Source organism: Nocardioides sp. Leaf374 (assembly GCF_916862475.1).
GTDB classification, from domain to species: Bacteria; Actinomycetota; Actinomycetes; order Propionibacteriales; family Nocardioidaceae; genus Nocardioides; species Nocardioides kribbensis.
The window spans coordinates 1-114898 of sequence record NZ_CAKASO010000009.1 but is presented as its reverse complement, the minus strand read 5'-3'; the positions used below and the strand labels follow the sequence as shown (position 1 = coordinate 114898).

Sequence of the window (114898 nt, the reverse complement as noted above, 5' to 3'; positions counted from 1 at the left end):
CGCGCCGACGGTCTCCTCGATCGGCACGGTCTTGTCGACACGGTGCTGGTAGTAGAGGTCGAGGTGGTCCACGCCGAGCCGTCGCAGCGAGGCGTCGCACGCGGTGCGCACGTAGTCGGGCCTGCCGTTGATGCCCAGGCGGGTGCCGTCGGGCAGCCGCTCGTTGCCGAACTTCGTGGCCAGCTGGACCTCGTCACGGCGGCCGGCGATGGCGCGGCCCACCAGCTGCTCGTTGGTGAAGGGGCCGTACATGTCGGCGGTGTCGAGCAAGGTCACGCCGAGGTCGAGGGCGCGGTGGATGGTGTCGACGCCGGTCTGCTCGTCGCCGGTGCCGTAGAACTCCGACATGCCCATGCAGCCCAGGCCGAGGGCGGAGACGGTGAGGGGTCGACCCTCGTGGGAGGCGGTGCCGAGGGTGCGGGTCGGGATGCTCGCGGGGATCGGTGCGGAGGTGCTCATGGGTCCACCCAAGCGCGGCGGTCCAAGCCGGGGGTGCGTCAGCGCGCGCCGAGCAGGTCCAGCTCCGCCGCGAGCTCGACGAAGAGCGCCTGGTTGAGGGCGAAGGCCGCCTGCACCTCGGCCACGACCGCCTCCTGCTGCGCCTCGTCGAGGTCGAGCCCGTCGAGGCGCAGGCGGTAGCCGTCCTTGTAGGGCTTGGGCCTCGGCACGGCGTCGAAGCGGTAGAAGTCCGTGCCGCGGCCCCCGAGCTCGAAGGTGCGGTCGAGGGTGCGGCCGATGGCCTGGCCCCCGGAGAGGTCGCCGAGGTAGCGGGTGTAGTGGTGGGCCGCGAAGCCGGCGCCGCCGGCCACGCCGGTGCTGGCCTCGATGCGGCGCTCGTAGGCCGCGACCGCGGGGGAGTCGACCTCGCGGGGCCCGCCGGGCGCCCAGTGCTCCAGGTCGGCCTCCAGCGCGGCCGACCGCTCGAGGTCGGGGTCGTGGACCGCGACGACACCGGGGTGGTGCAGGTGGGCGCGGGCGGTGCGCTCGAGCGCGGCGTACACGCGCTGCAGCCGCAGCAGGTAGGCGGTGTAGCCGGCGGCGTCGACCCCGCCCTCGAGCAGCCGGGTGACGAAGACCGAGGCCTCGGCGGCGCGGTGCTCGGCCATCGACCCCTCGCGCATGCGCGCCGACAGCGTGCTCACGCGGGCAGGTCGGACGCGGGCACGTCGGGCAGGGGGTGGGCGCGCAGCATCGCCGCGGCCATGGCCACCAGGTTGGCGACGAAGGCGTCGGTGTCGAGGCGCTCGCGCCGGGGGGAGTCGCCGCCCAGGGCCCGGGCGCGGTCGCCGATGGCGCGCAGCACGAAGCCGGTCATCAGGCTCAGCCGCTCGTCGCGCAGCGCGTCGGGCATCGTCGGCATCCGCTCGACGATGAGGGCGTAGACCTCGTGGCCCCCGGTGCGGGCCAGCGCCTCCTCCACCCCGTCCATGGCGCGGGCGTGGTCGTCGGCGATCAGCTCCGCGACGATCATGAGGTAGCAGCGACCGCGCCAGTCGCTCTCGGCCACCTCGACGCTGGGACGCACGACGGCCTCGACGGCCGCACCGAGGTCGTCGTCGGGCCGCTCGTGCGCCACGGCGAGCAGCTCGCGCTCGCGCGCGGCGAGGACGTCGGTGAACTGGTCGAGCACCGTGGTCAGCAGCCCCGCGCGGGAGCCGAAGTGGTAGTGCACCGCGCCCCGGTTGCGCTGGCCGGCCTGGCGGGTGATGTCGAGCAGCGAGGCGTTCTGCACCCCGTGGTCGGCGAAGGCCCGCGTGGCCGCCTCGACCAGTCGTGCCCGGGTCTCGCGACCCGAGGACAGGTCGCCGGTGGGGTCGGGGGTCTCGCCGGTCGTCTCGTCGGGGGCCATCAGATCCGCGGGACGATCGTGGAGAGGAGGTCTCCCATCCGGCTGGCCGCGGCGCGACCGGCCTCGAGGACCTCGGCGTGGTCGAGCGGCTCTCCGCTCATGCCGGCGGCGAGGTTGGTGACCAGGCTGATGCCGAGCACCTCCATGCCGGCCTCGCGCGCGGCGATGGCCTCCAGGGTCGTGCTCATCCCGACCAGGTGGCCGCCGATCGCGCGGACCATCCCGATCTCGGCGGGGGTCTCGTAGTGCGGTCCGGGGAACTGGACGTAGACGCCCTCGTCGAGGCTCGGGTCGATCTCGCGGCACAGGGCGCGCAGGCGCGGGGAGTAGAGGTCGGTGAGGTCGACGAAGCGCGCGCCCTCGATGGGGGAGCGGCCGGTGAGGTTGATGTGGTCGCTGATCAGCACCGGCTGGCCGGGGCTCCAGGTCTCCTTGAGCCCGCCGCAGCCGTTGGTGAGCACGATCGTGGAGCAGCCCGCGGCGGCCGCGGTGCGGACCGGGTGGACCACGGCCGGCACGCCCTTGCCCTCGTAGTAGTGGGTGCGCGAGAGGAAGACCAGCAGGTTGCGCTCGCCCGAGCGCACCGAGCGAATCGTGCCGGAGTGGCCGGCGACCGCGGCGGGGTTGAAGCCGGGCAGGTCGGTCGTGGCGATCTCGGCCGTGGCCTCGCCGAGTGCGTCCACCGCGGGGAGCCAGCCGGACCCGAGCACCAGGGCCACGTCGTGGCGCTCGACGCCGGTCAGGTCGGCGAGCTTCTGGGCGGCGTCGGTGGCCAGGGAGTATGCGTCGTCGTTCACCTCCTCAGCCTATGCGTGCCGCGACCCGTCGCGGGCCACGGGCCGCGCCCGGGGAGCTACAGGCCCGAGGAGCGGCAGGGGCGTCGGCGCAGGGCGGCGACGTAGTCGGCGGGGGCGTCGGCGGCCTCGGCGGCGTCGGCCAGCACGCCGAGGTAGGAGGCGGAGGGCAGGCCGCCCTCGTAGGCGTCGAGGACGTAGGCCCACGTGACCTGCTCGCCGGTGAGCGTGGAGACCCGCACCCGGGTCTTGCGGTAGAGGCCGGTGTCGGCCTGCTCCCAGCCGTCGAGGCTGCTCTCGTCCTCGCGGGTGACGTCGTAGACGGCCACGAAGACCTGCTCGAAGGGGTCCTGGACGATGGTGGGCAGGGCGCCGTCCCAGCCGTGCTCCTCGCCACCGAAGGTCAGCCGCCAGCCCTCCAGCCAGCCGGTCGTGCGCAGCGGCGAGTGGGGGCAGCGCTCGCCCATGCGGGCGGGATCGAGGTTGCTCCCGTAGGCGGCGTAGAGCGTCACGTGACGAAGAGTAGTGCCGGGTGCCCGCCCGCCTTGGGCCGACCTGCGCGCGAGCCCTAGGGTGGAGCCCGTGAGCACGCACTTCGATGTCCTCGTCCTCGGCGCCGGTCCCGGTGGCTACGTCGCCGCGATCCGCGCGGCCCAGCTCGGCAAGAAGGTCGCCGTGGTGGAGGAGAAGTACTGGGGCGGTGTCTGCCTCAACGTCGGGTGCATCCCCTCCAAGGCCCTGCTCAAGAACGCCGAGCTCGCCCACGTGCTGACCCACGAGAAGGCCAAGTACGGCATCGAGGGCGACGCCACCATGGCCTTCGGGCCCACCCACAAGCGCAGCCGCCAGGTCTCCGGCGGCATCGTCAAGGGCGTCCACTTCCTGATGAAGAAGAACAAGATCACCGAGATCGACGGCTGGGGCACCCTCACCGGCGCGGTCGACGGCGGTCAGGGCGTCGACGTCAAGGACAAGGACGGCAACGTCACCTCCTACACCTGCACCGACCTCATCGTCGCCGCGGGCGCCAAGACCCGGCTCATCCCGGGCACCTCGCTCAGCGAGCGGGTCGTGACCTACGAGGAGCAGATCCTCACCGACCAGCTGCCCGGCTCCATCATCATCGCCGGCTCCGGCGCGATCGGCGTGGAGTTCGCCTACGTGCTGAAGAACTTCGGCGTCGAGGTGACCATCGTGGAGTTCCTCGACCGCATGGTGCCCACCGAGGACGCCGACGTGTCCAAGGAGCTGCTCAAGCACTACAAGAAGCTCGGCGTCGACGTGCGCCTGTCGACCAAGGTCGAGTCGATCGAGGACTCCGGCGACCAGGTCTCGGTGACGGTGTCGAAGGACGGCCAGCAGGAGGTCCTCAAGGCCGACAAGGTCATGCAGGCCATCGGCTTCGCCCCGCGCGTCGAGGGCTACGGCCTCGAGGCGGCCGGTGTGGAGCTCACCGAGCGGGGAGCGATCGCCGTCGACGGGCGGGGCCGCACCAATGTCGAGCACGTCTACGCCATCGGCGACGTCACCGGCAAGATGATGCTGGCCCACGCCGCGGAGGCCATGGGCATCGTGGCCGCCGAGACCATCGCCGGCGCGGAGACCATGGAGATCGACTTCGACATGATCCCGCGGGCGACCTACTGCCAGCCGCAGGTGGCCTCGTTCGGCTACTCCGAGCAGCAGGCCAAGGACAAGGGCTACGACGTCAAGACCTCCACCTTCCCCTTCTCGGCCAACGGCAAGGCGCAGGGACTCGGCGACGCGGTCGGCTTCGTGAAGGTCGTCGCCGACGCCGAGCACAACGAGATCATCGGCGCCCACCTCATCGGCCCCGACGTGACCGAGCTGCTGCCGGTGCTGACCCTGGCCCAGCAGTGGGACCTCACCGCCGACGAGGTGGCCCGCAACGTCTTCGCCCACCCGACGCTGGGTGAGTCGGTGAAGGAAGCCGTGCACGGCATCGCCGGCCACATGATCAACTTCTGACCGCCCCCGTCAGCCCCCGTCAGCCTCTGACCGAGCCCGCCAGCGCGAGGAGCACAGCCATGCCCGACCGGACAGTCGACAAGGTCGTCATCATCGGCGGTGGTCCCGGGGGCTACGAGTCCGCGCTGGTCGCCAGCCAGCTCGGGGCCGAGGTGACCGTGGTCGACACCGACGGTCTCGGCGGGTCGGCGGTCATCACCGACTGCGTGCCGAGCAAGACCCTCATCGCCACCTCCGAGCTGATGACCGAGGTCGCCGGCGCCGCCGAGCTCGGGGTCAACTTCCACGACGTGGAGGGTGACGCGGCCACGACGCTCAGCGTGGACCTGGCCCGGGTCAACACCCGGGTCAAGGCCCTCGCCGCCGAGCAGTCGGTCGACATCGGCCGCCGCCTCGACCGCGAGAACGTCACGGTGGTGCGCGGCCGCGGCCGCCTCGACGGCCCCGAGCGCGTCGTGGTGACCGCCCCCGACGGCTCCGAGCAGACCCTCGAGGCCGGCGCCGTGCTCATCGCCACCGGTGCCTCGCCCCGCACGCTGCCCAGCGCCCAGCCCGACGGCGAGCGGATCCTCACCTGGGAGCAGGTCTACGACCTCACCGAGGTGCCGACCGAGCTGATCGTGGTCGGCTCGGGCGTGACCGGGGCCGAGTTCGCGTCGGCCTACCTCGCCCTCGGGATCCCCGTCACCCTCGTCTCCTCGCGCGACCGCGTGCTGCCCGGCGAGGACGCCGACGCCTCGGCCGTGCTCGAGGAGGTCTCCAAGCGCCGCGGCATGAAGGTGCTCTCCCGCTCGCGGATGGAGTCGGTGACCCGCGACGGCGACGTCGTGACCGTGACGCTCACCGACGGCCGCAGCGTGCAGGGCTCGCACTGCATCCTCGCGCTCGGCTCGGTGCCCAACACCACCGACCTCGGTCTCGAGGACGCCGGCGTGCGGCTCAAGGACGGCGGCTTCGTCGGCGTCGACCGTGTCTCGCGCACCACGGCCCGCGGGGTCTACGCCGCCGGTGACTGCACCGGTGTGCTGATGCTCGCCTCGGTGGCGGCCATGCAGGGCCGGATCGCGATGTACCACTTCCTCGGCGACGCCGTCGCGCCCCTGGACCTCAAGAAGGTCGCCTCCAACGTCTTCACCGCCCCCGAGATCGCCACGGTCGGCTGGTCGCAGCAGGCCGTCGACAACGGGGAGATCACCGCCGAGGTCGTCATGCTGCCGCTGTCGGGCAACCCGCGGGCCAAGATGCAGGGCGTGCGCGACGGGTTCGTCAAGCTCTTCTGCCGTCCCGGCACCGGCATCGTCGTCGGCGGCGTGGTGGTCGGTCCTCGGGCCAGCGAGCTGATCCACCCGGTGTCGCTGGCCGTGGCGGAGTCGATCACCGCCGACCAGCTCGCGGCCACCTTCACCGTCTACCCCTCGATGAGCGGGTCGATCGCGGAGGCCGCCCGCCGGCTGCACCGCGTCTGACCCGCGTCTGCCGCGCGCCCGGGCCGCGTCTGACCGGGAGCGGCCGCCGCGCGGCCGGCCTCAGAGCCGGTCGAGCAGGACCTCGAGCCGCTGGATCTCCGCGGTCTGGCCCGCGGAGATCTCGGTGGCGATCTCGTTGACGCGCTGGTCGGAGCCGTCGGCGAGCACCGCCTCGGCCATCGTGACCGCGCCCTCGTGGTGGCGGATCATGTCGGTGAGGAAGAGCCGGTCGAAGTCGACGCCCTCGGCCGCGGCCAGGGCGTCGAGGTCGTCGGAGCCGAGCATCCCGGGCATGGCCCCCATGCCCTCCATGCCCTCCATGTCGTGACCCTCGTGCCCCGTCGCGGAGTCGCCCGACACCGCCTCGGTCATCTCCGCCAGGTCGGACTCGTCGGGCACCGGGAGGCCGCGGGCGTCGAGCCACGCCGCCATCTCGAGGATCTCGGGGCCCTGGCCCGCCGCGATGCGGTCGGCCGCTGCGAGCACGGCCGGGCTCGCAGCCCGGGTCTGCGCCAGGTCGACCAGCGTCAGCGCCTGCGCGTGGTGGGGCACCATCTGGGTCAGGAACGACGCGTCGTCGGCGTCGACGCCGGCGGGCAGGGCCGCCGCAGGGGCGTCCGACGCGCCCCCCTCCGGCGTGTCCGCGGCGCCGTCGTCGGAGCTGCACCCCGCGAGGCCCAGCGCGAGCACGGCGGCGGCCGCGGCGATCGACGTACGGTGCAGGACAACGACCCGAGTCATGGATCCAGCACATCACAGGGTGGCGCGATCGGGCCACAGCGGCCAAGATTCTCCTGACCCACCCCTCCGCGGCACCCGCGGAGGGATTCGACACTCGGACGAAGGGCCCACCCCCGTGACACCACCCACCCCCCGCCGCACCCGCGCCGGGCTCGCGCTGCTCTCGCTGGCCCTCGGCGCCGGCGCGGTCGCCGGCCTCACGGTCACCGGCGCCGGCTCGGCCTCCGCCGAGCGCACCGACCCGACCTGCACCCCCGCCGAGCGCGCCGACCTGCGCGCCGCCGGCGACAACTTCGACGACGCCTGCGCGCTGCCCGGCCAGGCGCTCGCCGGGCTCGACTCCTACGAGGCCACCGCCGACCAGGGCGAGGTCGACAAGAGCAGCAACGTGCGGCAGATCGCCCGCAAGCCGCTGGTCGGCTCCTTCACCCCGGAGAACGGCGGCGTCGGCAGCGACCTGGCCTTCCAGGGCAAGTACGCCTACGACGGCAACTACAACGGCTTCGCGGTCTTCGACATCTCCCGCCCCACCGAGCCGAAGCGCGTGGCCCAGGTCGAGTGCCCCGGGGGCCAGGGCGACGTCTCGGTCTACCGCGACGTCCTCGTGCTGAGCGTCGACTCCAGCCGCAGCGACGACTCGTGCAGCAGCGTCTCGCAGTCGGCCGAGGAGGAGTCCTCGTGGGAGGGCCTGCGGGTCTTCGACATCTCCGACCCCGCCGCCCCGGAGTACGTCGCGTCGGTGGAGACCGACTGCGGCTCGCACACCCACACCCTCGCCCCGTCGAAGTCGGGGCAGCGGCTCTTCGTCTACGTGTCCTCCTACGGACCCAACGACGCCTTCCCCGACTGCCAGACCCCGCACGACCGCATCAGCATCGTCACCGTGCCCGTGGCCGACCCCGCCGGGGCGGAGCTGCTCCGCACGCCGAGGCTGTTCCCCGGCGGCGGCAACCCCGGCAGCGGCGTGCCCGGCGGCAACAGCGCCACGAGCGGCTGCCACGACATCACCGCCTACCCGAAGAAGGACCTCGCCGCGGGGGCCTGCATGGGCGACGGCATCCTGATGGACATCAGCAAGCGCGCCGAGCCCCGCGTCATCGACCGGGTCCGCGACGAGCGCAACTTCGCCTTCTGGCACAGCGCCACCTTCAACAACGCCGGCACCAAGGTCGTCTTCACCGACGAGCTCGGCGGCGGCGGTGCGCCGACCTGCAACCCCGGCACCGGCCCCAAGCGGGGCGCCAACGGCATCTACGACATCGTGCGTCGCGACCTGGAGTTCCGCAGTTACTACAAGATCCCGCGCACCCAGGCGCTCACCGAGAACTGCGTGGCCCACAACGGCTCGCTGATCCCGGTGGAGGGCCGCGACATCATGGTGCAGGCGTGGTACCAGGGCGGCTTCTCGGTCTTCGACTTCACCAACTCCCGCAAGCCGGTCGAGATCGCCCACTTCGACCGCGGAGCCATCTCCGACACCGAGCTCGTGCTCGGTGGCTCCTGGTCGACGTACTGGTACAACGGCCACATCTACTCCAGCGACATCACCCGCGGCCTCGAGGTCTTCGCCATCGACGACCCGCGCGTGAACAAGGCCAAGAAGGTGCGCATGGGCACCTTCAACGCCCAGTCGCAGCCGTCCTACAACGGCTGACCGCACCACCCCGCACGGCACCGCACCGCACCGAGCGGGCTTGAGACGCGCCCGGTCCTCCTGTGAGGATCGGGCGCGTCCTGCCTGCCTCCACCCCCCGGGAGTCCCTGTGCGCCACATCCGCCCCGCCCGTGCCCACCCCGCGCGCCGCCTGAGCGGCCCAGGCCCCCTGCTGTCGGTGGCCCTGCTGTCGGTGGCACTGCTGTCGGTGGCACTGGTGTCGGTCGCCCTGCCGCCGGGCGGCGCGGCCGCCGAGGAGGGGGAGCGGCGGGCCCCGATCGGTGGCGTCGACCTGGCCGGGCGCGGCTACGGCCACGGCATCGGCCTGTCGCAGTGGGGCGCCGAGGGCGCCGCGCGCCAGGGACTCGGGGCCCAGCGGATCCTGCGCTTCTACTACCCCGGCACCGGCCGGGGCACGGTCGGCGGCGACGTCAGGGTGCTGATCTCGGCCGACACCAGCGACGACGTCGTCGTGAGCGCGCGTCGGGCCCTGACCGCGACCGGGTCGGCGGGCTCGGCGCGCACCTGGCGACTCGACGAGGCCCGCCCCGAGGCGAGCCGGTGGCGGATCACCGCCGCCGCCGACGGCGACAGCCTGGTCTCGTCGCAGACCTCGGGCGGCCCCTGGAAGCGGTGGCGGGTGCTGCCGGGGCAGGCGCAGTTCGCGGCCGGGGGAGCACCGGTGCGGCTGCACACGCCCGCGGGCGCCGTGGACTACCGCGGCGCGCTGCGCTCGGCGGCCTCCGGGTCGGGCCGCGACACCGTCAACGTCGTCGCGCTGGAGTCCTACCTGCGGGGCGTGGTGCCGGCCGAGGTGATCGCCTCGACCTGGGACCCCGACGCGATCCGCGCCCAGGCCGTCGCCGCCCGCACCTACGCCGCCTTCGAGCGCGCCGCCGCACCGGGCTCGCGGCACTACCAGCTGTGCGACACCGCCGCCTGCCAGGTCTACGGCGGCTTCTCCGCCGAGCACCCGCGGGCCGACGCGGCGATCCGGGCCACCGCGCGCCAGGTGCGCACGAAGGACGGGAAGCCGATCTTCGCGCAGTTCTCGGCCAGTAACGGCGGCTGGACCCGGGCCGGATCCTTCGGCTACCTGCGGGCGAAGAAGGACCCCTACGACCCGTGGCGCGGCAACCCCTACGTGCCGTGGCCCGAGGGCACGGTGCGGATCAGCGACGAGGCGCTCGAGGGGGCGCTGCCGCAGATCGGAGAGCTCACCGGCGTGGAGGTCACCCGCCGCGACGGAGACGGCCCGCGCGGCGGTCGCGTCGTCGAGGTGCGCGTGAGCGGCACCGACGCCTCCAGCACCGTGAGCGGTGACCGGTTCCGCTCGTTCTTCGGGCTGCGCTCGGACTGGTTCTGGCTCGTCTGAGCCCCCTCCCGCGAACTACCCCGGCGTAGTTCGGGAAGAGCCCCGCGGGGCCGGTGGGTCGTGTGGTGCCATCGGGTCATGCTGTCCCGCCGCCCCCGCGGTCGTGCGCGCGTCGCTCTGCTGCTCGCCGCCGTCGCCGTGCCCCTGCTCGCCCCGCTCGCGGCGACGCCGTCCGCGTCGGCCGCGTCGGCCGCCGACACCTGGACCGTGCCGCCCGACGCCGTGCTGACCCTCACCGGCCACGGCTACGGTCACGGTCACGGCATGTCGCAGTACGGCGCGGAGGGCGCGGCCCGCCAGGGCCTGGACCACCGCGAGATCCTCGACTTCTACTACCCCGACCTGACCTGGGGCCGGCGCGCCGGACGCATCGACGTGCTCGTCGGCGCCGACACCACCGACGACCTCGTCGTGCGCGCCCGGCCGGGGCTGACGCTGCGCGACACCGCGACCGGTGAGCTGACGCTGCTGCCCGACAAGGGCGCCTCGCTGTGGCGGGTGCAGCAGGCCGCCACCGGCGCCACGCGGGTCTCCTTCCGCACCGACCGCTGGCGGCGCTGGCGCGAGCTCGAGGGCGACGGGGAGCTCGCCGCGGGCGGTCGGCCGCTCACCCTGGTGACGCCCGGCGGGGACCAGCAGTACCGCGGTCGGCTGCGTGCCGCCACCGTGACCCCCGGCTCGGCTGCCCGCGACACCGTCAACGACCTGCGCCTGGAGGCCTACCTGCGCGGCGTGGTGCCGCGCGAGGTGCCGGCGAGCTGGTCGCCGGCCGCCGTGCGCGCCCAGGCGGTGGCGGCCCGCACCTACGCCGCCTACGAGCGGCTCCACCCCCGCGGGGGCCACTTCGACGTCTACGACACCACCGCCTCCCAAGTCTACGGCGGGGTCGGCTCCGAGCACCCCGCCTCCGACGCCGCCATCGCCGACACCGCGGGGCAGGTGCTGCTCGCCGACGGGTCGCCCGCCTTCACGCAGTTCTCCTCGAGCAGCGGGGGATGGACCTCGGCCGGCTCGGTGCCCTACCTGGTGGCCCGGGCCGACCCCTACGACGACTGGGCCGGCAACCCCGTGCACGACTGGTCGGTGGGGCTGGCCGACGAGACCCTGGAGCGGCGCTGGCCCGCGGTCGGCGACCTGCGGGGCGTGCGGGTCACCGCCCGCGACGGCAACGGCGAGTGGGGCGGTCGGGTCTCGGCCCTGGTGCTGAGCGGCACGCGGGGCTCGGTCACGGTGAGCGGCGACGCGTTCCGCTCCGCGCTGGGGCTGCGCTCGACCTGGTTCACCGTCGCGGTGTCGTGACCGCCCGGGGGCCCGCGCGCAGCGCCGTGCGCACGCCGAGCCCGGCCAGCAGCGCCCAGAACGCCGCCCCCACGCCGAGCACGACGACGCCGGAGGCGGCGACGAGGAAGGTGACGGCCGCGGCCTCACGCTGCTCGCGCGCGCCCAGGGCGTCGCTGGCCGAGGCGGCGAACGTGCCCAGCAGCGCCAGCCCGGCGGCCGCCGGCACCACCGCGCCGGAGGAGGCGGCCACCAGCGAGGCCAGGGCGGCGCTGGCCACCGCCAGCGCGAGGTAGGCCACCGCCGCGGTGACGGCGGCCACCCAGCGGCGCCCACGGTCGGGGCCGGCCTCGGGGCCGGCCGCCAGGGCCGCGGTGATCGCGGCCAGGTTGACCGCGTGGGCGCCGGCCGGGGCGCCGACCACGGTGGCCACCCCCGTGACCGCCATCGACTCGCGCCACGGCACGGCGTAGCCCTCGGCGCTCATCACCGCCACCCCGGGGAGGTTCTGCGAGGCCATCGTGACGACGTAGAGCGGCAGCGCCAGGCCCACCAGGGCCGACAGCGTCCACGTCGGAGCGGTGAGGTCGAGACGCGGCAGCAGGTCGCCCGCGGCGAGCCGGGCGCCGTCGCCGGCGGTCACGTCGACCACGGCGACGACCAACGCGGCGCCCAGCGCCGCGGGCGCGGCCCACCGGCGGGCCGCGCGCAGCAGGACCAGCCACACCACGACGACCGGCCCCACCGCCCACGGGTCGGTGGCGAGCGCCGTCACCGGCGCCAGGCACAGCGGCAGCAGCACCCCGGCGAGCATCGCCCGGGCGAGCGCGGGCGGCACCCGGGCGACCAGGTCACCCAGCCGGGGCCACGCCGCGGTGAGCAGCACCAGCGCGCCGGTGGCGACGAACGCGCCCACCGCCGCGGGCCAGCCGCCCACGGCACCGCCGGTCGTGGCCAGCAGCGCCGCGCCCGGGGTCGACCAGGCCAGGGTGAGCGGGATGCGGTGGCGCAGGCTGAGCCAGAGCATGCCCAGCGCCTGCGTGACGCAGAGCGTCAGCAGCCCGGAGGCGGCCTGGGTGGGCGAGGCGCCGACGGCCACCAGCCCGGCCAGCACGACCGCGAAGGAGCTGGAGAAGCCGACGAGGGCGACCACCACGCCGGCCAGCACCGGGCTGCCGTGGGTGGGCGCCTCCGGGACGTCGTCGGTCGTGGTCGGCACCGGGGCCTCCTCGCCGCGCTAGGGTTCCGTATACAGAACCCTAGTCGGAGGGAGCCGCCCGTGGCGGACCAGGCCCACCGCCCGGGCGCCGAGGCCGGTGCACGGGTGCGCGCCGTACGCCGCGCGCGCGGGCTGTCGCTGGCCGCGCTGGCCGAGGCCGCCGGCGTGGGCAAGGGCTCGCTCTCGGAGCTCGAGACGGGGCGCCGCAACCCGACCCTCGACACGCTCTACGCCCTCGCGGGCCCGCTCGGTGTGCCGCTGGCCGCCCTCGTCGAGGACCGCGACGGGGTCGCGGTGGCCGACCCGGGGCTGGAGACCGTGCGGCTGCACCTGCTCGCCGAGGCCGACCGCACGGTGGAGGTCTGGCTGCTGCGCATGCCTCCCGGCGGTCGTCGCCGCTCGCCGGCCCACGCCACGGGCACCCGCGAGCGCCTGGTGGTGCTGACCGGCTCGTGCCGGGTCGAGCCGGGCGACGACACCCCCCTGGAGCTCGCCGCGGGCGCCACCGCGGAGTGGGCGGCCGACCGGCCGCACGCCTACACGGCGGGCGCGGCGGGCATGACGGGCGTCGACGTCATCACGACGCCGGCGTCCGGGGGCTAGCCGACCCGCCGCAGGAACGCCAGCACCCGCTCGAGGAGCAGGTCGCTCGCGGCGGGGTCGTGGTCGACCGAGGAGGCGTCGGTGAAGAGGTGGCCCGCGCCGGGGTAGAGGAAGAGCTCGACCTCGTCCTGCGCGGCGGCCAGGGCGCGGCAGTCGTCGATGTCGCCCCAGTCGTCGTGCTCCATGACGTGCACCTGCGCCGGCAGCCCGCTCGGCCAGGGCGACCCGAGCGCCTCCGGCGGCACGCTGCCGTGCAGGAGCAGCGCCCCGCGGGCGCCGGGTCGGGTCTGGGCCAGGGTCTGCGCCGGCATCAGCCCCAGGGACATCCCGGCCCACACCACGTCGTCGGGCAGGTCGGCGGCGGCGTCCAGGCCGCGCTGGCGCACCACGTCGAAGCCGGTGGTGCGGGCGTGGGCCACGCCCTCGTCGAGGTCGGTGAAGGTCGCCCCGGCGTAGAGGTCGGGGGCGGTGACCTCGTGACCGGCCGCGCGCAGCCGGTCGGCGAAGGCGTGGAAGCCGGGCGTCTGCCCGAGGGCGTGGTGGAAGAGGACGACGTGGGTCATCGCTCGACCCTAGGCCAGCACGACGACCAGGTCACCGCCCTCGACGGCCTGGGTGCCCGACAGCGCCACCCGCTCCACCGTGCCGTCGACGGGGGCGGTGATGGCCGCCTCCATCTTCATGGCCTCGATGGTGGCCACGGTGTCGCCCGCGGCGACGCGGTCGCCCTCGGCCACGACGACGCTCACGACGCCCTGGAAGGGGGCCGCGACCTGGCCCGGCTTCGACGGGTCGGCCTTCTCCACGGCCGCGGCGTCGGCCGAGACCGAGCGGTCGCGCACCGGGATCGGGCGCATCTGGCCGTTGATGGTGCACATCACCGTGCGGATGCCGCGCTCGTCGGGCTCGCCGATCGCCTGGACGCCGAGGATGAGCTTCTTGCCCTCCGCGATCTCCACGGTGTGCTCCTCGCCGCGGCGCAGCCCGTAGAGGAAGTCCAGGGTGGACAGCACCGAGAGGTCGCCGTAGGTCGAGCGCGACTCGCGGAACTCCTTGGTCGGGCCGGCGAAGAGCAGCTCGTTGAGGGTGTCGCGGCGGGTGCGCTGGCTGACCTCGCCGTCGAGGCCCAGGCCCGCGGCCTGCTCGTCGGTGAGCTCCTCGGCCGGCGCCTGGTAGGAGCGACCCTCCAGCGCCTTGGTGCGGAACGGCTCGGGCCAGCCGCCGGGCGGGTCGCCGAGCTCGCCGTGCAGGAAGCCGATGACCGAGCCGGGGATGTCGAAGGAGGCCGGGTCGGCGGCGAACTCCTCGGGGTCGGCGCCCGCGGCGACCAGGTGGAGCGCGAGGTCGCCGACCACCTTGGACGACGGCGTCACCTTCACGACCCGGCCCAGGATGTCGTTGGCCGCGGCGTACATGTCCTCGATCTGCTCGAACTTCTCGCCCAGGCCGAGCGCGATCGCCTGCTGGCGCAGGTTGGAGAGCTGGCCGCCGGGGATCTCGTGGCGGTAGACCCGCCCGGTGGGCGCCGGCAGGCCCGACTCGAAGGGGGCGTAGACGCGGCGGGTGGCCTCCCAGTACGGCTCGAGCGCGTTGACCGCCGCGAGGTCGAGGCCGGTCTCGCGCGCCGAGAAGTCGGTGCCGGCGACCAGCGCCGAGATCGGCGGCTGCGAGGTCGTGCCCGCCATCGAGGCGGTCGCGGCGTCGACCGCGTCGACCCCGGCGTCGATGGCGGCCAGCAGGGTGGCCAGCTGCCCGCCCGGGGTGTCGTGGGTGTGCAGGTGCACCGGCAGGTCGAAGCGCTCGCGCAGCGCGGTCACCAGCGTGCGGGCCGCGGGGGCGCGCAGCAGACCGGCCATGTCCTTGATGGCCAGCACGTGGGCGCCGGCGTCGACGATCTGCTCGGCCAGGCGCAGGTAGTAGTCGAGGGTGTAGAGGTCCTCGGCGGGGTCGGAGAGGTCGCCGGTGTAGCACAGCGCGACCTCGGCCACCGTGGTGCCGGTGGCGCGCACGGCCTCGATGGCCGGGCGCATCTGCTCCACGTCGTTGAGGGCGTCGAAGATCCGGAACACGTCGATGCCGGTGGCGGCGGCCTCCTCGACGAAGGCGTGGGTCACCGCGGTGGGGTAGGGGGTGTAGCCGACGGTGTTGCGCCCGCGCAGCAGCATCTGCAGGCAGATGTTGGGCACGGCCTGCCGCAGCTGGGCCAGGCGCTCCCAGGGGTCCTCGGCGAGGAAGCGCAGCGAGACGTCGTAGGTCGCGCCGCCCCAGGCCTCCAGCGACCACAGCTGCGGGGTGGTGCGGGCGACGTGGCCGGCGACGGCGAGGAGGTCCTTGGTGCGCACCCGGGTCGCCAGCAGCGACTGGTGGGCGTCGCGGAAGGTGGTGTCGGTGACGGCCACCCCGGTGCGCTCGCGCAGGTCGCGGGCGAAGGCGTCGGGCCCCAGCGCCAGCAGCTGCTGGCGGGTGCCGTCGGGGGCGGGCACCGACAGGTCGACCCGCGGCAGCTTGGTGCGGGGGTCGAGGGTCACCGGGGCCTCGCCGTGGGGCTTGTTGACGGTGACGTCGGCGAGGTAGGCCAGCAGCTTGGTGCCGCGGTCGCCGGAGGCGCGTGCGGTGAGCAGCTGCGGGTGGGTCTCGATGAACGACGTGGTCACCCGGCCCGCGGCGAAGTCGGGGTCGTCGAGCAGCGCCTGGAGGAAGGCGATGTTGGTGGCGACACCACGGATGCGGAACTCCGCGACGGCGCGGCGCGCGCGGGCCACCGCGGTGGGGAAGTCGCGACCGCGGCAGGTGAGCTTGGCCAGCATCGAGTCGAAGTGGGCGCTGACCTCGGCGCCGGAGTAGGTCGTGCCGCCGTCGACGCGCACACCGGCGCCGCCGGGGGAGCGGTAGGTGGTGATGGTGCCGGTGTCGGGGCGGAAGTCGTTGGCGGGGCTCTCGGTGGTGATGCGGCACTGCAGCGCGGCACCGCGCAGCTGCACGGTCTCCTGCGACAGCCCGAGGTCGGCGAGGCTCTCCCCGGAGGCGATGCGCATCTGCGACTGCACGAGGTCGACGTCGGTGACCTCCTCGGTCACGGTGTGCTCGACCTGGATGCGGGGGTTCATCTCGATGAAGACGTAGTTGCCGTCGGGGTCGAGGAGGAACTCGACGGTGCCGGCGTTGCGGTAGCCGATCTCGCGGGCGAAGCGCACCGCGTCGGCGCACATGCGCTCGCGCAGCTCCGGGTCGAGGTTGGGCGCCGGGGCGATCTCCACGACCTTCTGGTGACGTCGCTGCACCGAGCAGTCGCGCTCGAAGAGGTGCATGACCCCGCCCTGGCCGTCGGCGAGGATCTGCACCTCGATGTGGCGCGGCTCCACCACGGCCTGCTCGACGAAGACGGTGGGGTCGCCGAAGGCGGCCTCGCCCTCGCGCATGCAGGTCTCGACGGCCTCGCGCAGCCTGGCCGGGTGGTCGACGCGGCGCATGCCGCGCCCGCCGCCACCCGCCACGGCCTTGACGAAGAGCGGGAAGGGCAGCTCCTGGGCGGCCTCGACGAGGGCGTCGACGTCGGTCGAGGGCTCGACGCTGGCCAGGACGGGCACGCCGGCCGCCTTGGCGGCGGCGATGGCACGGGCCTTGTTGCCGGTCAGCTCGAGGACGTCGGCGGTGGGCCCGATGAAGGTGATCCCGGCGTTGGCGCAGGCCTCGGCCAGTGCGGGGTTCTCCGAGAGGAAGCCGTAGCCGGGGTAGACCGCGTCGGCGCCGGCCTGGACCGCCGCGGCCACGATCGCGTCCGGGTCGAGGTAGGTGCGCACGGGGTGGCCGCGCTCGCCGATCTCGTAGGCCTCGTCGGCCTTGAGCCGGTGCTCCGAGCCACGGTCCTCGTAGGGGAACACCGCGACGGTCTCGGCCCCGAGCTCGTACGCCGCGCGGAACGCCCGGATCGCGATCTCGCCGCGGTTGGCCACCAGCACCTTGGAGAACATGCCCGGAGGGTACCGACGTCGGTGTGTCAGCCGTGTGACTCGTCCACCAGGAGGAACTGCTCCAGCAGCCCGGGCCGGGCCGAGGTGGCGAGCCGGACCGCGAGGGCGCGCGGCACGTCGGCCACCACCACCGACTGCCGCCCGCCCGCGGTCGTCGCGACCAGCGAGCACAGGCCGGCGCGCCGCTGGAGCCACGTGGCCCGCAGCGTCCACCCGATGACCGCCTCGCGGGCGAGCACGTCGCGGCGCCGCACCACGCTGCCGCGGCGCGCCACGAGGTGGCGCGCGGTGAGCGCGTGACCCAGCGAGCGGGCGCGGTCGCGGCCCAGCAGGGCGCCGCCCACGAGCAGCACGGGCACGAGCGGCAGCAGCCACGACGACGTGCCCGGGAGGTCGGCGAGCACCCCCGCCACCACCAGGCCCGCGAGCACGAGCGCCGGCGCGCAGGCGCGCACCCACGCACGACGCGTCGCCTGCGGCCCGTGCGGCACCAGCGGCCCCGTGACCGGCTCGGCGTCACCCACCACGGACGCGGCCGTCGCGGCGACCACGGCGTACGGCGCGGGCGGAGTGAGCAGGGCGCTGGACGCGCCGCCCTCGCCCCGCAGCCCGGTGACGATCGCGCTGAGCCCGGCGCCGCCGGCCAGGCGGAGCCCGATCGGCTCGGCCAGGGTGACGCCGTGCAGGCGCGCGTCGTCGAGGCTGGTCTCCCGGGTGGTGAGCAGGCCGCGCACCAGGTGCCAGCTGGCCCCCGACCGCCGCAGCGAGAAGCCCCAGTAGGACACCAGGTACGCCACGACGGCGAGCCCGGCGACGACCACGAGGCCGAGGCCCACGGCGACGGCGGCGAGGGCCAGCAGCGGTGCGGTGGCGACGTCGCGGGCCACGCCGTCGACGTCGATGCGGTCGAGCCCCCCGAGGACCTGCAGGAGCTGCAGCCCACCGCCGACGACGGCGGCGGCGAGCACGAGCCCCGCGCTGGTGAGCGGGGCGTAGCGGGCCCAGGCGGCGTCGAGCACGAGCACGGGCGGCGCCGCGGGCGCCGGGGGCCGCGACCGGCCCTCGGCGTCGAGGTCCTCCTCGGCGCCCGGCGCGGAGGGGGCCGCGCGCAGCAGCTCATCGCGCAGCCGGCGGGCCCGCTCCACGGGCAGCCCGTCGAGGTCGAGCTGCTCGTCGTCGTCGCTGGAGGCCGTGCCGGTGCCGACGCGCATCGTGGTCAGTCCCAGCACGCGGTGCACGGGGGAGGCGGTGAGGTCGACCGTGCGCACCCGGTCGACGGGGGTGGAGAGCACGTGGCGCTCGAGCAGGCCGCGACGCAGCTCGACGCGGTCGTGGGCGACGCGGAAGCTGGTCGTGAGGTAGCGCAGCACCCCCAGGGCCACGGGCAGCGCCACCCCCAGCAGCTGCCACGACGAGCCCGCCGCACTGCCGGCGAACCACACGCCGACGAGCACCGGCAGGAAGCGCACGACCTCCTTGACCGGGTGCACCAGCAGCATCCGGGGGTCGAGGCGCTGCCACTCGGACTCCGCCACCACCGGCTCGACCACCGGCTCGACCACCGGCTCCACGACCGGCTCGACCACCGGCTCCGGCTCGCTCACGTCGCGTCGCCGCCGGCGGCCTCGGCGCGCAGCGTCAGCTCGTCGACGAGGCGGCGGGCACGGTCGCGCTCGAGGCCGGAGACCCGCAGCGCCCCGGCCGCCGAGGCCGTCGTGACGGTGACGGTGGCCAGGCCGAAGGCCCGCTCGACCGGGCCGACGACGTGGTCGACGGTCTGGATCCGTGAGAGCGGCGCGACCCGCTGCTCCAGGCTCCACCACCCGACCTGGGTGTAGACCGCGGTGTCGGTGACCTCCCACCGGTGCACCGCCCAGCGCCACCGCGGCACGACCAGGGCGTACGCCGCGACCGCGGCTCCCAGCAGGGCCACGCCCCACCAGGTGACGTCGACCGCGTCGACCAGGGCCACGACGACCACCACGAGGGCGGCGGAGACGAGCCCCTCGAGGAGGGTCTCGACGGTCCACATCGTGCGGGCGCGCGGGCTGACCCGCTGCGACGGGGCTCGCAGCTCGGGATGCGGGTCGGGCTGCGGGTCGGGCTGCGGGTCGGGCTCGTGGGGCACGGGTCCGACGCTACCGACCGACCCCCTCGGCGCCCGCCGGCTCAGTCCTTGAGCTCGCAGATCACGGCGCCGTTGGTGACGGTGGCGCCGACCTCGGCCTGCAGGCCCGTGACGGTGCCGGCCTTGTGGGCCTTCAGCGGCTGCTCCATCTTCATCGCCTCGATGACCACGACGGTGTCGCCCTCGGCGACCTCCTGGCCCTCGGCGACCACGACCTTGACCACGGTGCCCTGCATCGGGCTGGTGACGGCGTCGCCGCTGGCGGCCGCGCCGGCCTTCTTGCCGCCCGCCCGCTTCGGCTTGGCCTTGCCCCCGCCGCCGGCGGCCGCGGCGACGCCGCCGAGCCCGCCGGGCAGGACGACCTCGAGGCGCTTGCCGCCGACCTCGACGACGACCTTCTGGCGCTCGGCCTCCTCGGCCGCCTCGCCGGCCTCACCGGAGTAGGGCTCGATCCGGTTGTCGAACTCGGTCTCGATCCACTGGGTGTAGACCTCGAAGGAGCCCTCGCCGGTGGGGGTGGAGGCGCCGACGTAGGCCGGGTCGGAGACCACGGCGCGGTGGAAGGGGATGACGGTCGGCATGCCGTCGACCACGAACTCCTCCAGCGCGCGGCGCGAGCGCTCGAGGGCCTGGGTGCGGTCGCGGCCGGTGACGACGAGCTTGGCGATGAGGGAGTCGAAGGAGCCGGGGACGGTCTGGCCCGACTCGTAGCCGCCGTCGACGCGCACGCCGGGTCCGCTGGGCGGCGCCCAGGCGGTGAGGGTGCCCGGCGCGGGCATGAAGTTGCGCCCGCCGTCCTCGGCGTTGATGCGGAACTCGATGGAGTGCCCGCGGATCTCCGGGTCGTCGTAGCCGAGCTCCTCGCCGGCGGCGATGCGGAACATCTCGCGCACGAGGTCGATGCCGGTGACCTCCTCGGAGACGCAGTGCTCGACCTGGAGGCGGGTGTTGACCTCGAGGAAGGAGATGGTGCCGTCCTGGGCGACCAGGAACTCGCAGGTGCCGGCGCCGTAGTAGCCCGCCTCGCGCAGGATGCGCTTGGAGGACTCGTAGAGCTCGGCGAGCTGCTCCTGGCTCAGGAAGGGCGCGGGCGCCTCCTCCACGAGCTTCTGGTTGCGCCGCTGCAGCGAGCAGTCGCGCGTGGAGACCACCACGACGTTGCCGTGCTGGTCGGCCAGGCACTGGGTCTCGACGTGGCGCGGCTTGTCGAGGAACTTCTCGACCAGGCACTCGCCGCGCCCGAAGGCGGTGACCGCCTCGCGCACCGCCGACTCGTAGGCGTCGGGGATCTCCTCCAGGGTGCGGGCGACCTTGAGGCCGCGACCGCCACCGCCGAAGACGGCCTTGATGGCCACGGGCAGGCCGTTGTCGCGGGCGAAGGCGACGACCTCGTCGGCGTCGGCCACGGGGTCCTTGGTGCCGGGGGCCAGGGGCGCCTCGGCCTTGTCGGCGATGTGCTTGGCCTTGGCCTTGTCGCCCAGGGCCTCGATGGCGGCCGGCGGGGGGCCGATCCAGATCAGCCCGGCGTCGAGCACGGCCTGCGCGAAGTCGGCGTTCTCGGCGAGGAAGCCGTAGCCCGGGTGGACCGAGTCGGCGCCGGAGCGCTGGGCCACGGCGATGATCTTGGCGATGTCGAGGTAGGACTCGGCCGGGGTGGCGCCCTCGAGGGAGTAGGCCTCGTCGGCCATGCGCACGAAGATGGCGTCGCGGTCGGGCTCGGCGTAGACGGCGACGCTGCCGATGCCGGCGTCCTTGCAGGCCCGGATGACCCGGACCGCGATCTCGCCCCGGTTGGCGATGAGCACCTTCTGCAGCGGCGTGGTCTCCGGCACCTGTCACTCCTGGGTGTCTGTGGTGGGGCTGGTGGGTTCTGGCTGTCCTGGGTGGGGCTCCGCAGGGGTCCTGCGTCGTCCTCGGCACGGCTCCGGCCGCACCTCGTGCGCAGGCTATCGCCCGCTCCGCGCCGGCGTCGGCGAGGTCTGTCCTCCGGACTCCCTCGCCCGGTCCGGGGGTCGGCCGCCCACGTGGTTAACAGACGCTAACCGCGCGGCTAGCATGGGCGACATGACCGCCGTCACGTCCTCCGTCCCCGTCGGCCTCCCGGGCTCGGCCTTCGAGCTCTCCCGCGAGCACGAGGAGTTCCGCCGCAGCGTGCGCGACTTCGCGCAGGCCCAGATCGCCCCCCACGCCGCGCAGTGGGACCGCGAGCACCACTTCCCGGTCGACGTGGTGCAGCAGATGGGCGAGCTGGGGCTCTTCGGCCTCACCGCGCCCGAGGAGTTCGGCGGGGCCGGCGAGGACGGCGACTTCACCAGCCTGTGCGTGGCGATCGAGGAGATCGGGCGCGTCGACCAGTCGATGGGCATCACCCTGCAGGCCGGTGTGGGCCTGGGCATCAACCCGATCCTCACCTACGGCACGCAGGAGCAGAAGGAGCGCTGGCTGCCCGCGCTGGTCGCCGGGGAGCAGCTGGCCGGCTTCGGCCTCACCGAGCCGGGTGCGGGCTCCGACGCCGGCGCCACCGCCACCCGCGCGGAGCTGGCGGGGGAGGAGTGGGTGGTCAACGGCGCCAAGCAGTTCATCACCAACTCCGGCAGCGCGATCACCTCGCTGGTCACCGCCACGGCCCGCACCGGCACGCGCGAGGACGGCCGGCCCGAGATCTCCGCGATCATGGTGCCGGCGGGCACGCCGGGCTTCACCGCCGAGAAGGCCTACGACAAGCTCGGCTGGCACGCCTCCGACACCCACCCGCTGTCCTTCGACGACGTGCGGGTCCCGGCCGACCACCTGCTGGGCGAGCGCGGCCGGGGCTACGCCCAGTTCCTCGCCACCCTCGACGACGGGCGCGTGGCGATCTCCGCGCTCTCGGTGGGCTGCATCCAGGCCTGCCTCGACATGGCGCTGGCCTACGCGGGGGAGCGCCAGACCTTCGGCGGCCCCATCGGGCGCAAGCAGGGCGTGGCCTTCCAGCTGGCCGACCTCGAGGTCATGCTGCACGCCAGCCGGATGCTCACCTACCGCGCCGCGGCGATGAAGGACGGCGGCGCGCCGTACCGCGACTTCAAGCAGGCGGCGGCGGTGGCCAAGCTCTACTCCACCGAGTCGGCGGTCACCGCGACCCGCATCGCGACGCAGGTCTTCGGCGGCTACGGCTTCATGGAGGAGTACCCCGTGGCCCGTTTCTACCGCGACGCCAAGGTGCTCGAGATCGGCGAGGGCACCTCCGAGGTGCAGCGGATGCTCATCGCGCGGGGCCTGGGCCTCCCGGTGGAGTGAGACCCGTGCGGCGGGCCCCCTACACCCGACGCCACGGGCGGGCCACCCCAGGGGGGTGAGCCACGCCACTCGGGCGGGGGAGTAGAACTAGCGGGTTCCCGACTCGGAGGTATCCCCCGTGGTTCCGTCGTTCCTCGCCCGCGAGAAGACCGTGGCCCCGCCCGGCTTCAACCGCTGGCTCATCCCCCCGGCCGCCCTGGCCGTCCACCTCTGCATCGGCCAGGTCTACGCCACCAGCGTCTACAAGAGCGCCCTGGTCGAGCACTTCGACTCCAGCCTCACCGCCGTGGGCGTCTCGTTCTCGATCGCGATCGTGATGCTCGGCGTCTCCGCCGCCCTCTTCGGCACGTGGGTGGACCGCAACGGTCCGCGCGCCGCCATGTTCGTCTCCGCCTGCTTCTGGGTCACCGGCTTCCTCGTCGGCGCCCTGGGCATCGCGATCGGCAGCATCTGGGTCTTCTACCTCGGCTACGGCGTGATCGGCGGCATCGGCCTCGGCATCGGCTACATCTCGCCGGTCTCGACGCTCATCAAGTGGTTCCCCGACCGTCCCGGGCTGGCCACCGGCATGGCGATCATGGGCTTCGGCGGCGGCGCGCTCATCGCCAGCCCGCTGAGCGGCGAGCTGCTCGCCGCCTACGACCCCTCCTTCAGCGCCACGGAGAACCCGTTCGCCGACGGCCAGGCCCTGGTGCTGCTCTTCCTCACGCTCGCCGCGCTCTACCTGGTCTTCATGATGTTCGGCGCCTTCACCATGCGGGTGCCGGCCGACGACTGGCGCCCCGACGGCTTCGACCCCTCGACGGTCAAGCAGAAGAGCCTCGTCACCACCGACTCGGTCTCCGCGGCCAACGCGATCAAGACCCCGCAGTTCTGGCTGCTGTGGACCATCCTGTTCTGCAACGTGACCGCCGGCATCGGCATCCTCGAGCAGGCCGCGCCGATGATCCAGGACTTCTTCCGCGACGGGGCGACGAGCACGGTCTCGGTCGTGGCCGCCGGCGGCTTCGTCGGCCTGCTGTCGATCTTCAACATGGCCGGTCGCTTCGTGTGGTCCTCCACCTCCGACATCATCGGGCGCAAGGGCATCTACTTCGTCTACCTCGGCCTCGGCCTGGTGCTCTACGTGCTGCTCGCCACCGTCGGCAGCAGCGCCACCGCCCTCTTCGTGCTGCTGGCCGCGGTCATCATCAGCTTCTACGGCGGCGGCTTCGCCACGATCCCGGCCTACCTGCGCGACCTCTTCGGCACCTACCAGGTCGGCGCCATCCACGGCCGGCTGCTGACCGCCTGGTCGGCCGCCGGCGTCGCCGGGCCGCTCATCGTCAACTCGGTGCTCGACAGCCGGGGCACCCCCGGTGAGCTCGTGGCCGGCGACTACCGCCCGGCGCTGTTCATCATGGTCGGCCTGCTCGCGGTGGGCCTGCTGGCCAACGCGATGGTCCGCCCCGTCGCCAGCAAGTACCACGAGCCGCGCGCGGCCCGTGCCACCGAGAGGAGCAACGCATGAGCGCCCGGATCGTCGTCGCCTGGGCCCTGGTCGGCGTCCCGCTGGCCTACGGCATCGTCGAGACCGTCCGCAAGGCCTCGGCGCTCTTCACCGGCTGAGGCCCGCCGGACCTTCCGGACCCCTCCGGAACCTCACGGCCGTCGGGCCGGGGAGCACGTCGCTCCCCGGCCCGACGTCGTCGTGGCCTAGCCTGGACCCATGGGCGAGGGTCGCGAGCGGGTCCTCGCCGAGGTCGGCAGGTTCCTGGCCGTCGGCGGCCTGGCCACCGTCGTGGCGCTCGTGCTGTTCAACATCCTGGTCCACGGCTTCAACACCGGCGAGCACGCGCTGCTGCCCGACCAGCCGGTGCTGGCCTACGTCGTCGCCAACACCGTGGGCATGGTCATCAGCTACCGCGGCACGCGCAGCTGGGCCTTCCGCGACCGTCCGCCGCGCCAGGCCGACGGGGGCCGCTCGGCCTTCGTCGTCATCAACGTGGCGACCATGGCCCTGCCGGTGCTGTGCCTGGTGGTCAGCCGCGACGTGCTGGGCCTCGACGACCCGGTCTCCGACAACGTCGCGGCCAACGTCATCGGCCTGGCCCTCGGAGTCGGTGCGCGGTTCTACCTCTTCCGCACCTTCGTGTTCCGGCGCCCGATCGGGCTCGGCGACATCTACCCCGCCGAGGAGACCCTCACGGCCGCGCCCACAGGTCGGTCCACGACCGACCCAGCGCCGCCGTCAGCTCGCGGAGGAGCGGCAGGCTGACGCCCACCACGTTGTGGTGGTCGCCCTCGATGCCGGTGACGAAGGCGCCGCCCAGGCCGTCGACGGTGAAGGCGCCCGCGACGTGCAGCGGCTCGCCGGTCGCGACGTAGGCCGCGATCTCGGCGTCGCTGACCTGCGCGAAGTGCACGGTCGTCGACGCGGTCGCCCCGGTCGAGCGCCCGCTGGCGAGGTCGCGCAGGTGGTGACCGGTGCGCAGCACCCCGGTGCGCCCGCGCATGGCCTCCCAGCGCGCGACGGCCTCGGCGGGGGAGTGGGGCTTGCCGAGCGCCCGGCCGTCGAGCTCGAGCACCGAGTCGCAGCCGAGCACGAGGGCGTCGGCGGGCACCTCGGAGCCCGTCGACCCGGCCCGCTCGGCCACGGCGTCGCATTTGAGGCGAGCGAGTCCGAGGGCGAGGTCGGCGGCCGGCAGGCCGTCGAGCACCGACTCGTCGACGCCGCTGACCACGACCACGGGATCGAGGCCGGCGCTGCGCAGCGTGGCGAGTCGGGCGGGGGAGGCACTGGCCAGCACGAAGGTCACCGCACGAGCCTAGAGGCCGGCTAGCGACCGGGCGCAGGGGACGGCGGCGCCACGACGTCGAGGGCCTCGCCGAAGGTGCAGCTGGTGAGGGCGTCGAGGGCGCCGCTGCCGTCGGCCCCGCGCTCGCCCACGTGCTCGGGGGCCCGCATCGCGAGCATGACGTTGAGCAGCATGCCGTGGGCGACGAAGTCGCGCGCACGGTCGTCGGTGCAGCCGGTGCGCCGCACGGTCGCGAAGATGCGGCCCATGCAGGCGCGGGCCCGCTCGGCCACCTCGTCGAGGTCGCCGGCGGAGAAGCCGTGCATCATCACCTGCAGCAGCGCCCGGTCGGCCAGCAGCTCGGTGTAGGCCAGGCCCATGCGTCCCCAGTCGTCGTCGCTGTCGGGGTCGAAGGGTCCCTCGGCGAGCACGTCGGCGAAGGCCCGGTCGATGCGCAGCGTGGCGCGCTCGAAGACCTCGAGGAAGAGGTCGAGCTTGGTGCCGAAGAGGCGCACGACGTAGGGCTGCGAGACCGCGGCCTCCCGGGCGACCGCGTCGGTGCTGGTGCCGTGGTAGCCGCCGCGGGCGAAGGCCCGGGTGGCCGCGTCGAGCACCAGCTCGCGGCGGTCCTCGGCGCTCATCCGCGAGGCTCCGGCGGCGCGGTCCGGGGGGCGGGTCTCGGCGCGGGAGGAGGGCATGCTTGACATGTTATCAGTCGATTACCTACCGTCGTCCGTGGAGTTGATCATCCGATGCCTTCCCGCGACCTCCTCACCAGGGAGCCCACGATGTCCCTCACCGACGACCGCCCCACCCCCGCGCTGACACCGACCCCGCCCGCGCCGCCCGCGCGTCGCCACGTGCCCGTGGCGCTGGCGGTCCTCGCGGCCTCGCTGCCGATGTTCATGGCCACGCTCGACAACCTCGTGATGACCAGTGCCCTGCCGGTGGTGCAGGCCGACCTGGCCGCGAGCGTCAGCCAGCTGTCGTGGTTCGTCAACGCCTACACGCTGTCGTTCGCGACCTTCATGCTCCCGGCCGCGACCCTGGGCGACCGCCTGGGGCGCCGGCGCGTGATGCTGGCGGGCGTCGTGGTCTTCACGGCCGCCTCGATCGCCGCCGCGCTCAGCGGGAGCGCGGAGTCGCTCATCGCCGCGCGCGCCGTGCAGGGCCTCGGCGCGGCGGCGATCATGCCGCTGTCGCTGACCCTGCTCGCGGCGAGCGTGACGCCGCAGCGGCGCGCGGCGGCCATCGGCGTGTGGGGCGGCGTCTCCGGGCTCGGCGTCGCGCTGGGTCCGGTGGTCGGGGGAGCCGTCGTCGAGGGCGTCAGCTGGCAGGCCATCTTCTGGCTCAACGTGCCGGTCGCGGTGGTGGCCGTGCCGCTGCTGCTCTGGGCCGTGCCCGAGTCGCGCGGCACCTGGCAGCGGCTCGACCCCGTGGGCACGCTGCTGCTCGGCGGCGCGGTGTTCCTCGGCATCTGGGGCATCGTGCACGGCAACGACGACGGCTGGTCCGACGTGCGGGTCGCCGGCCCGCTCGTCGTGGCGGTCGCGCTGCTCCCGGCGTACGTCGGGTGGGCACGGGGGCGTGCTTACGCGGTGCTGCCGCTGCGGCTGTTCGCCTCCCGGGGCTTCTCGGTGGCCAACGCCGTGGGGCTCACCTTCACCCTCGGCGTCTTCGGCACGGTCTTCCTGCTCTCGCAGTACCTCCAGGTCGTCGACGGCTACTCCCCGCTCGAGGCCGGGCTGCGCACGCTGCCCTGGACGGCGGCGCCGATGGTCGTGGCACCGATCGCCGGGGCGCTGGCCGCGCGCACCGGCCTGCGCGCGCTGCTGGTGACGGGGCTGCTGCTGCAGACCGGGGCGCTGGCGTGGTTCGCGGCCCTCACCGAGAGCCAGGCGTCCTACCCGTCGTTCGTGCCCGCCCTGGCGATGGCCGGGATCGGCATGGGTCTGACCTTCGCGCCCAGCGCGACCGCCGTGCTCGACGGCCTGCCCGACGCCGACTTCGCCGTGGCCAGCTCGGCCAACTCCACGATCCGCGAGTTCGGGGTCGCCCTCGGCGTCGCGGTGCTCACCGCCGTCTTCCTCGGCGCGGGTGGCGACATCACCCCCACCGGCTACGACGGGGCCATCGGCGTCGCCCTCCTGACCGGGTCCGCCGCGGTCGCGGTGGCGGTGGTCGCGGCCTGCTTCGCCCCCGGCCGGCGGGGCTCGACCATGCCCTAGGCTCCCGGCCATGCCGGAGCGACCCCCCGCCGCCGCCCCCGTCGCGGTGGTCATCGAGGACGACCCCGACGTCCGCGACCTCATCGACATCGTGCTCACCCAGGCGGGCCTGACCACGGTGCTCGCCGGCAACGGCTTCGAGGGCATCGACGCGGTGCGCGCGCACGCGCCGCTCCTGACGACCCTCGACGTCAACATGCCGGGCCTCGACGGCTTCGCGGTGGCGCGCCGGCTGCGCGAGCTCAGCGGCACCCACGTCGTGATGATCTCGGCCATGGCCGAGGACGGCGACGCCGCGGCGGGTCTGCAGGCTGGCGCCGACGACTACCTGGTCAAGCCCTTCCGCCCGCGCGACCTGCGGGCCAAGGCCGACGCGCTGGTCGCCGACGCGGCGAGCCTCGCCGCGCGCACGCCGCCGGGGGTCCTGCTGCCGGCGACGCTGGAGCTCAACGGCCTGGTGCTCGACACCGCCACAGGAGCGGTCGAGGTCGACGGGCGGCCGGTCGACCTCGGCGCGCACGAGCGCACCCTCCTCACGACCCTGCTCTCGACCGGACGGCGGGTGCGGGGCAAGGCCGACCTGGTGCTCTCGGTGCGCGGCGACCGGCCGGGCCCCACCGTGGTCGACGACGACGACCGGCAGGGCCTCGACGCGTGCGTCGGGGCCCTGCTCCACGAGCTCGAGGACACCGGCGACCGGCCCCGTTTCGTGGAGGCCGTCGGCGAGGTCGGCTACCGCTGCGCCGAGCAGCGCTGAGCCGGGCCGCGCGTGGGGCTCAGCGCGGCAGCGCGCTGGCCCGCCAGCCGCCCGGCCCGTGCGGCTGGTTGCGCCGCACCAGGCGGGCCGGAGCGCTCCACTCGGGGCGCCGCGTCGCCGGCGCCGGCTCCGGGCCGGCACCGAGGGCGGAGACGACGGCCACCAGGGCGGCGATCTCCTCCGGCGTCGCGTCGGGCGTGACGACCCGCAGCACGGGAGCCGCGGGCTCCTGCTCGGCGCTCACAGCGGGATGTTCCCGTGCTTCTTCGCAGGCAGGGTCTCGCGCTTGGAGCGCAGCAGGCGCAGGGCCCGGACGACCTCGACGCGGGTCTCGTGGGGCGTGATGACCGCGTCGATGTAGCCACGCTCGGCGGCGATGTAGGGGTTGGCCAGGGTGGTGTCGTACTCGTCGATGAGCTCGGCACGACGCGCCTCGACGTCGCCGCCCTCCTTCTCGACGGCCTTGAGCTCCTTGCGGTGCACGATGTTGGCCGCGCCCTGGGCGCCCATCACCGCGATCTGGGCGGTGGGCCACGCGACGTTGATGTCGGCGCCGAGGTGCTTGGAGCCCATGACGTCGTAGGCGCCGCCGTAGGCCTTGCGGGTGATGACGGTGATGAGCGGCACCGTCGCCTCGGCGTAGGCGTAGATCAGCTTGGCGCCCCGGCGGATGATGCCGTTCCACTCCTGGTCGGTGCCGGGCAGGAAGCCGGGCACGTCGACGAAGGTCAGCACCGGGATGTTGAAGGCGTCGCAGAAGCGGACGAAGCGCGCGGCCTTCTCCGAGGCGTCGATGTCGAGGGTGCCGGCGAACTGCATCGGCTGGTTGGCCACGACGCCCACCGAGTGCCCCTCGACGCGGCCGAAGCCGACGATGAGGTTGGGGGCGAAGAGCTCCTGGACCTCGAGGAACTCCTCGTCGTCGACGACCGCCTCGATGACGGTGTGCATGTCGTAGGGCTGGTTCGGGGAGTCGGGGATGATCGTGTCGAGGGCCAGGTCGAGCTCGGAGGGCTCGAGGTCGGCGGGGTCGTCGAAGGTCGGCGACTCGTCGAGGTTGTTCTGCGGCAGGAACGACAGCAGCGCCTTGACGTACTCGATCGCGTCGGCCTCGTCGGAGCCCATGTAGTGGGCGTTGCCCGACTTGGTGTTGTGGGTGCGCGCGCCCCCGAGCTCCTCCATCGAGACGTCCTCGCCGGTGACGGTCTTGATGACGTCGGGCCCGGTGATGAACATGTTGGAGGTGCCGTCGACCATGATCGTGAAGTCGGTGACCGCGGGGGAGTAGACGTGGCCGCCGGCGCAGGAGCCCATGATCATGGAGATCTGCGGGATGACGCCCGAGGCGTGCACGTTGCGGCGGAAGATCTCGCCGTAGAGGCCGAGGGAGACCACGCCCTCCTGGATCCGGGCGCCGGCACCCTCGTTGATGCCGATGATCGGGCAGCCGGTCTTGATGGCGAGGTCCATCACCTTGGTGATCTTCTCGCCGTAGACCTCGCCCAGCGAGCCGCCGAAGACGGTGAAGTCCTGGGAGAACACACAGACCTGGCGGCCGTCGATGGTGCCGTAGCCGGTCACCACGCCGTCGCCGTAGGGGCGGGTCTTCTCCAGGCCGAAGGCGGTGGAGCGGTGCCGGGCCAGCTCGTCGAGCTCCACGAAGGAGCCCTCGTCGAAGAGCTGCTCGATGCGCTCGCGCGCGGTCTGGCGGCCCTTGGCGTGCTGCTTCTCGACGGCCTTGGCCGAGCCGGCGTGCACCGCCTCGTCGAGACGGCGGTCGAGGTCGGCCAGCTTGCCCGCGGTGGTGTGGAGGTCGATGCCTGTCTCCTGAGAGGGGACGTCGGTGCCCTCGCCTGGCTGTGCGCTCACGTGTATCCGGCCTCCTGATCTGGCCCGTCGAGTGGTCGTGCGTCAATGTAGTGCCCGTGACCCCGGACACCGCCGAGCGCCCACCCCACGAGCCGGAGCGGCTCCCGCTCGACGCCCCGCTCGACCCGGCCGCGCTCGTGGTGCCCGGCCTGAGGGTGGAGGTGGTCGCCTCCACGCCGTCCACCAACGCGCTGGTCGCCGAGCGGGCCCGGTCCGGCGAGGCCGAGGGGCTGGTGGTGGTGGCCGAGCACCAGACCGCGGGCCGGGGACGCCTCGACCGCGGCTTCGAGATGCCGGCGCGCACCTCCCTGCCCTTCTCGGTCCTGCTGCGCCCGCGGGTGCCGGCGCAGCAGTGGCCGTGGCTGCCGCTGCTGACCGGGCAGGCGGTCGCCGCGACCCTGCGCGCCCACGGCTTCGAGGCCGGGGTGAAGTGGCCCAACGACGTGCTGTGCGCCCCCGCGGGCGGCGAGCGCAAGCTGGTCGGGATCCTCGTCGAGCGGGTCGAGGGTCCCGCCGGTGCGGCCGCCGTGGTCGGGATCGGGCTCAACGTCGGGACCCCTGCCGACCGGCTGCCGGTCGCCACGGCCACCTCGCTGGCGCTCGAGGCCGACCGGCTCGGCCTCCCGGTGCCGAGCCGCGCGGCCCTCCTCGTCGACCTGCTCGCCACGCTGCGGGAGTCCTACGACACCTGGCAGGGCGGCGGCGCCGGCGCGGCCGAGCGGCTGCGCGCGTCGTACGCCGCCTCCTGCGTGAGCGTCGGCCGGCGCGTGCGCGTCGAGCTGCCCGCGGGGCGGACCCTGCTGGGGCAGGCGACCGGGGTCGACGAGCAGGGTCGCCTGGTGGTCGCGGGACCCGACGGCGAGGTGGCCGTGGGGGCCGGCGACGTGGTGCACGCGCGCGCCCTGTGAGGTGGCCCGACCGGTGCGCGCGGGTCGCCCGCAGGTGACATGATCGTGTGGTGGCCATCTCGCAGAAGCTGCTCAACGACGGGGAGTCCGTCGTCCTCAGCACCCGCACCCACCCCAAGGCGCTGCTGCTGCCGCTGCTGACCCTCGTCGTGCTGCTCGCCGTCGGCGTCGCGGCGCTGGTGCTGCTCGAGGGCGAGGTGGGCCGCGTGGCGTCGCTGGTCGTGTGGGCGCTGGTCGCCGTGGCCGCGCTGTGGTGGGTGCTGCGCCCCTTCCTGGTCTGGCTCACCGCCTCCTACACCTTCACCGACCGTCGTCTCATCACCCGCACCGGCGTCGTGACCCGCCGTGGCCACGACATCCCGCTGTCGCGGATCAGCGACGTGGCCATCGAGCTGCACCTGGTCGACCGGCTCCTGGGCTGCGGCACGCTGATCATCAGCGACGCCAGCACCCACGGTCAGGTCGCGCTGCCCGACATCCCCCACGTCGAGGAGACCCACCGCCGCCTCAACCTGCTCCTGCACGACCTGCACGAGCCGCGCTCGCGGGCCGACGGTGCGTGAGCCGGGGCCGAGCAGGCGACCGGGCGACCTGGAGCGGGCGATCATGGGCGACGTGCCGGTGCTGACCTCACCCGAGCTGGCCGAGCACGCCGGTGTCTCGCTCGAGCAGGCCCGCCGGCTGTGGCGCGCGCTGGGCTTCCCCGAGCACCCCGCCGACGAGGCGGCCTTCATGGGCGCCGACTCCGAGGCGGTGGGCGTCCTGCTGGAGGTGGTGCGCTCCGGGCTCATCGACTTCGACCTCGCGGTCAACCTCACGCGTGCGGTGGGGCAGACGATGGCGCGCCTGGCCGACTGGGAGGTCTCGGCCCTGGTGCAGCACGTCGAGGAGATGGACGCCGACGAGGCCGGCCCCGGGGCCCGCGTCGACCTCGCCCTGCAGGTCGTCGAGGACTTCTCCAAGCCCTTCGAGTCGATGCTGATCTACGCGTGGCGCCGCCACCTGGCCGCCGCCGCGGCCCGCATCGAGGCCCTCGGCGCCACCGACGAGGACCTCCACACGACCACGCTCACCGTCGGCTTCGCCGACATCGTGGGCTTCACCGCCCTCAGCAACACCCTCACCGAGGAGCGCATCGGCGACCTCGTGGAGCTCTTCGAGGTGCGCTGCGCCGACGTCGTGGCCACCCAGCGCGGCCGGGTGATCAAGAGCATCGGCGACTCGGTGCTCTTCGTGAACGACGACCCCATCCGGGCCTACGACACCGCCGAGGGGATCATCAACGTGATCGGTCGCGACCCGCGGATGCCCGACATCCGCCTCGGCCTGGCCAGCGGGTCGGTGGTGATGCGCCTGGGCGACGTCTTCGGCCCGCCGGTCAACATGGCCGCGCGGCTGACCGCGGTGGCCCGGCGCAACCGGATCATCATCGACGCCGCGACGGCTGCGGTGCTGCCGGAGGACCAGTTCGAGACCCGCCGTCTGCCGGCCCGACCGGTGCGCGGCTTCGGTCTCGTCGAGCCGGTGGCCGTTCGTCGCCACTGAGCATTTCTTCAGTCTCCCCAGTGTGACAGTTTCCTGCCACTGTCATTGTGCGGCATTTCCTTACTTTCGCCCGGGTCGCTTCGTACGGTTGTCCCGTGTACAGCGTTCAGGACGTCTCCCTCGACCCCGAGACCCGCCGCGCGTGGAAGGGGGACGACGAGATCACCTTCTCCCGCAAGGAGTTCGATCTCGTCCTCGCCCTCATCTCCCGCCCCGGCGAGATCGTCACGCGTGAGCAGCTGATGCGCGAGGTGTGGCACACCAGCTTCTGGACCTCCTCCAAGACCATCGACGTCCACCTGGGCTGGGTGCGCCGCAAGATCGGCGACAACCCGCGGCGCCCGCACCTGATCACCACCATCCGCGGCAAGGGGCTGCGCTTCGAGCCGCAGCCCCCTCCCGGCCACCCGGCCGCGGGCGGCGAGGGTGCGCAGCCGGTGGCCCCGATCGTCATCGACGTCGCGACCGACTGCGCCGACGGCCCGGCCGTCCCCGGTGTCGGGGCTCCCGAGATGGCCTACCGCGCTCCCGAGGCCGACCGCGTGTCCGCCGCGGAGCGCCCCGTGGTCGCCTGACGGGGGCGTCTCCTAGGGTTGGGGCCGTGCCCCAGTCCGCTCCCGTCCTCGCCGTCATCGGCGGTGGCCAGCTGGCCCGGATGATGGCCCAGCCCGCCATCGCCCTGGGTCTGCCGCTGCGCCTGCTCGCCGAGGCCGAGGGTGTCTCCGCCGCGCAGGTCGTGCCCGACCACGTCGTCGGCGACTACCGCGACCTCGCCACGCTGCGCCGCGTCACCGACGGCTGCCCGGTGGTGACCTTCGACCACGAGCACGTGCCGACCGAGCACCTCCACGCGCTCGAGGCCGCCGGCGTCGCCGTGCGACCCGGCCCCGACGCCCTCGTCCACGCCCAGGACAAGGCCGTGATGCGCACGCGCCTGGCCGAGCTGGGCGTCCCGTGCCCGCGCAACGCCGTCGTGGCTTCCCCCGACGAGGTCGAGGCCTTCGGCCTGCCCTGCGTGCTCAAGACCACCCGCGGTGGCTACGACGGCAAAGGAGTGTGGTTCGTGCGGTCGCTCGAGGACTGCGCCGAGCCGCTGCGCGCCGCCGCCGAGGGCGGCGTCGGCCTGCTGGCCGAGGAGCTCGTCGACTTCCGCCGCGAGCTCTCGGCCCTCGTGGTGCGCTCGCCCAGCGGCCAGGCCGCGGCCTACCCCGTCGTCGCCTCCACCCAGCGCGACGGCATCTGCCACGAGGTGGTCGCCCCCGCCCCCGACCTCGACCCGGAGCTGGGCGGCCAGGCGCAGGAGATCGCGCTGCGCATCGCCGGCGAGCTCGGCGTCACCGGGGTGCTGGCCGTGGAGCTCTTCGAGACCAACGACGGGCGGATCCTCGTCAACGAGCTGGCCATGCGCCCCCACAACACCGGTCACTGGACCCAGGACGGCGCGGTGACCTCCCAGTTCGAGAACCACCTGCGTGCCGTCATGGACCTGCCGCTGGGCTCGCCGGCCCCCCGCGCGCGCTGGACGGTGATGGTCAACATCCTCGGCAGCGACGACACCGAGGTGGGACGGCTGTGGGACGGCTTCCCCCACGCCCTGGCCCGCGACCCCCACCTGCGCGTGCACCTCTACGGCAAGGACCTGCGCCCCGGGCGCAAGGTCGGGCACGTCAACGCCTACGGCGACGACCTCGAGGACTGCCTGGAGCGGGCGCGGCACGCCGCCGCCTGGTTCCGCGGCGACCTCGGCAACGAGAGCGAGTAGACCCGTGACCGACACCCCCACCGGCACCCCCACCGGCACCCCCACCGGTCCTGCCACCGGGCGGCCCGCCCCGCGCGTCGGCATCGTGATGGGCTCCGACTCCGACTGGCCGGTCATGCGGGCCGCCGCGGAGGCGCTGGCCGAGTTCGAGGTGCCGCACGAGGCCGACGTGGTCTCGGCCCACCGGATGCCCGAGGAGATGCTCGACTACGGCCGCCGCGCCCACGAGCGCGGCCTGTCGGTGATCATCGCCGGCGCCGGCGGCGCCGCCCACCTGCCCGGCATGCTCGCCGCGGTCACGCCGCTGCCGGTGGTCGGGGTGCCGGTGCCGCTGAAGTACCTCGACGGCATGGACTCCCTGCTCTCCATCGTGCAGATGCCCGCCGGTGTGCCGGTGGCCACCGTCGCGGTGGGCGGCGCGCGCAACGCCGGCCTGCTCGCCGTGCGGATCCTGGCCGCGACCGACCCGCGGCTGCAGCAGCGGATGCGCGACTTCCAGGCCGAGCTGCGCACCGCGGCCCACGCCAAGGGCGAGGTCGTGCGCCGCGAGGCCGCCCCCCGTCGCCTCGGCTTCTGACCCGACCGTGCCGGGGTCGGGGGACGGCGCGGGGCGCCTGCTCGGCGTCGACGTGGCCCGCTGCCTGGCCCTGGTCGGCATGGTGGCGACCCACGTCGTCGACCCGCGCGACCCCGACGGGTCGCTCAGCGCGGCGCAGTGGCTGGCCGGCGGACGGGCCTCGGCGCTCTTCGCGGTGCTCCTGGGGGTCAGCCTCGCGCTGACCACTGGGCGCCGCGAGCCGGTGCAGGGGCGCGAGCGCGCGGCGCGCTCGACGGGCATCGTGGTCCGCGCGGTGCTGATCGGGCTGCTCGGGCTCGCGCTCGGCCAGCCCGACTCGGGGCTCGCGGTGATCCTCACCTACTACGCCGTGCTGCTGCTGCTGGCCCTGCCCTTCCTCGGGCTCCGCCCGCCCGCGCTCCTGGGCCTGGCCGCCGCCTGGGTGGCGGCGGCGCCGCTCTTCTCCTACGTGCTGCGCGCCGAGCTCGCCCCGCGCGGCGTCGCCAGCCCGACCTTCGCCCAGCTGGTGGCGGATCCCACCGGGCTGTCGGCCGAGCTGCTGTGGACCGGCTACTACCCAGCGGTGCCCTGGCTGTCCTACGTGCTGGTGGGGCTGGCCCTGGGCCGTCTCGACCTCGCCCGGCGCGCGGTCGGGACGGCGGTCGCGCTCGGCGGGCTGGCCCTCGCGGTGGGGTCCAGCGTCCTGGCCGGGGCCCTGGTGGCACGCACCGACCTCACCGCCGCGCAGCTCGACGAGGCCGCCGGGGGCATGTTCGGCACGACGCCGCCCGGCGAGCCGGGCTGGCTGGTGGCCGCGGCGCCGCACAGCTCGACCACGCTCGACCTGCTGCAGACCATCGGCAGCGCGGGCCTGGTCCTGGGGCTGTGCCTGCTCCTCGACGCCACCCTGGTGCGCCACGGCCTCGACGTCGCGCGTCGCGCGGTCGGCATCGTCTTCGGCGCCGGGACGATGGTGCTCACGCTCTACTCGCTGCACGTGCTGCTGCGCACCGACCGGCTGTGGCCGCCCGAGGAGTCCTCGGCCTACCCCGCCCACCTCCTCGTGCTGCTCGGCATCGGCGCGCTCTACGCCGCGGCCGGGCGCCGTGGCCCCCTCGAGCAGCTGGTCTCCCTGGCCTCCCAGGGGGCCGCCCGACTCGTGCGCGGGCGCTCAGCCGACCCCTCAGCCGGCCCCTCAGACGGCCCCTCAGACGGCTGAGCCGCGCCGGCGCCACTCGATGGCCGGGCAGGTGTCCATCACCATGGCCACGCCGGCGGACCGGGTGCGGCGCAGGGCCGCCTCGTCGACCACGCCGAGCTGCAGCCACACCCCGCGCGCCCCGACGGCGACCGCCTGGTCGGCCACCTCGCCGGCGAACTGCGAGCGACGGAAGACGTCGACCACGTCGAGGGCGAAGGGCACGTCGGCGAGGGTGGGCCAGGCGGGCTCGCCCAGCACGACGAGACGCCCGTCGGCGGCGGCCGGGTGGACCGGCACGATCCGCTTGCCGCGCTGCTGGAGCAGGTGGGCGATGCCGTACGCCGTACGGCTCGGGTCGCCGGAGAGCCCGACGACGGCCCAGGTGTCGCACGCGTCGAGCATGAGGTCGACCGAACCGGCGTGCTGCCAGTCGCCGGTCAGGGGGGCGCCGGGGAGGGGGGCGTCGGAGGTCACACCGCCAGCCTAGGTCGCGGGGTGCACGTGCGTCCTACCTCCGAGTAACCTCGGATGCTATGACGTCCAACTATCCCCTCTACGCCCTGTCCGAGGAGCACCAGACGATCCGCGAGGCGGTGCGCGACCTGTGCGACGCCAAGGTCGCCCCCCACGCCGCCGAGGTGGACGAGCAGGCCCGCTACCCCCACGAGGCCGCGGCCGCGTTGCTCGCCGCCGACTTCCACGCCCCCCACGTGCCCGAGGAGTACGGCGGCGCCGGTGCCGACGCCCTCGCGACCGTGCTGGTCATCGAGGAGGTGGCGCGCGCCGACGTGTCGGCCTCGCTGATCCCGGCCGTCAACAAGCTGGGCTCGCTGCCGGTGCAGATCGCCGGCTCGGAGGAGCTGAAGAAGAAGTACCTCGGGGCGTTGGCCCGCGGCGAGGGCGGCTTCTCCTACTGCCTCTCCGAGCCCGAGGCCGGCTCCGACGCGGTGTCGATGAGGACCAAGGCCGTGCGCGACGGCGAGGACTGGGTGCTGAACGGCACCAAGCGGTGGATCAGCAACGCGGGGGAGTCGGAGTACTACACGGTGCTCGCCGTCACCGACCCCGAGAAGCGCTCCAAGGGCATCTCGGCCTTCGTCGTCGAGAAGTCCGACGAGGGCGTCTCCTTCGGCGCCCCCGAGAAGAAGCTGGGCATCAAGGGCAGCCCGACCCGCGAGGTCTACCTCGACCACGTGCGCATCCCCGCCGACCGGATGATCGGCGCCGAGGGCACCGGCTTCGAGACCGCCATGAAGACCCTCGACCACACCCGCGTCACCATCGCCGCCCAGGCCGTCGGCGTCGCCCAGGGCGCGCTCGACTACGCGCTGCAGTACGCCAAGGAGCGCGAGCAGTTCGGCAAGGCGATCGCGGAGTTCCAGGGCCTGCAGTTCATGCTCGCCGACATGGGCATGAAGATCGAGGCCGCCCGCCAGATGACCTACGCCGCCGCCGGCCGCTCCGAGCGCGGCGACGCCGACCTCACGTTCTTCGGCGCCGCGGCCAAGTGCTTCGCCTCCGACGTGGCCATGCAGGTCTGCGTCGACGCCGTGCAGGTGCTGGGCGGCTACGGCTTCACCAAGGACTACCCCGTCGAGCGCATGATGCGCGATGCGAAGATCACCCAGATCTACGAGGGCACCAACCAGGTCCAACGCATCGTGATGGCACGGCAGCTCCTTGCAGGGGTTCAGTCACAGCTCTGACCTGCGGGTTTGCGGTCCAAAGCGGCGATTCCTGTGGCCATGGTGCCAGACAGGCGCGACGTGACAATGGCCGAGTTCGGCATCTTCAAGCACCGAGACGCACCCGTCCGCACGGTCTGTGTGTCGCTTGTGTGACACGTCCGCGACCGTGATCCTGCTCGACGACGAGCACGAGCGCCGGCCGGCCGCCGTTCCGGCGGATCGGCATGTGAGGACGGCGACTGGGTACGGTGTTGCTGATGCGCGCGCACAAGACGATGTCCTTGGAGCCGCCCCATGGGTGGCTGGTTGCGTGCGTGATGGCCTCGCTCTTCGTCCTGATGGGGGCCTCCGGCGATGACGTGTTCGCGCGCCATGTCGGCATGTCGGCCTCCGGGTCCGCGACGTCCGGCACCGCCCCTGGAGCCGACAGCCTGACCGTGCCGACGGACCCCCGGCTGGCCGCTGGCGAGGTTCTGACCGTCCGGCCCGACCACAGCAGCGACGACGGCGGCACTGCCGCTCACACGCTTCACCTGTTCGGCGCCTGCTTGGCGATCTTGTGTGCCGCTGCGGTGCTTCTGCATCGCCGCGGATGGTGGCCTGGGTCAACACACGCGACTGCAGCACTGTCACCGCGGCTGACGTTTCCCGCCTCCTGGCTCGCGCGCGTGCTCAGGGGCCCTCCGCCCCGAGATCCGCCTCGCTTCTCTCCGGTGATCCGGACCTGAGGGCTGGTGCGTTCGCCTGCGCCACGGCTTGGCCGTGACGCCACTACGCACACCCGTACAGCAGGTCCACACCAACGAGAGACGGAGAGAAGACAATGTCCAGCACGATCACCGAGATGATGAAGACCTACCCCGCCGAGATCAACGCCGACCGCGAGCTCCTGGCGCAGTGCGTGGCCGCATGCGTGGAGTGCGCCCAGACGTGCACCGCGTGCGCCGATGCGTGCCTCAGCGAGGAGATGGTCGCCGACCTGACCAAGTGCATCCGCACGAACGCCGACTGCGCCGACATCTGCGAGACCACCGGACGGGTGTTGTCACGCCACACCGGCTACGACGCGAACATCACCCGGGCCGTGCTCCAAGCGTGCACGCAGGCGTGCAAGTCCTGCGCCGAGGAGTGCGAGCAGCACGCCGAGATGCACGAGCACTGCCGCATCTGCGCCGAGGCCTGCCGCCGCTGCGAGGACGCCTGCAACCGCCTGCTGGCCGCCATCGGCTGAGAACCGACCGCACCGGCCGATGGCCGGGCCCCACGGGGTCCGGCCATCGGGCGCGCCGTTCACGCGCTGCGCGGCTCACAGACTGGAAGGACCGACGACCATGACTCAGCACCAGCAGGACGACCAGCACCACCACCAGCACGAGGACCACAACACGAGCGACAGCGGTGAGGACCACGGGGACGGCACGAGGCGAAGATGTACCTCAGGTTCGGCCTGATGATCGCGACGTCCACTGTCGTGATGTTCGCACTCACGTACACGAACGCCTTCAGTGCCGACCATGTCCGCTTCAGCGAGGAGCGCCTCTACATGGCGCTGCTCATGGGCGCGGCGATGGCGCTCATCATGCTGGCCTTCATGTGGGGGATGATGTACCGCAACCGCACGGTGAACGTGGCCATCGTCGTGGGCGCGCTCCTTCTCGGCGGCACGGCGCTCTATCTGTCCCGCTCGCAGGCGCTCGTCGAGGACGAGAGCTACATGAAGGCGATGATCCCGCACCACTCGATCGCCATCCTGACCAGCGAGAGGGCGGGCATCGAGGACGTCCGGGTGCGCGAGCTGGCCGACGGCATCACCGCCGCGCAGCGCAAGGAGATCAAGGAGATGGACTGGCTGGTCCAGGACATCGAGGAGAACGGCCCGGCGACCACTCCGGAGGAGGCCGAGCAGCGACCGGTCCCGGACTTCGAGGGCTCGGCCATGGGGCAGCGGGACGCATGGCGCGCCGCGCAGACACTCCTGCGTGCGCTTCTCGCTCTCCCGTTGGTCGGCAACGTGGCCCGCTGATCTCTCTCGCGTCTGGAGGCCTGACCGGGGTCCACAACTCTTCGGTCAGGCCTCCACCACCCGGCGCGGACGCATGTCTGTCACGAACGGACGAGCCTGGTGATGGCGCTCATCGCCTCATCCACCCCCGCCTGAGCGTCGTGGCCGTCGAGCCGACCGGGCCCAGCCTCGAACGGCTCGGACGCACCGTGTGGTTCTGCTCCGACGGGTGCCAACGCGAGTACGCCGGCGACCCCGACCGCTTCGCCACACCTCACCCGCCCACCACCGAGTCGGGGGTTGCGAACATACCCCCAGGGGGTATCATCGAGTCATGAGCAGCCACCAGCACCACGTCACCGCTCAGAGCGGAGCGGTCAAGGACCCCGTGTGCGGCATGGACGTCGACCCCGCCACGACCGAGCACGTCGCCGAGCACGAAGGCGTCACCCACCACTTCTGCTCCGAGCGCTGCCGGTCCCGGTTCCTCGCGGACCCGGAGGCGTTCCTCCACGCGTCCAACAGCGCCCCCGGCAGCGCACCCAGCCAGCCGGTTCCGGCCGCATCCGGTGCCGAGGTGGTCGAGTACACGTGCCCGATGCACCCCGAGATCCGGCAGGACGGGCCGGGCACCTGCCCGATCTGCGGCATGGCCCTCGAACCCGTGATGGTCACCGCTGACGCGGGGCCCTCCGAGGAGCTGCGCGACATGACCCGTCGGTTCTGGATCGGCGTCGCCCTGTCCATCCCGGTCCTCATCCTCGGCATGGGCCGCGACCTCGTCCCGTGGCTGCACGACAACGTCTCCGCGACCGGGTCGACGTGGATCCAGCTCGCCCTCGCCACCCCGGTGGTGCTGTGGGCCGGCTGGCCGTTCTTCGTCCGCGGCTGGGCATCGGTGCGAACCCGGAACCTGAATATGTTCACCCTCATCGCGATGGGCACCGGCGTCGCCTGGCTGTTCAGCGTCGTCGCCACCGTCGCGCCCGGCATCTTCCCCGACGCCTTCCGCACCGACGGCGCCGTCGACGTGTACTTCGAGGCGGCCGCCGTCATCACGACCCTCGTCCTGCTCGGCCAGGTCCTCGAGCTCCGCGCCCGCGAGGCGACCTCGGGTGCCATCAAGGCGCTCCTCGACCTCTCCCCGAAGACCGCCCGCCGCATCCGCGACGACGGCACCGACGAAGAAGTCACCCTCGACCAGGTCCAGCTCGGCGACCTGCTGCGCGTGCGCCCCGGCGAGAAGGTCCCGGTCGACGGCCTCGTCGAGGACGGGAACTCCGCCGTCGACGAGTCGCTGGTCACCGGCGAGTCGATGCCGGTGACGAAGCACGCCGGCGACAACGCCATCGGCGGCACCCTCAACCAGACCGGCGCGCTGCTGGTGCGCGCCACCGCGGTGGGCCGCGACACGATGCTGGCCCGCATCGTGAACATGGTCGCCGAGGCGCAACGCTCCCGAGCCCCCATTCAGCGCATCGTCGACCGGGTCTCCGCGGTGTTCGTGCCCACCGTGATCGGCATCGCCGTGCTCGCGTTCGTCGTCTGGGCCCTCGTCGGACCCGACCCCCAACTGGCGCACGCCCTCGTGGTCGCGGTGAGCGTCCTCATCATCGCCTGCCCGTGTGCCCTCGGTTTGGCCACACCCATGTCCATCATGGTCGGCGTCGGCCGCGGCGCCCAGATGGGTGTCCTCATCAAGAACGCCGAAGCGCTCGAGCGGATGGAGAAGGTCGACACCGTCGTCGTCGACAAGACCGGCACCCTCACCGAAGGCAAGCCCGCCGTCACCGCCATCCACCCCGCCACCGGCCACGACGCCCACGAGCTGCTGCGGCTCGCAGCCGCGGTGGAGAACGCCTCCGAGCACCCCCTGGCCCGCGCCATCGTCGAGAAGGCCCAGGCCCAGTCGAGCGGCAGGCTGCCTGAGGTGGCTGACTTCGACGCGCCCGCCGGCAAGGGCGTCCTCGGCACTGTCGAAGGCCGCCGGGTGCTCATCGGCACGACCGGGTTCCTCACCAGCCAGGGCGTCGACCCGGCAGAGCTGGCTGGGCCGGCGGACGAGCTGCGCCGCAGCGGCGCCACGGCCGTCCTCGTCGCCATCGACGGGCAGCCGGCCGGCGTCATCGGCATCGCCGACCAGGTCAAGGACACCACCCCCGCCGCCCTGGCCGCGCTCCGCAAGGAGGGCATCGAGGTCATCATGCTCACCGGCGACAACCAGGTCACCGCGCAGGCCGTTGCCGCCGACCTCGGCATCGACCGCGTCGAGGCTGAGGTGCTGCCCGACCACAAGGCGGACGTCGTCAACCGCCTGCGCGCCGAAGGCCGCGTCGTCGCGTTCGCCGGCGACGGAGTCAACGACGCCCCCGCCCTTGCGGCCGCCGACGTGGGCCTGGCCATGGGGACCGGCACCGACGTCGCCATCGAGTCCGCCGGTGTCACCCTCCTCCGCGGCGACCTCAACGGCATCGCCCACGCCCGCCAGCTCTCCCACGCCGTCATGTCGAATGTGCGCAGGGGCCTCTTTCTCGCCTTCGCGTACAACACCGCGGGCATCCCCATCGCGGCCGGCGTCCTCTACCCCGTGTTCGGGTGGCTGCTGTCCCCGGTCATCGCCGCGGCCGCCATGGCCCTGTCGTCGGTCAGCGTCATCATCAACGCCCTGCGACTGCGCACCCAACGGCTCGGCTGAACCCGCCGTCCGTAGCATCGAACCCGATGAGCCCCGCGCCCACGACCACCGCCGCTGGCACCCGCAGACCCCTGCGGGTGCCGGCGGCTGCGCGCGTCAGCGTCCCCACTGCGCTGGCAGCGCTCGTCGTGGCCCTCGTTGTCGGCATCCTCGGCATGCACGCCCTCACCAGCCACGGCACCACCGTCGCGCCAGTGGCTGCCACCGGCATGACGGCGCCTGCCCACGCCACGGAGATGGTTGCCAGCAGCTCACACGACGCCCACGCCGCGGAACACGCCACAGGGACCACAGCCGTCCGCGCCGAGGCTGACCGGGGCTCGGGTTCGGGACACGACATGGCGGGCATGGCCATGCTGTGCGTCGTCATGCTCGCCGGCGCGGCGCTCACCCTGCTCGTCCTGCTGGCCGTCGGCGTACGGCGGCCGCTGCTGCCGGCCACGTTCGCACCCGCCGCCGTACGCGCCCGGGTCCAGCGGCGGGTCCGCGGCACCGGCCCACCGCCCGTGTGGCAGTTCTCCGTCATCAGGTGCTGACAGGCAGGTAGCCCGCCGACCCAGCACGGTCCCTGCTGCGCCTGCACCTTGTCGCGCGCCTGGATCAAGTGCTGCCCGAGCGGTGCGCACCCGACCTGCCTGACCCTGATGACCTCGAACAGGAGAACCACCTCATGCGCTACCCCCGACCCGCCGCGCTCGTACGCCGGCCCACCCTGCTGCTCGGCAGCCTGACCCTCGGCCTGGCACTCACGCTCACCGCGTGCGGCAACGACGAGGCGCCCGGCAACACGTCCGCGCAGGTGTCCGAGACCGACCACAACGACGCCGACGTCGCCTTCGCGACCGACATGATCCAGCACCACGCCCAGGCCCTCTCGATGGTGGACCTGACCGTCGACCGCACCCTCGACCCCGAGGTGCAGCAGCTCGCCGACGACATCCGCGAGGCCCAGGGCCCCGAGATCGAGACCATGAGCGACTGGCTCCAGGACTGGGACGAGGAGATCCCCGCGACGATGCGCGACCACTCCAACGCCGGGCACGACATGGGTGGGATGGGTGACTCCATGGACGGCCTGGCCTCCGACATGCCCGGCATGATGTCGGGCGAGGACTTCGACGAGCTCGAGAACGCCTCCGACGCCGAGTTCCAGAACATGTGGCTCGAGATGATGGTTGAGCACCACGAGGGCGCCGTCGAGATGGCCCAGGAGCAGCAGGAGAACGGCCAGTACAAGCCGGCCGTCGACCTCGCCGGTGATGTGGTGGACACGCAGACGGCCGAGATCGAGAAGATGAACTCGCTGCTCGGCTCCTGAGGCACCAAGCATCCGCGCTCGTCCGCGGCGGGGCGGTCACCCCATGTCGGGTGACCGCCCTGCACCACCGGGTTGTCCCCGAACCGCGTAGACCACCCGCTCACCCAGACCCACTCACCCCCACCCGGAGTGTCATGTTCCACCGCCCGCAACGCCGCATGACCGCAACCGTTCTCACCGTCGGAGCCGCCGCTCTCGTCCTGACCGGCTGCGGAACCGACGACAGCCCGACCCCGCCGGGGGCGCCGAACGCTGCCGAGGACACGGCGCTGGGCCACGTGCACGGCCTCGGCGTCGACCCAGGCGACGGCACCTTGTACGTGGCCTCCCACTTCGGCGTCTTCCGCGTCGGCCAGGACGGGACGCCCGAACGGGTCGCCGACCGATGGCAGGACACCATGGGCTTCGCCGTGGTGGGCCCAGGTCACTTCCTCGGGTCCGGCCATCCCGACCTGCGCGAACGACTCCCGGCCAGCTTGGGGCTGATCGAGTCCACCGACGGCGCCGAGACGTGGGAGACAGTGTCGCTGCTCGGCGACGCCGACCTGCACGCCATCGAACCGGCGGGCGACCGCATCTACGCCTACGACTCCGTGAGCGGGTCGCTCCTCACAACCACCGACCGCAAGAACTGGACCACCCTCAGCACGCAGCCGCTCTACGATCTCGCCGCTGATCCCGCCGACCCGGACACCGTCTACGCCACCACCGACCGCGGCGCCCTTGTCCGCTCCACCGACGGGCAGGAGCCCCGCCCAGTAGCCGGGGCGCCAACGCTCACGGCCATCGACTGGCAGCCCGACGGACCGCTGGTAGGCATCGGCGCCGACGGCACGGTCATGACCAGCTCCGACGCCGTCCAGTGGCAGAAGGCAGGCCAGCTCGACGGCCCCGCCGAAGCACTTGACGCCGTAGCGGGCAGGTGGCACGCAGCCACCGAGAAGGGCGTGTACGAGTCCACCGATGAGGGCCAGACCTGGGAGGTTCTCCTCCAGGTCCACTGATGCCCCGGATGCGCCGGCCCGAACGGCGCGACTCACGCCTCGGCGCCGGCCCAGGAGGCGGTCGTCGGCCGCTCGCGCACGCTCCCCGCATCCTCGCGGCGTGTCCAGTGACCAAGTGGACGGGCACGTGGCGGTCGATGTGTTGGTGCCGACGGCGTACGTCGAGGGCTTCGACGGGCTGGTCCAACGCGCCGGAGCGACGCTCGGCACCACGTCATGACGAGCGATGCTGGCGCAGTGGCGGGCTTTCGGCGGGGGCCGGTGGCTGCTGCCGCGGAGGTGAAGATCGAGACCTTGCGGTACTACGAACGTAGGGGTCTTCTGGCCGAACCGGACCGCAGCCCCGGAGGGCACCGGCTCTACCCCGCCGAGGCGGTCACGGTGCTGCGCGTCATCAAGGCCGCACAGCAACGCGGGTTCACACTGGACGAGGTGGCCGACCTGCTCGAGCTTGGCCGGCACCGGCACGGCAAGCGCGTGGATGGGGGTCTTCAGCAGCGGGCACGCGAAAAGCTCATCGAGGTCGAGAACCCCATCACCGACTTGGAGACCATCCGCGACAACCTCGCCGCCACCATCGACGCCGGATGCGACGACCTGTTGGCCCGCGCCTCGGCCGAGTGCTGCCCCATCCCCTTCACCGCCATCACCATCCACCCGGCCAGCGCGGCCGCCACCGCCGTGGAAGGCTCACGATGACGTTCAAGGACCGGCATCTGGGGGGAGGGGCGACTGCGGCGTGCGCGGTGTGCTGCGCGACCCCCGTCGTGGGGTTCCTGGGCGTCGCCGGGTTCGCCGCCACGGCCGCGACCCTGGCGTTCGCGGACGTCGTGTTCGCTGTCGTGGTCGGTGTTGCCAGCATCGCAGGGGTCCTGGTGCGTCGCTCCCGGTCGCGGCAGGTCGCCTGCGCCTTCCCGGAAGGTGCTGGCCCTGTCGAGCTTGAGCTGGGCGCGACACGGGCCGGTGACACCGGTTGACCGCGGCGGGGACGGGCTCCTCGTCGCGATGGGACCGACTGGGAGACTCACGTCCATGGTCGTGAAGTCGCTGTTCTTGTTCGCGTTGGCCGCCGTCGCGGAGATCGGTGGGGCGTGGCTGGTGTGGCAAGGCGTACGGGAGCACCGGGGCTGGTTGTGGGGCGGTGCCGGCGTCATCGCGCTGGGCCTGTACGGCTTCGTGGCCACGCTCCAGCCGGACGCGAACTTCGGGCGCATCCTGGCCGCGTACGGTGGCGTGTTCGTGGTCGGCTCGCTGCTGTGGGGTGTGGCCCTCGACGGCTTCCGTCCTGACCGGTACGACGTGGCAGGCGCACTGGTTTGTCTGGTCGGGGTGACGGTCATCATGTACGCCCCGCGGACGGGCTGAGCGCTCGCCGCGAGCCCACAGCCCGGAGTGGGAGCATGCAGGTATGGAGCCGACGCAGCTGAGCTGCTCGTGTTGCGGGCGAAGCAAGCCGCGGGCCGCCTTGCACGCCCTGAACGGCGGCGCCTACATCTGCCGTCGATGCGGGCTGTGGGTGGCACTGCGCCTCAAGCGCGACCCAGCGTCGAGGGCGTGAGCCGCGCTCATGCGTGCATCGAGCGGCGCAGTGCCTCACGCAGCTCGGCGAGTCCTGGCACGCCGGCCAGACCGGACGCAGTCTGGTACATCCGGCACGCCAGCCCCACGGCTGCGCCCGCTTGTGCGAACGGGTCCCGGCCGTTGATGAGGAACGTCGGTGAGCCCGTGAACCCGCGCGCCTGAGCCTGCTCATCGGACTCGATGACGGTCACGGACACCGACGCTGAGGCGTCGAGCTCGGCGAGCGCAGCCACGGTCAGGTCGTAGGCAGAGGCTTCGTGCGGGCACTCCGTCACCACCAGCAGCTCCACGTCCATGCCACCAGCATGCCCGACCGCTCGCGGAGTCACTGCCCTCCCGTCACGGTCAGCGGTTCCGTGAGCAGCCATCGCGCGGGAGACTGGGTCGTGGCCACACAGGGGCAGCCGCCGGACCGGCAGAGCATCCATGCCGAGCTAGAGCGAGCGCGAGCTGACCTGCGCCACGTCGTGTCCCAGGCCACCGCTGTCGACCTTCGCCGCCGCACGAACGGGACACGGTGGACCAACGGTCAGATGCTGTGGCACATGGCGTTCGGCTACCTGCTCGTGCGCCGCCTCCTGCCCCTGGTCCGTCTGTTCGGACGACTTCCCGAGCCGTTCAGCCGCGCCTTCGCGGCCGCGTTGAACGTCGGCACTCGACCGTTCCACTACGTCAACTACGTCGGCTCCGTGGGTGGCGCACTCGTCTTCCACGGCCCCCGGCTGACGCGGCAGCTCGACCACACCATCGACCGGCTCCATCGCCGCCTGGATGCGGAGTCCGACGACGCGCTGAGGCTCCGGATGCACTTCCCAGTCGGCTGGGACCCGTTCTTCGGCGACGCGATGACGCTCGAGCAGGTGTATCGCTACCCGACCCGGCACTACGACTTCCACCGGGCCCAGCTCACCCTCGAGTAGCCCCGTGCGGCACTCACCGTCGGGTGAGGGCCGGGCGCGAGTCGTACGTTCCTGGACCGAGGTTGACAGAGGGGTCCTGACGGCGTTGCTACCAGTCGAACTCGTGGCAGCCGCGGTCGGCGGAGGCTTCGACCTGCAAGGTGGCGTGCTCGATGCCGTGGTCGGTGCGCAGCACCCGTCGTGCTTCGGTGAGCACACCTGCGGCGGTGGTGGTGTCGCGGGCGACGAGGTGGGCGGTGGCGACGTGCATGCCGGAGGTCAGGGTCCACACGTGCAGGTCGTGGACGTCGTCGACGCCGTCGATGGCCTCGAGGTCGGCGGTGATGTCGTCCATTTCCATGCCAGCGGGGACGTGCTGGCCGAGGACGGCGAGGACCTCGCGACCGAGCATGACCGCCCGGACGGCAACGAACGTGCCAATGGCGAGCGCCACCAGCGTGTCCCAGTACGAGTTGTCGGTGGCGGCGACGAGGAGCCCGGCGGCGATGACGCCGACGGACCCGGCGGTGTCGGCGACGACCTCGAGGTAGGCGCCCTTGACGTTGAGGCTTTCGGCGGCGCCGCCGCGCAGCAGGACCATCGCGATGACGTTGATGACCAGGCCGAGCGCACCGACGACGAGCATGGGACCGGTCTCGACCGTGACCTCCTCGCCGATGCGGCCGAACGCCTCGATGACGACGTACACGGCCACACCCAGCATGAGCAGGACGGCCAGGCCGGAGGCGAACACCTCGGCGCGGTACGAGCCGTAGGTGCGGCGCCCGGTGGTGTCGCGGCGAGTGGCGATGCGGGTGGCGACGAGCGCTGCGCCGAGGGCGACGACGTCGGCGGCCATGTGGCCAGCATCCGAGAGCAGCGCCAAGGACCCGGAGATCAGGCCGTAGGTGAGCTCGACCACGAAGAACACGGCGATGAGGCCGAAGGAGACGGCGAGACGCCAGCGGTGCCGTCCACCGGCGTGCCCGGCTGCGGGTCCGTGGCTGTGTCCGGCGCCCATCAGGCGACTCTCTCGGTGGTTGCGGGCCGGTCGGTCGAGCCGTCGGCAGGGTTGGTGGCGGGGTTGGTGGCGGGGTGGTTGGAGGGTTCGGGCGTCAGGCGTCCCAGGCCGGGGACGAACCGGCCGACGGTGGCCGCGTAGGCGGCGTAGGACTGGCCGTGGGTGCGCACGAGGTAGGACTCTTCAACGACTCGGACCTGCAGCTGCAGTGCCACGAGCAGGAGGACCAACCCGAAGAGTGCGACGGGGTTGGGAACCATGAGCGCGAGGCCGAGGCCGGTGGTGGCCATGGCGGTGAAGATGGGGTTGCGGACCAGCGCGAACGGGCCGGCGGTGACGAGGTCGGTGGTTTCGGTCTCGTCGACGCCGATGCGCCAGCTGGTGCCCATGGCGAGCTGGGTGACGAACGTTGCCGCGATGCCGGCGACCGCCGCCGCGACGCCGAGCAGCTGGACAGGCGCTGCGTCGAGGGCTGCGACCGGGTCGAGTCCGAACAGGGCGGTGATGGGGCCGAGGACGCCGGCTACGAGCGCGAGGGTGAACAGGACTCCAGCCCACCACTCGGGGGAACCGAACCTGCCGGAGATGCCTCGCCAGCCGGTGTCGCCGGTACGGCGCCACTGCACCCAGGTGCGCAGTCCGAGCCCGACGCCGAGGTAGAGCGCGTAGATGGCCAGCGCGGTCACGGCGACCGCGTCGTTGCCGAGTTCAGTCATCGTCCTCATCCTGTTCGTCATCGTCATCGTCATCGTCGTCGTCCTCGACGAGTTCGCCTTCCCACGCTTCGCGGCCTTCGTGGACGGCGAACGCGGCGATGACGAACCCGGCGACGGGGTCGAGCCACGCCGCGCCGGTGAGGGCGTACAGGCCGAGACCGACCAGCGTGGAGATGCTCAGCAGGACGCAGATGCGGGTCTCGGCGGCGTCGGCGAGGATGAGCGGGTCTCCGCCGAGCTGTTCGCCGACGCGGCGCTTGGCGCGCGCGAGCAGCGGCATCACGACCACCGACGCGGCGAGCAGGACGATGCCGACCATCGAGTGCTCCGGCGCCTCGTCTGCGAGCAGGGACCGGGTGCCCTCGAAGACGACGTAGGCGGCCAGCACGAAGAACGTGACGGCGACGGCCTTGAGGGTCCGTCGCTCCTTGGCCTCGTCAGCTTCCCCGTGCCGCAGCCGCGCCGCGAGCCGCAGCCCGACCAGCACAGACGCGGCCGACTCGACGCCGGAGTCCAGACCGAACCCGACCAAGGAGACGAGCCCGGCCATCAGGCCGGCCGTGATGGCCACCGCACCCTCGACGACGTTGTAGGCGACCGTGAACTGCGCCAGCCGCAGCCCGCGGCGTGTCAGGCGTTCGGTTTCGGCGTCGGTTAGCGACGGGGAGCCGGGAAGGTTGTGCGTGGGTCGAGACATCAGGGCCGCCTGCCGATCTCGAACACCTCGGACGCCGAGACGGCGCGCTCAGCGTCTTGGGCGGCGGGTGTGCAGCAGCCGTCGGTGCAGGTGCCGCCGCCGCAGCAGCCGTCGGCGTCGTCGTCTGCGCCGAGGCCGACGGGTCCGCAGCCGCAGTTCTCCCCACGCCACGCCTCACGGCCCTCCTTCACGGCGACCGCGGCGATGACCAGGCCCGCGATGGGGTCGGCCCACGACCAGCCGAGGGTCGCGTTGAGGAGGAGCCCGACGAGCAGAACCGCGGACAGGTACGTGCACAGCAGCGTCTGGGTGGAGTCGGCGACCACCGCGTTCGAGCCGAGGGCTTTGCCGGTGCGCCGCTGGGCCCAGGACAGGAACGGCATGATGACCAGCGAAGCCGCGGCCAGCGCGATGCCGACCGTCGAGGTGTCCGGGTCGTGGTCGCCGAGCAGGGCGCGAACCGACTCGAAGGTGACGTAGGTGGCGAGCGCGAAGAACGACAGCGCCATCAAGCGCAGCGCCTGCTGTTCGCGGGACTCGGGGAGCCGGTGGCGGAACTGCCACAAGATGATGAGCCCGGACGAGACCTCGACGACTGAGTCGAGTCCGAACCCAACGAGTGCGACTGACCCCGCGATGATGCCGGCGGTGATGGCGATGACCGCCTCGATGAGGTTGTAGGCCACGGACGCGCCGGCGAGGAGCTGGGCGCGACGACCGAGACGCGCCCTGTCGTCGGCGGTGAGCGCGGCGGGGGTGTGCACGTGGGCGGTCATCAGGCGTCCTTGCGGGTGGCGGTGCCGAAGTTCGGGCACAGCGTCACGGCGTCGCCAGTCAGGCCGAGAAGCCGTTCCGCGGCGGTGAGCAGCTCGAGGACGGCCTCGGGGTGGGTCAGGGAGAACAGCGACGCGCGGCCCTGGGGGCGGGAGTCGACGAGGCCGCAGTCCTTGAGGCAGGCGAGGTGCTTGGACACGGTCGACTGCGCGAGCCCGAGGTGGGCCATGAGGTCGACGACGCGGTGCTCGCCGAGGGCGAGGTGGCGAAGGATGATGAGCCGGTTCGGGTCGCTCAAGCCGTGGAACAGGCAGCCGGCCGCTTCCAGGCCCGCGCGCTCGAGTGAGTCGGGAGGCGCGGGAGCGGTAGCAGCATCAATCGTTGGCATCATGGTTCGGCGATGTTAGCACCCACGACGCGTCCGCGCGGTGGTGGTGTCCGACGAGCAAGCCCCGGAGCTGTCCCGGAGGCGTCGGCCGCGACCGACAGGCGGTACGGAGCCCGCAAGGCTGCGTCCGCACCTCTCCGCGGTCCGCGCGCCCGGAACGAGTGACAGACGCCCCCACTCCCGCAGGACCTCTGCCTCGTCCGCCGACCAGCGGAGACGGGCACGATGAAAGGTGGAGGTGGTGAGCATGTCTGACTCGCCCCAACCCCGACGTCACATGCGCCGAGGCGGCTGGATAGCCCTGATCGTCGTCGTCGTGCTGTTGAGTCTCATGGGTGGCTCCTACGCCCTCGGCCGGAGCAGCTCTGACCCCGCGGCCACCACCGTGTCGGCTCAGCCAGCAGCCGGGACGTCGAGCCCAAGGATGATGACGTGGGCGCAGCGCCCCACCGATGACGTGTCCTGGATGCGCACCCACCAGGCCGACGTGCGGTGGATGCGGAACAACGCAGACGCCTGCGACTGGGGGCTGCCCCGTTCGCGTGCTCGGTACTGGATGAACCGCCCCGGCGTGTCCGGAGACCTTCTAGTTTGAGACTCCAGCGATTGCTGGGGTCTGGTGGTGAGCGTGGTGAGCTTGCTCGGCCTCGACTGGCGTGAGGTCGTCGCAGTACTCGAGGGGTCGGCGGTGGTTGAACCAGTCGACCCACTCGGCGGTCGCGATCTCGAGGTCGTCGAGGCCCTTCCACGGCCGCCTCGGCTTGATCAGTTCGGTCTTGTAGAGCCCTATCACCGACTCGGCCAGGGCGTTGTCGTAGGACGAGCCCACGGCTCCTGTCGAGGGCTTGATCCCGGCAGCGTCCAGGTGTTCGGAGTAGGCCACGGACAGGTACTGGACCCCGTGGTCGTGGTGCGCGATCAGACCGGCCAGGTCTTTGCCTTCACGCTGCCGGGTCCAGATCGCTTGCTCGACCGCGTCGACGACGAGCTGGCTGGTCATTGTTGTCGCCACTGACCAGCCCAGGATCCTGCGGGCGTAGGCGTCGATGACGAACGCGGTGTAGCACCAGCCCGACCACGTCGAGACATACGTGAAGTCCGCGACCCACAGGCAATCTGGTGCCAGCGGCGCGAAGTTGCGGTCGACCAGATCGAGCGGCTTGGGCGCCTTCGGGTCGCTGATCGTGGTCCGCTTGACCTTCCCGCGCACCGCACCGGCCAGGTTCATCTCGCCCATCAGCCGCTCCACGGTGCGGCGCGCGATCGGCGGCTCCTCGGCAGCGCGTTCACGGTTCAATGTCAGCCACACCTTCCGGGCACCGTAGACGCCGTAGTTCGCGGCGTGGACTGCGGCGATCTTCGGCTTCAGCTCCCCGTCCCGCGCCTCGCGGGCGGTGGGCTTGCGGGAGCGGTGCTCGTAGTAGGTCGCGGGGGCGATCTTGCAGCCCAGCTCGGTGAGCTGGTCGCAGATCGACTCGACACCCCATCGCAGACCGTCGCCGTCGCGGACACCGAGGTGTTCGTCGATGTAGGCCACGATCAGCGCTGTGGCCGGTCGAGTTCGGCCGCGAAGAAAACCGATGCGCTCTTGAGGATCGCGTTGGCCCGCTTCAGCTCAGCGTTCTCCCGCTTCAACCGCTTCAGCTCCGCCGACTCCTCCGAGGTCATCCCGGGCCGCTGGCCGGCATCGACCTCGGCCTGGCGACACCACTTCCGGATGGTCTCCGGCGTCCCCACGCCCAGCAGCTCGGCGACCTTCGTCATCGCCGCCCACTCCGACTCATGATCGGCCCTGATTTCGGTGACCATCCGGACCGCCCGCTCACGCAGCTCGGCCGGGTACCTCTTCGACGTACTCCCTGACATGACTCCAACCTTCCCAACGAATGGAGTCTCCGGACTTGCCGGGGCGGTTCATCACGCTTGCGCAGGACGCGGTTGGGGTAGTGCTGGCAGCAGCCGGATGCAGGCGCTGGGATCTGGTCGGTCATGTCCCTGACCCGTGTTGCGCGACCGGAAGCTGGGCAATCACTGCCAGCACCAGTCCGAACGAGTCGGCATGCTGAGGAATGCGCTATGTGACTCTGTGTGACACGACCACGGAGAAACCGCAGGTCAGATGGGGTGGGCCATGGGTGGGGCCAAGACCACCCAGATCTACGAGGGCACCAACCAGGTGCAGCGCATCGTCATGGCCCGGCAGCTCCTCGCGGGGGTGCAGAGCCAGCTCTGAGCAGGAGGTCGTCATGACCCGCAGCACCACCCCGTCGTCGACGGTGATGTCCCGCGCCGACCTGGCCTTCCAACTGCACGAGTGGCTGCGGGTCGAGGACCTCCTCACGCGCGAGCGGTACGCCGAGCACTCGCGCGACACCCTCGACGCGGTGCTCGACCTGGCCGAGACGGTGGCCACGCGCCACTTCGCGACGCACAACAAGCGCAACGACCAGGAGGAGCCCCGCTTCGACGGGGAGCGGGTGCACCTGCACCCCGAGGTGGAGGAGGCGCTGGCGGTCTACTCCGCCAGCGGCTTCACCGGCGCCACCTTCGACGAGGACCTCGGCGGCCTGCAGCTGCCGCAGGTGGTCGCCTCGGCGGTGGCGGCGTGGTTCCAGGCCGCCAACTGCGGCACGGCGGGCTACCCGTTCCTCACCCAGGCCAACGCCCACCTGCTGGTCGCCCACGGCAGCCCCGAGCAGGTCGAGCGCTTCGTGCGCCCGATGCTCGAGGGCCGGTTCTTCGGCACGATGTGCCTCTCGGAGCCGCAGGCGGGGTCCTCGCTGGCCGACGTGACCACGACCGCCACCGAGCAGCCCGACGGCACCTTCCGGCTGCGCGGCAACAAGATGTGGATCTCCGGCGGCGACCACGAGATGGGCGAGAACATCGTGCACCTCGTGCTGGCCCGCACCGCGGGCGCGCCGGCCGGGGTCAAGGGCATCTCGCTCTTCCTGGTGCCCAAGCACCTGGTGGCCGACGACGGCTCGCTGGGCGAGCGCAACGACGTCGTGCTGGCCGGGCTCAACCACAAGATGGGCTGGCGCGGCACCACCAACACCCTGCTCAACTTCGGCGAGGGCGCCCACCGTCCCGGGGGCGAGCCGGGCGCGGTGGGCTACCTCGTCGGGGAGCAGCACCGTGGCCTGGCGCTGATGTTCCACATGATGAACGAGGCCCGCGTCGGCGTCGGGCTCGGCGCGGCCGCCCTGGGCTGCACCGGCTACCTCAAGGCCCTCGCCTACGCCCGCGAGCGCACCCAGGGCCGCCCCGTCGGCGCCAAGGACCCGGCCTCGCCGCCGGTGCGCCTGGTCGAGCACGCCGACGTGCGCCGGATGCTGCTCACGATGAAGGCCTGGGTCGAGGGCGGTCTCGGCCTGGTGCTCTACACCGCCCGTCTGGTCGACGACGAGCAGACCGCCGAGGACCCCGCGGCCCGCGAGGAGGCGCACCGGCTGCTCGAGGTGCTGACCCCGATCGCGAAGTCATGGCCCTCCCAGTGGTGCCTGGCCGCCAACGACCTGGCCATCCAGGTGCACGGCGGCTACGGCTACACCCGCGAGTACGACGTCGAGCAGCACTTCCGCGACAACCGGCTCAACCCCATCCACGAGGGCACCCACGGCATCCAGGGCCTCGACCTGCTCGGGCGCAAGGTCGTCGCCGAGGGCGGTGCGGGCCTGCGCCTGCTCGCCCGCCGGATCAGGGAGACGACCGACGCGGCCGCGGCCCGCGGGGGCGACCTGGCCGAGGACGCCGCGGCGGTGCAGGCCGCGGCCGACCGGCTGGTCGCGGTCACGGCGACGCTCTGGTCGGCGGGCGACCCCCGGGTCAGCACGGCCAACTCCTCGGCGTACCTGGAGGTGGCGGGGCACGTGGTGGTCGCCTGGCTGTGGCTCCAGCAGGCGATGGCCGCCGACGGCGACAGCGACCTGCACGCCGGCAAGCGGCACGCGGCGCGCTGGTTCGTGCGCTGCGACCTGCCCCGGGTGCACCCGCAGCTCGACCTGCTCGAGCGCCTCGACCGCACGGTCCTCGACGTCGAGGACGCCTGGCTCTAGGTCGGCGCCGACCGGTGACCTGGCGGTCGCTAGCGTCGGCGCCATGACCCAGCAGACGCTCTCGATCCAGACCGCCGACGGCACCGCGGAGGCCTACCTCACCGGTGAGGACGGCCGCCCCGGCGTGCTGATGTACGTCGACGCCATCGGCCTGCGCCGCCAGACCCGCGACATGGCCGACCGCATCGCCTCGTGGGGCTACGTCGTGCTGGTGCCGCACGTGTTCTACCGCGACGGCTCGGCCGCCGACCTCGAGCCCGAGGGCGACCTGCGCGAGGACGGCGCCCGGGAGGCCTTCTTCGCCTCGGGGGTCATGGACCGCATCGCCGCCCTCACCCCCGACCGGTCGGGTCCCGACGCCGACGCCTGGGTGGCCACGCTGCTCGAGCACGCCGGGGACGGCCCGATCGGCGTGATCGGCTACTGCATGGGCGCGCGGCTCGCGCTGCGCACCGCGGGGCAGTTCCCCGGCACCGTCGGCGCGGTCGGCGGCTTCCACGGCGGGGGACTGGTCACCGACGAGCCCGACAGCCCGCACCTGGCCGTGGCCGCCTCCACCGCGGAGTTCGTGCTCGGCCACGCCGACCATGACGCCTCGATGCCGCTGGAGGCCGTCGAGACGCTCGAGCGGACCCTGCAGGAGGCGGGTCGCCCGCACCTCAACGAGGTCTACGCCGGCGCCGCGCACGGCTACTCGATGGCCGACACCTCGATGTACGACGAGCAGGCTGCGGAGCGCCACACGAGCGAGCTCCGGGCCCTCCTCGAGCGCACGATCGCCCCGGCCTGAGGCGTGCGCGGGAGCGGCACCCCTTCGGGTGATGGGACCCCCGGAGGGCCGCAGTACGTTCGATCCATGGCCACTCCCAACCTCAAGTACACCGTGCCCGGCATGAGCGACGAGGACGCTGCACGCGTCGTCGAGCTGGTCCAGGGCCGCCTCTACGCCTGCAACGACCTGCACCTGACGCTCAAGCACGTCCACTGGAACGTCGTCGGTCCCCACTTCATCGCCGTCCACGAGATGATCGACCCCCAGGTCGAGACCGTGCGCGGCTTCGCCGACGACCTGGCCGAGCGCATCGCGACCCTCGGCGGCTCGCCCAAGGGCACCCCCGGCTCGCTGGTGGAGAACCGCACCTGGGACGAGTACAGCATCGGTCGCGCCACCACCCAGGAGCACCTCGGTGCCCTCGACCTGGTCTACCAGGGCGTCATCTCCTCCTACCGCGACGGCATGAAGGAGCTCGACGACCTCGACCTGGTCACCCAGGACATGTTCATCGCCCAGATCAACGAGCTGGAGCTCTTCCACTGGTTCGTGCGCGCTCACCTGGAGGACAAGTCGGGCGGTCTGTCGACCGCCGGCGCCACCTCCGAGACGCAGGCCGCGGCCGCCGCCGGCTGAGCCACACCCCCTCGACGCCGACGACCCCCCGCCCTCCTGGGCGGGGGGTCGTCTGCGTGCGGACCGGGTCCGGTCGAGGGACGGCCCCGGATCAGCGCGGGAAGACCCGCGGCACCTCGGAGGCGCGGGAGGTGAAGACCGGCGTGCGCTTCTCCTTGAACGCCGCCACCCCCTCCTTGCCGTCGCCGATCGAGGTGTGGAACATCGCGAGGGTGTCCGACAGGTGCGCGTCGAGCGGCTCCGGGGCGGCGCTGTTGCGGTAGACCAGCTGCTTGGCCAGGGCGAGCGCCACGGGGGAGCGGTCCTTGACGAAGGAGCGGGCCAGCTCCTGGGCGGCCGGCAGCAGGTCGTCGGGCTCGTGCACCGAGCGCAGCAGACGGCCCTCGAGGGCCTGCTCGGCGGTGAGCACGTCGGCGGAGTAGACCCACTCCAGCGCCTGCTGCACCCCGACGATGCGGGGCAGGAACCAGCTCGAGCACGCCTCGGGGACGATGCCGAGCCGGCCGAAGACGAAGCCGACCCTGGCCCGGGTCGAGGCCAGGCGCAGGTCCATGGCCAGCGTCATCGTGGCGCCGATGCCGACCGCGGCGCCGTTGATCGCGGCGATCACGGGCTTGGGCAGGGCGTGGATGGCCAGCGTCACCTTGCCGCCGGTGTCGCGCAGGCCGTCCTGGTAGGGCTCCTGGTCGTAGCGCTCGCGCAGCTCCTCGGGGGTGACGTCGAGGGACTCGTCGAGCCCGAAGACGTTGCCCTCGGCCGAGAGGTCCATGCCCGCGCAGAAGGCGCGACCGGCGCCGGTGACGACCACGGCGCGCACGGCGTCGTCGTGGGCGTCGACGGTGAAGACCTGGAGCAGCTCGCGGGCCATCACCAGGTCGAAGGCGTTGAGCTGCTCGGGGCGGTGCAGCGTCAGGGTGGCGACCCCGTCGTCGTCCACGCTCCAGGTGAGGGTCTCGTAGCTCACGAGGTGGCTCCTTCCGGCAGGCCCGAGGGCGTGCACAGGCTGTCGTCGATGCTGTCGGTGTCGTCGTCGATGATCGCCTGGAACATCTGCCGCGAGCGCTCGGGGTCCCAGTTGACGGCGAGGTCGCTGATCGGCACCGAGCAGGTCAGGCCGTTCTCCCCGTTGACCCGGGTCATCGCCGAGGCCCACATCGCGGCCCGCGCGGGGTTCATGCCGTCGCCGAAGGTGACCGTCTCGGTGGCGGCGAGGTTGAGCCGCCAGTAGCGCACGGGGTTGAGCACCGACCAGGGCGAGACCACCTCGCGCCCGATGGCCGCGACCACCTCGCGCTGCTGGCGGGCGCGCTCGATGTCGCCGAGACCGCTGGTCTTGCGGGAGCGGGCGTAGCCCAGGGCGGTCACGCCGTCGGCCTCCTGGCAGCCCTTCCTCACGTCGAGGTTGGCCTGCGGGTCCACCATGGCCTGCCGGGGGCAGATCTCGATGCCGCCCACGGCGTCGACGAGGTCGACGAAGCCGCCGATGCCGATCTCGACGTACTCGTCGACGCGGATGCCGGTGTTCTGCTCGATGGTCTGCGTGAGCAGCTTCGGGCCCCCGAAGGCGTAGGCGGCGTTGATCTTCGTGGTGCCCGACCCGGGCACGTCGACGAGGGAGTCGCGGGGGATCGACATCAGCAGGTTGGGCCCGGAGCCGGTGTGCAGCAGCAGGATCGTGTCGGTGCGCTGACCGCTCGCGTCGCCCGTGCCGTACTCCTTGCGCTCCGCGGCGCTCAGCCCCTGGCGCGAGTCGCTGCCGACGAGCAGGTACGTCGTGCCCGGCTGCTCCGCCGGGCGCTCCCCGCGGGGCTCGAAGGCCACCTTGTCGACCTTGGTCCAGGCGAAGACCGGCACGGCGACCAGGTAGACCACCCACAGCAGCACCAGGAGCAGCACGTAGCGCGCGCGGAAGCGCGGACGTCGGCGGCCCGAGGAGGCCGCGGCCGGCGCCGGCGCGACCGGGGCCCGGGGCGGAGGGGTGGCCGTGCGGGGCTGGTCACGGGACAGGTCACGGGGCTGGTCACGGGGCTGGTCACGGGGCTGGTCACGGGGCTGGTCACGGGGCTGGTCACGGGGTCGGGCCCGCATGACCCGGGTCGCCTCGTCGTCGGGGGCGCCCGACCCGGCGGCGGGGGAGGCGGGGCGGGGCTGGCGCCGCACCGGCCGGGTCGCGTCGGGGTCGCTCGCCCCCTGTCCGCCGTAGAGCCAGTCGAAGCGCTTCTCGTCGTCGCCGCCGCGGCCGGGCCCGTCTGCCATGGGGAGGACGCTACGCGATGGGCCGACCTGGCCGGGCACGGCGCGTCGGGGCCCGTGTGACTCCTGAGGCTGGTGATACTGGCCGACAGCACTGGACCCTTCCCCACCAGTCCTGAGCAGGAGAGAGACACCTCGATGCCACCCGTACCTTCCCCCGGGTTGCTCGACGGCCAGCCCCGTCCGAGCGCAGCCGACCGCGCGGCCCGCGTACGCTTCCGCCGAGCGCTCGCGCTGATGGCCATGACCCTCGTCGTGCCGGGCTCGGCCCAGCTCGTCGCCGGAGACCGTCGCATCGGCAGGATCGCCGTGCGGATCTGGCTCGGCACGCTGCTCACCGTGCTGGTCGTCGGCCTGGCCGTCGCGATCCATCCCGGCCTGGCCCTCCAGATGGCCGTGAGCCCGGCCGTGCTGCTGGTGCTGCGCGTGCTGCTCATGGTGGGTGCCGTGGCCTGGGCCGCGCTCTTCGTCGACGCCTGGCGCATCGGCCAGCCGCTGACGCTCTCGATGAGCCACCGCCGCGCGGTGGTCGGGGTCAACGGCCTGCTCTGCCTCTCGGTCGCCGGCACCATGCTCTTCGGCGCCCACGTGGTGGCCGTGCAGCGCGACTTCATCGTCACGATGTTCGCCTCCTCCACCGTCACCGACGCCCACGACGGCCGCTACAACGTGCTGCTCATGGGCGGCGACTCCGGTGCGGGGCGCTGGGGCCTACGCCCCGACTCGATGACGGTGGCCTCCATCGACGTCGAGACCGGCCGCACCGTGCTGGTCGGCCTGCCCCGCAACATGGCCGACTTCCCCTTCGCGCCGGGCTCGGTCATGGACGAGCAGTTCCCCGACGGCTTCGACTGCGACGGCTGCTACCTCAACGGCGTGAGCACCTGGGCCGGCGACAACACCGAGCTCTTCGGCGACTCCGAGAACCCCGGCGTCGACGCCACCGTCTCGGCCGTCGAGGGCATCACCGGGCTGCGGGTCAACTACTGGGCCATGGTCAACCTGCAGGGCTTCAAGGACCTCGTCGACGCCGTCGGCGGCGTCGAGCTCACGGTGCGCTCCCCGATCCCGGTGGGCGGTCTCGGCGACGACGTCACCGGCTACATCGAGCCCGGCACGCGCACCCTCGACGGCTTCGAGACGCTCTGGTACGCCCGGGCCCGCGAGGGCTCCGACGACTACTCGCGCATGGCGCGTCAGAAGTGCGTCATGAACGCCATGCTCCAGCAGGTCAGCCCCCAGGTCGCGGTGCGCAACTTCGAGTCCATCGCCGCCGCCTCCTCCGAGATGGTCTCCACCAACCTCCCGGCCTCCGAGCTCGACACGTTCATGCAGCTGGCGCTCAAGGCCCGCGGCCAGAAGGTCTCGACCCTCTCGCTGGTGCCGCCGATGATCGACACCGCGCACCCCGACGTCGAGGAGATCCAGACCAAGGTCGCCGCCGCCATCGCCAAGGCCGAGGGCACCGCCCCGGCCGGCTCCGGCGCGGGCGGCGCCGGCGGCTCGGGCTCGACGAGCCCCGTCGACGGCCCCGTGACCGGTGGCTCGGTGGGCTCGCTGAGCGGGGGCTACGCCGCCAACCAGGCCCAGGACCTCGGCGCCGCCTGCTGACCTAGGGTGACCTCCGTGCCCGAGACCCCCGCCCCCCGTGTCGTGGCGGTCGTCGTCACCTTCAACCGCCTCGCGCTGCTGCGGGACCTGGTCGACCGTCTGGCGCAGGTGCCGGGTCTGGCGCAGGTCCTGGTGGTCGACAACGCCTCCACCGACGGCACCGGCGACTGGCTGGCCGGGCGCGAGGACGTGCGCGCCCGCACGCTGGAGGACAACCGCGGCGGCGCCGGCGGCTTCCACGACGGCCTGGCCTGGGCGCTCGAGGAGGGCGCCGACCTGGTCTGGCTGATGGACGACGACGGCCTGCCCGACGTCGAGGCGCTGCCGCTGCTGCTCGAGCACCGCGACCTCGACTTCTGGGGTCCGGTCGTGGCCGCCCACGACGACCCGCGCCGCCTGGTCTTCCCGATCCGTCTGCCCGGAGGCACCCGGGTGGTCCACGCCATGGACGACGTCGAGGCCGCCGCCACCGACGGCCTGCTGCCCGACGTGGTCATCCCCTTCAACGGCGTGCTGGTGACCCGCGCGCTGGTGGAGCGCATCGGTCTGCCCCGCGCAGAGTTCTTCATCTGGGGCGACGACGTGGAGTACCTGTGGCGCGCCCGGCGCGCCGGTGCGCGCGTGGCGACCGTCGTCGGGGCGCGGGTCCTGCACCCCGCGACCGATGCGCTCGGCACCCCGATGGCCTTCGGCCGCACGACGTACAACCACAGCCCGAGCGACCTGAAGCACTACTGCATGGCGCGCAACAACCTGCTCAACCTGCGCGACTACCGTGGCTGGCCGCACGCGCTGGCCTTCGTGGCCAAGACGGTGTGGTTCTACTCCTTCACCCGACCGCAGCCGGGTCGGCTCCTGCTCAGCGCGCGGGCGATGCTCGCCGGGCTGCGCGGCGACTTCACCGGACACCGGAGGTACCTGTCGTGACCAGCCCGTCCAGCCCGTCCAGCCGGCCGGGCGCGCCCGCCGAGAGCGTGGCGGTGGTGGTGGTCACCTACAACCGTGCCGAGCTCCTCGTCGGCATGCTGCGGGGGCTGGCCGCGCAGGAGCACCGCCCCGACGCGATCGTGGTCGTCGACAACGCCAGCACCGACGCCACGGCCGACGTGCTCGCGGGGGCCGGCGCCGACCTGCCCGGTCTCGCGCCGCTCACGGTCGTGCGCAGCGAGGAGAACCTCGGCGGCGCGGGCGGCTTCCACCTCGGGCTGCGCACCGCCCACGCCCTGGGCCACGACCGGTTCTGGCTGATGGACGACGACGTCGTGCCCGCGCCCGACTGCCTGGCGGTGATGATGGCCGCCGACGAGGACTGCCTCGCCGCGGTGCGCGAGGACTCCGCCGGGCGGCTGTGCGAGAAGGCCGCGCTGCGCTTCGACCTGACCCGCCCCTGGGCGGTGAAGCCCAAGACGGCGATGGTGGAGACGACCTACGGCACCCGTGCGGCGATGCCGAAGCGGGTGGAGGTGGAGAACGTCGCCTTCGAGGGCTTCATGGTGCGGCGCCGCGTCGTCGACCGGATCGGGCTGCCCGACCCGTCGTACTTCATCTTCTACGACGACGTCGACTACGCCCTGCGGGCCCGGGAGGCGGGTGCGCACATCTGGGCGCTGCGCGACGCGGTCCTCGTGCGCCAGCTCGACTTCGACCAGCAGCACGACCTGGCCGGGTGGAAGGGGTTCTACATGTACCGCAACCTCTTCGTCGTGCACCTGCGCTACGGCGAGAACGCCCTCGTGCGGGCCAAGCCGTGGCTGGTGACCCTCGGCGTCGTGCTGCTCAGCCCCCTGCGCGGCGGGCGGGCGGAGGCGCGCAACGTGATCCGTGCCATGCGCGCCGCGCGTGGGATGCGGGCCCGGCCCTCGTCGTCCGTAGACTGACCGATCGTGTCGACACCTGATCACTCCCAGCCCGACCTCGTCGTCGTCGGCTCCGGCTTCTTCGGCCTGACCGTCGCCGAGCGCTGCGCCCGCGAGCTCGACCTCAAGGTCCTCGTCCTCGAGCGCCGCGACCACATCGGCGGCAACGCCTACAGCGAGATCGACCCCGAGACGGGCATCGAGGTGCACAAGTACGGCACCCACCTCTTCCACACCTCCAACGAGCGCGTGTGGGAGTACGTCAACCGCTTCACCGACTTCACCGGCTACCAGCACCGCGTCTTCGCGCGCTACCAGGGCCAGGTCTACTCCTTCCCGATGAACCTCGGGCTGATCAACCAGTTCTTCGGCAAGGACCTCAGCCCCGACGAGGCCCGCGCGCTCATCGCCGAGCAGGCCAGCGAGATCGACACCGCCGAGGCGACCAACCTCGAGGAGAAGGCGATCAGCCTCATCGGGCGCCCGCTCTACGAGGCCTTCGTCAAGGGCTACACCGCCAAGCAGTGGCAGACCGACCCGACGCAGCTCAGCGCCGACATCATCACGCGGCTGCCGGTGCGCTACACCTTCGACAACCGCTACTTCAACGACACCCACGAGGGCCTGCCCGTCGACGGCTACACCGCGTGGCTGACCCGGATGGCCGACCACCCGAACATCGAGGTGCGCCTGTCCACCGACTGGTTCGACGTGCAGGACGAGTACAAGGGCAAGGTCCCGGTCGTCTACACCGGACCCGTCGACGAGTACTTCGGCAACGTCGAGGGCCGCCTGTCGTGGCGCACCATCGACCTCGAGGCCGAGACCCTCGACGTCGACGACTACCAGGGCACCGGAGTGGTCAACGCCAACGACGAGCACCTGCCCTACACCCGCACGCTGGAGTTCAAGCACCTCCACCCCGAGCGGACCTACCTGCCCGGCAAGACCATCGTCGTGCACGAGTACTCCCGCTTCGCCGAGGAGGGCGACGAGCCCTACTACCCGGTCAACACCGCCGAGGACCGCGCGAAGCTGCTCGCCTACCGCGACCTGGCCAAGGCCGAGCCGATGGTCCTCTTCGGAGGCCGGCTCGGCACCTACAAGTACCTCGACATGCACATGGCCATCGGCTCCGCGCTGTCGATGGTCGACAACAAGCTCGCGCCGCACTTCTCCGAGGGTGCGCCGCTGACGAGCGGAGGAGTGGACGCATGAGCACGACCACGGGCACCACCACGGGCACGACCCCCACGACCGCCTCGACCGCCGCGGCGGGCGGGGCCGGCACCAGCACCCGGCTGCTGATGCGCCAGGTCCTGCCGCTCGACGGCGACCTCGACGTGCTGCCGCTCTACGTCGACACCGAGCCCGCCGTCCTCGACGCCGACAAGTACGAGATCGGCACGAACCGCAACGCGCGCGAGCTCAACGCCGCGTCGATGCGCCAGAGCACCCGCTCCGGGCGCCGGCTGCACCCCGACCAGATCGAGTCGCGCACCGCGCTGCGGGTCACCAGCGGGGAGTCGCTGTCCTTCGGCACCTACTTCAACGCCTTCCCCGCCAGCTACTGGCGGCGCTGGAGCGTCGTGTCGGCGGTGCGCCTGACGGTGCGCCTGCGCGGCCGCGGCGCCAGCCTGGTCGTCTACAAGTCGATGGCCCGCGGCAACTCCCAGCGCGTCGACGCGGTCACCACCGGCGACCAGGACGGCGGCACCTTCAGCTTCGACCTGACCCTCAAGCCCTTCGTCGACGGCGGCTGGTACTGGTACGACGTGCTCGCCGGCGACGACGACGTGGTCGTCGAGTCGGCCGAGTGGACCGCCGAGGTGCCCGCCGAGCGCGCGCAGCACGGCACCGTCGACATCGCCATCACCACCATGAACCGCCCCGACTTCTGCGCCGAGCTGCTCGTGCAGATCGGCGAGGACGAGGCACTGCGCCCGCTGCTCGACGAGGTGCTCGTCATGGAGCAGGGCACCGACCTGGTCAGCGACTCCGAGCACTTCCCCGCGGCGCGCGAGGCCCTCGGCGACACGCTGCGGGTCATCGAGCAGGGCAACCTGGGCGGCTCGGGCGGCTACGCCCGGGGCCAGCTGGAGTCGGTGCGCAAGGGCACCGCGACCTACACGATGATGATGGACGACGACGTCGTCTGCGAGCCCGAGGGCATCGTCCGCGCGGTCACCTTCGGCGACCTGGCCCGCCGGCCCACCATCGTGGGCGGCCACATGTTCAACATCTACTCCCGCTCGCGGCTGCACAGCTTCGGCGAGATCGTGCAGCCGTGGCGCTTCTGGTGGCAGTCGGCGCCGGGCGTCTTCCACGACTGGGACTTCGCCGCGCGCAACCTGCGCTCCTCGCGCTGGCTGCACCAGCGCATCGACGTCGACTTCAACGGCTGGTTCATGTGCCTCGTGCCCCGTCAGGTGCTCGAGGAGGTCGGCCTCTCGCTCCCGCTGTTCCTCAAGTGGGACGACTCGGAGTTCGGGCTGCGCGCCAAGAAGGCCGGCTACCCCACGGTCACGTTCCCCGGCGCGGCCGTGTGGCACGTGCCGTGGTCGGACAAGAACGACGCCCTCGACTGGCAGTCCTACTTCCACTACCGCAACCGCCTGGTGGCGGCCCTGCTGCACTCGCCGTACCCCAAGGGCGGGCGGATGGTGCGCGAGAGCCTCAACCACCAGATCGCGCACCTGGTCTCGATGCAGTACTCCACCGCCGAGCTGCGGCTGCGCGCCCTCGAGGACGTCTTCGCCGGCCCCGAGGCCCTGCACGCGCAGCTGGCCACGAAGCTGCCCGAGGTGCGGGCCTTCGTGAAGCAGTTCCCCGACGCCCAGCTCGAGGTCGACCCCGACGCCTTCCCCTCCGTGCGCCGGCAGAAGCCGCCGCGCAAGGGCCGCGACGACACCGGCGTGCCCGGTCGCAAGGCGACGCTGCTGGCGGCCGCGCTCATGCCGCTGCGCCAGCTGCGCCCGGTGCGCGAGCTCTCGCGGCGCCACCCGGAGGCGGAGGTGCCGGCGATGGACGCCAAGTGGTACCGCCTGGCCAAGTACGACTCCGCGGTCGTGTCGATGAACGACGGCACGTCGGCGGCCTTCTACCAGCGCGACCCCGAGCGCTTCCGCGACCTCATGAAGCGCACGCTGGAGAGCCACGACCGGCTGCGCCGTGAGTGGCCGCGCCTGGCCGAGGAGTACCGCGCCTCGCTCGGCGCGATCACCTCGCCGGAGGCGTGGGAGGAGACCCTGCGGCCGTGGCGCGGGACGAGATGAGCGAGGCCTCCTCGACGGGCGCCGCGCTCGAGGAGCCGCGCCCGCACCGTCGGGTCGACGCCGACCTCGCCCCTCCGACCGCGCGGTCGGGGCTGCTGGGGGTCTTCCAGAACCGCTACCTGCTGCGCCTGCTGGTGCGACGCGAGATCAGCGCCCGCTACTCCGGGTCGTTCCTGGGTCTGCTGTGGTCCTACATCAACCCGCTCAGCCAGTTCCTCATCTACTACTTCATCCTGGGCAAGCTGCTCGACCGCGGCACCGAGAACTTCGCGGTGCACGTCTTCTCGGCGCTCATCGTCGTGCACTTCTTCATCGAGACGTTCAACGCCGGCACCCGGTCGATCGTGCGCAACAAGTCGCTGGTGCGGAAGATGGCGCTGCCGCGCGAGATGTTCCCCGTGGCCTCGATGCTGGTCTCGCTCTACCACGTGGCCCCGCAGGTCGTGATCCTCTTCGTCGTCTGCCTGTTCTACGGCTGGGTGCCCGATCCGATGGTGCCGGTCGCGCTGGCGCTGGCGCTGGGCATCATCATGCTGCTGGCGACGGCGCTCGCGCTGCTCTTCAGCGTGGCCAACGTCTACTTCCGCGACTTCGCCAGCGTGGTCAGCATCCTGACCAACTTCGTGCGCTTCGGCGTGCCGATGATCTACCCCTACGCCGTCGTGGAGGAGCGGTTCGGCTCCTTCGCGCAGTACTACATGCTCAACCCGCTCGCCGAGGCCGTGCTGCTGGTGCAGCGCGCCTTCTGGGTCGGCACCACGCAGGACCCGAGCGCCACCGCGGCCACCGAGCTGCCCGACCACCTCTTCACCCGCGGCCTGGCCATGGTGGGGGTCTCGCTCGTGGTGCTGGTCATCGCCCAGCTGGTCTTCACCCGCCTGGAGAACAAGATCCCGGAGCGCCTGAATTGAGCTACCCCGCCGACACCTCCATCGTGGTCGACCAGGCCACCAAGTCCTTCACGCTGCGCTACCACCGCACGTTCAAGCAGGTCACGGTGGCCATGCTCAAGGGCCACCAGGTCAGCGACACCTTCCAGGCCGTCGACGACGTCTCCTTCACCGTCGAGCAGGGCGAGTCGGTGGGCCTGATGGGTCTCAACGGCTCGGGCAAGTCCACGCTGCTGAAGATGATCAACGGCGTGATGAAGCCCGACTCCGGGCGGGTGCTGACGCGGGGCCGGATCGCGGGGCTGATCGCCACCGGCGCCGGCTTCCACCCGCAGCTCACCGGCCGGGAGAACGTCTACCTCAACGCCGCCGTGCTGGGCATGACCGAGCGTGAGACGGCCCGCAAGTTCGACGACATCGTGGAGTTCGCCGACATCGGCCGCCACCTCGACTCCCCGGTCGGCAACTACTCCTCGGGGCAGTTCGCCCGGCTGGGCTTCGCGGTCGCGGTGCACGTCGACTCCGACATCTTCCTGGCCGACGAGGTGCTGGCGGTGGGGGACAAGCCCTTCAAGAAGAAGTGCCTCGAGCGCATGCAGGAGATCCGCGACTCCGGTCGCACGCTGCTCTACGTCAGCCACGCCGCGTCGTCGGTGCGCAAGATGTGCGACCGGGTGATCGTGCTGGAGAGCGGCAAGGTCGGCTACGACGGCGAGGTCGGTCCCGGCATCAAGTACCTCAAGTACGACGCCGGCACCGACGAGGAGGAGCAGGACGAGGAGCTCGGCGCCGACATCTGAGCCCCCGTGACACGAACCCCCGCAGCCCCCGGGCTGCGGGGGTTCGTGCCGTCCGGGGGAGGAACGGGAACTTGACAAATCTCGGATCGGCCGGCGTGTCGAGTGGAAATTACAGCGTTGTAGTTACTCACTTCCCGTGGCGTGCCCCCTGTGACGCGTGTGAAAGTTGCGCACCGTGTGAACTTCCCCGCGCACTGGAGTACCCCCATGTCACCCAGCAGGTCCCGCTTCGTCACCCTCTGCCAGCAGCTGCTGGCACTCGGGGTGGTGCTCGCCGTGCTCACCCCCGCCGCCAGCGTCATCAGCCTCGACGTCGTGCGCCAGGCCCCCGAGGGCAGCCGCGCCGCCGGCCTCACCGGCCCCGCGCTGCTGACCCCGCCGCGCACGGCGGCGGCCAGCGACCTCGCGGCGTACGCCCGGGGCGCCCAGGAGGCCACCGCGGTGCCCACTGCTCCCGTCGACCCCGACGTGCGCGAGTACGCCCTGACCCCGCCGGCCGGCAGTAGCGCCCGCGCGGGCACGCTCGCCGCCCGGGCGGCGCAGGGCCCCGCCGGCACCCGGATCACCAGCGCGCCGCAGCGCGTCACCGGCTACGGCGCCGTCGGCGTCACCTGGCAGCACGGCGAGCAGGTCGACGAGGACGACCTGGCCCTCGTGGTGCGGACCCGCACCGACGGCCGCTGGGGGGCCTGGAGCGACCTGGAGTACCACGACGACCACGGGCCCGACCCCGACAGCGCCGAGGCGCGGCGGGCCCGCCCGGGCACCGACCCGGTGCTGGTGGGCACGGTCGACGAGGTGCAGGTGCGCGTCGACGTGGCACGCGGCACGGCCGCGCCCGACGACATGAGCCTGTCCGTCATCGACCCCGGCGAGGCCGCCGACACCGTCACCGAGCGTCCGGCGCTCGACACCTCCACGATGGGCCGCACGACGGGCGGCACGACGGGCGGCGCCCCCGCCCCGGGTGACGTGTCGTCCGAGCCGGCCGCGGGGGAGGAGCAGCTCGCGCTCAGCGCGGCGGAGGCGACCCCGCGCCCGCAGGTCTTCTCCCGGGCCCAGTGGGGCGCCGACGAGCGGATGCGCTCGGCCTCCTCGCTGCGCTACGGCGAGGTGCACGCCGGCTTCGTGCACCACACCGTCAACGCCAACGACTACACCCGCGAGCAGGTGCCGGCGCTGATCCGCGGCATCTACGCCTACCACACGCGCTCGCAGGGCTGGTCCGACATCGGCTACAACTACCTCGTCGACCGCTTCGGCCGGATCTGGGAGGGCCGCTACGGCGGCATCGACCGGGCCGTCGTCGGTGCCCACACCCTGGGCTACAACGACTACTCCTTCGCGATGTCGGCCATCGGCAACTACGACGTCGCCCAGCCCTCGCAGGCCGTGGTGCAGGCCTACGGCGCGCTCTTCGCCTGGAAGCTCTCGCTGCACGGCGTCGACGCCTCCTCGGGCTCCCAGCAGGTCGGCCCGAAGCGCTTCGCGGCGATCAACGGCCACCGCGACGCCGGGTCGACGGCCTGCCCCGGTCGCTACCTCTACGCCCGTCTGCCCGAGATCCGGCGGCTGGCCGCCGCGACGCAGACCGGCTTCGCGGGCCGACAGCTCGCCTCCAACCTCGCCGACACCGCCCACCCCGACGTGGTGCTGCGCCGGGCCTCCGACGGCCGGCTCCTCGTGCTGCCCACCGGCGGGCTGACCCGCCTGGCCAAGCCCCGCGCCGTGGCCGGCGACTGGAGCTCGGTCGACGCGGTGGTGGCCTCGCCCGACCTCACCGGCGACGGTCTCGCCGACCTCGTGGTGCGCTCGGCCGACGGCACGACCGGCGTGCGCGCCGGCGACGGAGCAGGCGGGTTCGCCGCGGCCCCCCGGTCGCTGACGGCCCTGGCCGGCCACGACCTGCTCACCGCGGCCGGCGACCTCGACGGCGACGGTCGTGCCGACCTGCTCGCGCGCCAGGACACCACCGGGCGCCTCGACGCCTTCCTGGGCAACGGCGCCGGCGGCTTCCGGCGCGTCGACACCGGTCTCGTGCTCGCCGCGAGCGACCTGCTCGCCGCCCCCGGCGACCTCGACGGCGACGGCGTGGCCGACCTGGTCGTCCGCGACGCCGCCGGGTCGGCGACGCTGCACCGCGGGGTGCGGTCCGGCACCGGTGCGGTGTCCTTCGCGGCCGCCACCCGCCTCGCGGGCGACTGGAGCCGCTGGGACGTCGTCACCGCGGCCGGCGACTGGAACCGCGACGGTCGCGCCGACCTGCTGGTGCGCCGCGCCGGCGGTGCCGGCTTCGTGATGCCCTCGCGCGGCGACGGCGGCTTCGGCCACGTGCTCGGCCCGGTCGACCGGGTGGCCGGCCTCGACGGGGTCGTCTCGGGCGCCAGCCTCACCGGCGACGCCGCGCCCGACGTCCTCGCCCGCCGCGGCGACGCCCTGGTCGTCCTGGCCAACCCGGGCACGGTCGACACCGCCCCGCTCGTCGACACCGGCGTCCGGGTGCCCGGCGCCGACGCGGTGATGAACGTGGGCGACTGGGACGGCGACGGCCTCGGCGACGTCGTCGTGCGCCACGCCGCCACCGGGGTGCTCATGCTGCGCCGCGGCGACGGCCAGGGCCGCCTCGGCAAGGCGCTGCGGATCGGCACCGGCTTCAAGGACGTCGCGCTCCTCGCCGCCGTGGGCGACACCACGGGCGACGGCCGCCCCGACCTCATGGGCCAGCCGCGGGGCGGGTCGATGCGCATCTACCCCGGCGCGGGGCTCGACGGCCTCGGCGAGAGCTACGTGGCGCGCAGCGCGATCACGGCCACCCAGCAGGTCGGCGCCGGGCTGTGGGACGCCGACGGTGCTCCCGACAGCCTGCTGCGCAACGGCTCACGGCTGACGCTCTACCCCGGCAACGGGCCCGGAGGGCTCACCGACCCCCGCACGCTGGGACTCGACGTCACGGCGTACGACTGGGTGGTCGGCGTGAGCGACGTCGGCCTCACCGGCCACCCCGACCTCGTCGTGCGGGAGAAGCGGACCGGCTACCTGTGGCTGCTGCGCGCCAGCGCCGACGGGTTCGAGCCGCGCCGCTTCCTCGCCGAGGGGATGGGCGACTACGACCTGGCGGGGTGACGCGCCGAGGTGCGCTCCGCGGCCGCCACGGCCGCGACCCGCTCCTCGGCACCACCCACGACCAGGACCAGCGAGCCGCGGCGCGCGAGCGGCTCGGTGAAGGTGACGATCCCCGGTGGGGAAGCCGGGTTCGTCACCGAGAGGAGGCGGCCGCCGTCAGGGAGTGCACTCCCGGCGGCGGCCGCTCTCCACAGCTCGGCCTGCGTGACCGGGGCGCCCGACCCGACCAGGGCGGGGTCGTCGTCCTGGGCGGGGTCCCAGGCCACGAAGGAGTCGGGCTGCGACCAGACGTCCACGCCGACGTCGTGCACCCCGGCCGGGAGCGGGTCGGCGAAGCGGACCCCCATCGGGCGCAGCGAGCAGGCCAGCACCGGCACCTCGTCGGCGTGGGCCGCCCAGCGCTCCAGCCCCGCCGGACCGCAGACGACCGCGTCGGCGGGTCCGTCGCCGGTGAGGTCCACGGCGAGGCCGACGTTCCAGGCCGCGCCGAGGAGGACCGGCGTGAGCCAGTGGGCCGGCAGGTCGACCCGCAGCACCTGTCCCCGCTCGAGGTCGTGCTCCTCCACCAGCAGCGAGGACACCTTCGCGACCCAGTTGGCGTAGGTCGTGACCGAGAGCTCCACCCGCTCGCCCGGGTGCTGGTCGGGCCCGTCGCCCGGACGCTCGTCGTAGTAGGTCAGCAGCGGACGGCCCGGCTCGTGGCGCAGCAGGTCGCTCAGCAGGGCGGCGAAGGTGGTCACCCGGTCCAGCCTAGGCACCGGGGCCGGTGACCTCGGCCACGCCCTAGGGTGAGGCCCCATGAGCGCCCCGGGCACCGACGTGCCGAGCACGCCCCCTGCACCCCTCGACCACTTCTGGGCGGTGGTGCCCGCCGGTGGTGCCGGCACCCGGCTGTGGCCCCTGTCCCGCGCCGCGGCGCCGAAGTTCCTGCGCGACCTGCGCGGCGAGGGGCGCACGCTGCTCCAGGAGACCGTCGACCGGCTCGAGCCGCTCGCCGAGGACCGCTTCGTCGTCGTCACCGGCGCCGCCCACCGCCCGGCGGTGGTGCGCCAGCTCCCGCAGGTGGCCGCCGAGGCCGTGCTCGCCGAGCCGACGCCGCGCGACTCGATGGCCGCGATCGGCCTGGCGGCCGCGCTGCTGGAGCGCGCCGACCCCGACGCGGTGATGGGCTCCTTCGCCGCCGACCACGTCATCACCGAGCCCGCCGTCTTCGCCGCCGTGGTCACCACCGCGGTCGAGGTGGCCCGCGACGGCTGGCTGGTGACCATCGGCATCGAGCCGACCCACCCGTCCTCGGCCTTCGGCTACGTGCAGCAGGGCGAGGACCTCGAGGGCCACCCCGGCGCGGCACGGGTGGCGTCCTTCGTGGAGAAGCCCTCGCCCGAGGTCGCGGCCGGCTACCTCGCGAGCGGCGGCTACCGGTGGAACGCCGGCATGTTCGTCGTCCGCCCCGGTGTGCTGCTGGACCTGCTGGCCCAGTGGCACCCGCAGTTCGCCGCCGACCTGCGCGCGATCGCCGCCGACGGCTCGCGGCTGGAGGAGCTGTGGCCGGGCCTGCCCCGCATCGCGGTCGACCACGCCGTGGCCGAGCCCGCGGCCGCCGCGGGCCGGGTGGCGACGGTGCCCGCCGGCTTCGGCTGGGAGGACGTGGGCGACTTCGACTCCCTCGCCGCGCTGCTCGGCGCCGACGGCGCCGACGCGGCGACGGGGCCCGTGGTGCTGGGCGACGCGTCGCTCGTGGAGGCCGTGGACAGCACCGGCTTGGTGGTGCCCTCGGGTCGTCTCGTCGCGGTCGTCGGGCTCGACGACGTGGTCGTCGTCGACACCCCCGACGCCCTGCTGGTGACCACGCGGGCCCGGGCCCAGGAGGTCAAGGCGGTCGTGGCCGCCCTCACCGAGTCGGGCCGGACCCGGCTGACCTGAGGGCGCGGCCCCGTGTCACATGCCGTTGGGCTCGGGGCTGTCGAAGTAGGGGTACTCGACCATGAAGGCGTCGAGCGCGGCGCCGCTGGGGCCCGAGCAGTACTGGAAGGCGCCGACCTGCTTGGTCGTGTCGGTCTCGCCCTGGCCGCCGGCCGACCAGTGGGTGAAGGCGACGTGCGCGTCGTCGGGGAAGGCGTCGCCGTCCTCGGAGGTCCAGGGCGCGGCGATGAACTTGTCGCGCTGGTTGCTGGTGCCCTCGTACTTGTCAGCGATCGCGCGGATCTCGGTCATCGCCTCGTCGTCGTCGGCGATGGTCTCGTCGTACCAGAGGATCGTGTAGCCGTGCTCGAGGTTGTGCACCAGGGCCTCGAGGGCCGGGCGGTCGTCGGTGTAGACCTTGCGCGACATGGTGGCGGGGGCCTCGCCCGCGATGTTCCAGTGGGCGCCGAAGGCCGGGGGGCTCGTCTTGTAGTCGACCGTGGTGCCGTCGGGCACGTGGTCCTGGACGCCGTCGGCCTTCTTCGTGGTCACGTCGGTGCAGGCCGAGGCGGGCGCGCCGATCTCGGAGACCGCGAGGTCGGCGTACTCCCGCTTGTCGAGCCACCCGGTGACGGGGCCCCACACGGCGGCACCGATGAGGGCCAGGGCGATCGCGGCGCAGACACCGACGATGACGAAGCCCTGGCGCTTCTCGGCGCCCTTCTGGGACTTGCGGATCGCGTCGATCTTCGCCTGGCGGTCTGTCTTGGCGGGCTTGGCCACGGTGCTGGTGTCCCTCGGTGCTCGGAGTGCGGGTGCGCGGGTCGGTGCGGGTCCCCCTCTCGGGTGAGCCTGCCGGGTGAGTCTACGGACCCGGCGGGCGCAGGTGGGCCTCGGCGGCCCGATCGTCACCGAGCGGTGACCCCGGCGGCTCCACCAGCCAGCCGTGGGCGAAGGCGAGGGCGGCCAGGGCGGGGTGGGCCGGGGCGCGCAGGCCTCCGTCGGGACCGGGACGCGGTCGCCGGCCGGTGACGAGCCCGACGGCGTCGGCCAGCTCCTCGGCGGTGGCCGGAGCCCCGAAGGGAGCCCGGTCGGCCGGGTCGCCGGCCAGGGCCCGCACCACCGCCTCGCGGGCGCCGAACCCGAAGAGGTCGCCGCCCTCGGGACGCACCAGCGTGCGGGCACCCGGGCCGTGGTCGTCCGGGGGGAGGACGAGGTCGGCCCGGCCGCGCACCACGGCCACCGGACGGGCCCCGAGCTTGCCCTGCGCCAGCTCCGCGGCGCCGGCGATCTCGTCGGCGACCGCGGGCAGCGTCACGGCGAGCTCGTTGCCGTGGGCGTCCACCCGGCCGGCGTAGTCCTCGGCGACGCGCAGGCCGGCCGCCCCCACCGCGATGTCGGTCTGCCCCTCGCGCCAGGCGCGGCCGGCGGTGTCGGTGACGACCACGGCCACGTTGCGGCCCGAGCGGCGCCGGACCTCCTCGCGCAGGCCGCGCGCCGAGCGGTCGGGGTCGAGGGGGAGCAGCACGACCGAGCCGCGCGCGACGTTGGAGGCGTCCACGCCGGCCGCGGCCATGGTCAGCCCGTGGCGGGTCCGCACGATGCGGGTCGGGCCACGACGTGCGACCACCCGCACGGTCTCCTCGGCCACGGCCTCCTCGCGCCCGCCGACGCGCACCCGGCCCTCGGCCTTGCTGACGACCTTGCTGGTGACGACCAGGACGTCGCCGTCCTGCAGCGCGACCAGCGGCAGCAGCAGGCCGACGAGGTCGTCGCCCGCCCCGACCTCGGGCACGCCGTCGGGGGCCACGACGCTCAGCTCACCGCCCGGCTCGCTCACGGGCGGGGGGCGGCCACCAGGGCCAGTGCGGCCGCGACCATCCGGGCCGTCGCGTCGACGTCGGTCATCATCAGCGGCACGGCCTCGGCGGCCAGCCCGGCCTCGCGCAGCGCGGGGAGGGCGTCGGCGTCGGCGGAGTCGACCAGCCAGCCGTCGAGGACCCCGCCGGCGGAGCGGGCGCCGTAGTGCAGCCCGACCGCCCGGGCGCTGACCTCGACACCGATCGCGGGCAGGACCTGGGCCGCCATGCCGCGCACGTGGGTGCCGCCGACGATGGGGGAGAGGCCGACCACGGGAGCGGCGGTGGCGCGCAGGGTCTCGCGGATCCCGGGCACGCCGAGGATGGTGCCGACCGACACGACGGGGTTGGAGGGGGGCACGAGCACGAGGTCGGCCTCGGCCACGGCCTCCACGACGCCGGGGGCCGGGCGCGCCTCGTCGAGGCCCACCACCACCACGGCCTCGGCCGGCACCGAGGCGCGCAGGCGGACCCAGTACTCCTGGAAGTGCACGACGCGCCGACCGCTCGGCGCCTCGGCGTCGGCGATCGCCACGTGGGTCTCGACCCGGTCGTCGCTCATCGGGAGCAGGCGGACGCCCGGCCGCCAGCGTCGGCACAGCGCCTCGGTGACCTGGGAGAGTGGGTAGCCGGCGTCGAGCATCTGCGTGCGCACCAGGTGGGTGGCCACGTCGCGGTCGCCGAGCCCGAACCAGGTCGGCTCCACGCCGTACTCGGCCAGCTCGGTGCGCACGCTCCACGTCTCCTCGCGCCGACCCCAGCCGCGCTCGGGGTCGATGCCGTCGCCGAGGGTGTACATGACGGTGTCGAGGTCGGGGCAGACCTTGAGGCCGTGGACCCACAGGTCGTCGGCGGTGTTGGCCACCACGGTGACCCGGGCGTCGGGGGCGACCCCGGGCAGCAGCCCCTCGGCGATGCCGTGGAGCAGGCCCTCGAGGAAGCGGGCCCCGCCCATGCCGCCGGACAGGACGGTGATCTCGCGCATGGGCTCCACTGTGCCGCACCCGGGCCGAGGACCGTGCGGCAGGCACAGGCGGGTGGCCCGCCATGGCCCGTCCGGGCCATGCCCGGCAGCCGGTCGGTCGTGGTGCGCGCGCGGGATGGTGCCATACCAGAACCGGGCTTGACTTACGGTGCACGACAGGCATGTAATTCCCGCAGTGTTGTTCACGGTTCCACCTGGTTCCCGGCCCGGCCGCAGCCGCGGGCAGCACACCCCCACGAGCAACACCTCATGCATCACCAAAGCAATGCAGGGTCGAAAGGGCGAGCGCCGTGAGAGAACTCTTTCTCCTCGAATCCGACGCCGACGAGGCGGGCTGGCAGGAGCGTGCACTCTGTGCGCAGACCGACCCGGAGGCTTTCTTCCCCGAGAAGGGGGGATCGACCAGGGAGGCCAAGAAGGTGTGCCTCACCTGCGAGGTCCGAGACGACTGCCTCGAGTCGGCGTTGATGAACGACGAGCGCTTCGGCATCTGGGGCGGGCTCTCCGAGAGGGAGCGCCGCAAGCTGAAGAAGCGCGCAGTCTGAGTGCAGGCCCCGGTCCTCGACCGGGGCCGCTCTCATTTCGGCGTCCCCACCGCGGCGGTTAGGGTCTGCGGTCGTGCCCGCCTCGGAAAGCCCTGCCGTCGTCGCCCTCGTGGTCAGCCACGACGGAGCGCGCTGGCTGCCCGCGGTCGTCGACGGCGTGACGGGCCAGACCCGGCCCGTCGACCGCGTCGTCGCCGTCGACACGACCAGCCGCGACGACAGCGTGGCCCTGCTCGAGGCCGCCTGCGGGCCGGTCCACGTGGTGCCGGGCTCGACGTCCTACCCCGCCGCGGTGCGCGAGGGCCTCGCCCGGGTCGACGCCGGACCCCACGGCGCCCCCGGCACCGCCCCCGACGACTGGGTCTGGCTCCTCCACGACGACGCCAACCCCGACCCCGGCGCCCTCGAGGCCCTCCTCGCCGCGGCGGCCGAGCACCCCGAGGCCGCGGTGCTGGGCCCCAAGCTGCGCGAGTGGCCCTCGCTGCGACGCCTCCTGGAGGTCGGCGCGACGATCTCGGGCACGGGGCGCCGCGAGACCGGTCTCGAGCGCGGCGAGTACGACCAGGGCCAGCACGACCAGGTGCGCCGGGTGCTGGCCGTCAACACCGCGGGGATGCTCGTGCGCCGCTCGGTGCTCGACGAGGTGGGCGGCTTCGACGAGCACCTCCCGATCTTCGGCAACGACCTCGACTTCGGCTGGCGCGCCGCCGCCGCCGGCCACCACACGCTCGTCGTGCCCAGCGCCGTCGTCTTCCACGCCGAGGCCGCCCACCGGGGGCTGCGCCGCACGCCCCTGACCGGACGCCACACCCACTACCAGGAGCGGCGCGCCGCGCTGTGGACCCTGCTCGTCAACTCCGACCACCGGCTCTGGCCCCTGCAGGCGCTGCGCCTGGCCCTCGGCACGCTGCTGCGCGTCGTGGGGTTCCTGCTGGTGCGGGCGGTGGGCGAGGCCCTCGACGAGCTCGCCGCCCTGGTCAACATCGCCGCCCGGCCGCGGGCCGTGCTGGCCGCGCGTCGCGAGCGTCGTGAGGCCCGCACCGCCCCGTCGGAGGAGGTGCGCGGCCTCCTCGCGCCACGCTGGCTGCCCTACCGCCACGGCCTCGACGCCGTGTCCGACCTCCTCGCCGCCGCCACCGACCAGGCCGCCGACGTCGCCGAGCGGCGACGCGCCGCCGCGGCCGAGCTCGACCCGGCCTCCTTCGCCGCGCGGCGACCGGCCGAGGACGACGAGGACGCCCCCTACGCCGACACCGGTGTCGTCGCGCGCTTCGTCACCAACCCCGTCGCGGTCGTGCTGACCCTGGTCGTGCTCCTCGCCGTGGTGGGAGCGCGCGAGGCCTTCGGGTCGGTCGTGGGCGGCGCGCTCTCGCCGGTGCCCGACGCGGTCGGCTCGTGGTGGCGCCTGCACACCGAGTCGTGGCACGCCATCGGGCAGGGGACGGCCGTGCCCGCTCCGCCGTACGTCGCTCCGCTCGCGCTGCTGGGCGGCCTGCTGCTCGGCTCGCCCGCCGCGGCGCTGAGCGCGGTGCTGGTGCTGGCGGTGCCGGTGGCGCTGTGGGGCTCGTGGCGCTTCCTGCGTGTCGTGGGACGCCTGGTCTCGCCGCGCGGGATGCCGCGGTGGCTGCTGCTGTGGGGGTCGACGGTCTTCGCGCTCGTGCCCGTGGCCAGCGGGGCCTGGGGCGCCGGTCGCCTCGGGCCGGTCGTGGCCGCTTCGCTGCTGCCGTGGCTGGCCCACGCCGCCCTCGGGTTCGCCGACCCGGCGCCCGACCGCCGCTGGCGCGCGGCCTGGCGCAGCGGTCTGCTGCTGGCCCTCGTCACCGCCTTCGGTCCGGCGGCGTGGCTCTTCGCCGCCGTCCTGGGCGTGGTCGTGCTGCTGTGCGCCGCGCTCCTGCTCCGTGCGGTGGTGCGCGACCGCTCGGTCTGGGGCCCGCCGGTCACCGCCCTGCTCGTGCCGGTGGTGCTGCTCTCGCCGTGGTGGGTCGGCGCGCTGGGCGAGGGCGCGGGCGCCGGCCTGCTGCTCGAGCCGGGCCGCCTCCCGCACGCCGCGCTCGGGGGGCTCGACCTGCTGGCCGGACGGGTCAGCGACCTCGGCGCCCCGGTGGCGCTCGGGCTCGTGCCCGCCGTGCTGGCCGTGCTCGCGCTGGTGCCGCGCGCGACGCGGGTGCCGGTGCTGGTGTGCTGGCTGGCCGCCGCCGTCGCGGCCCTGCTCGCGCTGGGCCTCTCCTCGGTCTCGTTCGCCCTGGCGGCCACCTCGACGCCGGCCGGCCTCGGTGCGCTCGTCGTCCTGCTCCAGGGCGCTCTCGTCACCGCGACCGTCCTCGGGGCGATGGGTGCCTGGGAGTCGGCCAGGCGCGAGGCCCGGGGACTGCTGCGGGGCGGGGTCCTGGTCGGTGCCGCCCTGGCCGGGCTCGTGCCGCTGGCCACCCTCGGGTGGTTCGTGGCGGGGCCCGACGACGCCCTCGCCGACTCCGTCGACGACGACATCCCGGCCTACATGGTGCAGCGCGCCGAGCTCGGCCCCGAGCACGGCATCCTGGTGCTGCGCGGCGACGTGTCGCAGGGCCTCACCTACTCCGTCGTGCGCGGCGACGGCACCACCCTCGGCGAGGACGAGGTGCTGGCGCTCGGCGGGGGCGACGGCAGCCTGGCCGCCGACGTCCGCGAGCTGACCGCCCGCCCGACCCCTGCGGTCGTCGACGCCCTCGCCGGGGAGGGGATCGAGTACGTCGTGCTGCCCTCGCCCGCCGACGGCGACGTCGCCGCCGACCTCGACGCCACCGGCGGCCTGGTGCAGGCCAGCGCCGAGGACCGCTCGACCCGCGCCTGGCGCGTCGCCCGCGAGCTCGACCCCGCCGCCCTCGACGGGCCGCGCTCGTGGCTCCACGTCGCGCTCCTCGGCGTGCAGCTGCTCGGTGCGGTGGCGGTCGTGGTGCTCGGCGCACCCACCCGTGAGAGGAGGCGAGCGCGATGAGCGGTCGCAGGTCGGAGCAGGTCCGGGGGGGACGTCTGGCGCCCACCGTCGTCCTGGCGGTCGTGCTGCCGCTGCTGGTGCTGCTGTCCGCGCTCGCGGTGGGTGGTCCCGACGAGGTGGCCGCACCGGGGGCCCAGCCACCGTCGGAGGCCGCCCTGACGCGCAGCACCCTGGTGTGCCCGCGTGCCGCCGACGGCGGTCGGGTCGTGGTCGGCAGCGACGCCGGCGCCCCTGGCACGGTGGCCGCGGGCGAGGAGGAGGTCGAGGTCGGCGACGGGGTCACCGCCGGGCTCGACGACGACGGCAGCGTCGAGGTCACCGGCGAGGGCGAGAGGGCGCCCGGCCTGGTCGCCGGGCGCTCGGCCCGCGACGCGACGAGCGCGGTGGACTGCCCGCCGCCGTCCTCCGACCAGTGGTTCACCGGCGTGGGCGCCGGCGGGGCCCACACCTCCGTGCTCGAGCTGCACAACCCCGACGGCGGCCCGGCCGTCGCCGACGTCGCCGTCTACAGCCAGTCCGGCGCCCTCGACGCCGAGCGGCTGCGCGGCGTCGCGGTGGGGCCCGGACGCACGCTGCGCCTCGACCTCGCCGAGCTAGTCCCACGCCGCGAGGAGCTCACCCTGCGGGTCACGACCGACCGGGGCCGCATCGCCGCCACCGTCGTCGACTCCTTCGAGGAGCTCGGCGCAGCCGCGGCCTCCCGGGAGTGGCTGCCCTCGCAGGCCGAGCCCCGCACCGACAACCTGCTGCTCGGGGTGCCGGCCGGTGACGGTCGCCGCACCCTCGTGGTCGCCAACCCCGGTGACGACGCGGTCAGGGTGCAGGTGGGGATCGTGACCGCGCAGTCGGTGTTCGCCCCCGAGGAGCTGCCGGAGCTCGTCGTCGACCCCGGCAGCGTCAAGGTGGTCTCGCTCGGTGCCCTGCTGTCGTCGCCGGCGGCCGACGGCGCGCTGGGCCTGGCGGTCACCTCCTCCGCACCCGTCACCGCCACGCTGCGGTCCTCCGTCGACGGCGACCTCGCCGAGACGGTCGCCGGGCCGCTGGTCACGGGCGCCACCGCGGCCGTCGTGCCCCCGGGCCCCGGTGGGGCCGAGCTGGTCCTGGGCGGCGCCGCCACCGCCGGCGTGGTCGAGGTGGAGGCGTGGGACGCCGAGGGTCGACCGCTGCGCACCCGACGGACCGAGGTCGGCCCCGACCGCGGCACGAGCGTCGCGCTGCCTGACGGCGCCGTGCTGGTGCGGGTGGTGCCGTCACGTGCCGAGGTCGTCGCCTCCCTGCTGCGTGCCGGCCCCGACGGGTCGGTGGTGGTGCCGCTGCGCGACCTCGTGCGCAGCGCACTGGTCCCCGCCGTACGCCCCGGGCTCGGCTGAGGCGGACTGCGCGGCCGGCGTCAGTCGTCGAGGTCGGAGTACCTCGGGTCGACGTCCTCCGCCGCCATGCCCAGCAGGTCGGCGACCTGCTCCACCACGACGGTGAGCACGAGCGCCTCGAGCTCCGAGCGGGTCTCGGCGCGGTGCTCGATCGGCCTGCGGAAGACCACCAGACGGGCCGGCCGCCCGCCGCTGGCGGGCACGAGGGTCGAGAGCGGCACGGTCTCGCTCGTCCAGTCGTCGGGCACCTGGGGGGTGTCCTCGACGCCGTACTCGACCAGGCCGAGGCGGTCCTGCCAGCGCTCGTCGATCTCGCTGACGATGTCGACGACGAGCCGGTCGAAGCGCTCCCGCGCGGTGCGCACGGCGACCGTGCCGGGGCGCTGCGGCATCACCGCGGGACCGCGCATGCCGCGGCCCCGGCGGTCACGGCGACGCGGTCCGCCGCGGGTGGTCTCAGGCGTCGGGGGAGGCACGGGGCGAGCCTAATCCGATGCGCACCGGTGGCGGGGTAGCGTCACCGCGTGACCTCCGCCCGCCGCTGCTCCCGCACCGCGTGCGGCCGGCCCGCCGTCATGACCCTGACCTACGTCTACGCCGACCAGACCGCCGTCCTGGGCCCCCTGGCGACCTACGCCGAGCCGCACGCCTACGACCTCTGCGAGGCCCACAGCGAGCGCCTCTCGGCCCCGCGCGGGTGGGAGGTGCTGCGCCTGCAGCGCGACACCGTCGACCGCGGCCCGTCGAACGACGACCTGCTCGCGCTCGCCGACGCCGTGCGCGAGGCCGCCCGGCCGGCGCCGCGCCGCCCGGCCCCCGAGGTCGTCGGCGATCCCCGGCAGCAGACCTCCGAGTCGGGCTCCGGACGCGAGACCGGCCGCAAGGGTCACCTGCGCATGCTCACGACCGACCACTGAGCCCGGCCCACCGGCTCCGGGGCCGCTCGGTCGCCGTGGCCCGTGCTCGGCCCCTGCGCAGACCCACGGTCGCCACGACTAGGCTCCGGTCATGCCCTCGACCCTCGACGCCGCTTCGATCGCGGCCGTCTTCAAGGCCTACGACGTGCGCGGGACCGTGCCCGACCAGATCGACGAGGAGCTCGCCCGGGCGGTGGGGCGCGCGTTCGTGGAGGTCGTGGGGGCCACGACCGTCGTCGTCGGGCACGACATGCGACCGAGCTCGCCGGGCATGGCGGGCGCCTTCGCCGAAGGTGCGAGCGAGGCGGGCGCCGACGTCGTCCACATCGGGCTCGCCTCGACCGACCAGCTCTACTTCGCCTCGGGCCACCTCGGCCTGCCGGGCGTGATGTTCACGGCGAGCCACAACCCGGCCCAGTACAACGGGATGAAGCTCTGCCGTGCGCACGCCGCGCCCATCGGGCTGGACACCGGGCTCGCCGAGATCCGTGACCGGGTCCTCGCGCCCGACGGGCCGCTCACCGCCTCGACCGGCTCGATCAGCGAGCACGACGTGCTCGAGGCCTACGCCGCCCACCTGCTCTCGCTCGCCCCGGTCGGCACCGGTGGTCGGGGTCGCCCGCTGCGCGTGGTCGCCGACGCCGGCAACGGCATGGCCGGCCACACCGCGCCCGCAGTCTTTGAGCGCCTCGGCGCCGACGTCGTCGACCTGGTGCCGATGTACTTCGAGCTCGACGGCACCTTCCCCCACCACGAGGCCAACCCGATCGACGCGGAGAACCTGCGCGACCTCCAGGCCCGGGTGCTCGCCGAGGGCGCCGACGTCGGGCTGGCCTTCGACGGCGACGCCGACCGCTGCTTCCTCGTCGACGAGCGCGGCGTGCCCGTGCCGCCCTCGGCGGTCACCGCCCTCATCGCCGCCCGCGAGCTGGCCAAGGAGCCGGGCGCGACGGTCATCCACAACCTCATCACCAGCCGGGCGGTGCCCGAGCTGGTCACGCGCCTGGGCGGCACGCCGGTGCGCACCCGCGTCGGCCACTCCTTCATCAAGGCCACGATGGCCGAGACCGACGCGGTCTTCGGCGGCGAGCACAGCGGCCACTTCTACTTCCGCGACTTCTGGCGGGCCGACTCGGGCATGCTGGCCGCCCTGCACGTGCTCGCCGCGCTGGCGGAGACCGACCAGCCGCTGTCGAGCCTGCTGGCCGACTACGACCCCTATCCCGTCAGCGGCGAGATCAACTCCACCGTCGCCGACCCCGTGGCCGTCATGGCCACCGTCGAGGCGGCGTACGCCGAGCGACCCGGGGTCACCGTCGACCGGCTCGACGGGCTGAGCGTGACCCATGCCGACTGGACCTTCAACGTGAGGCCGTCCAACACCGAACCGCTCCTCCGGCTCAACGCCGAGGGCAGGGACGAGGAGACCATGAGCACCATCCGCGACGAGGTCCTGGGCCTGATCCGTGGGGGAGGGGCGCTCTGATGGCGCTCGACCCCTCGCTGCTGGCGATCATCGTGTGCCCCGCCTGCCGCTCCGACCTGACCGAGACCCCCGCCGCCGCGGGGGCCGTCGAGCTGGTCTGCCAGGGCTGCGGGCTGGCCTACCCGGTGCGCGACGACATCCCCGTGCTGCTCGTCGACGAGGCCCGCACGCCGTGAGCTGGTTCGACGAGTCCCGGCTCGACGACGCGGCCGCCCTCTCGACCGCCGACCTGCGCCTGCGCGGGCTGGCGGAGTCGGGCGCGCGCGTGCGCCGCGAGGCGGGCGAGGCCGCCCCCGCCCTCGACGAGGCGGTCGTGCGCAGCCAGGAGTTCTCCCGCCCGCGCGCCGTCATCGCCGCCGGCCCCGACTCCCGGCTCCTGCGCGCCGTGCTGGAGCCGTGGTGCCCGGTGCCGTTCGTGGCGTGGGCCGGCCCGTCGCTGCCCGGCTGGGCGGGCAGCCTCGACCTCGTGGTCGTGCTGGCGCCCGACGGAGGCGACCCCGGCACCAAGTCGGCCCTGGCCGAGGCCGTGCGCCGCGGCTGCCAGGTCGTCGTGGCCTGCGCGCCCGGCTCGAGCGTGGCCGAGCACGCCGCCGGCCGCTACAGCACCATCCTCCCGACCGCGACCACCGACCAGCTGGCCATCGCGGTGGTCATGCTCACCTACCTCGACCGCGTGGGCCTGGGCCCGCGGGCCGACGCCGACAGCGTCGCGGAGGCGCTCGACGCGGTGGCGATCGCCTGCTCGCCGCACCGCGACATCGCGGTCAACCCCGCCAAGATGCTGGCCATCGCGCTGGCCGACGCCAACCCGGTCGTGTGGGGCGGCTCGGTGCTCGCCGCCCGCGCGGCGCGCCGGCTCGCGGAGTCGCTGCGACGCGCCACGGGGCGCAACGCCCTGGCCGGCGACGTCGAGCAGCTGCTGCCCGTGCTCGAGGCGGCGCGCCCGCGCGACGTCTTCGTCGACCCCTTCGCCGACGGTGGCGGCGACCTGCGCCCGATCCTCATCGTGCTCGACGACGGCAGCGACGACCCGCTGGTGGGCGAGCAGCGCGGCCGGCTGACGGCGGCCGCCGACGCCCGCGGCGTACGGGTGGAGACGGTCACCACCGAGGCCACCACCGAGGTCGCGCGCTACGCCTCGCTGCTGCTCTCGGGCAGCTACGCCGCGCAGTACGTCAGCCTCGGCCTGGTCGACGACTGACCGAGGCGGCCGCATGACTGGACGGGCGACCACCCGCGACCCCTGGTTCGACAACGCCAAGATGGCGCTGGTGACCCTGGTCGTGCTCGGCCACTCCTGGGTGCTGCTGCCCGAGAGCGGGCTGCGCGACCACCTCTACGACTTCCTCTACGCCTGGCACGTGCCCGCCTTCGTGTTCGTGACGGGCTACCTCTCGCGCTCCTTCACGTGGAGCCGGCGCCGGCTGTGGCAGCTGGTGCGCACCGTGGCGGTGCCGTACGTGCTCTTCGAGTGCGCCCTGGCGCTCTTCCGCATCCACGTCGGGGGCGAGGAGCTGGAGAACCTGTTCCGCGACCCGCACTGGCCGATGTGGTACCTCTCGGCGCTCTTCTTCTGGCGCCTGCTGACCCCGGTGTTCACCGCGCTGCCGGCCGCGGCGGCGATCGCCGTCGCGGTCCTGACCAGCCTGGCCGCGGGGCTGTGGGCGGGCGACACCCTCGACATGGCCCGCGTGCTGGGGCTGCTGCCCTTCTTCGTGCTCGGGCTCGCCGCGACCCCGCAGCGGCTCGAGCGGCTCCGCGCGCCGTGGCTGCGGCCGGTGGCCGTCGTGGCCTTCGTCGCGGCCTGGGTGCTGACCACCTGGACCGACACCTGGGCCTCCACGGAGTGGTACTACTACCGCGCGCTCTACGGCGAGCTCGACGTCAGCGACACCCGGGCCTTCCTCACGCGCTCGGTGCTCCTGGTCAGCGGCACGGTGCTGGCCTGGTCGTTCCTCGCGCTGGTCCCGCGGCGCGGCGGGTGGTTCACACGCATGGGCGCCTGGACCCTCGTGGTCTACCTCTTCCACGGCTTCGCCGTGAAGGGCGCCGAGTACGCCGGCTACACGACGTGGACCGCCGACCACCCGTGGCTCGGCCTGGTGCTGACCTCGGCGCTGGCCGTGGCGCTGGCGCTGCTGCTCGCCTCCCCGCGGGTCGCGCCGGTGCTGGGCCACCTGGTCGACCCGTTCGGCTTCGCCGAGAAGCGCGTCGACCACGCCGCCGACGTCGCGGTGGCCTCGCAGGAGGCGGAGGTCATCGCCGGCGCCGTCGCCGACGCGGCGGCCGACGCGGCCCGGGAGGCCCGGCCGCGACGCTAGGGTGAGCGCGTGCCGAGCCATCGACCCGCCCCCGCCGCCGCCGCGCCCCGTGCGGCCCGTCAGACCGACGAGCCGCGCCGATGAGCGGCGGGCTGTTCGCGCTGCTCGACGACGTCGCCGCGCTGGCCAAGCTGGCCGCCGCCTCGGTCGACGACGTCGGCGCCGCCGCGGGGCGTGCGAGCGTGAAGGCCGCCGGCGTGGTGGTCGACGACACGGCGGTGACCCCGCAGTACGTGCAGGGCGTCGCGGCGCAGCGCGAGCTGCCGATCATCCGCAAGATCGCGATCGGCTCGCTGCGCAACAAGCTGCTCATCATCCTGCCGGCGGCGCTGCTGCTCTCGCAGTTCCTGCCCTGGGTGCTCACGCCCGTCCTCATGCTGGGCGGTGCGTTCCTCTGCTACGAGGGCGCGGAGAAGGTCTGGGAGAAGCTGAGCGGTCACGGCGGCGCCCACGGGGCCGACCCGGCCGCCTCGGGCTCGCCGGAGGAGCTGGAGCGGACGATGGTCGCCGGGGCCATCCGCACCGACCTGATCCTCTCGGCCGAGATCATGGTCATCTCGCTCAACGAGGTCGCCGAGGAGGCCTTCGTCTCCCGCGCGCTCATCCTCGTGGTGGTGGCCATCGGGATCACGGTGCTGGTCTACGGCGTGGTCGCGCTGATCGTGAAGACCGACGACGTCGGGCTGAGCCTCACCCAGCGCTCCTCGGCCCTCGCGCAGAAGGTCGGCCGCGCCCTGGTGGCCGGCATGCCCAAGCTGCTCACCGTGATCTCGGTCGTCGGCACCGCGGCGATGCTGTGGGTCGGCGGCCACATCCTGCTCGTCGGTGTCGACGAGCTCGGCTGGCACGCGCCCTACGACCTGGTGCACCACCTGGAGGAGGGCGCCCACGACGCGCTGGCCGCCGTCGGCGCCGTCGCGGGCTGGCTGGTCAACACCCTGGCCTCGGCCCTGGTGGGGCTGCTGGTGGGCGCCGTGGTCGTGGCGGTGCTCCACGTGGTGCCGGTCAAGCGGCTGCTCGGGAATTCCTGAAACTTCTCGGCCCCGCCTACCCTGGCAGGGTCCGCGTGGGAGATCCCGACGATGCGCAGATGCGCGACGCAGACCTGGCTCCACCCCTCCTGAGGAGACACACCGATGGACTTCAAGGTCGCCGACCTTTCCCTGGCCGACTACGGCCGCACCGAGATCCAGCTGGCCGAGCACGAGATGCCCGGCCTCATGGCGATGCGCGAGCGCTACGGCGACGCCAAGCCGCTGGCGGGTGCCCGCATCACCGGCTCGCTGCACATGACCATCCAGACCGCGGTGCTCATCGAGACCCTCACCGCGCTCGGTGCCGAGGTCCGCTGGGCCTCCTGCAACATCTTCTCCACCCAGGACCACGCCGCGGCCGCCGTCGCGGTGGGCCCGCACGGCACGCCGGAGGACCCCCAGGGCGTCCCGGTCTACGCGTGGAAGGGCGAGACGCTCGAGGAGTACTGGTGGTGCACGCAGCAGGTGCTGCAGTGGCCCGCCGGTGCCGACGGCCAGCCCCGCTTCGCCAACATGATCCTCGACGACGGCGGCGACGCCACCCTGCTGGTGCACCTCGGGGTCGACGCCGAGAAGAGGGGCGAGGCGCCCGACCCGGCCTCGGCCACCAGCCACGAGCAGCGGATCATCTTCGAGGCGCTCAACGCCAGCCTCGCCGAGAGCACCGACCGCTGGACCCAGATCGCCGGCGAGATCAAGGGCGTCACCGAGGAGACCACCACCGGTGTGCTGCGCCTCTACGACATGATGCGCGAGGGCTCGCTGCTCTTCCCGGCCATCAACGTCAACGACTCGGTGACCAAGTCGAAGTTCGACAACAAGTACGGCTGCCGCCACAGCCTCGTCGACGGCATCAACCGCGCCACCGACGTCCTCATCGGCGGCAAGGTCGCGGTCGTGTGCGGCTACGGCGACGTCGGCAAGGGCTCCGCGGAGTCGCTGCGCGGCCAGGGCGCCCGCGTCATCGTGACCGAGATCGACCCGATCTGCGCGCTGCAGGCCGCCATGGACGGCTACCAGGTCGCGACCCTCGACGACGTGGTCGACACCGCCGACATCATCATCACCGCGACCGGCAACAAGGACGTCGTGACGGTCGAGCAGATGCAGCGGATGAAGCACAACGCGATCCTCGGCAACATCGGCCACTTCGACAACGAGATCGACATGGCCGGCCTGGAGTCCTTCGAGGGCATCGTGCGCAAGAACGTCAAGCCGCAGGTCGACGTGTGGACCTTCCCGGCCGCGGGCGAGCGCGACGAGCACGCCATCATCGTGCTCTCCGAGGGGCGCCTGATGAACCTCGGCAACGCCACCGGCCACCCGAGCTTCGTCATGTCGAACTCCTTCACCAACCAGGTGCTGGCCCAGATCGAGCTCTACACCAAGCCCGTGGAGTACCCCACCGGGGTCTACGTGCTGCCCAAGCACCTCGACGAGGAGGTGGCCCGCCTGCACCTCGACGCCCTCGGCGTGCGGCTGACCACCCTCAGCGACAAGCAGGCGGCCTACCTCGGCGTCGACGTCGCCGGTCCCTACAAGTCGGAGCAGTACCGCTACTGAGCAGGAGCGGGCGGGCCGGCACCACGCCGGCCCGCCCGCGCCCGTCAGGGTGCAGGATGGAGCCATGAGCCAGGCAGCGAGCCCGAGCGACTACACCACCAAGGGGCGGGTCCTCGTCGTCGACGACGACGCGTCGCTGGCGGAGATGCTCACCATCGTGCTGCGCCAGGAGGGCTTCGACAGCCGCATGTGCACCCGCGGCGACCTGGCCGTGGAGCAGTTCCGCGACTACCGCCCCGACCTCGTGCTGCTCGACCTGATGCTGCCCGGCAAGGACGGCATCGACGTGTGCAAGGAGATCCGCGCCGAGTCCGGCGTGCCGATCGTCATGCTCACCGCGAAGGGCGACACCGTCGACGTCGTCGTCGGGCTCGAGTCGGGCGCCGACGACTACGTCGTCAAGCCCTTCAAGCCCAAGGAGCTCATCGCCCGGATCCGGGCGCGGGTGCGTCGCTTCGACGCCACCTCCCAGGCCGAGACCCTCGACATCGGCGACCTGTCCATCGACGTCGCCGGCCACGCCGTCACCCGCGGCGGTGCGCCCATCAGCCTCACGCCGCTCGAGTTCGACCTGCTGGTCTGCCTGGCCCGCAAGCCCTGGCAGGTCTTCACCCGCGAGGTGCTGCTCGAGCAGGTCTGGGGCTACCGCCACGCCGCGGACACCCGGCTGGTCAACGTGCACGTGCAGCGGCTGCGCTCCAAGGTCGAGCACGACCCGGAGAACCCCGAGATCGTCGTGACCGTGCGGGGTGTCGGCTACAAGGCCGGCACGGCCTAGGGCCGACGTGGCGTCCTCCTGGCCCCGCCTGCCGGCGGCCTCTCGCCTGCCGGTCGGGCTGCGCCACGCGCTCACCTTCTGGCGCCGCTCCATCCAGGCCCGCGTGGTGGTCAGCACGGTCCTGCTCTCGGCCGCCGTGGTCGGCGTCGTCGGGTGGTTCCTGCTGCAGCAGACCCGCGACGGGCTCCTGGAGAACCGTGTCGACGCCGTGCTCGCCGAGGTCGGCAGCGAGACCGGCGAGGCCGACGAGCGGCTGCAGGCCGCCATCAACCTCAACCTCGACGCCGTCGGCCAGCAGCGCGACCTGGTGCAGCCGATCATCTCGCGCGGCGAGACCCGCGGCTTCGCGGTGGTGCTGGCGGGTCCGGTCGGCGCCGACCCGACGGGCGCGGGCGCGACGTACACCCCCTGGCTCGACCGCGACAGCGTGCCCGACTCGCTGGTGCGGCACTTCGCGACCTCCTCCAGCATCGCGTGGACCTACACCGAGCTCACCCGCCTCGACGAGCGCGGCGAGGCGGTGTCGAGCGAGCCGGGGGTCGTGGTGGGCTCGCAAGTGCGGCTGCCGGCCGACGGTGAGACCTACACCCTCTACTTCCTCTTCCCGCTCAGCGAGGAGGAGGACACCCTGGCGCTGGTCACCCGCGCCCTGCTCACCGCGGGCGCGCTGCTGCTGGTGCTGGTCGCCGGCGTCACCTGGCTGGTGACCCGGCAGGTCGTCACCCCGATCCGGCTCGCACGGCGCGTGGCCGAGCGGCTCGCCGCGGGTCGCCTCCAGGAGCGCCTGCGCGTCACCGGGGAGGACGACCTGGCGCGGCTGGCCACGTCGTTCAACCAGATGGCCTCCAACCTGCAGCGCCAGATCCGCCAGCTCGAGGAGCTCAGCCGCGTGCAGCGCCGCTTCGTCTCCGACGTCTCCCACGAGCTGCGCACGCCGCTCACCACGGTGCGCATGGCCGGCGACGTGCTCCACGACGCCCGCGCGGACTTCGACCCCGTCACCGGTCGCGCCGCCGAGCTGCTCCAGACCGAGCTCGACCGCTTCGAGACCCTCCTGGTCGACCTGCTCGAGATCAGCCGCTTCGACGCCGGCGCGGCGGTGCTCGACCTCGACGACGTCAACCTCGTCGACGTCGCCCACCGCGTGGTGGAGGCCACCCGCCCCCTCGCCGCCCAGCGCGACGTCGCGCTGCTCGTCGAGGCCCCCGACCACCCCTGCCTCGCCGAGGCCGACGTACGCCGGGTCGAGCGCATCGTCCGCAACCTGGTCACCAACGCCATCGACCACGCCGGCGCGCGCCACCCGGGCGGGCCGGTCGAGGTGGTCGTGCGCGTCGCCGCCGACGACCACGCCGCCGCCGTCGCGGTGCGCGACCACGGCGTGGGCCTGGCGCCGGGGGAGTCGGCCATGGTCTTCAACCGCTTCTGGCGTGCCGACCCCGCCCGCGCGCGCACCAGCGGCGGCACCGGCCTGGGGCTGTCGATCTCGCTGGAGGACACCCACCTGCACGGCGGCTGGCTCCAGGCCTGGGGCCGCCCGGGGGAGGGGGCGCACTTCCGCCTCACCCTGCCCCGTCACGCCGGCGCGTCCCTGCGCCGCAGCCCCATCGTGCTCATCCCCGACGACGCCGTGGAGACGGTGTGACCCGCCCAGTGACCCGCCTAGTGAACCGCCTAGTGAACCGCCCGGTGAACCGCCCGGTGAACCGCCCGGTGAACCGCCCGGTGACCAGCCGGGCGCGCGCGCTCCTCGCCGTGCTCGCGCTGCTGCTCGTCGGCCCGCTGGCCATCGCCTGCGTCGGGCTGCCCGACGAGGGCCCGGTCGTCGAGGCCGGCACGGGGTCGAGCACCTCCGACGAGGGCGCCGCCCCGGCGATCGACCCGCCCGCCCCGCAGCCGGGCATGTCGGCGGCCGAGGTGGTGGAGGGCTTCCTCGCGGCCATGCAGGCCAGCCCCATCGACACCGCCACGGCCTCGGAGTACCTCACCCGCGAGGCCGCCGCGGCCTGGAACCCCCAGCAGGCGACCATCACCTACGACGACCGCCAGCTGCCCCAGGGCAGCACCCGCGTCGTGGTCGCGCTCACCGGCGCCGCCGAGCTCGACGCCCGCGGCGCCTGGCAGGGCCGGCTCTCGGCCGCGCGCTCCCAGCTGGCCTTCACCGTGCGCGTCGAGGACGGCGACCTGCGCATCAGCGACCCGCCCGACGCGCTCGTGGTGCCCGACAGCTGGTTCGACCAGCGCTTCCGCCAGGTCTCGCTCTACTTCGTCGACCCGCTGGCGGAGATCCTGGTGCCCGAGCCCGTCTACGCCCCCGTCGACGACACCTTCGCCAGCTCCCTGGTCGAGGGCCTGGTCGAGGGCCCCGGCCGCGGCGCGTCGGGGGTGAGCAGCACCTTCCTGCCCCCGGGCCTGGAGGTCGACCTGTCGGTGCCGGTCTCCGAGGACGGCGTGGCGCAGGTGTCGCTCACCGGTCCCGCGACCCCGCCGACCTCCGAGCGCGAGACCGAGCTGCTGCTGGCCCAGCTGGCCTGGACCCTGCGCCAGGACCCCCGCATCGAGGCGGTGCAGCTCAGCGTCAACGGCCAGCCCGTGCGGCTGCCCGGCGGCGACGGCCGCTTCAGCGTCACCGAGGGGGCGCTCTACTCCCCGGTCGGCTTCCAGTCCAGCTCGCTGCTCTACGGCCTGCGCGACGGCCTGCTCGTCTCCGGCGGCCCCGACACGCTCGCGCCGGTCGACGGCCCGCTGGGCTCGCGGGCCGTGGGCGTGTCGAGCGTGGCGGTCAACCTCACCGCCACCACCGTGGCCGGCGTCGTCGACGGCGGCACCTCGCTGGTCACCGCGCCGGTGCGCGGCTCGGGCAAGGTGGTGCGCGTCGTCCCGGGCGCCACCGACCTGCTCGCCCCCGCCTGGGACCACAGCGACCGGCTCTGGCTGGTCGACCGTGGCGCCGACGGCGCCGAGGTCTCCGTGCTCGTGGGCGAGCGCCGCCGCAGCGTCACCGTGCCGGGCGTGAGCGGCTCCGACGTACGCCGCTTCCTCGTCTCGCGCGACGCCAGCCGCGTCGTGGCGGTCGTGCGCGGCCCGCAGCGCGACCGGCTGCTGGTCTCGCGGGTGCGCTACGACGACCGCGGCCAGGTGCTGCGGGTGACCCGACCGGTCCAGCTGCGTCCCGACGAGGGCAGCCGGGGCCGCATCGTCGACGTCGCCTGGCGCAGCCCGACCAGCGTGGCGGTGATGCAGCGGCTGGGCCCGGAGACCACCCGCGTCGGGGCCGTCGGCGTCGACGGGTCGCCCCCGGGGCCCGAGGGGCTGTCGGTGACCCTCGGACGCGCGTCGGGGCTGGCCGGGTCGCCGGTGACCGGGGAGGTCCTCTACGCCCTCACCCCCGACGGGCTGGTCGACCTGACCGGCCTGCCGACCGCGGCCCGTCCGCTGGCCGACGGGGTCGGCTCGCTGGCCTACGTCGGCTAGCCCGGCGCGACCCGCGGGTCCTCCACAGGCCGGCCCGGCCGCGCTTGCCCGCCGCCCTCGCGGCTGGTGCGATCGTGGGGTGCTGCTGCGCGACGCCGTCACCGACCTGCTGCTGGGCAGCAGCTGCGTGGGCTGCGCGCGCCCGGGGCGGCTGCTGTGCGCGCCCTGCGGCGCGACCCTGCCCACCGCGGCCGCGGTGACCTGGCCCGACCCGGTGCCGCCCGGGCTGGTGACCCCCTGGGCGTGCGCCGCCTACGCCGACCTGCTGCGCGAGCTCGTGCTCGGGCACAAGGAGCGCGGGCTGCTCTCGCTGCGCGCCCCGCTGGGGCGGCTGCTCGCGCGGTCTGCGGCCGCCGCCCTGGGGTCCGGCCCCGGTGCGTCCGACGCTGCGGACGCGGTGGTCGTGCTCGTGCCGGTGCCCTCGCGCCCCGCCAGCGTGCGGGCCCGCGGGCACGACCCCACGCTGGCCATGGTGCGCGTGGCCGCGGCCGCCCTGCGCGGCGGGGGAGCGCGGGTCGAGGTGGCACCCCTGCTGCGCACCCGCCCCGGCCTGGTCGACCAGGCCGGCCTCGGGGCCGCCGAGCGGGCGGCCAACCTCGCCGGGTCGCTGACCTGCCCCACGCCGGGGCTGCGCCGCCTCGGCGTACGCGTGGGGGCGCGCCGGGTGCGCGTCGTGCTGTGCGACGACGTGCTCACCACGGGCGTCACCGCGCGGGAGGCGCAGCGGGCGCTGGAGGCCGTCGGCCTCGGCGTGGCCGCGGTGGCGACCGTCGCCGCGACCCGCCGCCGGGCTCCGGCTCCTCGGGGCCGATCCGAAGAGTTTGCTGAACTCGACCGATCGTCCCTTTCGTCGGGTCCCGGCCTCCCCTAGTGTCTCGTCATGGAGTCCGCCCGGGTCCGTGGTTGCGTCGCAAGGACGCTCCGGTCAGCCCGGACGCGTCAGCGGCAAGCCGATGCCAGTCGCAGGCGAAACGGTCCACGTAAGTCGTCGTCCGGGGGTCCGCCCCCGGCGCGGCGACGAGCACGGTGCGGCTTAGTCGTAAGTCCTGCCTCGTCCCGGCCGTCAGATGCGGCCGTCGGCGGGAGAAGGTCGGTAGTGGCAGAGAAGCTGCGGGAGCCTCAGCAGGCGAGTGTGGGGTCGAAGACCAGGTCGGCCGGGCGGACTCCATCCCTGGGGCGAGAGCCCGTCTCGCGCACCGGGGCCCGCGGGCCCCGGGCGTCCGCCTGCCCCCAGGAGGGCGTGCCCAGGAGCTGAGCAACACCAACGGCGCGCCCCCGGGCGCGCACAAGGAGGTTCACATGGAAGTTGTGGTCACCGGACGTCACTGCGAGATCAAGGAGGGTTTCCGGAGTCACGTCTCCGAGAAGCTCGCCCGGCTCGAGAAGCACGACCACCGGATCATGCGGGTCCACGTGGAGGTGGACTGCGAGCCCAACCCCCGGCAGCACGACCGGGCCGTCCACGTCGAGCTCACCGCCTTCTCCAAGGGCCCCGTCATCCGCGCCGAGGCCGCGGCCGACGACAAGATGGGTGCCCTCGACCTCGCCCTCGACAAGATGGCCGCCCAGATGCGCCGCGCCGCCGACCGGCGCCGGGTGCACCGCGGCCGCCGCACCCCGGTCTCGGTGGGTCAGGCCCTCGCCGACGTCACCGAGCCCGAGACCCTCGCCCCCGACGACGAGGCCGTGCAGGAGCGGCAGGTCGGCCCGATCACCGTCACCGGCGACGGACCGCTCGTCGTGCGCGAGAAGACCCACCCGGCCAGCCCGATGACCCTCGACCAGGCGCTCTACGAGATGGAGCTCGTGGGGCACGACTTCTACCTCTACGTCGACAAGGACAGCGAGCGGCCCGCGGTCGTCTACCGCCGTCGCGGCTACGACTACGGCGTCATCTCCCTCGATCTCGGGAAGGACCTCGGCCAGGACTGAGGTCCGCCCGCCCCGAGCACCCGACCACCTGGTCCGTCCGGGCCCCGCGAGGGGCCCGGACGTGCCATGATGCGCTCGTGCCAGACCCCACCCCAGCCCCCCGTGAGGACGTCCGGGTCATCGTCGTCGACGACCAGGAGCTCTTCCGCCGGGGCCTGACCATGCTCCTCGCGATCGAGGACGGCATCGAGGTGGTCGGCGAGGCCGGCGACGGCGTCGAGGGCACCACGGTCGCCTCGACCGTCGCGCCCGACGTCGTGCTGCTCGACGTGAGGATGCCCAAGCGCTCGGGCATCGAGGCCTGCCTGGCCATCAAGGAGGCCGTGCCGTCGGCCAAGATCATCATGCTCACGGTCTCCGACGAGGAGGCCGACCTCTACGAGGCGGTCAAGAGCGGCGCCTCGGGCTACCTGCTCAAGGACTCCTCCATCGAGGAGGTCGCCCAGGCCGTCCGGGTCGTGGCCGACGGTCAGTCCCTCATCTCCCCGTCGATGGCGGTCAAGCTGATCGACGAGTTCAAGCAGATGTCGCGCCCCGAGCGCGAGCACGTGCCGGGCCTTCGCCTGACCGAGCGCGAGCTCGAGGTGCTCCGGCTCGTGGCCAAGGGCATGAACAACCGCGAGATCGCCCGCAACCTGTTCATCTCCGAGAACACGGTGAAGAACCACGTGCGCAACATCTTGGAGAAGCTCCAGCTGCACTCGCGCATGGAGGCGGTCATGTACGCCGTGCGCGAGAAGCTCCTCGACCTGCCCTGAGGCCGGTGACCGACTCGCTGTCGCGGGCCCAGGCCCGCCGGATCGCGCTGGCCGCGCAGGGCTTCCTCGACCCGCGGCCCGCCGTGCCGACCATGCGCACCTTCCAGCGCACCCTGCAGCGCACGGGCGTGCTTCAGGTCGACTCGGTCAACGTGCTCCAGCGCGCCCACTACATGCCGCTGTGGTCACGCATGGGCGCCTACGACACCGACCTGCTGCGCCGTGCCTCCGAGCAGCGCCCGCGCCGGGTCGTGGAGTACTGGGCCCACGTGCAGGCCCTCATGCCGGTCGAGCTGTGGCCGCACATGGCCCACCGTCGTGCGCACTACCGCGCCCGGCGCGGCAAGTGGAGCGTGCTGGAGGAGAACCCCGGCCTCGAGGCCGACGTGCTGGCGCGGCTGGCCGCCCACGGCGCCGCCACCGCCCGTCAGGTGGCCGGCTGGCGCGGCGACGCCGGCCCGGAGAGCCGCGACCACTGGGGGTGGAACTGGTCCTCGACCCGGAGGGTCCTGGACTACCTGTTCACCACCGGTGAGGTCGCCATCGCCGGGCGCACCCGGCAGTTCGAGGTGCTCTACGACCTGCCGGAGCGGGTGCTGCCGCCGGAGGTCCTCGCGCTGCCGACGCCGCCCGTGGCCGAGCAGCACCTCGAGCTGGTGCGCCGCGCCGCGCGCTCCCACGGCGTGGCGACCCAGCGCTGCCTGATCGACTACTACCGGATGCACGTCGACCAGGTGCGCCCCGCGGTCGAGACGCTCGTCGACAGCGGCGAGCTGCTCCCCGTCGCCGTGGAGGGCTGGGCGCGCCCGGCGTACCTGCACGTCGGCGCGCGGCGGCCCCGTGCGGTGCGGGCCCGCGCGCTGCTGAGCCCCTTCGACCCGCTGGTGTGGGAGCGCGAGCGCACCGAGCGGCTCTTCGACTTCCACTACCGCATCGAGATCTACGTGCCCGCGCACCTGCGGCGCCACGGCTACTACGTGCTCCCCTTCCTGCTCGGCGACGAGATCGTCGCGCGGGTCGACCTCAAGGCCGACCGCCGCGCAGCCGGGGGAGCGGGGCTGCTCCGGGTGCCCGCGGCGTGGGCCGAGCCCGGCGCCCCGGAGGAGACCGCCGCCGAGCTCGCGGCCGAGCTGCGCGCGCTGGCCGGCTGGCTCGGTCTGGCCGACGTCGTCGTGGGCGAGCTCGGGGACCTCGCGGGTGAGCTGCGCTCGGCCCTGGCCGGTTAGGGACGAGCCACCCCCCTGGGTAAGGTGGATCCGCCTGTGACTACCGCTAGGCCCCAGCTAGGAGTGAACCCCGGTGCCCGTGATCCTCGACAAGCTCCTTCGCATCGGCGAGGGCAAGATCCTCCGACAGCTCGAGGCGGTCGCGAAGGCGGTCAACGCCATCGAGGAGGACTTCGAGGCGATGAGCGACGCCGAGCTCCAGCACATGACCGTGGAGCTCAAGGAGCGCCTCGCCGCGGGGGAGACGCTCGACGACATCATGCCCGAGGCCTTCGCCACGGTCCGCGAGGCCTCGCGCCGCGTCACCGGCATGCGCCCCTTCGACGTGCAGGTCATGGGCGCCGCGGCGCTGCACCTGGGCAACATCGCCGAGATGAAGACCGGCGAGGGCAAGACGCTGGTGGCGGTGCTCCCGTCGTACCTCAACGCGCTGGCCGGCAAGGGCGTGCACGTGGTCACGGTCAACGACTACCTGGCCAAGTACCAGTCCGACCAGATGGGTCGCATCCACCACTTCCTGGGCCTGACCACCGGCGTGATCCTCCCCGACATGCGCCCCGCGCAGCGGCGCGAGGCCTACGCCTGCGACATCACCTACGGCACCAACAACGAGCTCGGCTTCGACTACCTGCGCGACAACATGGCCTCCTCCATCGAGGACTGCGTGCAGCGCGGCCACTTCTTCGCCGTGGTCGACGAGGTCGACTCGATCCTCATCGACGAGGCCCGCACCCCGCTCATCATCAGCGGCCCCACCCAGGACGAGGTGAAGTGGTACGGCGAGTTCGCCAAGATCACCCGCCGCCTCGAGCGCGACGTCGACTACGAGGTCGACGAGAAGAAGCGCACCATCTCGGTCCTGGAGCCGGGCATCACCAAGGTCGAGGACCACCTCGGCATCGAGAACCTCTACGAGTCGGCCAACACCCCGCTGATCTCGTTCCTCAACAACTCCATCAAGGCCAAGGAGCTGTTCCACAACGACAAGGAGTACGTCGTCATGAACGGCGAGGTGCTCATCGTCGACGAGCACACCGGCCGCATGCTCGCGGGGCGCCGCTACAACGACGGTCTGCACCAGGCGATCGAGGCCAAGGAGGGCGTCCAGGTCCGCGAGGAGTACCAGACGCTGGCCACCGTCACCCTGCAGAACTACTTCCGCCTCTACGAGAAGCTCTCCGGCATGACCGGCACGGCCATGACCGAGGCCTCCGAGTTCGACAAGATCTACAAGCTCGGCGTGGTCCCGATCCCGACCAACCGCCCCATGGCGCGCATCGACCAGGGCGACCTGGTCTACCGCACCGAGGAGGCCAAGTACGACGCCGTCGCCGACGACATCCGCGAGCGGCACGAGAAGGGCCAGCCGGTCCTGATCGGCACGGTGTCGGTCGAGAAGTCCGAGCACCTGTCCAAGAAGCTGACCAAGCTGGGCATCGCCCACTCGGTGCTCAACGCGAAGGTCCACGCCGACGAGGCCAAGATCGTCGCGCTGGCCGGTCACAAGGGCGCCGTCACGGTCGCCACCAACATGGCCGGGCGAGGCACCGACATCATGCTCGGCGGCTCGGTGGAGTTCCTCGCCGACGAGGCGCTGCGCAAGCAGGGCCTCGAGCCCACCGGCGAGACCGCGCAGGAGTACGACGCCGCCTGGCCCGGCACCGTGGAGCGCATCCGCGAGCAGGTCAAGGCCGAGCACGACGAGGTCAAGGAGCTCGGCGGCCTCTACGTCGTCGGCACCGAGCGCCACGAGTCGCGCCGCATCGACAACCAGCTGCGCGGTCGCTCCGGTCGCCAGGGCGACCCGGGGGAGTCGCGGTTCTACCTCTCCCTCGAGGACGAACTGATGCGGCTGTTCAAGTCCGAGTGGGTCGACCGGGTGCTGCAGGTGCTGCGGATCCCCGACGACGTGCCGATCGAGAACAAGCGCGTCACCGGCGCCATCGCCAACGCCCAGGGCCAGGTCGAGTCGCAGAACTTCGAGTCCCGCAAGAACGTCCTCAAGTACGACGACGTCATGGACCGCCAGCGCCAGGTCATCTACGGCGAGCGTCGCGAGGTCCTCGAGGGCGCCGACCTCGCCGAGCAGGTGCGCACCTTCCTCGACGACGTGGTCACCGGCTACGTCACCGGCGCCACGCAGGACTTCTCCGAGCAGTGGGACCTCGAGCAGCTGTGGACCGACCTCGGCCAGATCTGGCCGGTGGGCGTCACCATCGCCGACCTCGAGCAGCAGGCCGGCAGCCGCGAGGACATCGACCGCGACGACCTCGTCACCGCGCTCAAGGCCGACGCGCACGCCGCCTACGACGAGCGCGAGGCCCAGGTCGGCAGCGAGGTCATGCGCGAGCTCGAGCGGCGGGTGCTGCTCTCGGTGCTCGACCGCAAGTGGCGCGAGCACCTCTACGAGATGGACTACCTGCGCGAGGGCATCTACCTGCGCGCCTACTCCCAGCGCGACCCGCTCGTGGAGTACCAGCGCGAGGGCTTCGACATGTTCGCCGCGATGATGGACGGCATCAAGGAGGAGGCCGTCGGCTTCCTGTTCAACCTCGAGGTCACCGTCGAGGAGGAGCCGGCGGCCCCCGTGCTCGGCGTGGCCGAGGGCCTGCGCTCGCCCGTGACCGCCGGCGCCCCGGCGCAGGAGGAGTCCGAGGCCGAGGCCGCCGCGCGGCCGCACATCCGGGCCAAGGGCCTGGAGCCCACGACGCCGCAGCGACTGGCGTACTCCGCGCCGGCCGAGGACGGCGAGGCCGAGGTCGTCAGCGGGCCCGCGGGCGACGACGAGTTCGCCGGCACCGGGCGCAACGCCAAGTGCCCCTGCGGCTCGGGCAAGAAGTTCAAGCAGTGCCACGGCGCGGAGGGTGGGCCCACGGGCCTGACCACCCGGGTCAACGGCTGAGCCGGCCCGGCCCGTGCGGGCCGGGCTCAGGCGAACTCCAGGGCCGTGCAGGTCCAGCGGCCGCGGCGCTCCTCGAAGCGCGCCGCGACCGCGCGGGAGCGCGCGCCGTACCGCACGTGGGCGCTGACCTCCATCACCCCGGGCCGCACGTTGCTGGCGTGCACGCTGCGCACCTGGGGACGCACGGGCTGGACCCGTGCCACCCCGGGCTGGTGGTCCCCGGCGCGCGCCACGAGCAGCGCGCGGCGCGCGAGGTCGAGGTAGACCTGACGGTCGGTCCAGCACAGCAGCTGGGAGACCGGTCGGTCGCCGCCCACGATCTCCACCACCGCCTGGACGTAGCGCCACGCCCAGCGCTCGGCCTCCCGGCGGGCGCGCTGGTCGATGCGGTGGACCGACGCGGGCGAGGCGGTGGCGGGTCGGGTGCTCCGCGGCGCGGTGGGCGGCAGGTCGTCGGGGGCCAGGTCGAGGGCGAGGGTGCCCTGCACGGCCTCCACCGGCACGGGGGCGCGTAGCGGCACGACAGTGCTGTGACGGGTGCTGGGCCGGCTGCTGGGTCGGCTGCTGGGCCGGCTGCTGGTGCTGCGGGCGACGGATCCGGTCATGGCGGTGCTCCTCACTGACCCGGCGTCGGGCCGGGGCTCGTCGGGGGTGCGGGCAGCACGAGGCGCTGGCCCGGGTGGATGAGGTCGGGGTCGGGCCCGACCACGCTGCGGTTGGCCTCGTGGACCCGGGGCCAGGCGGCGGCGACGGCGGCGGGCGTGGCCGGTCGGCCCGCCCGCTCCAGCGCCGAGGCGGTGAGGGTCCAGAGGCTGTCACCGGGGGAGACGGTCGTGGACGCCGGCGCGGTGCCGCCGAGGCGGGCCGCGAGCGTGCCGACCGCCCGCTCGGGCAGGGGCAGCCCGGTGAGCAGACGCTCGTCGGCGGGGCCGCGGCCCGGTGCGGTCTGGGCGGTCTGGGGGGACTGCGCGGTCTGGGCGGACTGGGCGGACTGGGCCTGGCCCTGGCGCCCGGGCACGTCGGCGCCCGGTGCGGCCGTGGCGGGCACGAGCGTGCCGGCGGCGGTCGTGCCCGCCAGGGCGAGCCCGCACGCCGCGAGCACCCAGCGGCGGGCCACGTCGGGCACGCCGCGGGTGCGGTGCCCGGCCCGCCCGCGCAGCACGTCGGTGACCACGGCCGTGGTCGCGAGGAGCGCCCACCAGCCGCATCCCAGCAGCGCCAGGCTGCAGCCGGCCACGAGCAGGTCCTCGAAGCCCCGGTCGGCCCAGACGGCGGGCCGCACCACACCGGACAGCAGACCGGGCAGCAGACCGGGCAGCAGGGCTGCGGTGAGCGCCACGGTGGTGGCGGCCACCAGGGCCCACACCACGGTGCAGCGGACGATCGACGACGAGGACATCCCGAGAGACCTTTGCGTTTGCGTCTGTTTGCATCATTTGACGTCGATTGCGTGGTCTAGTCAACCGTCGCTCCACAGACGGGTGGGGCAGGATCTGCCTCGTGTCCTGGGAGGAGCAGCTCTTCGCGGTGCTCGACGACCTCGAGCAGCAGGCGGAGGCGGCCTACGACGCCGAGCGGGTCGTGGAGCTGGCCGACCGTGCCCGGGCGGAGTACCAGCAGGTGACGCTGGCCAGCCGACTCATGGCCTCGGTGGGACTGCCGGTGGCGCTGGAGGTGCGCGGGGTCGGAGCGGTCACCGGGGTGCTCGAGCGGGTGGCGGCGGACTGGGTGGTGGTCGGCGGCGCGGCCCAGGACTGGGTGGTGCTCACCCGGGCCGTCGACGTCGTGCGCGGTGCCTCGGCGCGCTCGGTGCCCGAGGTGGCCTGGTCGCCCGTCTCACGGCTCGGCCTCGGCTCGCCGCTGCGCCGACTGGCCGACGCGCGCGAGCGCTGCCTGTTGCACCTGGTCGACGGAGCCCGGCACGAGGGCGTGCTCCAGCGGGTCGGGTCGGACTTCGCCGAGGTCCTCACCGGGGTCGACCGGACGGCGCTGGTGTCCTTCGCCGCGCTGGCGGCGGTCCAGAGCCGCGACTGACGCGGGCGGGCCCGCCTAGGTGGCGTCGATGTCGTACGGCGGGAGCTCGCCGTCGGCGAGGGGCCGGAGGCCGGGCCGCTTGGGCCGCTTCTCCTCCTGCTCGGCCTCCTCCATCGCCTCCATGATGTGCTTGCGCACGATCGCGCGCGGGTCGAGGTCGCGCAGCTCGAGGTCGGAGAACTCGGGGCCGAGCTCGTCGCGGAGCTCGTCACGCGCGGAGTTGGCGAACTCCTTGGCCTTGCGCACCATCTGCCCGGCCTGCTTGGCCAGGTCGGGGAGACGGTCGGGGCCGAAGACGAGGATCGCGACCAGCGCGATGACGGCCAGCTCGGCGAATCCAGGCACGGACTAGAACTTAGCGGTCGGGGTCAGGCCGAGCTGCATGCCGGCCAGTCCGCGACCGCGACCGGCCAGGCGGGTCGCCACCGCGGTGAGGACCTCCGCGGCCGGGGCGGTCGGGTCGGCGTCGACGATCGGCTTGCCGACGTCGCCGCCCTCGCGCAGCGAGACGTCGAGGGGGATCCGGCCCAGGACGGGCACGTCGTAGCCGAACCGCGACGACAGGGTCTCGGCGACCCGGGCGCCCCCGCCGGAGCCGAAGATCTCCAGCCGGTGCTCGGTGCCCTCCGCGGCGCAGTGCGGGCAGGGCAGGAAGCTCATGTTCTCGACCACGCCGACGACGCGCTGGTGCATCATCGAGGCCATGGTGCCCGCGCGCTCGGCGACCTCGGCCGCGGCCTCCTGCGGGGTCGTCACGACGACCACCTCGGCCCCGGGCAGGTGCTGGCCCAGCGAGATGGCCACGTCGCCGGTGCCGGGCGGCAGGTCGAGCAGGAGCACGTCGAGGTCGCCCCAGTAGACGTCGGCGAGCATCTGCACCAGGGCCCGGTCGAGCATGGGTCCGCGCCAGGCCACGACCTGGTCGCGGCGCGGCTTGAGCATGCCGATGGAGATCACCGACACCCCCGACGAGGTCGGCACCGGCATGATCAGGTCGTCGACCTGGGTGGGGCGGGAGTCGGCGACGCCGAGCATCGCCGGCACGGAGTGGCCATAGATGTCGGCGTCGACCACGCCGACCTTGAGGCCCTGCTTGGCCATGGCGAGCGCGAGGTTGACGGTGACCGACGACTTGCCGACCCCGCCCTTGCCCGAGGCGATCGCGAAGACCTTGGTGAGCGAGCCGGGCTGGGCGAAGGGGATCTCGCGCTGGGCCTTGCCGTCGCTGAGGATCTCCTTCAGGCCGGCGCGCTGCTCCGCGGTCATCACCCCGAGGGTCAGGTCGACGCCCGAGATGCCGGGCACCTTCGTGACGGCGGCCGTCACGTCGCGGTTGATGGTGTCCTTGAGCGGGCAGCCGGCGACGGTGAGCAGCACCGTGATGCTGGCCAGACCCGTGTCGTCGACCGCCACCGAGTCGACCATGCCGAGGTCGGTGATCGGGCGCTTGATCTCGGGGTCGTTGACCGTGGCGAGCGCGGCGTTGACCTGGTCGACGAGGGAGGTGCTCATGATCCCCGATCCTAGGCGAGGGGTGGTGCGGGACGGTCGTCGCCCGCCACCCGGTCGCCGGGCCGCTCGCCGGGCCGCTCCCCGGCCCGGTCGCCGGCCCGGTCCTCGAGCTCGTGCAGCAGCGAGCGCAGCTCCGAGCGCAGGAAGTCGCGGGTGGCGACCTCTCCCACCGACATCCGCAGCGAGGCGACCTCGCGGGCGAGGAACTCCATGTCGGCGTGGGCGCGCGCGTTGGCCTGCCGGTCCTGCTCGGCGACGACCTTGTCGCGCGTCTCCTGGCGGTTCTGCGCCAGCAGGATCAGCGGTGCGGCGTAGGAGGCCTGGAGGCTGAGCATCAGGGTGAGGAAGATGAAGGGGTAGTCGTCCCAGCGCAGCTCGGCGGGCGCCAGCAGGTTCCACACCACCCACACCACGACGAAGAGCGTCATGTAGATCAGGAACTTCGCGGTGCCCATGAAGCGGGCGAACTGCTCGGCGAAGACCCCGAAGGTGTCGGAGTCGTAGGACGGGCGCCGCACCAGCTGGCGGCGGGTCTCGGTGGGGGTGTCGAGACGCGCGCGACGGCTCTCAGCCACGAGCGACCCCCCGGCGACGTCGCGGCCGCAGGCCCTGGTCGCGCCAGTTCTCCGGCAGCATGTGGTCGAGCAGGTCGTCGACCGTCACCGCGCCGAGCAGGTGACCGTTCTCGTCGACGACGGGCGCCGCCACCAGGTTGTAGGTCGCCAGGTGGGCCGCCACCTGGTCGATGGTGGCCTCCGGGGGCAGGGTCTCCATCGAGTCGTCGAGGGCTCCCGCGACGAGGGTCGAGGGGGGCTCGCGCAGCAGCCGCTGGATGTGGGCCACCCCCAGGAAGCGGCCGGTCGGCGTCTCCAGCGGCTGACGGCACACGTAGACGAGGGCGGCCAGCGACGGCGTGAGGTCGGGGTTGCGCACGTGGGCCAGCGCGTCGGCGATCGTCGCGTCGGGCCCGAGGATCACCGGCTCGGGCGTCATCATCGCCCCCGCGGTGTCCTCGACGTACGACATGAGGCGCCGCACGTCCTCGGCCTCGTCGGGCTCCATCAGCTCCAGCAGGGTGGCCGCGGTCTCCGGCGGCAGCTCGGCGATCAGGTCGGCGGCGTCGTCGGGCGACATCTCCTCGAGCACGTCGGCGGCGCGCTCGTCGCCGAGGTGGCTGAGGATCTCGACCTGGTCCTCCTCCGGGAGCTCCTCGAGCACGTCGGCGAGGCGCTCGTCGTCGAGGGCGGCGACCACCGCCGAGCGGCGCTCGACGGGCAGCTCGTGGATCATCGTGGCCGCGTCTGCGGGTCGCAGCTCGTTGAGCGCGGCGACGAGGTGCGTCGCGCCCTGGGCCTCCTCGCGCAGCGTGAGGCCCTCGACGTCGCGCCACTCCACGACGTGGGTCTGACCCTTGCGGCGCAGGGCCTTGGCCGGCTCCTGCACCGCCACCCGACACAGCACCCAGTCGCGGTTGCGGGCCTGCTCCATCGCCACGTCGTAGACCGTGCCGGTGACCCCGGAGCCGGCGATGCGCACGGTCTTGTCGAGCATCTGGCCCATGACGAGGGTCTCGGTGGAGCGCTGCTCGAAGCGGCGCATGTTGAGCAGCCCGGTGGTGTAGACCTGGCCGCTGTCGATGTGGGTCACCCGGGTCATCGGCACGAAGATCCGGCGCCGGCCGAAGACCTCGACGACCAGGCCCAGCACGCGCGGCTGGCTGGTCTCCGAGCGCACCGACACCACGAGGTCGCGCACCTTGCCGACCTGGTCGCCCTGGGGGTCGAAGATCGGCAGCCCGACGAGGCGGGCGGCGTAGACGCGGGAGGGGGCGGAGCTCACAGGAGGAGGCTAGTGCCCCGGTCGGGGTCGGGGCGGTGGCAGCATGGGCGGGTGCCTCCCGAGCAGCCCCGCGATCCCCGGTCGGCCCGCCCGGGCGGTGGCAGGGTCGTGCTCCACGTGGGCCTGCCCAAGACCGGCACGACCTGGCTGCAGGCCCTGCTCGCCGCGCACCGCGACGAGCTGCGGGCCGGTGGCGTGGTCTACCCCTTCGTCCGGCCGGGGGCGATGTTCCACGGCGCCGTCGAGGTGAGGGGGAGCCGGGCCCGGTTCGGGCTCGCCGCCGAGCAGGTCGAGGGCGCGTGGGCTGCGGTCTGCGCCCGCGCGGGGGAGTTCCTCGACGCCGGTGGCCGCACCGCGGTGATCAGCCACGAGGTGCTGGGGGGAGCGGCGCCCGACCAGGTGGAGCGGGCGCTCGCACCGCTGGCCGGGCGGGAGGTGCACGTGGTCGTCACCGCCCGCGACCTCGGCCGTCAGGCCACGGCGCACTGGCAGGAGGAGGTCAAGCTCGGCGCCACCTGGTCCTTCGCCGACCTCGAGCGCGAGCAGCTGCGCGCCGACACCGGCCGCGAGCCCGCCGGCCCCGACGACGGCGGGTCGCGTCCCCACTTCTGGCACGCCCAGGACCTCGTCGGCGCGCTGCAGCGCTGGACCGCGCGGCTGGGGCCCGACCGCGGACACCTGGTCCTCTGCCCACCGCCGGGGGCGCCGGCCGCCGTGCTGTGGGAGCGCTTCGCCGAGGCGGCCGGGGTCGACCCCGCACTGGTCGACCCCGGGCTGTCGCTGCCGGGCAACGCCTCGCTGGGCGCGCCCGAGACCGCGCTCCTGCGGGCGGTCAACCGGGCCCTGGGCGACCGTCTCGATCCCCGCGCCCGCGCCCGCGTCGTGAAGCAGGGGTACGCCGAGGGCGAGCTGGCCGCCACCGGCTCGGCGCGGCCGCTGGCACCGGCCGGGCTGGCCGAGGTGCTCGTGCCCGCCACCCGGGCCTGGCTCGACGAGGTCGCGGCGGCGGGCTGGTCGGTGCACGGCGACCCGGCCGACCTCGACCCGGTGCTGGCCCGCCCCGGCGACCCGACGCCCGACGTGGAGGCCGTCCCCGGCGTCGACCCGGCCGCGGTGGCGCAGCGGCTCCTCGACGCCGCGGGCGCAGCCGGGGAGGTCGCCGTGCGCCCTCGGCGCCGGTGGTGGCGCTGACCCGCGCCGCGGGGCGGCGGCGCGGTCGAGCCGCGGTGCTACGGTGCTCCCGCGCCAGATCGGCTCCATCTCCCCGGGAGGCCCGTTGAGCAGTCGAGTCGTGCTCCACGTGGGGACGATGAAGTCCGGGACGAGCTACGTGCAGTCCATCCTCGGCGGCCACAAGCAGGAGCTGCTCGCCTCGGGTGCCGAGTTCGTCGGCGGCTTCGGCGTCCAGACCCGCGCGGTGCGCCGCATGTTGCGCCTTCCCGAGGCCCCGCGGCGCAACCGGGCCCGGTGGCTCGACCTCGCGGCCCGGGTCCACGCCTCGCCGGCGGAGGTGTCGGTGGTCTCGATGGAGTTCCTCGGCTTCGCCACCGCGGCCCAGGTCGAGGAGCTGGTGAGCCCCCTGCGCGGGCTCGAGGTGAGCGTCGTCGTGACCGTGCGCGACCAGCTGCGCGCCGTGGCCGCCCAGTGGCAGACCTTCACCCGCAACCAGGGCAAGGACGACTGGGCCAGCTACCTGCGACTCATCGAGGACCCCGAGGGCGGCTCGCGGGCCCACCGGGTCTTCCACCGGGCCCAGGACGTGCCGGTCGTGGTGGCGCGGTGGGGCGACCACCCGGCCGTGGCCGGCGTCGGGCTGGTGACCGTGCCGGGCCACGCGCCCGCCTCGGAGCTGTGGCGGCGCTTCGCCACCGCCGCGGGGCTCGACGCCTCGATCGCGGACCCGTCGGTGGCCCGGCGCAACGACTCGCTCGGCTACGCCTCCTGCGACGTGCTGCGCCGCGCCAACACCCTGCTCACAGGGCTGCCCGGGCCGGTCTACCGCGCGCTCGTGCGGGAGGCGGCGCTCGGCCCGCTCGGGGCGCTGCGCGCCCTGGAGGAGCGTCCGGTCCTCGACCGCACGGCCGCCGCGGCCGCCGCCCGGCGCAACGCCGACATCCGGGCGCTCGTCACCGGCGGGCGCGTCGCCCTGACGGGCGACCTCGAGGACCTCCCGGTCGACGCCGACCCGTCCGAGTACCCCGACGCCGTCAGCCCGCCCGACCCGGCCCACGTGCTGCGTGCCGCCCGGGCCCTGCGCGAGCACGCGCGGTCCGCGCTGGTCGCCGCGACGGGGGCCGGGTCGGTCGACCCGCCCGACCCGCCCGGCCCGGGAGACGAGGTCGACCGGCTCGTGGCCGAGTCGGCGGCCCTGCTGCGCGCCGTGGCCGGGACCCGGTGACCCGGACATGCTTTACCCTGCTGGGGTGAGCGACCGCGGACGACGACGCCGGGCCCTCGTGCCGTCGGCAGGGGCCCTCCTCGTCGTGCTCCTCGCCGGCTGCGGGTCCGACGGCGGCTCGGCCGGCCCGGCCGAGCAGGCCACCGACCCGTCTGCCTCGCCCTCCACCTCGTCCTCCACCTCGTCCTCCACGTCGCCCTCCGGCTCGGGCCTCCCGGAGTGCGACGCGGTCTGGGTGGCGGGCCAGGACCTGCCACGCGGCTACGCCGGGTGCGTGCAGGACGGTCGGGTCGAGGAGCCGGAGCGCCGTCGCTGCGAGTTCGGCCAGACCATCGTGGAGCACGCGGGCCGGTTCTACGCCGTCCCCGGCAACGTCGTCAACGAGACCGAGAGCCTCGCGCAGAGCCCCGAGTACCGTCGGGCCCTGCGCAGCTGCCAAGGCTGATCAAGGGTGCGAACGCCTGCCGTCGGCAGGCGAACGACCCGCCACCGCGGGTCGGGAAATGGAGCAAGGATGTTTGTACGCCGGATGCTGGTGGGCGCCCTCGTGGGCCTGCCGCTGCTGCTGAGCGGTGCGGTCGCCGTGCCGAGCCAGGCCGCGCCCAGCGCCACCGCCGCGTCGGTCGAGGTGTCGTCGGTCGACCGCTACGCGTCGGCCTCGGGCCCGTCGCGGCAGCGGGCGGGCGGCTACACCGTGCCCCAGGGACTGCTCTTCAACAACCCCCTCAACGACCGGTCCCACGTCATCAACAAGCACATCCGCGAGGCGATCGCCCGCACGCCCGCGGGCGAGCGGATCCGGATGATCACGTGGAACTTCAAGAGCGAGCTCTTCGTGCGCTCGCTGCGCGCCGCGCACCAGCGCGGCGTCAGCGTCCGCGTCATCATGTCGGGCGGTCTGGCCGCCCAGCAGCAGCCCGACGGGTCCTACCGGACGCTCAAGCGGGCTCTCGCGGTCGGCAACAAGTCCCGCAAGGCGGGCATGCGCAGCTGGTTCCGGGTCTGCAACAACTCCTGCCGCGGCAAGGCCGGCACGGGCATCGTGCACTCGAAGTTCTTCCTCTTCAGCAAGGTGGGGAAGTCGCGACACGTCGTGATGCAGGGCTCCGGCAACCTCACCGAGTCGGCGGCCAACAACCAGTGGGACGACCTCATCACGCTCGCCGGGCGGGAGAAGACCTACCGGGGCTACGAGCGCATCTTCACGCAGGCCTCGCGCGACAAGCTGCACCGCCCGACGTTCGACACCTTCGCCGAGGGTGACTACCGCTCGTGGTTCTACCCGCGCCTGGGCCGCTCCGACCAGGTCGTGGACATGCTCGGCAAGACCCGGTGCAAGAACGTGCGGAAGGGCTTCGGCATCAACGGCCGGACCCAGATCCGGATCATGCAGTCGGTCTTCAATGGCCTGCGCGGCGAGGCGGTCGCCCGGGCGATCCGCCAGAAGTACAACGCCGGGTGCAACATCCGCATCAACTACTCGGTGATGACGCCCAACGTCCGCGACATCCTGGGTCCCGTGCCGCGGCGCCACATCGTGCAGGACCCCGACGGCGACGGCGTCTACGACCGCTACCTGCACATCAAGTCGATCGCCATCAGCGGCAACTACGGCGGCAGCCGTGGCGACCGGATCGTGCTCAACGGCTCGGCGAACTGGTCGGGCTCGAGCCTGAAGTCCGACGAGCAGGGCATGATCATCACGCGCGACGGCATCGTGCGCCAGTACATCTCCTGGGCCAACACGCTGTTCGCCAACCCGCCTGCCAGCCGGGTCGTGGCCGGTCGTGCGGCCACCGACGTCGATCCCTACGCCAAGGCGTGGCTGCTGACGCAGTGATGTCTGCGACGTCTGTGACGTGAGTGACGAGCGGGGCGCACGAGACGCGTCGCGTGATCACGGGACGTGGGGGACCGGGGGAGGTTAGCCTTCCCCGGTCCCCCCTCCTCTTCCCCGAGTCGGAGCACGTCATGCGCCTACTTCCGCGCCCGCACGCCCTCACCGGCGCTCTGGCTGCCCTCGTCGTCCTCGTGGCCACCGTGCTGGCCGGGGTCGGCACGGTGGCCGGGGCCGCGGAGAAGCCGCGGTCCGCAGGCGCCTCGTCGAGGTCGGCCGCGGCCACCGTCGCCGACGCACCGGCCCGCCGGGCGCCCGCCGTACGCCGGGTCGCCGCCGGCGGCGAGCACTCCTGCGAGATCCGCGGCGACCGCACCCTGTGGTGCTGGGGACGCAACACCTACGGGCAGCTCGGCCTCGACCGCACCGGCCCCGGCACCGCGATCCCCGAGCAGGTCGGGGGCTCGACCGCGTGGGCCACGGTGTCGGCCGGCGGCGCCTCGACGTGCGCCACCCGCACCGACGCGAGCCTGTGGTGCTGGGGTGTCAACCACCGCGGTCAGCTGGGCGGCGGCACCCGCGACGTGCGCCTGGAGCCGGCCCGGGTGGCCGGCAGGCAGTGGAAGCAGGTCTCGACGGGCTGGTTCCACACCTGCGCGACCCGCGCCGACAGCACCCTGTGGTGCTGGGGCGACGACTCCGCCGGTCAGCTGGGCGTCGCCGGTGACCAAGACCGGACCACCCCCACCCGGGTGCCGGGGAAGGACTGGAAGCGGGTCTCGGTCAACGGCTGGTCGACCTGCGCGGTCAAGGGCGACGGCTCGCTGTGGTGCTGGGGTCGCAACCTCTTCGGGCAGCTCGGCGTGGGCGACAACCGTGACCGTGCTGAGCCGACCCGCGTCGGCACCGGCACCACGTGGAGCGGGGTGTCGGTCTCGTGGACCCACGCCTGCGCCCGCACCGGCGCCGGTGCGGTGAGCTGCTGGGGCCGCGGCGACCAGGGCCAGCTCGGCACGGGCGCCCTCGCCGGGTCCACCTCGCCGGTCGCGGTGTCCGGTGGCCACGTCGCCAAGCGGGTGGCCGTGGGCGAGGGAAGCTCCTGCCTGATCGACGACGCGCAGCGACGGTGGTGCTGGGGCTCCGACGTCTACGGCCAGCTCGGTGACGGCTCCGCGCCCGGTGGGAGCAGCCCGGTGCCGGTCGTCGGCCCCGGCACCTACACCGACCTCAGCCTGGGCTGGCTGCACGGGTGCGCCCGCACGAGCGAGGGCCAGCGCGCCTGCGTCGGCAACGACGAGCGCGGCCAGACCTCCGTGCCCGGGACCGCCGCGCGGCAGGCTCCGAGCACGAGCCCGACGACGGTGACGCGCCGTGAGGGGCCGCTCAGCTTCCGCATCGCCACCTTCAACACCGTCGGCAACGGCCACACCCGGCCCTACGCCCACGACGACCAGCTGGCCCCCGCGCGCATGCGCGCGGAGTGGACCGCCCGGGCGCTGCGCACCCTCGACGCCGACGTCGTCGGCGTGCAGGAGCAGACCGCCGAGCAGCTCGCGGCGATCCTCGCCGCCGGCGAGGGCGAGTACGCCAGCTTCCAGACCCCGGCGTCCGGCGACCTGGGTGTCGAGTCGGCCCTGCTGTGGCGGCGCGACGTGTGGAAGCCGGTCGAGCGCACCGTCATCCGGACCCAGTTCATCAGCCGCGAACTCGACCGGCCGGTCGTGCTCCTCGAGCACCGCGCCACGGGGCGACGCATCTGGGTGATGGCCGTCCACAACGCGCCCTGGGAGTACCAGGCCAAGCGGGACAAGGCCGTGCGCGCCCAACTGGCCCGGATCAACGAGCTCGAGGCCACCGGCGTGCCCGTCTTCTACGTGGGCGACATGAACGAGAAGGAGACCATCGTCTGCAAGGTCATGGCCGGCACCACCCTGCGCAGCGCGACCGGAGGGCGCTACGCCGACGGCCGCTGCACCCCGCCGCGCGGCACGATGCGCGTGGACTGGCTCTTCGGTCCCGGCGACGCGACCTGGGACGGGTATGCTCCGAGCCGCATCCCGCTGGTGAGGCTGGCGACGGATCACTGGGTGCCGGTCTCCCGCGTCACGCTTCCCTGACGCTCCCGTCCGGCCGGTGCCCCACCCGACGACCTCTCGGAGGAGCATGCCCATGGCGCGACGACTGGTGCTGCACATCGGCTCGATGAAGTCCGGCACGAGTTTCGTCCAGAACGTCCTGGGCCACCACCGGGAGCGTCTCGCCGAGTCGGGCGTGCTCTTCGCCGGCAGCCGCTGGCGCGAGCAGGTGAAGGCCGTGCGGGAGCTGATCGAGCGCGGCGGGCCGGGCCAGCGCCCGATGCCGGTCGACGGGTCCTGGGCCGCCGTCGTCGAGGACGCCAGCCGCTGGGAGGGCACCGCAGTCGTCTCGATGGAGTTCCTCGGCCCGCGCAGCGAGGCCAAGATCGAGCAGATCCTCGCCGCCTTCCCCGACACCACCGTCGAGGCGGTGATGACGTGTCGCGACCTGTCGCGCAACATCCCGGCGATGTGGCTGGAGTCGATGCAGAACGGCTCGTCGGCGACCTGGCCCGACTTCCTGGCGGCCGTGCGCGACCGCGACAGGGACTCCCCGATCGCGCGCAACTTCTGGCGCCACCAGGACCTCCCGGTCATCGCGGAGCGCTGGGCGCGGGTGCTCGGCGAGGGCCGACTCACCCTGGTCACGGTGCCGCCCTCGGGCGCGCCCCACGACCTGCTCTGGCGGCGCTTCGCCGAGGTGCTCGGCGTCGACCCCTCGGGCTACGACCTCGAGGTGCGGTCCAACCGCTCCATCGGTCCGGCCACGGCCATGGTGCTGCGCCGCCTCAACGAGAAGATGGTGGTGGACGGAGCGGTCCCGCAGGGCTACGACCGGTTCGTGAAGCACTCCCTGGCCAAGCGCGGTCTCGTGGCCCGCACCCCCCTCGAGCCCCGGCTGGGCCTGGACGAGGAGTGGGTGCGCGAGGAGGCGCACGCGCAGGTCGAGCGCCTCGCCGGCGCCGGGCACCGCGTGGTGGGCGACCTCGAGGACCTCCGGCCGGTGCGGGTGCCGGGCGTGCACACCGACGAGATCTCCGCCGAGGACCAGCTGGCCGCCGCCGTCGACGGGCTCGAGCTGCTCGTGCGCGAGTGGGGCCAGAGCGAGCGCAAGCAGCGCCGTGCGGCGCGCCGGCAGGGCCCCGGGCCGGCCGGTCGGGGGGAGGAGGACTGATGGCGCTGCTGCGCCGCCGCTCCTCGGGGTCCGCGGACCCGTCGGACCCCTCGCGCCCGCCCCCGGCGCCGGAGGACCCCGCCGACCCCGCCGACCTCTCCTACCTGGTGTCGGCCGCCCCCGAGGGCGAGCTGCCGAGCGTGGCGGTGATGACCATGGCCCGCGACGAGGGCGCGATGCTGGGGCGCTGGGTGCGTCACTACGCCGCCCAGGTCGGCGCCGAGCACGTCTACGTGGTCGACGACCAGACGACCGACGGGTCCACCGACGACCTGGCCGGGCCGGTGCTGCGGATCCCCCCGCTGCGCAAGCGCGGCTTCGAGCCGTCGCGGATGGAGGTCATGGCGGGGCTCTCGGCCGGGCTGCTCGCGGCCTACGACGCGGTGGTGTTCTGCGACACCGACGAGTTCATCGTGCCCGACCCCGACCACCACGCCTCGCTGCTCCACTACGTCGCGGCGCGGCCCGGGCGGCAGGCGGTGGGCGTCACGGCCCTCAACGTCGTCCACGACGTCTCCCGCGAGGGGCCGCTGCGCGACGACGCCCCCGTGCTCTCGCAGCGCGCGCTGGCCAAGTTCGCGCCCCTCATGTGCAAGCCGAGCCTGAAGTGGGTGCCCGCGCGCTGGGCCCACGCCTCCCACGGCATCGAGTGCCCCTACGCGGTCGACCCGGAGCTGTTCATGTTCCACCTCAAGTTCGCCGACCGCGACCACCTGGCCGACGCCGCGGCCAAGCGGCACGCGGCGTTCCGCGACGACGGCCGCGCAGCGCGCACCAGCTGGGAGCGCCCGGCCGACGAGATGGTCGACCTGCTCGACGAGATCACCGCCGACATCGACCTCGAGCAGGTCGAGCGCTTCCGTCCGCGACCGGCGCGCCTCGAGCGCATCGTGCAGCGCCAGGGCGCGATGTGGCGCGCGACCGGCGCCGGGCAGGTGCAGGCGATGCGCAGCCAGCCGCTGGTGCGCGTGCCCCGGCGGTTCCGCGACCTCGTGTGAGCCGACGTCGCGGGGGCGCCCGCGACTGGTAGGTTCGCCGTTCCACGACGGGGGAGGGAGTACGACGGTGCCACGGCTGCCCGAGGTCGTCGACGTCGATCGTGCGGGCCTCCTGCTCGGCGACAGCGACGACGTCCTCCTCGACGTGCTCCTCGACGGTCGTCGGGTGTGGTCCCTGTGGACCGAGCGGGTCGCGGGGCGCACGCCCTCGCCCTCGGGGCCGCCCGGTGCGGTCGCGGTGCCCTGGCCGCGCGAGCTGGCCCAGGCCCTCGACGGGCCCGTGCGGATGACGGTCTCCTGCGGCGAGACCGTGCTGCTGGACCGCGAGGTCGTGATGGGGCCCGGCCCCGACCGTGTGCGCCTGGTCGACCGGGAGGGCCGCGACCTCGTCGTCGACAACCACGGCCGGCTCGCGGTCGCCTTCGGCGACCAGGGGGAGGAGGCGACCGCGCTCCTCCTCGACGCCACGGCCCGGCTCCTCGCCGACCTCGAGGAGGCCGGCGTGGAGCCCTTCGTGGCCTACGGCACCCTGCTCGGCGCCGTGCGCGAGGGCAGCTTCGTCGGGCACGACAACGACGTCGACCTGGCCTACCTCAGCTCCCACGAGCACCCGGTGGACGTGATCCTCGAGTCCTACCGGGTCCAGCGTCACCTCATCCGCGCCGGCCACGACACCACCCGCTACAGCGGGGCCGCCTTCCGCGTCGACCTGACCGTCTCCGACGGCACCCGCCGCACCATCGACGTCTTCGCCGGCGCCCTCGTCGAGGGTCACCTCATGCTCATGGGCGAGCTGTGGGTGCCCTACGACCGCTCCGCGCTGCTGCCGCGGAGCTCGGTGGTCCTCGAGGGGCGTTCGCTGCCGGCCCCGGCCGACCCGGAGGCCCTCCTGGCGGCGACCTACGGCCCCTCCTGGCGACGACCCGACCCCGCCTTCGCCTACGCGCCCCCGGCGGCCACGACCCGCCGTCTCGACGGCTGGTTCCGCGGCACCCGCGCGGCGCGCAACCACTGGGACCGGCGCTACTCCGACGCGGTCCACCACGGCCCGGTCCGCAAGCCGCACGACCTGGCCCGCCTGCTGCACCGGCGCGAGGCGGAGGACTGCGAGGTCGTCGACGTGGGCTGCGGGCGCGGTCAGGACGCCGTGTGGCTGGCCCGGCGTGGTCACCCGGTGCTGGGGCTGGACTTCTCACCCAACGGGTTCGCCCGGCTCCACGCCCGCTCGCAGGAGGAGGGGTGGGGCGCCGACTTCGCCTCGATGAACCTGCTCGAGCTGCGTCAGGTCATGCTCTGGGGCGCGCGCCTGGCCCGTCGCGAGGGCCCCCGGGCCCTCCTCGCGCGTCATGTCGCCGACGCCACCAGCGACCGTGGCCGACGCCACCTGTGGCGCCTGGCCGAGATGGCGCTGTCCGGCGGCGGGCGCCTCTACCTCGAGTTCGTGCTGCCGCCGGCCGACCCGCCCCTGCCGCAGCACCTGCTGCTGCACGGCCTCGAGCCCGACCAGGTGCGCTCGGAGGTCCTCGCACGCGGCGCACGCGTCGTGGAGGAGGCGGCCGTGGACGTCACGCACACCGGTCAGCCGCCCGCCGGCGGCATCGAGGACGAGACCCCGCTGCGGGGGTACCGCATGGTGATGGAGTGGAGAGCATGAACGCACCCGACGAACGCCCCGACCCCGGGCCGGCCGGCCCGGTCGACCGGCTGCGCCGGCTGGCCCCCGGCCTGCGCTCGCGCCCGGCCGTCGCCAGCGAGGGCCCCGACGGGCTCGAGGCCCTGCGGGCACGCGTCGCGGACCTCGAGGAGGAGGTGGGCGAGCTGCGCCGGCTCAACCTCCGCCTGGCCGAGCTGACCGACGTCGTCCAGGAGCTCCTGCTGCCCCTGGCCTCCAGCGACCCGGCCCGGGCGCAGGAGGTGCTCGACCGGTACTCCGCCGAGCTCGGCAGATGAGCCGTCGGGCCTTCCTGCACATCGGCCTGCCCAAGACGGGCACCAGCTACCTGCAGGCCGGGTGGTGGTCGCACCGCGCCGCGCTGCTGGAGGCGGGGCTGCTGCTCCCCGGGCGGGCCAAGCGTGACCACCTGCTGAGCTCGCTGGTCGTGCGCGAGGACCCTGGCGTACGCCGGCGCGGGCCCGGCGCGGCCGAGGCCTGGGACGTCGTCCTCGCCGACACGGCCGCCCACAGCGGCGACGTGCTGGTCTCGCACGAGTTCTTCTGCGCCGCCAGCGCCGCCCAGGCGCGCCGCGCGGTGGAGGCCCTGCCGGCCGACGAGGTCCACGTGGTCGTCACCGCCCGCGAGCCGCTCTCGCTCTTCGCGTCGAGCTGGCAGGAGCACCTGAAGAACCGCGGCACGACGGCCCTGGCCGACTACGGACGAGGCGAGTCCGAGGACCCTCGCGACGTCTGGGACTGGCGTGCCCTCGACCTCGGGCTGGTGCTGGAGCGCTGGGGCGGTGCGGTGCCTGCGGAGCGGGTGCACGTGCTCCCCGTGCCGGGACGCGACCAGCCGCGGGAGGACCTGTGGCACCGCTTCGCCGCGCTGCTGGACCTCGACCCCGCGGTGGTCGACACCAGCGGACGCTTCGCCAACACCGGCATGGGGGTCGTCGAGGCCGAGACCCTGCGACGGGTCAACGCCGCGCTGAGCGGTCCCTGGGGTGCCCAGGACCGGGGGAGGTGGCTGCGCAGCCACCTCGCCGACCAGCTGCTCGCGCCCCGCGCGGGCGAGCCCTTCTGGCCCGGCGAGGACCAGGTCGCCGACTGCCGCGCCCGCGGGCTGCGGGCGGTGGCGGCGGTGCGCGCGGGCGGCTACGACGTCCGTGGCGACCTCGACTCGCTGCTCGTGCCCGACGTCGTGCCGCCGCGTCGCCACCCCGACTCCGTGACCGACGCCGAGGTCGCCGAGGTCGCCGTCGCGCTGGTCGCCGATCTCGTCGGCGAGCTGCGCGACCGCGCGGCGGGCGCCGCCGACCGTTTGTCGAGGCCGGTTCCGGGGTAG

At 73.5% G+C, this 114898-nt stretch carries 109 protein-coding genes (1 of these 109 cut by a window edge); 72 read left to right on the top strand and 37 right to left on the bottom strand.

From position 1 onward, the window contains the following. The 5 genes in view from LPA27_RS06705 to LPA27_RS06685 are tightly spaced (at most 56 nt apart) and all read right to left on the bottom strand, a layout consistent with a single transcriptional unit that may run on beyond the window. On the bottom strand, positions 1 to 459 hold the beginning of the coding sequence (locus tag LPA27_RS06705) for an aldo/keto reductase (RefSeq protein ID WP_228941945.1). The gene continues 582 nt to the left of window position 1, outside the view; 459 of the gene's 1041 nt are visible here — the first part of the coding sequence; it begins with the start codon at positions 457 to 459; its stop codon lies beyond the left edge, outside the window. A gap of 38 nt (positions 460 to 497) precedes the next feature. Beyond that, positions 498 to 1142 carry a heme oxygenase (biliverdin-producing) gene (locus LPA27_RS06700; protein WP_228941944.1) on the bottom strand — a complete coding sequence of 215 codons (645 nt, stop codon included), beginning with the start codon at positions 1140 to 1142 and terminating at the stop codon, positions 498 to 500. Next, positions 1139 to 1849, bottom strand: coding sequence for a TetR/AcrR family transcriptional regulator (locus LPA27_RS06695; protein ID WP_082500194.1), 711 nt, complete (start codon positions 1847 to 1849; stop codon positions 1139 to 1141). Before LPA27_RS06695 ends, LPA27_RS06700 begins: the two co-directional genes overlap by 4 nt. Beyond that, a complete protein-coding gene (locus tag LPA27_RS06690) occupies positions 1849 to 2646 on the bottom strand; it encodes a purine-nucleoside phosphorylase (protein WP_056863891.1) in 798 nt (265 codons plus the stop codon). Before LPA27_RS06690 ends, LPA27_RS06695 begins: the two co-directional genes overlap by 1 nt. A 56-nt stretch (positions 2647 to 2702) precedes the next feature. Beyond that, a complete protein-coding gene (locus LPA27_RS06685; RefSeq protein WP_056863892.1) occupies positions 2703 to 3155 on the bottom strand; it encodes a gamma-glutamylcyclotransferase in 453 nt (150 codons plus the stop codon). A 70-nt stretch (positions 3156 to 3225) separates the two neighbouring features. Between LPA27_RS06685 and lpdA the strand changes: the two genes are divergently transcribed. Beyond that, positions 3226 to 4632, top strand: a complete 1407-nt coding sequence (lpdA, locus tag LPA27_RS06680; protein ID WP_056863893.1) for a dihydrolipoyl dehydrogenase — start codon at positions 3226 to 3228, stop codon at positions 4630 to 4632. A gap of 59 nt (positions 4633 to 4691) precedes the next feature. Continuing rightward, complete coding sequence (locus LPA27_RS06675) at positions 4692 to 6098, top strand: NAD(P)H-quinone dehydrogenase (RefSeq protein WP_056863894.1); 1407 nt, start codon at positions 4692 to 4694, stop codon at positions 6096 to 6098. 60 nt (positions 6099 to 6158) lie between these two features. Here LPA27_RS06675 and LPA27_RS06670 read toward each other — a convergent pair whose 3' ends face one another. Beyond that, complete coding sequence (locus tag LPA27_RS06670) at positions 6159 to 6839, bottom strand: DUF305 domain-containing protein (protein ID WP_228941943.1); 681 nt, start codon at positions 6837 to 6839, stop codon at positions 6159 to 6161. Positions 6840 to 6954: 115 nt separating this feature from the next. On the opposite strand from LPA27_RS06670, the gene LPA27_RS06665 reads away from it, so the two are divergent. From LPA27_RS06665 to LPA27_RS06655, 3 genes are all read left to right on the top strand, one after another. Next, complete coding sequence (locus tag LPA27_RS06665) at positions 6955 to 8493, top strand: LVIVD repeat-containing protein (RefSeq protein WP_056863896.1); 1539 nt, start codon at positions 6955 to 6957, stop codon at positions 8491 to 8493. A gap of 109 nt (positions 8494 to 8602) precedes the next feature. Beyond that, complete coding sequence (locus LPA27_RS06660; RefSeq protein WP_228941942.1) at positions 8603 to 9868, top strand: SpoIID/LytB domain-containing protein; 1266 nt, start codon at positions 8603 to 8605, stop codon at positions 9866 to 9868. Between the two features lie 78 nt (positions 9869 to 9946). Beyond that, positions 9947 to 11167: a SpoIID/LytB domain-containing protein gene (locus tag LPA27_RS06655; RefSeq protein ID WP_228941941.1), complete on the top strand. Its 1221-nt coding sequence runs from the start codon at positions 9947 to 9949 to the stop codon at positions 11165 to 11167. Here the strand turns inward: LPA27_RS06655 and LPA27_RS06650 are convergent. After that, entirely contained in the window at positions 11148 to 12365 is a 1218-nt protein-coding gene (locus tag LPA27_RS06650) for a benzoate/H(+) symporter BenE family transporter (protein WP_228941940.1), read from the bottom strand. The two genes, LPA27_RS06655 and LPA27_RS06650, sit on opposite strands and share 20 nt — an antisense overlap. A gap of 60 nt (positions 12366 to 12425) precedes the next feature. Here LPA27_RS06650 and LPA27_RS06645 point away from each other — a divergent pair, with 60 nt between their 5' ends. After that, a complete protein-coding gene (locus LPA27_RS06645; protein ID WP_228941939.1) occupies positions 12426 to 12968 on the top strand; it encodes a helix-turn-helix domain-containing protein in 543 nt (180 codons plus the stop codon). Here the strand turns inward: LPA27_RS06645 and LPA27_RS06640 are convergent. Genes LPA27_RS06640 through LPA27_RS06620 form a run of 5 tightly spaced genes read right to left on the bottom strand, consistent with a single transcriptional unit; the run spans position 12965 to position 20881 of the window. Beyond that, a complete protein-coding gene (locus LPA27_RS06640) occupies positions 12965 to 13531 on the bottom strand; it encodes a dienelactone hydrolase family protein (protein ID WP_228941938.1) in 567 nt (188 codons plus the stop codon). The two genes, LPA27_RS06645 and LPA27_RS06640, sit on opposite strands and share 4 nt — an antisense overlap. 9 nt (positions 13532 to 13540) lie before the next feature. After that, positions 13541 to 16939, bottom strand: a complete 3399-nt coding sequence (locus LPA27_RS06635) for a pyruvate carboxylase (RefSeq protein ID WP_228941937.1) — start codon at positions 16937 to 16939, stop codon at positions 13541 to 13543. A 26-nt stretch (positions 16940 to 16965) separates the two neighbouring features. Then, positions 16966 to 18543 (bottom strand): PH domain-containing protein, encoded by a 1578-nt coding sequence (locus tag LPA27_RS06630; RefSeq protein WP_228941936.1) that lies wholly within the window; start codon positions 18541 to 18543, stop codon positions 16966 to 16968. Further along, positions 18540 to 19067, bottom strand: a complete 528-nt coding sequence (locus LPA27_RS06625) for a PH domain-containing protein (RefSeq protein WP_228941935.1) — start codon at positions 19065 to 19067, stop codon at positions 18540 to 18542. Before LPA27_RS06625 ends, LPA27_RS06630 begins: the two co-directional genes overlap by 4 nt. A 41-nt stretch (positions 19068 to 19108) precedes the next feature. Continuing rightward, positions 19109 to 20881 (bottom strand): acetyl/propionyl/methylcrotonyl-CoA carboxylase subunit alpha, encoded by a 1773-nt coding sequence (locus LPA27_RS06620; RefSeq protein ID WP_227488654.1) that lies wholly within the window; start codon positions 20879 to 20881, stop codon positions 19109 to 19111. Positions 20882 to 21131: 250 nt separating this feature from the next. Here LPA27_RS06620 and LPA27_RS06615 point away from each other — a divergent pair, with 250 nt between their 5' ends. The 4 genes from LPA27_RS06615 to LPA27_RS06605 all read left to right on the top strand — a co-directional run bounded on the left by LPA27_RS06615 (position 21132) and on the right by LPA27_RS06605 (position 24603). Then, on the top strand, positions 21132 to 22346 hold the full coding sequence (locus LPA27_RS06615; protein WP_228941934.1) for an acyl-CoA dehydrogenase family protein: 1215 nt from the start codon (positions 21132 to 21134) through the stop codon (positions 22344 to 22346). Between the two features lie 118 nt (positions 22347 to 22464). Then, on the top strand, positions 22465 to 23856 hold the full coding sequence (locus tag LPA27_RS06610; RefSeq protein ID WP_228941933.1) for an OFA family MFS transporter: 1392 nt from the start codon (positions 22465 to 22467) through the stop codon (positions 23854 to 23856). Continuing rightward, positions 23853 to 23954 (top strand): MFS transporter small subunit, encoded by a 102-nt coding sequence (locus LPA27_RS19385; RefSeq protein ID WP_414855733.1) that lies wholly within the window; start codon positions 23853 to 23855, stop codon positions 23952 to 23954. Before LPA27_RS06610 ends, LPA27_RS19385 begins: the two co-directional genes overlap by 4 nt. A gap of 100 nt (positions 23955 to 24054) precedes the next feature. Continuing rightward, positions 24055 to 24603: a GtrA family protein gene (locus tag LPA27_RS06605; protein WP_228941932.1), complete on the top strand. Its 549-nt coding sequence runs from the start codon at positions 24055 to 24057 to the stop codon at positions 24601 to 24603. Here LPA27_RS06605 and LPA27_RS06600 read toward each other — a convergent pair. Both LPA27_RS06600 and LPA27_RS06595 read right to left on the bottom strand, forming a co-directional pair. After that, positions 24530 to 25144 carry a Maf family protein gene (locus tag LPA27_RS06600; RefSeq protein WP_228941931.1) on the bottom strand — a complete coding sequence of 205 codons (615 nt, stop codon included), beginning with the start codon at positions 25142 to 25144 and terminating at the stop codon, positions 24530 to 24532. The genes LPA27_RS06605 and LPA27_RS06600 overlap by 74 nt on opposite strands. Before the next feature lie 20 nt (positions 25145 to 25164). Next, positions 25165 to 25821, bottom strand: coding sequence for a TetR/AcrR family transcriptional regulator (locus LPA27_RS06595; protein ID WP_228941930.1), 657 nt, complete (start codon positions 25819 to 25821; stop codon positions 25165 to 25167). Positions 25822 to 25911: 90 nt separating this feature from the next. Between LPA27_RS06595 and LPA27_RS06590 the strand changes: the two genes are divergently transcribed. Together LPA27_RS06590 and LPA27_RS06585 are read left to right on the top strand one after the other, a co-directional pair. Beyond that, positions 25912 to 27351: an MFS transporter gene (locus LPA27_RS06590; protein ID WP_228941929.1), complete on the top strand. Its 1440-nt coding sequence runs from the start codon at positions 25912 to 25914 to the stop codon at positions 27349 to 27351. A gap of 10 nt (positions 27352 to 27361) precedes the next feature. Beyond that, a complete protein-coding gene (locus tag LPA27_RS06585) occupies positions 27362 to 28108 on the top strand; it encodes a response regulator transcription factor (RefSeq protein ID WP_228941928.1) in 747 nt (248 codons plus the stop codon). A 19-nt stretch (positions 28109 to 28127) separates the two neighbouring features. Here the strand turns inward: LPA27_RS06585 and LPA27_RS06580 are convergent, their stop codons facing one another. Both LPA27_RS06580 and LPA27_RS06575 read right to left on the bottom strand, forming a co-directional pair. Further along, the gene (locus tag LPA27_RS06580; protein WP_228941927.1) at positions 28128 to 28352 is read right to left on the bottom strand and encodes an acyl-CoA carboxylase subunit epsilon; all 225 of its coding nucleotides are present in this window, start codon (positions 28350 to 28352) and stop codon (positions 28128 to 28130) included. Next, positions 28349 to 29926, bottom strand: a complete 1578-nt coding sequence (locus LPA27_RS06575) for an acyl-CoA carboxylase subunit beta (protein ID WP_156697903.1) — start codon at positions 29924 to 29926, stop codon at positions 28349 to 28351. The genes LPA27_RS06580 and LPA27_RS06575 overlap by 4 nt, the downstream gene beginning before the upstream one ends. 107 nt (positions 29927 to 30033) lie before the next feature. On the opposite strand from LPA27_RS06575, the gene LPA27_RS06570 reads away from it, so the two are divergent. The 7 genes from LPA27_RS06570 (at position 30034) to LPA27_RS06540 (ending at position 35967) form a co-directional block, all read left to right on the top strand. Then, positions 30034 to 30885 carry a biotin--[acetyl-CoA-carboxylase] ligase gene (locus LPA27_RS06570; RefSeq protein ID WP_228941926.1) on the top strand — a complete coding sequence of 284 codons (852 nt, stop codon included), beginning with the start codon at positions 30034 to 30036 and terminating at the stop codon, positions 30883 to 30885. A 50-nt stretch (positions 30886 to 30935) separates the two neighbouring features. Next, a complete protein-coding gene (locus LPA27_RS06565) occupies positions 30936 to 31448 on the top strand; it encodes a PH domain-containing protein (protein WP_228941925.1) in 513 nt (170 codons plus the stop codon). A gap of 43 nt (positions 31449 to 31491) precedes the next feature. Then, entirely contained in the window at positions 31492 to 32430 is a 939-nt protein-coding gene (locus tag LPA27_RS06560) for an adenylate/guanylate cyclase domain-containing protein (RefSeq protein WP_056863912.1), read from the top strand. A 95-nt stretch (positions 32431 to 32525) separates the two neighbouring features. After that, positions 32526 to 33005, top strand: a complete 480-nt coding sequence (locus tag LPA27_RS06555) for a winged helix-turn-helix domain-containing protein (RefSeq protein WP_228941924.1) — start codon at positions 32526 to 32528, stop codon at positions 33003 to 33005. A 26-nt stretch (positions 33006 to 33031) separates the two neighbouring features. Continuing rightward, complete coding sequence (locus tag LPA27_RS06550; RefSeq protein ID WP_267477185.1) at positions 33032 to 34192, top strand: 5-(carboxyamino)imidazole ribonucleotide synthase; 1161 nt, start codon at positions 33032 to 33034, stop codon at positions 34190 to 34192. A gap of 4 nt (positions 34193 to 34196) precedes the next feature. After that, positions 34197 to 34769, top strand: coding sequence for a 5-(carboxyamino)imidazole ribonucleotide mutase (purE, locus tag LPA27_RS06545; RefSeq protein ID WP_416383229.1), 573 nt, complete (start codon positions 34197 to 34199; stop codon positions 34767 to 34769). A gap of 7 nt (positions 34770 to 34776) precedes the next feature. Beyond that, a complete protein-coding gene (locus LPA27_RS06540) occupies positions 34777 to 35967 on the top strand; it encodes a heparan-alpha-glucosaminide N-acetyltransferase domain-containing protein (RefSeq protein WP_056863913.1) in 1191 nt (396 codons plus the stop codon). On the opposite strand, the gene LPA27_RS06535 is transcribed toward LPA27_RS06540, so the two are convergent. Further along, the gene (locus LPA27_RS06535; RefSeq protein WP_228941923.1) at positions 35956 to 36423 is read right to left on the bottom strand and encodes a CoA-binding protein; all 468 of its coding nucleotides are present in this window, start codon (positions 36421 to 36423) and stop codon (positions 35956 to 35958) included. The two genes, LPA27_RS06540 and LPA27_RS06535, sit on opposite strands and share 12 nt — an antisense overlap. Before the next feature lie 59 nt (positions 36424 to 36482). On the opposite strand from LPA27_RS06535, the gene LPA27_RS06530 reads away from it, so the two are divergent. The 11 genes from LPA27_RS06530 (at position 36483) to LPA27_RS06480 (ending at position 46021) form a co-directional block, all read left to right on the top strand. Next, positions 36483 to 37655, top strand: a complete 1173-nt coding sequence (locus LPA27_RS06530) for an acyl-CoA dehydrogenase family protein (RefSeq protein WP_056863914.1) — start codon at positions 36483 to 36485, stop codon at positions 37653 to 37655. A 239-nt stretch (positions 37656 to 37894) separates the two neighbouring features. After that, positions 37895 to 38365 carry a hypothetical protein gene (locus tag LPA27_RS06525; protein ID WP_156697851.1) on the top strand — a complete coding sequence of 157 codons (471 nt, stop codon included), beginning with the start codon at positions 37895 to 37897 and terminating at the stop codon, positions 38363 to 38365. Positions 38366 to 38460: 95 nt separating this feature from the next. Next, positions 38461 to 38868, top strand: coding sequence for a four-helix bundle copper-binding protein (locus LPA27_RS06520; RefSeq protein WP_056863916.1), 408 nt, complete (start codon positions 38461 to 38463; stop codon positions 38866 to 38868). Between the two features lie 198 nt (positions 38869 to 39066). Beyond that, a complete protein-coding gene (locus LPA27_RS06515; protein WP_056863917.1) occupies positions 39067 to 39660 on the top strand; it encodes a DUF305 domain-containing protein in 594 nt (197 codons plus the stop codon). Between the two features lie 313 nt (positions 39661 to 39973). After that, the gene (locus LPA27_RS06510; RefSeq protein WP_267477184.1) at positions 39974 to 42334 is read left to right on the top strand and encodes a heavy metal translocating P-type ATPase; all 2361 of its coding nucleotides are present in this window, start codon (positions 39974 to 39976) and stop codon (positions 42332 to 42334) included. A gap of 26 nt (positions 42335 to 42360) precedes the next feature. After that, entirely contained in the window at positions 42361 to 42870 is a 510-nt protein-coding gene (locus LPA27_RS06505; protein ID WP_156697852.1) for a DUF6153 family protein, read from the top strand. Positions 42871 to 43004: 134 nt separating this feature from the next. Further along, a complete protein-coding gene (locus tag LPA27_RS06500) occupies positions 43005 to 43652 on the top strand; it encodes a DUF305 domain-containing protein (RefSeq protein ID WP_056863919.1) in 648 nt (215 codons plus the stop codon). 134 nt (positions 43653 to 43786) lie between these two features. Next, on the top strand, positions 43787 to 44656 hold the full coding sequence (locus tag LPA27_RS06495) for a F510_1955 family glycosylhydrolase (RefSeq protein WP_056863920.1): 870 nt from the start codon (positions 43787 to 43789) through the stop codon (positions 44654 to 44656). Positions 44657 to 44872: 216 nt separating this feature from the next. Then, a complete protein-coding gene (locus LPA27_RS06490; RefSeq protein WP_228941922.1) occupies positions 44873 to 45355 on the top strand; it encodes a MerR family transcriptional regulator in 483 nt (160 codons plus the stop codon). After that, positions 45352 to 45633, top strand: a complete 282-nt coding sequence (locus LPA27_RS06485) for a hypothetical protein (protein ID WP_056863922.1) — start codon at positions 45352 to 45354, stop codon at positions 45631 to 45633. The genes LPA27_RS06490 and LPA27_RS06485 overlap by 4 nt, the downstream gene beginning before the upstream one ends. Before the next feature lie 55 nt (positions 45634 to 45688). Then, positions 45689 to 46021, top strand: a complete 333-nt coding sequence (locus LPA27_RS06480) for a YnfA family protein (RefSeq protein ID WP_056864588.1) — start codon at positions 45689 to 45691, stop codon at positions 46019 to 46021. 200 nt (positions 46022 to 46221) lie between these two features. On the opposite strand, the gene LPA27_RS06475 is transcribed toward LPA27_RS06480, so the two are convergent. After that, positions 46222 to 46533 carry a hypothetical protein gene (locus LPA27_RS06475; protein ID WP_056863923.1) on the bottom strand — a complete coding sequence of 104 codons (312 nt, stop codon included), beginning with the start codon at positions 46531 to 46533 and terminating at the stop codon, positions 46222 to 46224. Positions 46534 to 46593: 60 nt separating this feature from the next. On the opposite strand from LPA27_RS06475, the gene LPA27_RS06470 reads away from it, so the two are divergent. Beyond that, positions 46594 to 47157 carry a DinB family protein gene (locus LPA27_RS06470; protein WP_228941921.1) on the top strand — a complete coding sequence of 188 codons (564 nt, stop codon included), beginning with the start codon at positions 46594 to 46596 and terminating at the stop codon, positions 47155 to 47157. A gap of 88 nt (positions 47158 to 47245) precedes the next feature. Here the strand turns inward: LPA27_RS06470 and LPA27_RS06465 are convergent, their stop codons facing one another. The 6 genes from LPA27_RS06465 to LPA27_RS06440 form a co-directional block, all read right to left on the bottom strand. Beyond that, complete coding sequence (locus LPA27_RS06465) at positions 47246 to 48157, bottom strand: cation diffusion facilitator family transporter (RefSeq protein WP_056863925.1); 912 nt, start codon at positions 48155 to 48157, stop codon at positions 47246 to 47248. Then, positions 48157 to 48906 (bottom strand): methyltransferase family protein, encoded by a 750-nt coding sequence (locus LPA27_RS06460; protein ID WP_228941920.1) that lies wholly within the window; start codon positions 48904 to 48906, stop codon positions 48157 to 48159. Before LPA27_RS06460 ends, LPA27_RS06465 begins: the two co-directional genes overlap by 1 nt. Further along, positions 48866 to 49570, bottom strand: a complete 705-nt coding sequence (locus LPA27_RS06455; RefSeq protein WP_228941919.1) for a cation diffusion facilitator family transporter — start codon at positions 49568 to 49570, stop codon at positions 48866 to 48868. Before LPA27_RS06455 ends, LPA27_RS06460 begins: the two co-directional genes overlap by 41 nt. Further along, on the bottom strand, positions 49570 to 50346 hold the full coding sequence (locus LPA27_RS06450) for a cation diffusion facilitator family transporter (RefSeq protein WP_056863927.1): 777 nt from the start codon (positions 50344 to 50346) through the stop codon (positions 49570 to 49572). Before LPA27_RS06450 ends, LPA27_RS06455 begins: the two co-directional genes overlap by 1 nt. After that, positions 50346 to 50732, bottom strand: a complete 387-nt coding sequence (locus LPA27_RS06445) for an ArsR/SmtB family transcription factor (RefSeq protein ID WP_056864589.1) — start codon at positions 50730 to 50732, stop codon at positions 50346 to 50348. Before LPA27_RS06445 ends, LPA27_RS06450 begins: the two co-directional genes overlap by 1 nt. A 586-nt stretch (positions 50733 to 51318) precedes the next feature. After that, positions 51319 to 52598, bottom strand: a protein-coding gene (locus LPA27_RS06440) for an IS3 family transposase (RefSeq protein WP_228941918.1) whose coding sequence is annotated in 2 segments (ribosomal slippage) — positions 51319 to 52310 and positions 52310 to 52598 — 1281 coding nt in all. Because the reading frame shifts where the segments join, the coding sequence is not laid out codon by codon here. A 380-nt stretch (positions 52599 to 52978) separates the two neighbouring features. On the opposite strand from LPA27_RS06440, the gene LPA27_RS06435 reads away from it, so the two are divergent. The 3 genes from LPA27_RS06435 to LPA27_RS06425 all read left to right on the top strand — a co-directional run bounded on the left by LPA27_RS06435 (position 52979) and on the right by LPA27_RS06425 (position 56198). After that, positions 52979 to 54790, top strand: coding sequence for an acyl-CoA dehydrogenase (locus LPA27_RS06435; RefSeq protein ID WP_056863939.1), 1812 nt, complete (start codon positions 52979 to 52981; stop codon positions 54788 to 54790). 43 nt (positions 54791 to 54833) lie between these two features. Beyond that, on the top strand, positions 54834 to 55580 hold the full coding sequence (locus LPA27_RS06430; RefSeq protein WP_228941917.1) for a dienelactone hydrolase family protein: 747 nt from the start codon (positions 54834 to 54836) through the stop codon (positions 55578 to 55580). Between the two features lie 66 nt (positions 55581 to 55646). After that, positions 55647 to 56198 carry a Dps family protein gene (locus LPA27_RS06425; RefSeq protein ID WP_056863941.1) on the top strand — a complete coding sequence of 184 codons (552 nt, stop codon included), beginning with the start codon at positions 55647 to 55649 and terminating at the stop codon, positions 56196 to 56198. Positions 56199 to 56289: 91 nt separating this feature from the next. Here LPA27_RS06425 and LPA27_RS06420 read toward each other — a convergent pair whose 3' ends face one another. After that, positions 56290 to 57162, bottom strand: coding sequence for a crotonase/enoyl-CoA hydratase family protein (locus LPA27_RS06420; protein WP_056863942.1), 873 nt, complete (start codon positions 57160 to 57162; stop codon positions 56290 to 56292). Next, a complete protein-coding gene (locus tag LPA27_RS06415; RefSeq protein WP_228941916.1) occupies positions 57159 to 58454 on the bottom strand; it encodes an LCP family protein in 1296 nt (431 codons plus the stop codon). The genes LPA27_RS06420 and LPA27_RS06415 overlap by 4 nt, the downstream gene beginning before the upstream one ends. 135 nt (positions 58455 to 58589) lie before the next feature. Between LPA27_RS06415 and LPA27_RS06410 the strand changes: the two genes are divergently transcribed. The 8 genes from LPA27_RS06410 to LPA27_RS06375 all read left to right on the top strand — a co-directional run bounded on the left by LPA27_RS06410 (position 58590) and on the right by LPA27_RS06375 (position 70006). Further along, on the top strand, positions 58590 to 60062 hold the full coding sequence (locus LPA27_RS06410; RefSeq protein WP_228941915.1) for an LCP family protein: 1473 nt from the start codon (positions 58590 to 58592) through the stop codon (positions 60060 to 60062). 15 nt (positions 60063 to 60077) lie between these two features. Further along, entirely contained in the window at positions 60078 to 60989 is a 912-nt protein-coding gene (locus tag LPA27_RS06405) for a glycosyltransferase (protein WP_056864590.1), read from the top strand. Further along, positions 60986 to 61939 (top strand): glycosyltransferase family 2 protein, encoded by a 954-nt coding sequence (locus LPA27_RS06400; RefSeq protein ID WP_228941914.1) that lies wholly within the window; start codon positions 60986 to 60988, stop codon positions 61937 to 61939. The genes LPA27_RS06405 and LPA27_RS06400 overlap by 4 nt, the downstream gene beginning before the upstream one ends. A 6-nt stretch (positions 61940 to 61945) precedes the next feature. Beyond that, positions 61946 to 63136, top strand: coding sequence for a UDP-galactopyranose mutase (gene glf, locus LPA27_RS06395; RefSeq protein ID WP_056863946.1), 1191 nt, complete (start codon positions 61946 to 61948; stop codon positions 63134 to 63136). After that, entirely contained in the window at positions 63133 to 65193 is a 2061-nt protein-coding gene (locus LPA27_RS06390) for a glycosyltransferase (protein ID WP_228941913.1), read from the top strand. The genes glf and LPA27_RS06390 overlap by 4 nt, the downstream gene beginning before the upstream one ends. Further along, positions 65175 to 66104: an ABC transporter permease gene (locus LPA27_RS06385; protein ID WP_228941912.1), complete on the top strand. Its 930-nt coding sequence runs from the start codon at positions 65175 to 65177 to the stop codon at positions 66102 to 66104. The genes LPA27_RS06390 and LPA27_RS06385 overlap by 19 nt, the downstream gene beginning before the upstream one ends. Continuing rightward, positions 66101 to 66883 (top strand): ABC transporter ATP-binding protein, encoded by a 783-nt coding sequence (locus LPA27_RS06380; RefSeq protein WP_056863947.1) that lies wholly within the window; start codon positions 66101 to 66103, stop codon positions 66881 to 66883. The genes LPA27_RS06385 and LPA27_RS06380 overlap by 4 nt, the downstream gene beginning before the upstream one ends. Positions 66884 to 67090: 207 nt before the next feature. Next, positions 67091 to 70006, top strand: a complete 2916-nt coding sequence (locus LPA27_RS06375) for an FG-GAP-like repeat-containing protein (RefSeq protein ID WP_228941911.1) — start codon at positions 67091 to 67093, stop codon at positions 70004 to 70006. Here the strand turns inward: LPA27_RS06375 and LPA27_RS06370 are convergent. Then, entirely contained in the window at positions 69988 to 70746 is a 759-nt protein-coding gene (locus LPA27_RS06370; protein ID WP_228941910.1) for a TIGR03089 family protein, read from the bottom strand. The two genes, LPA27_RS06375 and LPA27_RS06370, sit on opposite strands and share 19 nt — an antisense overlap. Positions 70747 to 70804: 58 nt before the next feature. Between LPA27_RS06370 and LPA27_RS06365 the strand changes: the two genes are divergently transcribed. Further along, on the top strand, positions 70805 to 71929 hold the full coding sequence (locus LPA27_RS06365) for a mannose-1-phosphate guanylyltransferase (protein ID WP_056863950.1): 1125 nt from the start codon (positions 70805 to 70807) through the stop codon (positions 71927 to 71929). 15 nt (positions 71930 to 71944) lie between these two features. On the opposite strand, the gene LPA27_RS06360 is transcribed toward LPA27_RS06365, so the two are convergent. The 3 genes from LPA27_RS06360 to cofD all read right to left on the bottom strand — a co-directional run bounded on the left by LPA27_RS06360 (position 71945) and on the right by cofD (position 74752). After that, positions 71945 to 72691, bottom strand: coding sequence for a DUF3105 domain-containing protein (locus LPA27_RS06360; protein WP_056863951.1), 747 nt, complete (start codon positions 72689 to 72691; stop codon positions 71945 to 71947). Positions 72692 to 72773: 82 nt separating this feature from the next. Next, positions 72774 to 73748, bottom strand: a complete 975-nt coding sequence (cofE, locus tag LPA27_RS06355) for a coenzyme F420-0:L-glutamate ligase (protein WP_228941909.1) — start codon at positions 73746 to 73748, stop codon at positions 72774 to 72776. Continuing rightward, on the bottom strand, positions 73745 to 74752 hold the full coding sequence (cofD, locus tag LPA27_RS06350) for a 2-phospho-L-lactate transferase (RefSeq protein WP_228941908.1): 1008 nt from the start codon (positions 74750 to 74752) through the stop codon (positions 73745 to 73747). Before cofD ends, cofE begins: the two co-directional genes overlap by 4 nt. Before the next feature lie 290 nt (positions 74753 to 75042). On the opposite strand from cofD, the gene LPA27_RS06345 reads away from it, so the two are divergent. From LPA27_RS06345 to LPA27_RS06335, 3 genes are all read left to right on the top strand, one after another. Then, a complete protein-coding gene (locus LPA27_RS06345) occupies positions 75043 to 75297 on the top strand; it encodes a WhiB family transcriptional regulator (RefSeq protein ID WP_056863953.1) in 255 nt (84 codons plus the stop codon). 73 nt (positions 75298 to 75370) lie between these two features. Further along, positions 75371 to 78271: a glycosyltransferase family 2 protein gene (locus LPA27_RS06340; protein WP_228941907.1), complete on the top strand. Its 2901-nt coding sequence runs from the start codon at positions 75371 to 75373 to the stop codon at positions 78269 to 78271. Then, positions 78268 to 79641 (top strand): DUF5719 family protein, encoded by a 1374-nt coding sequence (locus LPA27_RS06335; RefSeq protein ID WP_228941906.1) that lies wholly within the window; start codon positions 78268 to 78270, stop codon positions 79639 to 79641. The genes LPA27_RS06340 and LPA27_RS06335 overlap by 4 nt, the downstream gene beginning before the upstream one ends. Positions 79642 to 79661: 20 nt before the next feature. On the opposite strand, the gene LPA27_RS06330 is transcribed toward LPA27_RS06335, so the two are convergent. Then, positions 79662 to 80117 carry a metallopeptidase family protein gene (locus tag LPA27_RS06330; RefSeq protein ID WP_056863956.1) on the bottom strand — a complete coding sequence of 152 codons (456 nt, stop codon included), beginning with the start codon at positions 80115 to 80117 and terminating at the stop codon, positions 79662 to 79664. A 48-nt stretch (positions 80118 to 80165) separates the two neighbouring features. Here LPA27_RS06330 and LPA27_RS06325 point away from each other — a divergent pair, with 48 nt between their 5' ends. The 15 genes from LPA27_RS06325 to secA all read left to right on the top strand — a co-directional run bounded on the left by LPA27_RS06325 (position 80166) and on the right by secA (position 98032). Next, positions 80166 to 80558, top strand: coding sequence for a DUF3499 domain-containing protein (locus tag LPA27_RS06325; RefSeq protein ID WP_056863957.1), 393 nt, complete (start codon positions 80166 to 80168; stop codon positions 80556 to 80558). Positions 80559 to 80649: 91 nt separating this feature from the next. Further along, positions 80650 to 82044: a phosphomannomutase/phosphoglucomutase gene (locus LPA27_RS06320; RefSeq protein WP_056863958.1), complete on the top strand. Its 1395-nt coding sequence runs from the start codon at positions 80650 to 80652 to the stop codon at positions 82042 to 82044. After that, positions 82044 to 82220, top strand: a complete 177-nt coding sequence (locus LPA27_RS06315) for a Trm112 family protein (RefSeq protein ID WP_082500203.1) — start codon at positions 82044 to 82046, stop codon at positions 82218 to 82220. The genes LPA27_RS06320 and LPA27_RS06315 overlap by 1 nt, the downstream gene beginning before the upstream one ends. Then, entirely contained in the window at positions 82217 to 83245 is a 1029-nt protein-coding gene (locus LPA27_RS06310; RefSeq protein WP_228941905.1) for an SIS domain-containing protein, read from the top strand. Before LPA27_RS06315 ends, LPA27_RS06310 begins: the two co-directional genes overlap by 4 nt. A 13-nt stretch (positions 83246 to 83258) precedes the next feature. Beyond that, positions 83259 to 84365, top strand: coding sequence for an acyltransferase family protein (locus LPA27_RS06305; protein WP_056863960.1), 1107 nt, complete (start codon positions 83259 to 83261; stop codon positions 84363 to 84365). Between the two features lie 80 nt (positions 84366 to 84445). Next, the gene (locus tag LPA27_RS06300) at positions 84446 to 85396 is read left to right on the top strand and encodes a DUF808 domain-containing protein (protein WP_056863961.1); all 951 of its coding nucleotides are present in this window, start codon (positions 84446 to 84448) and stop codon (positions 85394 to 85396) included. A gap of 105 nt (positions 85397 to 85501) precedes the next feature. Then, positions 85502 to 86962: an adenosylhomocysteinase gene (gene ahcY, locus LPA27_RS06295; RefSeq protein WP_056863962.1), complete on the top strand. Its 1461-nt coding sequence runs from the start codon at positions 85502 to 85504 to the stop codon at positions 86960 to 86962. 64 nt (positions 86963 to 87026) lie between these two features. Continuing rightward, positions 87027 to 87740 (top strand): MtrAB system response regulator MtrA, encoded by a 714-nt coding sequence (gene mtrA, locus LPA27_RS06290; RefSeq protein ID WP_056863963.1) that lies wholly within the window; start codon positions 87027 to 87029, stop codon positions 87738 to 87740. Between the two features lie 7 nt (positions 87741 to 87747). Next, positions 87748 to 89385, top strand: a complete 1638-nt coding sequence (gene mtrB / locus LPA27_RS06285; RefSeq protein WP_228941904.1) for an MtrAB system histidine kinase MtrB — start codon at positions 87748 to 87750, stop codon at positions 89383 to 89385. 56 nt (positions 89386 to 89441) lie between these two features. Continuing rightward, positions 89442 to 91214, top strand: a complete 1773-nt coding sequence (locus tag LPA27_RS06280) for an LpqB family beta-propeller domain-containing protein (RefSeq protein ID WP_228941903.1) — start codon at positions 89442 to 89444, stop codon at positions 91212 to 91214. Positions 91215 to 91293: 79 nt separating this feature from the next. Next, positions 91294 to 92085: a ComF family protein gene (locus tag LPA27_RS06275; RefSeq protein ID WP_228941902.1), complete on the top strand. Its 792-nt coding sequence runs from the start codon at positions 91294 to 91296 to the stop codon at positions 92083 to 92085. A gap of 428 nt (positions 92086 to 92513) precedes the next feature. After that, a complete protein-coding gene (hpf, locus tag LPA27_RS06270) occupies positions 92514 to 93146 on the top strand; it encodes a ribosome hibernation-promoting factor, HPF/YfiA family (RefSeq protein WP_228941901.1) in 633 nt (210 codons plus the stop codon). Positions 93147 to 93223: 77 nt separating this feature from the next. Then, positions 93224 to 93904, top strand: coding sequence for a response regulator (locus LPA27_RS06265; protein ID WP_056863968.1), 681 nt, complete (start codon positions 93224 to 93226; stop codon positions 93902 to 93904). Between the two features lie 5 nt (positions 93905 to 93909). Further along, the gene (locus LPA27_RS06260; protein ID WP_228941900.1) at positions 93910 to 95130 is read left to right on the top strand and encodes a winged helix-turn-helix domain-containing protein; all 1221 of its coding nucleotides are present in this window, start codon (positions 93910 to 93912) and stop codon (positions 95128 to 95130) included. Between the two features lie 73 nt (positions 95131 to 95203). After that, on the top strand, positions 95204 to 98032 hold the full coding sequence (gene secA / locus LPA27_RS06255; RefSeq protein ID WP_056863970.1) for a preprotein translocase subunit SecA: 2829 nt from the start codon (positions 95204 to 95206) through the stop codon (positions 98030 to 98032). A 26-nt stretch (positions 98033 to 98058) separates the two neighbouring features. Here the strand turns inward: secA and LPA27_RS06250 are convergent, their stop codons facing one another. Both LPA27_RS06250 and LPA27_RS06245 read right to left on the bottom strand, forming a co-directional pair. Next, a complete protein-coding gene (locus tag LPA27_RS06250) occupies positions 98059 to 98637 on the bottom strand; it encodes an Rv3235 family protein (protein WP_228941899.1) in 579 nt (192 codons plus the stop codon). A gap of 11 nt (positions 98638 to 98648) precedes the next feature. Further along, positions 98649 to 99431: a LysM peptidoglycan-binding domain-containing protein gene (locus LPA27_RS06245; RefSeq protein WP_228941898.1), complete on the bottom strand. Its 783-nt coding sequence runs from the start codon at positions 99429 to 99431 to the stop codon at positions 98649 to 98651. A 101-nt stretch (positions 99432 to 99532) separates the two neighbouring features. Between LPA27_RS06245 and LPA27_RS06240 the strand changes: the two genes are divergently transcribed. Beyond that, positions 99533 to 100066, top strand: a complete 534-nt coding sequence (locus LPA27_RS06240) for a hypothetical protein (protein ID WP_228941897.1) — start codon at positions 99533 to 99535, stop codon at positions 100064 to 100066. A 15-nt stretch (positions 100067 to 100081) separates the two neighbouring features. Here LPA27_RS06240 and LPA27_RS06235 read toward each other — a convergent pair whose 3' ends face one another. The 4 genes from LPA27_RS06235 to LPA27_RS06220 are packed head-to-tail and all read right to left on the bottom strand — an operon-like array spanning position 100082 to position 103417. Then, positions 100082 to 100411 carry a sec-independent translocase gene (locus LPA27_RS06235; RefSeq protein WP_228941896.1) on the bottom strand — a complete coding sequence of 110 codons (330 nt, stop codon included), beginning with the start codon at positions 100409 to 100411 and terminating at the stop codon, positions 100082 to 100084. A 3-nt stretch (positions 100412 to 100414) separates the two neighbouring features. Next, positions 100415 to 101578, bottom strand: a complete 1164-nt coding sequence (locus LPA27_RS06230) for an Mrp/NBP35 family ATP-binding protein (RefSeq protein WP_056863974.1) — start codon at positions 101576 to 101578, stop codon at positions 100415 to 100417. A gap of 11 nt (positions 101579 to 101589) precedes the next feature. Further along, entirely contained in the window at positions 101590 to 102153 is a 564-nt protein-coding gene (locus LPA27_RS06225; protein ID WP_228941895.1) for a DUF1003 domain-containing protein, read from the bottom strand. Next, positions 102146 to 103417 carry a magnesium transporter MgtE N-terminal domain-containing protein gene (locus LPA27_RS06220; protein ID WP_193661215.1) on the bottom strand — a complete coding sequence of 424 codons (1272 nt, stop codon included), beginning with the start codon at positions 103415 to 103417 and terminating at the stop codon, positions 102146 to 102148. Before LPA27_RS06220 ends, LPA27_RS06225 begins: the two co-directional genes overlap by 8 nt. A gap of 51 nt (positions 103418 to 103468) precedes the next feature. Here LPA27_RS06220 and LPA27_RS06215 point away from each other — a divergent pair, with 51 nt between their 5' ends. The 10 genes from LPA27_RS06215 (at position 103469) to LPA27_RS06170 (ending at position 114898) form a co-directional block, all read left to right on the top strand. Beyond that, positions 103469 to 104608, top strand: a complete 1140-nt coding sequence (locus LPA27_RS06215; protein WP_228941894.1) for a sulfotransferase domain-containing protein — start codon at positions 103469 to 103471, stop codon at positions 104606 to 104608. A gap of 118 nt (positions 104609 to 104726) precedes the next feature. Continuing rightward, the gene (locus LPA27_RS06210) at positions 104727 to 105815 is read left to right on the top strand and encodes a hypothetical protein (RefSeq protein ID WP_228941893.1); all 1089 of its coding nucleotides are present in this window, start codon (positions 104727 to 104729) and stop codon (positions 105813 to 105815) included. 25 nt (positions 105816 to 105840) lie between these two features. After that, the gene (locus LPA27_RS06205) at positions 105841 to 106260 is read left to right on the top strand and encodes a hypothetical protein (protein ID WP_228941892.1); all 420 of its coding nucleotides are present in this window, start codon (positions 105841 to 105843) and stop codon (positions 106258 to 106260) included. Between the two features lie 69 nt (positions 106261 to 106329). Next, the gene (locus LPA27_RS06200; protein WP_228941891.1) at positions 106330 to 107655 is read left to right on the top strand and encodes a phospholipase D-like domain-containing protein; all 1326 of its coding nucleotides are present in this window, start codon (positions 106330 to 106332) and stop codon (positions 107653 to 107655) included. Positions 107656 to 107786: 131 nt separating this feature from the next. Further along, positions 107787 to 109769: an endonuclease/exonuclease/phosphatase family protein gene (locus tag LPA27_RS06195; protein ID WP_228941890.1), complete on the top strand. Its 1983-nt coding sequence runs from the start codon at positions 107787 to 107789 to the stop codon at positions 109767 to 109769. Positions 109770 to 109821: 52 nt separating this feature from the next. Then, the gene (locus LPA27_RS06190) at positions 109822 to 110901 is read left to right on the top strand and encodes a hypothetical protein (protein ID WP_228941889.1); all 1080 of its coding nucleotides are present in this window, start codon (positions 109822 to 109824) and stop codon (positions 110899 to 110901) included. Beyond that, entirely contained in the window at positions 110901 to 111899 is a 999-nt protein-coding gene (locus LPA27_RS06185) for a glycosyltransferase family 2 protein (protein WP_228941888.1), read from the top strand. Before LPA27_RS06190 ends, LPA27_RS06185 begins: the two co-directional genes overlap by 1 nt. A gap of 67 nt (positions 111900 to 111966) precedes the next feature. Continuing rightward, positions 111967 to 113553: a class I SAM-dependent methyltransferase gene (locus LPA27_RS06180; RefSeq protein ID WP_228941887.1), complete on the top strand. Its 1587-nt coding sequence runs from the start codon at positions 111967 to 111969 to the stop codon at positions 113551 to 113553. After that, a complete protein-coding gene (locus LPA27_RS06175; protein WP_056863985.1) occupies positions 113550 to 113849 on the top strand; it encodes a DUF6752 domain-containing protein in 300 nt (99 codons plus the stop codon). The genes LPA27_RS06180 and LPA27_RS06175 overlap by 4 nt, the downstream gene beginning before the upstream one ends. Beyond that, entirely contained in the window at positions 113846 to 114898 is a 1053-nt protein-coding gene (locus LPA27_RS06170; RefSeq protein WP_228941886.1) for a hypothetical protein, read from the top strand. Before LPA27_RS06175 ends, LPA27_RS06170 begins: the two co-directional genes overlap by 4 nt.

Coding starts and splice junctions, on each gene's coding strand:
- LPA27_RS06695 (WP_082500194.1), bottom strand. CDS start 1,849: ATGGCCCCCGACGAGACGACCGGCGAGACCCCCGACCCCACCGGCGAC.
- LPA27_RS06675 (WP_056863894.1), top strand. CDS start 4,692: ATGCCCGACCGGACAGTCGACAAGGTCGTCATCATCGGCGGTGGTCCC.
- LPA27_RS06670 (WP_228941943.1), bottom strand. CDS start 6,839: ATGACTCGGGTCGTTGTCCTGCACCGTACGTCGATCGCCGCGGCCGCC.
- LPA27_RS06655 (WP_228941941.1), top strand. CDS start 9,947: ATGCTGTCCCGCCGCCCCCGCGGTCGTGCGCGCGTCGCTCTGCTGCTC.
- LPA27_RS06640 (WP_228941938.1), bottom strand. CDS start 13,531: ATGACCCACGTCGTCCTCTTCCACCACGCCCTCGGGCAGACGCCCGGC.
- LPA27_RS06635 (WP_228941937.1), bottom strand. CDS start 16,939: ATGTTCTCCAAGGTGCTGGTGGCCAACCGCGGCGAGATCGCGATCCGG.
- LPA27_RS06615 (WP_228941934.1), top strand. CDS start 21,132: ATGACCGCCGTCACGTCCTCCGTCCCCGTCGGCCTCCCGGGCTCGGCC.
- LPA27_RS19385 (WP_414855733.1), top strand. CDS start 23,853: ATGAGCGCCCGGATCGTCGTCGCCTGGGCCCTGGTCGGCGTCCCGCTG.
- LPA27_RS06605 (WP_228941932.1), top strand. CDS start 24,055: ATGGGCGAGGGTCGCGAGCGGGTCCTCGCCGAGGTCGGCAGGTTCCTG.
- LPA27_RS06595 (WP_228941930.1), bottom strand. CDS start 25,821: ATGCCCTCCTCCCGCGCCGAGACCCGCCCCCCGGACCGCGCCGCCGGA.
- LPA27_RS06590 (WP_228941929.1), top strand. CDS start 25,912: ATGTCCCTCACCGACGACCGCCCCACCCCCGCGCTGACACCGACCCCG.
- LPA27_RS06585 (WP_228941928.1), top strand. CDS start 27,362: ATGCCGGAGCGACCCCCCGCCGCCGCCCCCGTCGCGGTGGTCATCGAG.
- LPA27_RS06560 (WP_056863912.1), top strand. CDS start 31,492: ATGGGCGACGTGCCGGTGCTGACCTCACCCGAGCTGGCCGAGCACGCC.
- LPA27_RS06530 (WP_056863914.1), top strand. CDS start 36,483: ATGACGTCCAACTATCCCCTCTACGCCCTGTCCGAGGAGCACCAGACG.
- LPA27_RS06525 (WP_156697851.1), top strand. CDS start 37,895: ATGCGCGCGCACAAGACGATGTCCTTGGAGCCGCCCCATGGGTGGCTG.
- LPA27_RS06520 (WP_056863916.1), top strand. CDS start 38,461: ATGTCCAGCACGATCACCGAGATGATGAAGACCTACCCCGCCGAGATC.
- LPA27_RS06515 (WP_056863917.1), top strand. CDS start 39,067: ATGTACCTCAGGTTCGGCCTGATGATCGCGACGTCCACTGTCGTGATG.
- LPA27_RS06510 (WP_267477184.1), top strand. CDS start 39,974: ATGAGCAGCCACCAGCACCACGTCACCGCTCAGAGCGGAGCGGTCAAG.
- LPA27_RS06505 (WP_156697852.1), top strand. CDS start 42,361: ATGAGCCCCGCGCCCACGACCACCGCCGCTGGCACCCGCAGACCCCTG.
- LPA27_RS06500 (WP_056863919.1), top strand. CDS start 43,005: ATGCGCTACCCCCGACCCGCCGCGCTCGTACGCCGGCCCACCCTGCTG.
- LPA27_RS06495 (WP_056863920.1), top strand. CDS start 43,787: ATGTTCCACCGCCCGCAACGCCGCATGACCGCAACCGTTCTCACCGTC.
- LPA27_RS06490 (WP_228941922.1), top strand. CDS start 44,873: ATGACGAGCGATGCTGGCGCAGTGGCGGGCTTTCGGCGGGGGCCGGTG.
- LPA27_RS06485 (WP_056863922.1), top strand. CDS start 45,352: ATGACGTTCAAGGACCGGCATCTGGGGGGAGGGGCGACTGCGGCGTGC.
- LPA27_RS06480 (WP_056864588.1), top strand. CDS start 45,689: ATGGTCGTGAAGTCGCTGTTCTTGTTCGCGTTGGCCGCCGTCGCGGAG.
- LPA27_RS06475 (WP_056863923.1), bottom strand. CDS start 46,533: ATGGACGTGGAGCTGCTGGTGGTGACGGAGTGCCCGCACGAAGCCTCT.
- LPA27_RS06465 (WP_056863925.1), bottom strand. CDS start 48,157: ATGGGCGCCGGACACAGCCACGGACCCGCAGCCGGGCACGCCGGTGGA.
- LPA27_RS06460 (WP_228941920.1), bottom strand. CDS start 48,906: ATGACGATGACGATGACGAACAGGATGAGGACGATGACTGAACTCGGC.
- LPA27_RS06455 (WP_228941919.1), bottom strand. CDS start 49,570: ATGTCTCGACCCACGCACAACCTTCCCGGCTCCCCGTCGCTAACCGAC.
- LPA27_RS06450 (WP_056863927.1), bottom strand. CDS start 50,346: ATGACCGCCCACGTGCACACCCCCGCCGCGCTCACCGCCGACGACAGG.
- LPA27_RS06445 (WP_056864589.1), bottom strand. CDS start 50,732: ATGCCAACGATTGATGCTGCTACCGCTCCCGCGCCTCCCGACTCACTC.
- LPA27_RS06435 (WP_056863939.1), top strand. CDS start 52,979: ATGACCCGCAGCACCACCCCGTCGTCGACGGTGATGTCCCGCGCCGAC.
- LPA27_RS06430 (WP_228941917.1), top strand. CDS start 54,834: ATGACCCAGCAGACGCTCTCGATCCAGACCGCCGACGGCACCGCGGAG.
- LPA27_RS06425 (WP_056863941.1), top strand. CDS start 55,647: ATGGCCACTCCCAACCTCAAGTACACCGTGCCCGGCATGAGCGACGAG.
- LPA27_RS06415 (WP_228941916.1), bottom strand. CDS start 58,454: ATGGCAGACGGGCCCGGCCGCGGCGGCGACGACGAGAAGCGCTTCGAC.
- LPA27_RS06410 (WP_228941915.1), top strand. CDS start 58,590: ATGCCACCCGTACCTTCCCCCGGGTTGCTCGACGGCCAGCCCCGTCCG.
- LPA27_RS06390 (WP_228941913.1), top strand. CDS start 63,133: ATGAGCACGACCACGGGCACCACCACGGGCACGACCCCCACGACCGCC.
- LPA27_RS06375 (WP_228941911.1), top strand. CDS start 67,091: ATGTCACCCAGCAGGTCCCGCTTCGTCACCCTCTGCCAGCAGCTGCTG.
- LPA27_RS06365 (WP_056863950.1), top strand. CDS start 70,805: ATGAGCGCCCCGGGCACCGACGTGCCGAGCACGCCCCCTGCACCCCTC.
- cofD (WP_228941908.1), bottom strand. CDS start 74,752: ATGCGCGAGATCACCGTCCTGTCCGGCGGCATGGGCGGGGCCCGCTTC.
- LPA27_RS06335 (WP_228941906.1), top strand. CDS start 78,268: ATGAGCGGTCGCAGGTCGGAGCAGGTCCGGGGGGGACGTCTGGCGCCC.
- LPA27_RS06320 (WP_056863958.1), top strand. CDS start 80,650: ATGCCCTCGACCCTCGACGCCGCTTCGATCGCGGCCGTCTTCAAGGCC.
- LPA27_RS06315 (WP_082500203.1), top strand. CDS start 82,044: ATGGCGCTCGACCCCTCGCTGCTGGCGATCATCGTGTGCCCCGCCTGC.
- LPA27_RS06305 (WP_056863960.1), top strand. CDS start 83,259: ATGACTGGACGGGCGACCACCCGCGACCCCTGGTTCGACAACGCCAAG.
- LPA27_RS06300 (WP_056863961.1), top strand. CDS start 84,446: ATGAGCGGCGGGCTGTTCGCGCTGCTCGACGACGTCGCCGCGCTGGCC.
- ahcY (WP_056863962.1), top strand. CDS start 85,502: ATGGACTTCAAGGTCGCCGACCTTTCCCTGGCCGACTACGGCCGCACC.
- mtrA (WP_056863963.1), top strand. CDS start 87,027: ATGAGCCAGGCAGCGAGCCCGAGCGACTACACCACCAAGGGGCGGGTC.
- hpf (WP_228941901.1), top strand. CDS start 92,514: ATGGAAGTTGTGGTCACCGGACGTCACTGCGAGATCAAGGAGGGTTTC.
- LPA27_RS06250 (WP_228941899.1), bottom strand. CDS start 98,637: ATGACCGGATCCGTCGCCCGCAGCACCAGCAGCCGGCCCAGCAGCCGA.
- LPA27_RS06245 (WP_228941898.1), bottom strand. CDS start 99,431: ATGTCCTCGTCGTCGATCGTCCGCTGCACCGTGGTGTGGGCCCTGGTG.
- LPA27_RS06230 (WP_056863974.1), bottom strand. CDS start 101,578: ATGAGCACCTCCCTCGTCGACCAGGTCAACGCCGCGCTCGCCACGGTC.
- LPA27_RS06210 (WP_228941893.1), top strand. CDS start 104,727: ATGAAGTCCGGGACGAGCTACGTGCAGTCCATCCTCGGCGGCCACAAG.
- LPA27_RS06200 (WP_228941891.1), top strand. CDS start 106,330: ATGTTTGTACGCCGGATGCTGGTGGGCGCCCTCGTGGGCCTGCCGCTG.
- LPA27_RS06195 (WP_228941890.1), top strand. CDS start 107,787: ATGCGCCTACTTCCGCGCCCGCACGCCCTCACCGGCGCTCTGGCTGCC.
- LPA27_RS06190 (WP_228941889.1), top strand. CDS start 109,822: ATGGCGCGACGACTGGTGCTGCACATCGGCTCGATGAAGTCCGGCACG.
- LPA27_RS06185 (WP_228941888.1), top strand. CDS start 110,901: ATGGCGCTGCTGCGCCGCCGCTCCTCGGGGTCCGCGGACCCGTCGGAC.
- LPA27_RS06175 (WP_056863985.1), top strand. CDS start 113,550: ATGAACGCACCCGACGAACGCCCCGACCCCGGGCCGGCCGGCCCGGTC.
- LPA27_RS06170 (WP_228941886.1), top strand. CDS start 113,846: ATGAGCCGTCGGGCCTTCCTGCACATCGGCCTGCCCAAGACGGGCACC.